We start from the raw sequence: 115,343 nt of genomic DNA, 5'->3' as shown, positions 1-115,343 counted from the left end.
GGACCCTAGGGTGATTGCCTGTGGAGGTAGCTGGATGGTGAAGGATTCTCTGATTCGGCAGGGAGATTTCCAGAGAGTGGGCCAGCTGACGAGAGAAGCGGTAAAGCTGATACAAGAACAGAATGGGAAGTGATGGAGATGAAGATATTGGTGACGCCTACATCGCTGCAGCCAGGAAGAAAATCTAAGGCGTTGGAGAGACTGAGGGATTTTTCAGAAGAGCTGGTTTTCAATGACAAGAGCCGCCCTCTGACGGAAGAAGAATTGATACCTTTGCTGAAAGGCTGTCAGGGGTATCTGGCGGGATTGGATTTTATTACAGAGAGAGTGCTGCGGGAGGCAGAGGATTTGAAGGTGATCTCTCGGTATGGGACAGGGTATGACCGTATTGATATGGCGGCTGCCAGTCAATATGGGGTGACTGTGACGAATACACCGGGGGTAAATGCGCAGGCTGTGGGCGAGCTGGCTTTTGGGCTACTGCTGTCTGTGGCCAGACAGATTTCTTATTTAGACCGGACGACCCGCAGCGGAGAATGGGTGAGAGCTGAGGGGGTGGAGCTGAAAGGCAAGACTCTGGGGATTCTGGGATTGGGCGCGATCGGAAAGGTAGTAGCACGGTGTGCCAAAGGCTTTGGAATGAGAGTGGCTGCCAGTGATCCTTTCATAGACCGGGAATATTGCCGGGAGCACGGAATTGAGGCAATGGATATGGAGGACTTGCTGTCTTTTGCGGATGCAGTCAGTTTGCATCTGCCTTTGAACAAAGAAACCACACATCTAATCGGAAAAGAAGCTTTGGCTAGGATGAAGGATGGAGTGATTTTGATCAATACATCCCGAGGTGGAATCATTGATGAGGAGGCGGCGTACTGCGGCTTGAAATCTGGAAAGATTGGAGGGTTAGGATTAGACGCATTTGAGAACGAGCCGCCGAAGGGGTCTTCTCTCTTTGAGTTTTCCAATGTAGTAGCGACTCCTCATACTGGCGCTCACACAAAGGAGGCGGCCAGTATGATGGCAGAACGGGCGGTAGACAACCTGATTTCGGTGCTACAAGGAGAACGGTGTCCGTATATTGTGGGGCAGAGTACATAAAAGGTAAAGATAGGAGGATTTTACACATGAAGAAGAAATTATTGGCGAGTTTATTATGCATGGCTATGGCGAGCAGTCTGTTGATTGGATGCGGCGGCAGTTCTGACAGCGAAAAAGAGGGCAGCTCTGCGACAGAGGAGGCTTCAGGAACACAGGAGTCCACAGATGCGTCCTCGAAGAACTCTACCGGAGAAGCCGTAGACGCTTCTGAGGTGACGGTGCCAGAAGAAAAAGGTGACTGGGTGGTCGGCTTTTCCAACTACTCAGCCGGAAATTCCTGGAGACAGCAGATGGAGGCAGAATTTAAGGAAGAGGCTGAGGCTTTGAAAAAAGCCGGAGTGATTTCTGATTACACGATGCTCAATGCAGACAATGACCAGTCCAAACAGATCTCGGATATTCGCGATTTGATTACCATGGGCTGTGATGCCATTGTGGTGACGGCAATCACTGCGGACGGATTAAATGATGTACTGGAAGAAGCAGAAGAGGAAGGAATTAAGGTCGTGAACTGTGATAACCTCTCTAGCAGTACGAAGCTTACCAGCAAAGTCATGGTTTCGGATTATGATTTTGGAAAGCTCTGCGGAGAATGGCTGGGTGAACAGCTCCCGGACGGTGGAAAAGTAATTGAGCTGAACGGAACTGCAGGAACCTCTACGGATACAAACCGGGCTGCAGGTATGGAGGACGGGCTCGCCGAGGCAAGCCCTGACAGTGAGATCATTGCTTCTGTGAATGCGGATTGGGATTACGCGACAGCAAAGACGGCGGTGGAAGAACTGCTGAATACCTATCCTGAGATTGACGGAGTACTGTCCCAGGGAGGTGCGATGACTCAGGCGGCCATGGAAGCGTTTGAGGCGGCAGGAAGAAAATTGGTCCCGATGACTGGGGAGGCGTCCAACGGTTTCTTGAGGTCTTGGGTGGAAGCAAAGGATAAGGGCTTTTCTAGTATCGCTTTTGTGTGTCCGACGACCCAGAGCGCGATTGCTTTAGACGTGGCGGTGAATGCTCTGAATGGTGAGGAGGTACAGCCGGAATATCTGGCATCAGAAGACCCTGTGACAGAGGAGAACGTAGACAGTGTATATCGTAAAGACTTATCTGACAATTTCTGGCCTGCAGGAACACGTTTGAGCGAGGAGAAAGCACAGGAGATGTTTGCAGAGTAGGAAGCATTTCCTGTATGGTTTTGAGGCCGGGTGTCGGTGGGATACCCGGCCTTTTTGACGGCGCGCAGAAAAAGGTAGCTGTACCTCTCAAATTTAGGGGGAGGAAAGCTGTAGTGGGTCTGCACGCTTGGGTATTAGGAGGAGAGAAGATGAAACCAGTACTGGAAATCAAAGATCTGGATAAAAAATTTGTCGGAGTACATGCGGTGGACCACGTGTCATTTCAGTGTTATCCAGGTACCGTTCATGTATTGCAGGGAGAAAATGGCGCTGGAAAAAGTACAATTCTGAAAATGTTGTCGGGACTGTATCAGCCTGATTCCGGGGAGATCTGTCTACACGGGAGGAAGGTGACATTTCGACAACCCAGGGATGCTCAGGAACAGGGAATCGCCATGGTTTACCAGGAGATGACGATACTGCCGGAGCTGACGGTGGCTCAGAACGTCTTTTTAAACAAAGAAGTGAGAAAGAGGAAGCTGTTGGATGAAAGAGAGATGATTCGCCGGACAAAGGAGCTGGGAGAAAAGTACGGGATAGAAGTGGACCCTTATGCTACAGCCGGGGAGCTGCCCATCGCCGCCCAGTCCATGGTGGAGATTCTCAAAGCTTTGGCTTCGGAGCCGGACATTTTGATTCTGGATGAGCCCACTTCGACTTTGACGAAGACGGAGGTACAGAAACTGTACGCGATTGTCCAAGGGTTAAAGGAAATGGGAAAGACGATTTTATTTATCTCTCACCGGATGGAAGAGGTCTTTCAGTTCGGGGACCGGATTACGATCATGAAGGATGGAAAGCTGGTGGGAACCTATGAAATCTCAAAGCTTAGTAGCGACGATATCATACGGCTGATGGTGGGGAGAGATCTACAGGATATTTTTCCGCCTAAGCTTCGAGAAAAAAATTCGGAGGAGATCTTTCGCGTGGAGGAGCTTTCAGATGCCGGCTGTGTGCACAATGTGAGCTTTTCCATCCGAAAGGGTGAGGTTCTGGGAATTGCGGCACTGGATGGACAGGGACAGACGGAGCTTCTGCGGACCGTAGCAGGGGTGCGCAGACACACGGCAGGAAAAATTTTTCTGGGTGGGAAGGAACTGAGATATCAGACCGCAAAGAAAGCCCTGAGACTGGGAATCGGCTATGTGCCGGAGGACAGAAAAGGACAGGGACTGTGTCTGTCTCTTTCCGTGGGAGAGAACCTTGCTCTGGCTAGCATGAGAAGGCGGCAGACCGCAGGCGTCATCAGGAGAAAAGCGGAGAGAGAAGTGATACAAAAGATGATCACACAGTTGAACATCAAGACACCTAGTGCTGCACAGGCGGTTGCGAATCTTTCAGGCGGAAATCAACAAAAGGTGTCCATTGGAAAGAGCCTGGCGGACGAACCGAAAGTCCTTTTGCTCAATGAACCTACCCGGGGAATTGATGTGGAGGCAAAGCAGGAGATCTACCGCCTGATTCGCCGGCTTGCCAAAGAGGGTGTCGGAATCTTAATTTACACTTCCGACATGATGGAAGTGATCGGTCTGAGCGACCGCATCTTCACTATGTATGAGGGCAGGATTACCGGGGAACTCAGCGGGGAGGAAATCGAGGAAGAGGCGATTATGCGGGGTGCGATGAATATGGCTTGATGTTATAGAAAGGACCTTGTCACGCTAATGCGTGAAAGACCTTTCCTATAACATCAAGCGCTCCGCTGTGGATGCACACGCTGCAATAAGGAATTTCACCGCAAAGCGGTGCTGCAGCGGCGCACAAAGTGGGACGCGCCCCTCAAAGAGTGAAGAGATGAGGAGGTTGAAGGGGTCTTGTCCACTTTGTTTTACATATAGAAAGGAGTCTCAAATGGAAAAAGCAGGAATACTTCATTCAAAGCATGACCGGCTGTTGTTGTTCAAGAGAAAAAGCGAAGTGATTTTTGTCTATATCTTTCTGGTAATTTTTTTTATAGCCGCGATGCTTTTGAGTGACCGTTTTATGACGGAGCGAAACCTCAGAAATCTGATTATATCAAATATAGGTTTGCTGTTTGTGGCATATGGACAGTTGTTTATCGTACTTCTTGGAGGTGTGGACCTGTCTGTAGGTTCGGTCATCTCTCTGACCAATGTGATCTGTGTGACGATGATTACAGAGAATCCGTCCACCTGGTTCCTGGCATTTATCGCCAGTCTGGCAGCGGGCGCAGGCGTGGGTCTAGTGAATGGACTGTTGGTGGTGAGAGGACGGCTGCAGCCGATTATTGCTACCTTGGCGACGCAGACCTTTTTTGCCGGGGTGGCGCTCTATATCATGCCGGGCCCGGAGGGAATTCTCCCCTCTGAGCTTTGCAAGTTTATCACAAAGGGCTGGAATTATCTGTTTCCTCTGTTCTTGACGTTGATAGTCTCGACTGTGGTTTGGCTGCTCCTAAACCGTAGCCGATTCGGAAGAGCGGTGCTGGCTGTCGGTGGGAACGAACAGTCTGCGAAATCTTCTGGAATCTCTGTGGGAACGGTGAAGATTAAGAGCTTTATCTTTACCAGTCTGATGGCTGTTATGGCAGGGCTGTTTATATCGGCCTATGCTACCTCAGGAAGCCCGCTGATTGGCGAGGCGTACTCCCAGCGTTCCATCACCGCGGCTGTGGTGGGAGGAGCTGCTCTAGCCGGAGGAAAAGGAAGCGTGGTTGGCTGTATCGCGGCAGCAGGAATCCTGGGGATTGTGAACAATCTTTTGAACCTGAGAGGAGTATCTTCTTATTATCAGTACGTACTTCAAGGTGTGATCTTGATTCTGGCGCTAGCGATCAGTGCGGTCCGCACGAACAAGAAGTAGAAGGGAGGAGAGGAATATGAACACAAATGAAAGATCACTGACCTATAAGAAGATCATGCCTCTCATTCTGGTTTATGCGGTTATGGTGGGGCTGAGTATCGTCGCGAATTTCTTAAATCCAGGATTTTTGAGTCTGTCGCATATCTGGACGATTGTTCGTCAGATGTCATTTCTGGGAATCGTCTGCATCGGGTAGACCCTGGTGATTCTCACGGGAGGTATTGACCTGTCCATGCAGTATACGTTGGTTCTCTGCAATGTGGTGAGTGCACAGGTGATCTCAGGACAGAATGAAAATACATGGATGGCACTGGCAGTCAGCATTCTGATCTCGGCAGTGATCGGGCTAATCAATGGCTTTGGCGTTTACTTTTTGAAGATACCGGCGATGATTATGACTTTGGCCACTGGAAGTGCGGTCTGGGGAATCGCTTATATCTACTGTAACGGTGCCCCTAAGGGGAAGACCTCGGAGATTTTAAGCTTTATCGCCAACGGAAAAATCGGGGGCATCATCAACGGAGCTTCTCTGATCTGGATGCTCCTAAGTGTAGCTGTGATTCTGGTGCTGAAGTTCACGGTGTTCGGCAGGACGGTCTATGCAGTCGGTGTCAACCGGGAGAGTGCGAATTATTCGGGAATTAACGTTCCTGCCACTTTGATAGGAATCTATGTGGCAGCCAGTGTGCTGGCAGGAATCAGTGGATTCATCCTGCTGGGATATACTGGGACCAGTTATCTATCCACTGGAGAATCCTACAACATGGATTCCATCGCCGCCGTGGTCGTGGGAGGCACTTCCATCATGGGAGGCAGCGGTTCCTATGTGGGAACGATCGCAGGTGTAGGAATTATGATTATCATCAACAGTCTGATGACGGTACTGAACATGGCGGAGTCTGGAAAACAGATGGTTCAGGGATTGATTATCATCGTGCTGTTGGTGATCGTATATGGAAGAAAGGACAGAGAGTAGGGGGAGGCAGAACTATGAAAAAAGTAATATCTTATCCAATTGCCAAGGAGAGTCCAGGGTGGCCAGGAAATCCCACGTATCAGGCAGAACAGGTGACGGACATCCAAAAAGGGGATTCGGCTAACACGTTCATGATACATCTTTTTAACCATTTCGGCACACACATGGATGCGCCGCTGCACTTTAACCCTAAGGGAGCGGCAGTCAAAGACCTGCCGATAGAAGAGTTTCTCTATGAAAATCCTTTGCTGGTGGATATCCCCAAGGGAGCAGGCGAAAAGATTTACACGGAAGATTTAAGACCTTATGAGCAGGAGATCAAAGGCAGAGATTTGTTGATGATAAGGACGGGGTTTTCCAGGGTGCGCGCAGAAAATCCCCAGGTGTATGCCCAGAATGGGCCGGCGCTTTGCAGCGATGCGGCAAAATATCTGATGGAGAACTATGCAGATCAATTAAAGGCAGTGGCTCTGGATTTCATTTCTCTGGCCTCCTATAGTGACTGTGTGGACGGAGATCTCTCCCATCAGTATCTGTGTGGAAAGTTTCATCCGGGACATATCTGTATCATCGAGGATGTGAATATGGAAGGGCTGAGTCAGGAACAACTGGTGTACGCCGAGGCTCTTCCCTTGTTTTTGGAGGGAGTGGACAGCAGTCCGGTTACGATGTGGGTAAAACTACAGACAGACCGCCAAGATGGGAGGCAGTAAGATGGAGATTATCGACATTCACGCGCACATATATCCGAGAGTCGCGGGAATCACAAAAGGAGCGCCCATGGTCTCCATGAGACATGGAAAAGTAAAAATCGGGAATCAGATCACCCAATTTCTTCCGCCCTCCTTCACGGAGGCGGCCAGCACACCGGAGACTTTGATCGCCTATATGGATTGGTGTGGGATTTCCAAGGCGCTTTTGATGCCAAATCCGTATTACGGCTATCACAACGACTATGTGTTAGAAGCGGTGAGAGCTTATCCGGACAGGCTAAAAGGGATTGCCCTGGTAGATCTTCTCAGAGGAGAAGAGGCGGCCAGAGAGTTGGAGCGTATTTATGAAGACACGGAACTGTTTGGCTTTAAGGTGGAGACGGACAGCACGTTCCAATGCGCGCCCCACAAGCATATGACGGACGCAGACCTGATGCCGGTCTGGGAATGCTGCAATCGGTACCGTCAGCCGGTTTTCCTGCATCTGTTTACAGATAGGGATGTGGAAGATTTAGAAACACTGACGCGCAGGTTTTCGCAGATCACTTATGTGATCTGCCATATGGGAGCGGACAGTTGCTTTCAGCGGGGTAGAAACCGCGGGAACTTTCAGCGGGTATTGAGGTTGGCTAAGGAAAATTCAAATGTCTATCTGGACACCTCGACGGTACCTGTCTATTTCCAGGAGGAGTATCCTTTTCCCACCAGCGTCAAAATCATCCAGGAGGCGTATCAGGCAGTGGGGGCCGAAAAGCTGTTGTGGTCTTCCGACTATCCAGGAATGCTGAACCATGCGACCATGAGGGAGCTGATTGACATGGTTGTGAGACACAGCAAAATTCCTCAGGAAGATCTGAGGAAAATCATGGGGGAAAATGCGAAAAAGCTTTGGTTTTCTGACTGATAAGCCAAAGACGGTAAAGAGAAATGGGGGAGAGAGCTATGTTAGTGTTGGCCATTGAGTCCAGTACGAGTTCAGCAAAAGCCGTTTTGTACGACACGGTTCAGGGTGTGGTGAGGTCTGGCCAGGAGGTCTATTCCGCAGGAATCGGTCACGACGGTCAGACCAATGCTCAGGCCGTGTTTGAGACGACGATGCGCGTCGCCAGAGGGATTGCACAAGGAGAGCGGGTGGAGGCAGTCGCCCTGTGCGGCACCTGGCATGGAATCTGTGCCTGCGACTCGAAAATGGTTCCGATCACGCCGGTGTATTCCTGGAATTTCACAAGAACGGCAAACATGTGCAAGCAGATGCGAAAGAATGAGGAATTGAGAAAAAAGCTGTATCACAATACCGGCTGCATGCCTCACAATACCTATCCGCGCCATGCGATTCAGTACATGATGAGCAGGGGGATGGATTTGACCAATAAAGTTTTTATCACGCAGGGCGGTTATAATTTCTACCGTCTCACCGGAAAATTCTGGGAATCCATCAGCACACAGAGCGGAACGGGAGTGGTGAATCTTTTCAATCATCAGTATGATAAGTTTACCCTGGAATTTCTGGGAATTCGAAGGGAACAGCTAGGAAGGCTGGTGACTTACCGAAACGTCTGCCCTCTGAGTGAGAACGGGGCGAAACTTTTGGGAATCCGGCAGGGTACCCCCGTGGTTCCCGCGCATCCTGATGGCGCACTGAATCAGATCGGGAATTATGCCAGCCATCCAGGGATTATGACGATCTCTATAGGGACCAGCGGTGCTCTTCGAATGGCCACCGAAACGCCGATTCTCCCCAAAGGGAATGAGCTGTGGTGCTACTGCGGGGCTGAGGGGTGGATTTCCGGCGCGGCCATTTCTGGAGCCTGCAACTGTGTGAATTGGTTCCGAGACTGCCTGTGCAGTCCGGCTGTGTTGGAAAATGGGCATAGGGTGTCTTTTCAGGAACTAGAACGTGTAGAGGAATTAAGAGGGGACGTGCCGGTCTTTCTCCCATTTCTCTTTGGCGAGAGGTGTCCCGGTTGGTGCGATTCCAGGAGGGCGGGCTTTTATCAGGTGAAGGCTTCTCACGGAATCAGAGAATTCTATCAGTCCTTGCAGATGGGGATTCTGTATAATCTCTATCAGTGCTATGAGGTGCTTTGCCGGGAAAATGGAAGACCGAGGCAGATCATTGTGTCAGGGGGCATCAGCAATTCCAGGCGCTGGCTTCAGATGCTGGCGGATATCTTCGAGGAGGAAATTCTGGTGGCGAATCACCCAAACGCTTCCTCTATGGGGGCTGTGGCATTGGCTCTGTATGCCTGCGGTCAATTGGATGATATCAATGAATTTCGCCAGGACTATGATGCGGCTGAGAAGATTGAGCCGAACCAGTACATGTTTTCTTATTATATGGAAAATTACCAGCGCTATCTGAGGATGTACTACAGTGATTTAAATTGAGAATGAGAAAAAAGGCGTCTGGCAGAATCCAATCTGTACAGGCAGATGGCACAGCTACACAGACGGGAAAGGAAGGAAAATGGATACAGTACGGAAAAAATATACGATCATGACAGTGACCAGCATGGGAGTCCGAATCACTCCGCTGTCTCGGCAGCCGGTTCATACCAGCAGCCTGTATCAGATGCAGAGCACCAGCGCCGAGAGCAATGTGCTGAATGTAAGTGCCTCCCTGGGGAAACCGGTGAAGGTTCTGACGAAGTTTGTGAGCAAAAGTCCGATTTCTGCTTTTATTCAAGGAGAGCTGCGCAGGAGAGGGATTGAGTTCGAAGGTAAAGCTGTGGCTCAGGAGGGCCCCTGGGGAGTACGGCATCAGTTTAATATCGCAGACAGCGGCTATGGTCTGAGAGGACCTAGAGTCCACAATGATCGAGCCGGCGAGGTGGGGCTGACTCTTCGGGCGGAGGATTTCGATCTGAAACGGATTTTCGAGGAAGAAGGTTGTCAGATTTTTCATCTGTCCGGATTGGTGGCAGCGCTGTCGCCCCAGGTGGGAGAGTGTTGTCTGAAAATGGTGGAAGAGGCGAAGAAAAATCATGCTCTGGTATCCTTTGATCTAAATTACAGGGCGAGCTTTTGGAAGGGCAGAGAAGAACAGCTGCGGAAAGTGTTTCACGAAATTGCGCAGGCTGCGGATATCCTGATCGGGAACGAAGAGGATTTTCAATTGGCGTTGGGAGCAGAAGGGCCGAAGACCGGAGGAGAGGCAGTGAGTCAGATCGAGAGCTTTCAGGAAATGATTAGCCGCGTGGCAAAAGAGTATCCGAATGTGAAGGTTTTCGCGACAACACTCAGGCAGGTTGTAAGCGCCAATGAGCATCTGTGGGGCGCAATTATGCTGGCAGAAGGACAATGGTATGTGGAGAAACCCAGGGAGATTCCTGTATTGGACAGAATCGGCGGCGGAGATGGCTTCGTAGGCGGCCTTCTCTATGGTATCAGTCAGGGGTGGGAGCCTGAACAGTGGTTGAAATTCGGCTGGGGGACCGGAGCGATGGCGGCGACGCTGCTGGAAGACTATGCGTCTCCGGTCAGCGAGGAACAAGTGTGGAGTATCTATGAGGGCAATGCGAGAGTCAAACGTTGAGAAGGAGAGGAGGCATAAAAATGGAGAAGTCCAAGATCGGTGTGATTGGTCTGGCAGTGATGGGGGAAAATCTGGTGATGAACATGGAAAGCAAGGGCTTTCGGGTCAGTGTCTATAACCGCACGACAGAGAAAGTGACGCGTTTTCTGCAAGGCCGGGCCCGGGGAAAACAGATTCAGGGGGCCTATTCCCTGGAAGAATTGGTTGGCCAGCTAGAAAAGCCCAGAAAGATTTTCCTGATGGTTAAGGCTGGGCAGCCGGTGGACGTGCTCGTGGAGCAGCTTCTGCCGTTGCTGGAAGAAGGGGATATTTTGATTGACGGCGGAAATTCCCATTTTCCAGATACACAGAGAAGAACAGAGTATGTGGAGAGCCAGGGAAAGTATTATGTAGGATGCGGGGTGTCCGGCGGGGAGAGCGGCGCACTGAGAGGTCCGTCTTTGATGCCGGGAGGCTCGAAGGAGGCATGGCCCAAGATACAACCGATTTTACAGGCAATCGCCGCGAAGACCGAAGACGGGATTCCCTGCTGCCAGTGGGTAGGAAACGGGGGAGCCGGCCATTTCGTGAAAATGGTCCACAATGGAATCGAATATGGAGATATGGAACTGATCTGTGAGGCTTATCATCTGATGAAAACATTATTGGGTCTCTCCTGCCAGGAAATGCACGAGATCTTTGCGCGGTGGAATGAGTCTAGACTCAACAGTTATCTGATCGAGATCACAGGAGATATTCTGGCCTATCGAGATGAGGACGGCGAACCACTGGTGGAGCACATTCTGGATACCGCGGGGCAGAAGGGAACCGGAAAGTGGACAGTGGAGGCAGCTCTAAATCAAGGGAGTGCGCTGACGTTGATCGGGGAGGCGGTTTTCTCACGGTGTTTATCTGCAATGAAAGAAGAGAGAGTGAAAGCATCGAGGCTTCTGCCGGGGGTTCACAGGAAGTTTGAGGGGAATAAAGAGGAGTTCCTGAATTGGATTGAGGATGCTTTGTATGCCTCTAAGATCGTCTCCTACGCTCAGGGCTATGCGCTGATGAGAAATGCTTCTGTGTCCTATGGTTGGAAACTGGCCTATGGAGACATTGCGTTGATGTGGCGGGGCGGCTGTATTATCCGCAGCGCCTTTTTAGGGGAGATCAAGAACGCCTATGATAAAAATCCAGCTCTGGAGAATCTGCTGCTGGATTCTTATTTTACGGATGCTATGGAAAAAGCACAGCAAGGATGGCGCAAGGTGTGTGCAGCCGCGCTGGAATACGGAGTGCCTGTGCCAGCTATGACTTCCGCACTGTCTTACTACGATGGCTGTCGGTGTGAGAGATTGCCTGCGAATCTTTTGCAGGCCCAGAGGGACTATTTTGGGGCTCACACCTATGAACGGCTGGACGCGCCCAGAGGTCAGTTTTTCCATACCAACTGGACCGGGGAAGGAAACGCTACGGCGGCCAGTGTCTACAGTGTGTGAGGAGGAAGGGCTATGAATATCTACAGAGAGTCCCAGAGTAGAAATGGACTGACGAAAGAGCAGATACGGCGGACTTTGTGGCAGGGCTTGGAAGGCAGAAAGCTGAACAAAGTCCTGATGATCTCTCCGGATTTTACCCGCCTTCACTCCAACGGTGGCTTTATCACCAATGCCTGCTACCATTTTCTGAGGGCTCAGGGATGTCAAGTGGAAGTTCTGATCGCCCAGGGGACCCATGAGGATATCAGCGAAGAACAGTTCCGGGAAATGTACGGGGATATTCCCTACGACATGATGATTCCCCATCGATGGAGGGAAGACACTGTTGTCATCGGGGAGGTACCTGAGGAATATCTGAAAGAGATCACAGGGGGACTTTGGACGCAGAGCTTAGCTGTGGAGGTCAACAGAAAAGTGTTGGACCCTTCCTATGATTTGATCTTGTCGGTGGGTCAAGTGGTTCCCCATGAGGTCATCGGCATGGCCAACCATTCTAAAAATATCTTCGTGGGAGTGGGAGGAAGGCAAATCATCAACAAGTCCCATATGTTGGGCGCAGTTCTCGGTCTGGAACAGATTATGGGGAAAGACCACTCTCCGGTGCGTCAGGCTTTTGATTACGCGCTGAAGCATTTTCTCAAGGAAGTTCCGCTGGTGTTCGTTTTGACTGTGACCACCGCCGATGGGGAGGAGATCTGTACCCATGGACTCTACATCGGAGATGAGAGAGCAGTTCTAGAGGAGGCCATCGCTAAGTCACAGGAGAAGAACATTCGTTTTTTAGATAAGGAAATTCAAAAATGCGTGGTCTATCTGGACCCCAGAGAGTTTCAAAGTACCTGGGTGGGAAATAAGGCGGTCTACCGAACTAGAATGGCCATGGCTGACGGCGGGGAGCTGCTGATTTTGGCTCCGGGCGTGCATTGTTTTGGTGAAGATAAGACCAACGATGAGATCATACGCCGTTATGGTTACTGCGGCCGGAAGCGAGTGCTGGAACTATTTGAGAGAGAAGAACTGCTCAAAGAAAATATGGGTGCGGCAGCCCATCTGATACATGGTTCCAGTGATGGAAGATTCACCGTGACCTATGCGGTCAAAGAGATCTCAAAGGAGGAGATAGAGTCGGTATATTTTCAGGCCGTGGACTATGATGAGGCGGTGCGGCGCTATGATGTCAGCAGGCTGAAGGAGGGGGGGAATCGGATGGAGGACGGAGAAGAGATCTATTTTGTCCGTAATCCGGCGCTGGGCCTTTGGGCTGCAAAAAAAGCTTGACTTAGAGTGAACTCCAGGTTTTATACTGCTATGTAGAGGAAGATCATAAATAAAAAACCAGGAGGGATAAGTATGGAATTTAAGGAGTTTCAGGATTTAAAGTTGTCGGCACTGGGTTTTGGAGCGATGCGTCTGCCCACGGTGGGAGGAGACCCCAACGGAGCGGTGGACGAGAAACTGACGGCTGAGATGGTGGCTTACGCGAGGGCGCAGGGAGTAAATTATTTTGACACCGCCTATGGATACCACGATGGCATGTCAGAGGTCGTGATGGGAAACATTCTGGGTCAGTACCCGAGAGAGAGCTTCTATCTGGCAGACAAGTTTCCAGGCTACGATCTGGCAAATATGGACAAGGTGGAGGAAATCTTTGAAGAGCAGCTGAAGAAATGTGGTGTGGATTATTTTGACTTTTATCTTTTCCACAATGTATACGAGAAAAACATTGAACCGTATATGGACGAAAAGTATGGAATTATGGACTATCTGTGGAGACAGAAACAGGCAGGGCGCATCCGGCATCTGGGTTTTTCGGCCCATGGGCGTTATGAGACTTTGAAGCGGTTTTTGGAAGCCTATGGGGACAGAATGGAATTTTGTCAGATTCAATTGAATTATCTGGACTGGAAGCTTCAGGATGCCAAGGCAAAAGTGGAGTTGTTGAATGAGTACAAGATTCCGATTTGGGTCATGGAGCCGTTAAGAGGCGGAAAGCTGGCAACGCTGTCCCAGGAAAATGAGGCGAAGCTGAAAGCGTTGCGCCCGGATGAGGAAACGCCGGCCTGGGCTTTTCGCTTTCTGCAGTCTGTGCCGGGTGTGACCATGGTTCTGTCCGGTATGTCAGATATGGAGCAGATCAGGAAGAATATCGCTACGTACAGTGAGCATAAGCCTCTCTCAGAGAAAGAATGGGACGCTCTGTCAGAGGTGAGGACAGTATGCTGGATATTCTGCCATGTACAGCCTGCCGTTACTGTGTTCCCCACTGCCCGCAGGGATTGGACATTCCCACATTGCTGTCTTTGTATAATGAGACGAGATTCGTCAACGGACTGATTGCGCACATGGCTGTGGATGCGCTTCCTGAGGAGAAACGTCCTTCGTCTTGCGTCGGTTGCCAAAGCTGCGAGGCTGTCTGTCCCCAGCAGCTGGAAATTGCCGCAGCTATGGCCGATTTTGTAGATAAACTGAATCAGCCGGCGGGATTGTAGAGAAGTCGGCGGAAATTAAATTTTCAGCCGGTGGATGGTATTGAAACTGTGTAAAATGACAAGCCTGTGTGATTTTCAACATCGCGCAGGCTTTTTGAGATGGGAAAAACTGACAGTTACTATAGAGTTTTGGGTTACTCTGCTGTATACTTAACTTTATCAGATGGGGAAGCCACCCGCCGCTGTAGGCGGTGGGCAGGAAATTAGTATCTGTGACGGGTGTCAATTCCCCATCAGATAAACGCTCCGCGAAGATGCACAGGATTCGGAGAGGAATGATGACGTCGGATGCCGCCCCGAATCCCGCGCGAAGACCCGCGAGCGGGTCTTGAAATATGATAGACAGCAGCAAAAGGATAAGTACACAGGAGGAATAACATATGAGAGAAGGCAAAAATGTGATACTGGTGGCAGACGATGAGAAAGAGATTCGTGATATTTTAGGACTGCTGCTGGAAGGGGAAGGTTATCTGGTGCTGAAGGCACAAAATGGGGAGGAGGTACTGGAACAGGCGGACAGTGAGGTAGATCTGTATCTCTTAGATGTGGATATGCCGCAGATGACCGGTTTTGCCGCAGCGGCGAAGCTGAGGAAGACATATCTGGCGCCGATTATTTTTCTGACCGCATATTCCGGCGAATCAGATAAGGTCATGGGATTTTCTGTGGGGGCGGATGACTATATTGTAAAGCCTTTCTCAAATATGGAAGTGCTTTTGCGGGTCAGAGCCCTGCTGCGGCGAACACAGCAGTATACGTCTGTGAAAGCGCAAAAGGAACCGGAGATCTCTGATACTCAACTGAGATATAAAGATTTGGTTTTAGATCTGGAAGAGCAGTCTGTCAAAAAGGGGGACCAGGTTATTGTGCTGACTTATACGGAATTTCGGATATTGGAATTGTTTCTCTCCCACAGAAAGAAAATCTATTCCGTTGAAAATATTTATCAGAGCATCTGGGAAGAAGATGCAGTGGGAGACAGCACGATCATGGTGCACATCAAAAATTTGAGAAAAAAGCTGGGAGATAACTCGAAGAACCCTCAGTATATCAAAACCGCATGGGGAAAGGGATACTATGCCGATTAAGGAGAGAGCGGAGAAAAAGAAGAGAAGGCGCTTGTCCTGGGAGATTTTGGAGCTGGTGGGGGCTGGGGCACTCATCGCGCTGCTGGCCTTTGTATTTTTGTATTTTGCATCCATGGCAATTTCAGAGACTTATCTGACAAGGAGAGGGTTTGCTCTAGACCAGAGACAGCTAAGGATTTTGACAGTATGGATTCGCAGCGTGTGCATGGCTGCCTCAGCCGTGGTGTTCGTGGCGGTTTTTCTGTTTTTGATTGGGCAGAAAATCTCGTATCTGCTGTTCATCATCTCGGGAGTGGAGGCGCTTCGCCAAAGGGAACTGGATTTTGAAATTTCCGTGAAGGGAAACGATGAGTTGACGGAGCTGGCAGAGAGTATTAATTATCTCTCACTGTCCCAAAGAGAGATCAATCAGAAAGAGCAAAGGCTCAAAGAGGAGAGAGAGACGCTGATACGTTCCCTGTCTCATGATATCCGGACTCCTCTGACTTCGATTCTCTCATACACGGAGTATATGGAGGGGAAAAAGACGCTGCAGCCCCATGAGGTCGAGGGGTACCTCTCCATGGTAAGGACGAAGGCGGAACAGATGAAGGTGCTGACAGACCGACTTCTGGGGAAGCGGGAAAAAAAGAAGGAAAAAATAGAAAATGGGCTTCTGCTGATGGAACAGCTGGCAGCGGAGTGGGAAGAGGCACTGGAAGATGAATTCTGCTGTCAGGTGGATTTAGGGCAATGCCAAAATTTCAGCGGGAACTATGATATTCATGATCTGCGTCGCATTTTTGACAATTTGGCGTCCAATGCGGCCAAGTATGCGGACCCGCAGGGCGCAGTAAAACTTCAGATTCAGACACAGGAAAATAGAGTTTGGATTCGACAGCGCAATAAGATGAGAGTGAGAAGTGAGGGACAGGTTGAGAGTCATAAGATTGGGCTGGAGAGTGTACGGCAGATCGCGGAGGAGTATAGTGGGGAGATGAAGGTGGAACAGACGGATATGACCTTTGAAGTAGAGATTGGTCTAGAGGCTGTTGAATTGTCTTCAAAAATAATGCCGTAAGTTTAGAATTCTTTAGAATTACCTTTTAAATTTCTTTATAAGTCCGTGTTAAATTAAGTACATAACAAAGAGAACTTACAAAAGAAAGAGAGGAAAGAAATATGGCATTAGGTATGATTTTAGTATTATTTATAGCGATAAGCGTGGTTAGTGGACTGGGAATTTTGTTTTTGCTGCTGACGAAAAATGAGAAGGTTAAAAAGGGAATGTACTATTTCCTGGCTGTCTGGGGTTTGGTGATTGCGTGGCTTACTTCAAGCAGCCTTCCGAACAATTACATGAACGGAAAACTGATCGCTTGGGGAATTAGTGCTCTCGGTGTGGTGGGAATTTTTGTATACCTGAAAGCAGGTTCAAAAGGACAGCGTCAGATCGCTTACGCGATGGTGATCGTCTCTGTTGTGGCGGGAGTTATGAGATTGTTTGGTTTGATCTAGGAAGAAAGCAGCCGTGGGAAAGCGGCTGCTTATATTTTTGGGAGGTGCCGCCGACAGGCGGCATGAAGGTTTCGCGATAAAATTGGCATACGGTTGCCATGTTCTGTCTATGGTATCGCTGCGAGCAAAATAAAATATCGGAGAAGTTAAAACAGGAATCAGAAGACTGGGTTGTTGTAATACTATAGAAGTGTAAAGTATAGTTAGCTAAAATTGAGAGGAGTGAGAGTTTGAAAATGGAAAGAAAAGGCTGTACTGTAAAGAAAAAAGCTGCGATAGGAGACTGGGCGGCAGGGTGCAGTGCTTTTTCTTGGGAGACGGAGGATCAAAGACATCTTTGGGGAAGGAATTTTGACTTTAACCGAATCGCTGACGGCAGTAACGTGACCTATATTCCAAGGGGAAGGGATTTCTACACATTCGGGACAGAGCTGGAGGACAGTCTGGACCGGGACACCCGCCAGACAACGGACTATGCCGCGGTGGGAGTCGGTGTGCTGCTTTTTCCCTCCACACCTGTTCTGTACGAGGGAATCAATGAGAAAGGTCTGATGGGAGGGCAACTCTACTATCGGGAGTTCGCCTGTTTTCCACAGGAGAAGGAGGATGGAAGGCTGCCGCTTCAGCCACCGTTTGCAGTGACTTATTTTCTGACCAAATGTGCTACCGTCCAGGAGGTGATTGAAAGACTTCAGGAGGTGACGCTGGTGGGGCAGCCGCTTCTCGGGACGGTTCCCACGATTCACTGGACCTTTTCAGACCAAACCGGAGAGACGATTATCATAGAACCAGATCAGGATGGTGTCCACGTGTACAGAGATACAGGAGGGGTGATGACAAACAGTCCAGGATATCCCTGGCACCGACTGAATCTGTTGAATTATGTGCATATCCGGGATTTGGACTATGATGAGAGAAAGCTGGGAGGAATCAGCCTGAATCAGTGCTTTTCGGGAAGCGGAGCTTTAGGGCTGCCTGGGGACTGGTCTTCTCCTTCTAGGTTTGTGAGACTCTCTTGCTTGAAGCATTACGCTGTGAAAGGAAAGACAGAGAAAGAAGGAGTTGCCTATATGTTTCGACTCTTTCAGAGCGTGGCTTTTCCCTATGGGATGGTAAAAGTAACAGAGAACGGGGTGCTCACAGAATATGACAGGGAAGTCACACCGTATGATTATACGGTCTATACCTCTGTGATGTGTGCGGAATCTCTGAGGTTTTACTGGACGACTTACCGGAATTCGAGGATACAGTATGTGGATTTGAGAACGCTGCTCTCTCAGGATTCGTGTCTGCAGTTTGAGCTAAACAAGGAAGAGGATTTTCTCTGTTTAACTGCTCAGGGAGAATATTAAATTTTCAAAAAGGTATTGTGTTTTTTCACAGATGCGTCATAATGGAAGTATGATAGAGGGAAAGAAGGTGATTGCCGATGGACATTAAGGTATCGGAGGAGGTTTCGTCCGAGTACCGGGAGGTGGTGGAGAGGATTCTCACAAACAAAGAATTTTTGCGTTTGAGCTTATATGCGCATCATCAGTGGACAAATCGACTGATGCATAGCATCAATGTGTCTTATCTGTCTTGGAAGATTGCGCGTGCGCTGGGATGTGACGAGAGAGTAGCCGCGAGGGCTGGACTTCTCCATGATTTCTGTCCTTATGATTTTACTGAGAAGACACCTACAGGTGAGCATCAGGCGTTCTACCACCCAAAGGCTGCTGCGGAAAACAGTGTCCAGAATTTTGAGATCACGGACCGGGAGAGAGACGCTATATTATCTCATATGTTCCCACTGGGACCAATTCCGAAGAACAAAGAGGCGTGGATTATTTCATTCGCTGATAAGGCGTGTGCAGTCACAGAAATGTGTCATATAGCCATTATGCTGGCCAGACGCAATCGCGTGGTAATCACGCCGGCTTAGAAAGAAAGGCTGCCGTATTTTTCTGTACGGCAGTCGTTTTTGCTATGGGAAAGATTTTGTGACGCTAATGCGTGAAAACCCTTTCCCATAGCAAAAACGCTCCGCTAAGGATGGGCACACCGCAATAAGGTAGTGTACCGCAAGGCGGTGTAGCGGCGGCGCGCAAAGTGGGACGCGCCCCTCAAAGATTGAGGAGAAAGGGCAGTTGAGGTGGGCTTGCCTACTTTGTTCTGTAATGGGAAAGATTTTGTGACGCTAATGCGTGAAAACCCTTTCCCATAGCAAAAACGCTCCGCTAAGGATGCGCACGCCGCAATGAGGAATTTCACCGCAAGGCGGTGTAGCGGCGGCGCGCAAAGTGGGACGCGCCCCTCAAAGATTGAAGGAAAAGGAGAGTTGAGATGGGCTTGCCTACTTTGTGCTGTAATGGGAAAGATTTTGTGACGCTAATGCGTGAAAACCCTTTCCCATAGCAAAAACGCTCCGCTAAGGATGGGCACACCGCAATAAGGTAGTGTACCGCAAGGCGGTGTAGCGGCGGCGCGCAAAGTGGGACGCGCCCCTCAAAGATTGAGGAGAAAGGACAGTTGAGGTGGGCTTCCAACTTTGTTACAGTGAGGAGTGAAAAAATGAACGGCTTATCAGACATACACAGTAAGAATACGATATTGATACTGGAAGATGACGCAAAACTAAATGAGGGAATCAGGCTGGCGCTGAAGAAGGAGGGCTGTGATTTTTTGCAGTGCAGGACCATCCGGGAAGCGAGAACTTGTCTGAGTCAAAAGGAGATTGATCTGGTCCTTCTGGATTTGAATCTGCCTGACGGGGACGGCATGGATTTTCTCACCGAGATACGGAATGGGTGGGATATTCCGATTATTATCGTTACAGCTAACAATATGGAGACAGACATTGTGATGGGATTGGAACTGGGTGCCAATGATTACATCACGAAGCCTTTTAGTTTAATGGTACTGCGGGCAAGAGTGGCAGTTCAGCTTCGCCAGAGAAAAAACACGGGGCAGTTCATTTACCAGGAAGGGCCCTTTGTGTTTGATTTTGAACGGATGGTTTTTCAGGTGAGAGGTCAGGAGACGGAATTTAGCAAGACGGAGCAGAGGCTTTTGAGAAAGTTGATTGAAAACAAGGGAGCTACACTAAAACGCAGTTATCTCATTGATGAGGTGTGGAATGGCGACACGGAGTATGTGGATGAACATGCATTGACTGTGACGGTGAAAAGGTTGAGGGATAAGATTGAAGAGGACAGCAGCAGTCCGAAATTCATCAAGACGGTCTATGGCATTGGGTACACATGGGTGATAGAGTGAGATGATTTATATCATAATCGGAGTGCTGGCAGTCATATTGGCAGTCTGTATTCTTATCTACGGGAGAAGAAAAAACAAAGAGCTGCTGATTCGGCTAGAGGATATGCTGGAGAAAGCCAGGAACGGCAGTTTTGGCGGAGGTCGGATTGATGAGACCATGTTGTCTTCCATTGAAAACTCCATGGCCAGGTTTCTGGAGGATAGCTGTCTGGCGGGAGAAAATTTAAGGGAGCAAAAGGAGAGGATTCAGACTTTGATCTCAGATATTTCACACCAAACTGCAACACCAATCTCAAATATACTGATATACAGTCAGCTTTTAGAAGAGCTCTGCCAGGGTCAGGAAGAGCGGGAGTATGCGGCAGTGGTGGGAAGGCAAGCGGAAAAACTAAAGTTTCTGTTGGATTCTCTGGTGAAAGTCTCACGGCTGGAAAATGGAATCATTCAGACCAACCCGGTATTGGGGAGTGTGGGAAGTTTGGTCGAGGAAGTGCGGGCTATGGGGGAGTCCAAAGCAGCGAAAAAGGAGATTTCCATCGAGACAAAGGGAGAAGATCTTCCTGTGACGGCATATTTTGATTACAGGTGGACGGTGGAAGCTTTGTACAACCTTGTGGATAACGCGATAAAATATACAGATTCCGGTGGAAAAATTCAGATTGAGGTAATTCCCTACACAATATTTTGCAGAATTAATGTGATAGACGACGGAAGAGGAATCTGTGAGGAAGACCAGGCTAAAATTTTTCAGCGTTTTTACCGGAGCAAGGATGTGCTGGAACAGGAAGGTGTGGGGCTGGGGCTGTATCTGACCCGTGAAATTCTGAAAGGAGAGGGAGGATATCTCAAAGTATCCTCTAAGGAAGGCCAAGGGAGTACGTTTTCGGTATTCCTGCTGATGCCGGACAATACTGCAAGACAAGAGAATAGTATGGGTAAGCAAAGGGAGGTAAAGAACGATGTATGAATTGATACAAATTTCAGAGCACAATTATTATATTCAAAGCCCTGCGAAGATCGGGCTAGTGAAATTAAATGAGACGGAGGTCTGTTTGATCGACAGTGGGAACGACAAGGAAGCAGGGCGTAAGGTACGGCAGATTCTGGACGCCAACGGCTGGCGTCTGAGGACGATCTATAACACGCATTCCAATGCCGACCACATCGGGGGAAACCAATACTTGCAGAAGCAGACGGGGTGTGAGATCTATACGCCGGGGATTGAGTGTGATTTTACTCGGCATACGGTTCTAGAGCCAGCGTTTTTGTATGGCGGTTATCCGCCGAAAGATCTGCGGCACAAATTTTTGATGGCAAAGGAAAGTGACGCTAAGGAGCTGACGAAGGGGGCACTGCCAGAAGGACTTGAGGCGCTGCCGCTTCCAGGGCATTTTTTTGAGATGACAGGATTTCGCACAGCCGATGATGTGGTTTATCTGGCGGACTGTCTTTCCAGTCGCGAAGTACTGGACAAGTATCAGATTGGATTTCTCTACGATGTGAGGGCGTATCTATCCACATTGGAAATGGTGAAGGCGCTGAAGGCGAAGCTCTTTGTCCCGGCTCACGCGCCTGTCACGGAGGACATCACAGAGTTGGCGCAGTATAACATTGATAAGACCCATGAGACCGCAGAGCACATTCTGGAAAGGTGCGGCGAGCCGATCTGCTTTGAGCATCTGCTGCAAAGGCTTTTCGCGGATTATAAGCTGGAGATGAATTTCCAGCAGTATGCTCTGATTGGAAGCACTGTGCGTTCCTATTTGGCATGGCTGAAGGACAACGGCCGTCTGAAGGTGCGTTTTGAGGATAACCTGCTTTTGTGGGAGCGGGTGTAGAGAGCATGGAGTGAAAAGGAGAGGAAAAATGGTGAAGAAAAAGCTGATTTTAGTGATTAATCCCGGCTCTACTTCCACGAAAGCGGCCTGCTTTCAGGAGAAAAAGTTGGTGAATTCCCGTGAGATTCTTCATGGGGCCGAGGAATTGAAGAATTTTTCTTCCATCAATGAACAGCTGGAATTTCGAAAAGAGGCTGTTTTGAGCTATCTGAGAGAGAATGGATTAGGGCCGGAGGATTTGCAGGCCATAGCCTGCCGGGGCGGTAATGTGGGACAGCTAGAGCCGGGGGCGTATGAGGTAGACCAGGCTTTTGTCGAGGCATCCTTCCATTCGGAAACTCCGCATCCGGCGAATCTGTCACCGATCATCGGATATGAAATTGCCAAAGAGGTGAACGAAAAGTTAGGAAGGACACCGGACAGTCCGGACGCTTTGAAAGCCTATGTCTATGACCCTGTCTGCGGCTGCGGGATTCCGGAAAAGCTCTACACCATCACTGGGATACCGGAAATAGAGAAACCCTTTCTCACCCATGTGCTGAACAGTCGAGCTGTCAGCATTGAAGAGGCCAAAAGAGAAGGAAAGAAGCTGGAAGAGACCTGTTATATTGTGGCACACTTAGGCGGCGGGATTACGGTGAATCTCCTGAAAGGCGGCCGGATTTTAGATCTTGTGGGGGATGACGAAGGAGGATTTTCCCCGGAGCGTTCCGGGGGGCTTTCGGTTCGTCTTTTGACCAAGTTGTGTTACAGCGGCCGTTATACAGAACAGGAGATGCAAAAGCGTCTGAAGGGCAAGGGCGGTCTGATGGCTTATCTGGGAATGAACGATCTGCGGGAAGTGGAAAAAAAGATCGCCCAGGGTGATAAACAGGCAGCGTTGATATTGGATGCAATGATTTTGCAGACGGCCAAGGATATCGTTTCCCTGGGTGCGGTGACATGTGGGAAGATAGACAAGATTATTTTGACTGGGGGTATGGCCCACTCGAAGATGCTCACAGATAAGTTGAGAGAACGGGTGGAATTTTTGGCCCCAGTGGATGTGATCGCCGGAACCTATGAGATGGAAGCACTGGCATTTGGAATTTTGCGGGTGCTGCGGGGAGAAGAGAAGGCCCGTCGATTGCCCGGGCAGACCAAGAAGGATTGAAAAGAAGATTTGAATAAGAAGAAATGTCTCCAGACTGTAATATTTCAGAAACTGTCTGGAGATTTTCTTTTGTTAGAATCATCCAAAGGGCAAGGCCGGGGTGAGGGCCGGTACTTGTGAAAGGAGGAGTCATGAAGATACTGGAAGTAAAGAACCTGAGAAAAGAGTATGGCCAGGGTGAAACCCTGGTAAAAGCTTTGGACGGAGTGAACCTGAGTGTGGAAAAAGGAGAATTCCTGGCAGTGGTGGGAAGCAGCGGAAGCGGAAAATCGACGCTGCTGCATATGATGGGCGGACTGGATGTGCCTACCAGCGGCGAGGTGATTGTAGACGGAAGAAATTTAGCGAAGATGAAGGACGAACAGCTTACGATTTTTCGGAGACGAAACATCGGTTTTGTGTTTCAGAGCTATAACCTGGTTCCCATGCTGAATGTCATGGAGAACATCACGCTGCCGTTGGGACTGGACGGGAAGAAGGCGGACGGGGCATATATTCGGGAGATTGTCAAAACCCTGGGCTTAGAGGAAAAGACTGAGAGCCTGCCAAGCCAGCTTTCCGGCGGACAGCAGCAGAGGGTGGCCATCGCGCGGGCCCTGGCGTCGAAGCCAGCGATTTTGTTGGCGGATGAACCCACGGGGAATCTAGACAGCCGTACCAGCCAGGATGTGCTGGGGCTTTTGAAGGTTACCTGTGAAAGGTTTCATCAGACCATGGTGATGATTACCCACAATGAAGAGATTGCACAGCTTGCGAACCGAATTATTCGGATAGAGGATGGAAAACTGGTGAAAGGAAGTGGTCTCCATGATTTCTGTGAATAGTAGACCTACCCTGAGACTTCTGACCAGACGTTTTCTAAAGTTGAACCGGGGGAGAAACCTGATCGCAGTTCTGGCGATTGTGATGACGGCAGTGATGTTCACCTCGGCGTTTACAGGCGTGCTGTCTGTGCTGCGCTCCACCATGAACCAGGACATGCGGACCAGTATGGATTCCAGTCATCTGGCAATTCAGGATTTGACGAAGGAGCAGTTTGAACAGATCAGAGACTATGAAAAAATCGATCGAATGGGATACACGGTTTTTATGTCGACGGCGGAAAACGCCAAGCTGAGAGATTCTGGGACGGAGATACGGTATGCAGACAGGAACGGAGCGTCAAGCTATCAATGTCTGCCCACTGTAGGGAATCTCCCAAAGAAGGAAAACGAGGCAGCCATGAGCACGATCACCTTGGATCTTCTGGGGGTGCCTCATCAACTTGGAAGTCCTGTCACTCTGGAATTTATGCTGTCGGGCAAAAAGGTGACCCAGACGTTTTCACTGAGTGGCTACTGGGAAGGGGACACTCTGGCTCAGGCGCAGATGATCTGGGTGTCAGAACGATACTGCTTAAAGCATGTTAAGACTGCTACAGAAAAGGCGATCGCCCTTGGAGATTATGAGGGGGACTACAATCTGAGCCTCTGGTTTCGCACCCCGCTGTTTTTGGAGCATTACAAAGAAGAGATAGATCAAAGATATGGGGTTTCGGACACACAGGCCCGGATGGATATACCGCCGGCCTACGATAAACTGTTCGGGGAAGACGGGTTTCCAGTGGGAACAGTGCTTCTGATTCTGGCGGTGATTTTTCTGGCCGGATACCTGATTATCTATAATGTGTTCTATATCTCTGTGAAAAACGATATCCAGTCCTATGGACTTTTGAAAAACGCTGGGACGACGGGCAGGCAGCTTCGATGGATTGTGCGCAGGCAGGCGTTGGTTCTGGCGGCGGTGGGAATTCCCATAGGCCTGCTGACGGGCTGGTTCGTGGGGCGGGGCATGACTCCTTATCTGCTTACCTCTGAACTGGGCGGTGAAAAGCCGCAGATACTCATCAGCACGAATCCCTGGATTTTTCTGGGAGCAGCGCTGTTTTCCCTGGGAACAGTGTACACAGCCAGCCTTCGCCCCTGCAAAATGGTGGCGAAAATCTCTCCGGTGGAGGCGGTGAAATTAGAAGAGCCATCTGTGAAAGGAAAGCGCAAGAAGACCGGAAAGGTGACTCCTGTGCGGATGGCGCTGGGAAATATGCGCAGAATGTGGAGAAAGTCTGTCTTGGTGATTTTGTCTTTGACTCTGCCTATTTTTCTGCTGAACTGTGCATATGTGGTCCGGGAGAGCTTTGACTTTGACCTCTATATTGACAGCTTTATTTCCTCCGATTTTTGCGTTACAGGATGTTCCATGAACGCCAAGTATTCTGATTTTCATGCGATCACTCCGCAGTTTCTGGAGGAACTGGAAAAAAGAGAAGAGGTAGAATCGGTGGCCTGTGTGTATGAGACAGAAACCATGCATGATCTGGACGATAACGGATATGAGAATCTAGGGCGGTTGATGCGAAAGGCAAAAGAGGAAAATATCATCGACGGATACCAGATGGAACGGGAGCAGAAATTCCTGGAAAGCAGACAGGTGATTTCCCATGTCCTAGGAGTCAGCCAGGGGGCTTTTGAGAAAATGGAATTTTTGGGGGAAGGCTGTACCTGGGAGGAGTTTCAGTCCGGGAACTATGTGATTGTGAACAGACAGAGGGACATTCCGGGAAATTACTACCATCCAGGAGATACCGTCACCGTAGAGCTGGGTGAAGGACGGGAGGGAACCTATACGGTTCTGGCTGTGGGAGAGCTGGCCTACGATCTGGATTATCCCTTTGCTGCAGGCACTTATTTTGACTATTCCTTTTATCTTCCGGCTCAGGAGTATCTGAAGCTGGGTGGAAATTCCGGCGCCATGACGGCGGGGATAGATGTCCGGGACGGCACGCAGAGAGCCTTTGATCGATGGCTGAAAGCTTACACAGAGGAAAATTCCAGCACAGAGCTCTATGTACAGTCCAGAATGTCCATTGAAAAAGAATGTGAACAGTTTGCCGGAAAATATATCATGGTTTTAGGGCTTTTATGCGGCGTAATCTTTGTGATCGGCGTGCTGAATTTCTTTAATACCTCGGCGGTTTCCATCCTGACTCGGAAAAAGGAATTGTCTTTGTTGGAGGCAGTCGGAATGACGAAGAAACAGATTCGGCGGATGCTCATGACGGAGGGCAGTCTTTACTTTTTGGTGTCTTTGCTGATTGCGGATACCGTGGGACTTGTACTCATGAAAAGTGTGCTGATGCGGACAGTGGGGCAGACATTCTTTTTTGTCTATACACCGTCGGTGACTGCCAGCCTGGCGGCTATGCCGCTTTTATTGCTGATCGCTTTTGGTGTTCCCCTGTACAACTACCGGAAAATGTGTCGGGAGACGATTGTGGAGCGAATACGGGAGGAGTGAGAAAGAAAAGCGGTGCGTAGGGAGTACGACGGCGTCAGTGTTCAGTTGGAAACTGTAAAAGCAAAGTTTCTCTCTGATAGATAAGCAGGAGAATCTGTGGTATACTAAGGATGTATAAAAGGAACAATCCAAGCAAGTCTGTTTGAGAGGATGTGAGCAGGGTGATTAACAATGAGATTAATGCAATCAAAGACAGAATCTGCCTGACAGTAATGCCGAAACGGATTTACCTGTTCGGTTCTTTTGCAAAAGGTACTTATAATGAAGACAGCGACTATGATTTTTATATAGTAGTCCCGCACGATGCTGGAAATCAGATTGAGCTGTCTCAGAAAGCATATAAATCTCTCCGTGGAATCCGAAAGCGCCCGGTTGACATTGTGGTAGGGTACGAATCGTCCTTTGATGAGAGAGCAAAAGAAAATACCCTTGAGAAAATTGTGAAACAGGAGGGTTTGTTATTATATGAAAGATAAGGAACTGCTTCAGGAATGGATTAATTTTGCCAAAATGGATTTTCTTACAGCAAAGCATCTTTAATGAGCATATGTATCCGAAGCCGCTGGAAATTATCTGTTATCACTGCCAGCAGTCCATTGAAAAGCTGCTAAAAGGTCTTTTAATTTCTAAAAATGTGACGATAAAAAGACTCATGACCTCGGTCTTCTGGCAGAACTGCTTCAGGAATATGAAACTGTAGATGAGAAATATCTTGAGATGTGCGATGATCTGACGCCGTATGGTGTAAAGATTCGATATTCACAGGAGCTCTACATTGAGGAATATCATGTTACAAAAGCACTGCAGGAGCCGGAAATCTTGTATGATTGGCTGATGGGAATCTTAGAAAGTTAACAAGAAAGTCAGAACAGGCAGGAAGAAAAACAGATAAAGAAAGGTGAAATATAGAAATGCGTAGAAAGCAGGTGTGCATGGAGAAAAACTTACATGTCGCTTGCTTTCTTTATTTGATTTGAAGAATGTACTTGAAGCAACTAAAATAGATCATTGGCAGAACTGTCTTTGTGAAGCATTCGGAGAGGTGTTCAGCGTTTATTGTGTGAATCTGCTACAGGTCAAGCAGAGCAGGTAGAAAAAAGAGAAGGGAAAGGAGCGTTTTTCCTGCAAACACAATGTTTTCAAGTAGACGCAAAAGGGAAATTTTGGTAGGATGAAAACAAGAAGTGACAGGTTGATTTTGGAATTACTATACCATGAGAGTTTACTGGACGGTGAATGGGGAGAAAGTATTCGGAGCTTATGCAGAGTGGAAGCAGATGCGGTAAGAGATGAAACTATATAAAGAGTTAAGCTGTTCTAAGAAAAGGAGGACGCAATGAAGAAAAGAAAAATAGTATTAGCAGGATTGTTGACGGTTTCTTTGGCAGTACCGATGCCTGTCGGCGCGGCAGTGGAAGTGACAGAGAAAAGCGAGGCGGAGACGTCTGCTCCCTGCGAAGAGGAAACTTCTGAAGAAGATGATATTTCGGGGTCAGAGGAAATCTTTACAGAGGAAGAAGGGGCTTTCCAGGAAAGTGCTGAGGATTCGGATGAGACAGAAGAAAGGGAATACCCGGAGGAAAATATACAGAAAGAAGAGCTTTCTGGGGAATCGGAGTCAGAAGAGACTACGGAAGAGAGCCTCACAGCAGCGGAACAGGGAGCAGAAGATACATCGGAGATTATTGGGGAAGGGACCTGCGGAGAGAATGTGACATGGACATTGACCCAAAAGGGGACATTGACCCTGAGTGGAACAGGACCAATGGAGGATTTCAGCAGATGGACATCACGGCCATGGGATAGAGAACGAGTGAATTGGGTGATTATTGAACCTGGAGTGACGAGCATTGGAGACTATTCGCTTTTCTACGCGAACATCAAAGAAATCAGTATACCGGAGAGTGTGACACGAATTGGAGAGGAGGCTTTTGGGAGTTGTCATAGGCTGGAAAGTATTGAACTGCCGTCGGGTCTCACTGAGATTGGAAACGGCGCTTTTTCGGAATGCAATAGGCTGGAAAGTATTGAACTGCCGTCGGGTCTCACTGAGATTAAAAACGATGTTTTTTCGGGCTGCGATAGCCTGGAAAGTATTGAACTGCCGCCAGGTCTCACCGAGATTGGAAATGACGTCTTTTACTCGTGCAATCTGCTGGATAATGTTGTGATACCGGAGAGTGTGACGCGGATTGGAGACGGGGCATTCGAGTCTTGTAAAAATCTTAGGAATCTCACTTTACAGGAAGGGCTAACAGAGATCGAGGACTCTGCTTTTGAGGGGTGTGACAGCCTGGAAGAAATCGTGCTTCCTTTTACGGTAAGCAGGGTGGGGGATACAGCATTTAGCAGATGCGATAATCTTCTTTCCATTCAGGTGGCAGAAGGAAACCAAAGTTATTATTCCTTGGACGGGGCTTTGTTTAGCCAGGATCGAAGACTGGTTACCTGTCCGGCAGGGAAAGCCGGCGATTATGAAGTTCCGGAAGGGACAGTGACGGTTGGAGGAAGAGCTTTTTATGGCTGCAATAAGTTAGAGGCGGTTGTTCTGTCTTCTGCGGTGAAAGATGTGGAACAGTATTGGGGCTATATGTCTTTTAGAAGTGCGGCAAGGATTGAGGTATCGGAGGAAAACCCGTACTATTCTTCGCTGGATGGAGTGCTGTTTGACAAAGAGAAGACGGAACTGGTTGCCTGCCCTACGGGAAGAACAGGAACGTATGTGATTCCGGACAGTGTCAAAGTAATAGGACTCTATGCTTTTGAGGAGTGCGAGGATTTGACGGAAGTTACAATTCCCAATGGGGTGGAAGTGATTGGAGGCAGGGCTTTTGAGGGGTGTAAGAAGTTAAAAGAGGTCAGCATTCCAGCCAGCGTAAAACATATCAGGTCTGGAGCCTTTTACGATTGCACCAGATTGAAGAAGATTGTCTTTTATGGAGAGAACCCGATCCCAAATGATGGGTCTGAATTGGAGATTTTTCAGTATGTGGTGGCGGATGCCTATTATTGCAAAGAGATTTGGGGAGAGGAGATGGATCAGCATTATCAGGCTGCAACCCTGACCTTCCATGACTGTGTACCCTGTCCTTCTGAGATCAGTCAGGTGAAAGGACTGGGATATAATGCCGTGGAGATCAGCTGGGAGCCGGTGAATAATGCAGAAGGCTACCGCCTGTATTATCAGGAGGAAAGCGGCGAGCCGTGGAAATATATCACGCAGCTTTCAGGCGGCGAGAATACTTCCTATGTACATACGGGACTGCAAAGCGGGAAAGAGTACACATATTATCTGCGGGCTTATCATAGCCTGGATGACGGGGAGAAACTGTTTGGGGCGTATTCTGCCGGAAAAACCGGAAAGACAGAGGCATCCAGGGCCAAGATCAATAAAGTGCAAAGCTGGGGATACAACGCGCTGAAAATCAGCTGGGACGCTTTGGAAAGCGCGGACGGTTATCGTCTGTATTATCAGGAACCGGGTTCTGCCTGGAAATATGTGACGCAAATTGCAGATGGCGACGCTACTTCCTATGTGCATACAGGGCGGACTACCGGAAAGACCTATACTTATTATGTACGGGGCTATCGTAATGTGGACGGGCAGAAAGCCTTTGGCTCTTATTCTGCGGGAAAGAGCGGGAAATCCCTGCCCAGACAGGCGAAGATCACGAAGGCCAGGGAAGGGAAGAACCAGGCCACACTGAGCTGGGACAAGGTGAACGGGGCCAGCGGCTATCGGATTTACTATAAGAATTCCGAGAACGGGAAATGGCATTATGTGACCCAGATCGGAAAAGGGAGTACGACCTCCTATACCCATAAAGGCATTAAGGAAGGAAAAGACTATTATTACACCATGAGAGCCTACCGGACGGTGAATGGGAAAAAGGTGTTCGGGGCTTATGCGAAATGGAGACAGGCAGGTGTAACTGCCTGAAGCGGCCAGATTTGTAATTACTTGTTTTTACCTTCGATTTATTCCTGTGTTTGTTGCTGAAATACGATGATTCCAGATAGACGCAGAAGGAAAATATTAGTAAAATGAAAACAAGAAATGACAGGCATATTTCGGAAGAACAAAGAGGGAAGAAAGGAAACGAAGAACAGGACTTTTGTGCAGAAAGGGGAATGAAAGAATGAAAAAGAGAAAATTAGTTTTTGCAGGAATATTGGCCGTTTTTTTGCTGGCTCCAATTCCAGCTTCTGGCGCTGCGGCAGAGATAGTGGAAGAAAAAGAGGGAGATTTCTCTGTAGAGAAGCCTGCGGAAGAAAGCTTTTTGGGGGAAGACGTGATATCCGAGGATACCCAACCAGATGAAAAAAATGGATTTATGACAGAAAATGATCTCAGAACATCTGATGCGGAGAACAATGTAGAGGTCGTTTCCGAGGGAATTTGTGGTGAAAATGTAACATGGAGACTCGACAGTAAAGGAACACTGACATTAAGTGGAACAGGACCGACGACAGACTATCGCCGTTGGAGCGAGGTTCCGTGGTATCGGAAAAATGTGAGACGAGTGACGGTTGAAGCGGGTATTACCAGTATCGGGGATTATTTTTTTGACTCCCAAGATTTTATAAAGGAGATAATCCTACCGGAAAGTATAACGAGAATTGGAAGGAGTGCGTATGAAAGCTGTGACGGACTGGAAAAGGTCTATCTTCCAGATAGTATTGCAGAGATAGGAGAAAGAGCATTTGAATCTTGTGATAGCCTGGAAAGCTTTGAATTTCCGCTTGGTTTTACGGAAGTGCCGGGGTCAGTTTTAGCGAACTGTGAACAGCTGAGACAGGTCGTGCTTCCAGAGAGCATAACCAGTATTAAAAGCAAGGCGTTTTATAAATGTGAGAATTTAATAAACATTGTGCTGCCGGAAAGTCTTTTGGAGATAGAAGAGGATGCATTTTTTTCCTGCACGAACCTTGACAAGATCTGGATTCCTTCTGCAGTGCAAGCAATAGGTGAGGATGCTTTTGCCGGTTGCTGCAGTCTGACGGAAATCCAGGTATCTGAGGACAATGAAACCTATGCTTCTATAGACGGCGCTTTGTTTGATAAAGAGTGTACGATGCTTCTTGTAGTTCCAAGTGGAATGGAGGGAATTTATAGTGTTCCGGAAGGGGTTATCTATATAAAAGGGGCTTTTTCTGATTGCGGAAAAATCACCAGAGTAAATATTCCTGCCAGCGTGCAAGAGATAGATATATCAGCCGTAAGGCGGGCTGATTATATCTGGGTGTCTGAAGAAAATCCGTATTATAGTTCCTGGGATGGTACACTTCTGAATAAAGAGATGACAAAGTTTCTTGTGTGTCCCATGAGCCGGAGAGGGATTTTTGAACTTCCCGCTAGCGTAAAGATAATTGGAGACCGTGCTTTTTTAGATACTTCTCTGGAAGAAGTTCAGATACCAAATGAAGTGACGGATATTGGAGACGGAAGCTTTATGGGCAGCAGTATAGTAAGAGTACATATCCCTGCCAGTGTACAGCATATAGAGCAGGGGGCTTTCTTTAGCTGTACGAGCCTGAAGAAGATTGTATTTTATGGGAAAAACCCTATTATAGATGATCCATATAATGAAGAAGTCTTTTTCTGGGTAAATGCAGATGTCTATTACAATGAGGACATTTTGGGCGTGCCGGATAAACATTGGCAAGGCGGAGCATTGACATGGCATGACTGTGTACCGTCTCCGTCTGAAATCAATCAGGTGGGGGAGATAGGGTATCAATCATTGGAAATACACTGGAATCCGGTGAAGAATGCGGAGGGCTACCGTCTGTATTATCAGGAAGACGGAGGGGCCTGGAAATTTGCGGCGCAGATTGAGGGAAGGGATAATACGTCTTACGTTCACACCGGTTTGAAATCAGGAAGAGACTATATTTACTATGTGAGGGCTTACAGTACGCTGGATGACGGGGAGAAGCTGTTCGGGGCATATTCAGACGGAAAGAGCGGACGGGCAAAAAATTCCAGATCCGAAATTGAAAAAATCCAAAGTTGGGGCTACAGTGCTTTGAAAATAAACTGGAAGCCAGTGCAGGATGCGGAGGGTTATCGGATTTATTGTAAAGAACCTGGAAAGTCATGGAAATACGTGACCCAGGTCGCAAACGGGGAGACGGTCTCATATATTCATACTGGCCGGATCACAGGAAGGAATTATACTTATTATATCAGAGCTTATCGTACTCTGGACGGAAAGAAAGTTTTCGGCGCTTATTCCGATGGAAAGAGCGGAAAAGCGGTGCCAAAACAAGTGAAGATTACCAAGGCCAAGGCACAGAAAGGCAAGGCGGTTTTGGCTTGGAATAAGGTGAACGGAGCCAGCGGCTACCGGATTTACTATAAAAATTCCGAGAACGGAAAATGGCACTATGTGACTCAGATCGGAAAAGGAAGCACGACCGCCTACACCCACAAAGGTATTAAGAGCGGAAAAGAATACTATTACACCATGAGAGCCTACCGGACGGTGAATGGGAAAAAGGTGTTCGGGGCTTATGCAGGGTGGAAACAATTGAGATAAAGGCAAATGCTGAAAAATGGAACAAGTGGATAAATCAGCGGTATTGATAAGGGGAAGCGCATGAGAAAAAGAAGAATTTTGATAACATGTGCAATGACAGTATCATTATTGTTTTCTATGCCAGGTTTATCTTGGGCGGCAGTAGAAGAAGCAGAAAAGACAGAAATCTATGAGACAGAAGAGACCGAAGAAATGAAAGCAATAAGTGCTGCAATGGATGAAGAAATGAGAGAGCAAGAACGTATTTCTGAAGAATGTTTGGAAGTGTATGAAAGAGAATGGGAGGAGGAAGCTCTATATTCAGAAGAAGTGGAAGATGAAACAGAGGAGGTTTTTTATTGGGAAGGTGAGGCTTATGCGGTGGGAGAGCTTTTGGAGGAGTCTGGCTTTCAGGGAGAAGAGACAATATTGGAAACAGTTTTTTTGTAGAGACGCCATATACAAGGACGGAAACAGCAGGGGAAGTTATTATTGATATGGAGCCGGATTTCACAAGATTAGAGCTTCAAAGAGCACTGTATGAGGAACATGAAGGTCGACATTTGACTGTAAATGTTCCGGCAGGAATCTATGAGATGGATGATAGAGTTTACGTGAAATCCGATACAACTCTCCATTCAGATGTAGGGGCGATATATAGACGCATTTCAAAAATAGGATATTGTACCTTTCTTTCCTCGAAGAATGATGATGGTGATGTGGGCGGTTACGAGCAGATAAAAAATGTCTCAATTATCGGTGGAACATTTGATGGGGAATATCAAAAAGGACAAATGATGCGCTTTACACATGGGAGTAATATCACGGTCCAAAACGTGACCTTTATGTGCATAAGTGCGGGAGGGCATATGCTTTCGCTGGAAGGTGTGGATGGCGCAGTGGTGGAGGATTGTTCCTTCAAGGGTTTTGACCAAAATGGTGATAAGCGAAAAGAAGCGGTTCATATTGATGTAGTCCATAATGAGACTATTGCACCAGGAAGCGACAACTATGATGATACTGCCTGTAGAAATATTACAGTATCAAATTGTAAATTTAAAAATGTGAGCAGAGGAGTAGGGTCGCATAGTGCAGTGGATGGGGTGTTTGTAAGTAATGTCGTTGTTACAAACAATACGTTCGAAAATGTTTACAATGAACCAATTAAGATTATTAATTATAAAGATACTGTAATTTCTAACAATCAGATTAATAACTGTAAACATGGGATTTTAGTGCATACACGTTTAAATGAATCGTCGTATTATGATCCTTTGCCCGGTACAGTGACAGAAAAAGTGCCGTCTGCAGAAGACCAATATAATTATAATGTTGCTGTCCAGGGGAATACCATCACGAATATACAAGGAGAAGGAAACGAGGAGAAGAATACGGGCTATGGTATTATGGTCAAAGGCGACCCGGAATATCCATTGGGAGGCATCCAGGTGATTGACAATCAGGTCGGCACGGAGGATGAGAATGGAAGTGTACCTGGGGCAAAGGGATATGGAGTTCGTTTGAATCGGTATGCGATGTATTGTACTGTGTCAGGGAATGAGATTATATCCACAGGGCTTGTAGGAATTAATCTTAAGGATAATAGTGATAACAATAATATTGAAGGAAATGAGATTCATTATCCAGGAGCGTATGGTATTTTTGTGGAAGAATGCGATTCTGCACGTATTTATTCTAATCGGGTAGTGGAGAGTAGGAGAAGCAGTTTCGGTTTCACAAAGAGTCCAAATTGCGATATTCAGGAAAACCGAAGCAAAAGCAGCCATGCCGGAGGTATCTCGGTAGCGACAAATAGTAATTCTCCTACCATACGCAAAAATATAATTTATGACCCTAATTGGTATGGAATTTATGTTGCTGATACCAATATAGTTAAAGTTTTGACCAATACTCTTCAGCGGATTCGGAACAATATAGGAATTCATGTCAGAGATTGCGATCGTCTGAATACCAGTTACAATTCTTTCACTAACACAACTAAGACGCCGATTAAGCTTTTAAGAGTGACGAAAGCAAACACGACCAGTTTGGAACTTATAAAAGTTAACGAGATAACTGCTGGCAGTACTCGGGTTCGGGGGACAGCAGGTAAGGCTGGTTCAACGGTGACAGTTACAGTGAATGAGAAAGATTACAAAACTGTAGTCGCAGAATCCAGAACTTTTTCTTCTTATCTGATTCCAGCTATGAGTAAAGGGACGAAGGTAGTAGTAACAGAAAAAGATGTGAAAGGTAACATGGTAAAGGCGGCCGCTACAGTTGCGTAGAACAAGGAAGTAGATTTGATTGCAGTTTTGAAATGGGAGAAGGCTGTGATAATAACGATCCGTGTCATCAGAAAGACCTTGACTTGTCCTGCGGGATAAGTTAAGGTCTTTTTAGATCATGGAACAGGTGGAAAAACTTCCGGGGATGGAGTCTTATAGATAGAAACTCCGTTTTGGGTATATAGAAAGGAATAGATTATCATTTCAGGGGGTGGTCATATGAATCACAATGCGCAAGGGCAGAATCAGCGGGCTTATCTGGAAATGTTAAAGATCGCTCAGGGACGGTTAAAGGACAGACCGGCAGAGGAGATTGCAGAGAAGACAGGGCTGATTTACCGGAAAGAAGATGGGGTTTTTCTGGCAGTCAGTATGAACCAGAAATATGAGATTTCTTGTTCTGATTTTCTGTGCGGGCAGAAGATCGACCAGTGGTTTCACCTGGTCTTGCTGCATTATATGGACCTGGGGGATGGGACTCCTGTGTCGAAGGAGTTGATTACCTTCGGGGAAATGAAAGACGGTCTGATCAGAGGAACGAAATACGATCGTACGATGGTCCAGGAGATCAAGAAGTTCTTGAAAGATAAGGAACCGGACCAGGTGAAGACAGTGTGGAAAACGTTGGGCGCTGAATTCGTTTCTTCCAGGGCGGATTTATGTGCGATATTTCCATTTCTCCCCCGCTTTCCTCTGACCGTGAACGTGTGGTTTGCCGATGATGAGTTTGAGGCTACTGGAAAAATGTTGTTGTCCCAGACAGCGGACCGATATCTGACTGTGGAGGACGCGGTGATCGTGGGTGATATTGTCTTGAACCGATGGAAGGAAGCGTGGGACGATTATGAACATCAAGGAATTACAGTATTTTAAAGTGGTATGTGAGCAAAAGAGTATTACCAAGGCAGCCAGTGTTTTGTATATGACACCGCAGGGGCTGAGCAAGGTGATGAAAAATATAGAGGCTCAGTTAGAAGCCTCACTGCTGATTCGGACGGGGGCGGGAGTGCAGCTTACGGAGTCTGGAAAGTATCTGTATGAGCGCTTGCCGGAGCTTTTGGAGTCTTATCAGTCGATCTGTAGTGAGATTCGCTGTATCGAACAGAGACAAAATCATGAAATTGACCTGCTCTCCGCCTACGGAATTCTGCGTCTGGTGACTCCGGAGTGCATCGCGCAGTTTAAGGGGGAGCACCCGGATATTAGATTTCAGTATCGAGAATATCCCGATCAGGAGGTGGTGCGGCGGCTGGTCTCAGGGGAAGGAAATGTGGCCTTTACCGTGGGGGACTGGGAGGCGAAGTACTTAAATTCCACGTTCATGGAGCGGTTTCAGATTAAGCTTTTGGTGTACCGGGGGCATCCGTTGAGCCAAAGAAAATCCGTGACCATCCAGGACCTAAAAGGAGAGCCGTTGTACATTGAAAGCTCTGAGTTTCATGTGCAGAGGCTGATTGTGGACCGATGTCGTGCGGCAGGGTTTGAGCCGAACATTGTGTTTGAGACCAGCGGCTTTAGCCTGTGTCATAAGATGGTCAGCAAAAAGAAGGGAATCTCCGTGACGGTAGATTTCATCTTTGACGATATGAAGGATGAAAATTTGGTGATGATTCCGTTTTCCGACGGGGAATATTGCTGGGATACTTATATGCTCACCAGGAACGGGAACACAGATAACCCGGACATTCAGATTTTTCACGATCACGTGATGAAATGGATTTCCAAGGTTCAGAAAAATCCCGGACTGCGGTGAGAGGGCTTCACAAGGTAGTTGAGGCGGCTCAACAGTTTTCTGATTCCCAGAATGAGGAAACTATGTTAAATTAAAAACGAATTCACCATAAAGACCAATAAGAGAGACCGCGTCTGCGAACACCTCAGCAGACGCGGTCTCTCTTTCTGTTCTAGGAAAGATCTTGTTATGATAATTCTTTCCTAGAACAGAAACGCTCTGGTAAAGCTGTACACGCCGCAATGAGAAATTTCACCGCAAAGCGGTGTTGTGGCGGCGTGCAAAACGGGACATGCGCCTTAAGACTGAAGCGCCGCTGACAGGCAGCATGCGGACTTGCGTGACAAGCCCAGTAAACGGCTGCCTGTGCCTGTTTGTCCCTCAACATTTCGTTGAGGGTTCTCAATCAAGCGTTTATGGGAAAGCGTACCTGAGATTGTTATAATATAAACAAACAGAGATACGCACACAGAGGAGGTTAAAATGGGTGATTTTAAACTGACAACGATTGAAGAATTTGAAGAAGCCACGAACCGGCTTTTAGAGACCGGAGCGAAGGTGGGAGCGGATTCCTGGCAGCTTCGTGTGAAGAACCAGACTCCGCACTGTAAATTTGGTGAGCAGGGTATCTGCTGCCGTATCTGTTCCATGGGGCCTTGCCGGATTACTAAGAAGTCTCCAAGGGGAATCTGTGGCTGCGACGCCCATGGAATCGCAGGCAGAAACTTTCTGCGCTTTACCGCAGGAGGAGCGGCCACACATTCCGACCATGGCCGTGAGATCTGCCATACCCTTCACACGGTATCTCCGGATGGAAACTACAAGGTAAAAGACTCGGAGAAGCTGCGGAGGATCGCAAAGGAATGGGGCGTTGAGACCGAAGGAAAGGACATCTATGAGCTGGCACATGAGCTCTCCGAAATGGCTCTGCTGGAATACGGCAAACCCTTCGGCGTGCAAAGATGGCTGAAAAGAGCGCCGGAGCACACACAGAAGCTGTGGCATGAAGCAGGAATCGAGCCAAGAGCCATTGACCGGGAGGTATCCACGGCTATGCATATGACCCACATGGGAAATTCCAGCAAACCGGAGGCGCTGGTACGCCAGTCGCTGCGCGCGGGAATGTCCGACGGCTGGGGCGGTTCCATGTGCGGAACGGAATTTTCCGACGTGATGTTTGGAACCCCTAAGCCTGTGGATACAGAGGCGAACCTGGGCGTGATGAAAGAAGACGAGGTCAACATCATTGTGCACGGCCATGACCCCAGTCTTTCCGAGATGATCTGCGAGTATGCCGAGGACCCGGAGATGATTCAACTGGCAAAATCCCTGGGAGCAAACGGCATCAATGTGGCAGGTGTCTGTTGTACCTCAAACGAGGTGGCCATGAGAAGGGGAATTCCCATGGCAGGAAACTTCCTTCAGCAAGAGAACGTAGTTCTGACCGGAGCCTGTGAGGCGATTGTCGTGGACGTACAGTGTATTTTCCCAGCTCTGGGGCCGCTGAGCAAGTGCTTCCATACGAAATTTATCACGACTTCTCCGATTGCGCAGATGCCGGATTCTGATTTTATTCTGTTCGAAGCTGAGACCGCAGGAGAAAACGCAAAGAAGATCGTACGTGCGGCGGTGGAGAATTTCGCAAACAGAAAGAAAGAGCTGGTACATATTCCACAGCTAAAGCAAAAAGCAACGGTAGGCTATTCTGTGGAGGCCATTATTAAGACCTTAGACACAGTCACAAACTCCCAGATCGACGTGACAGGTACCACCAAGCCTTTGGTGGACTGCATCACCTCCGGAGTTATCAGGGGCGCCGTGGCCATGGTAGGTTGCAACAATCCGAGGGTACGCCCGGATTCTGCCCATATCGAGCTGATGAAAAAACTAATTAAGAACGATATCATCGTCGTGCTATCGGGCTGCTCTGCCCAGGCGGCGGCCAGGGCGGGCCTGATGGATAAAAGGGCCAAAGACCTGTGCGGAGCCGGATTAAAGAGAGTCTGTGAGCTGGCGGACATTCCGCCGGTACTGCATATGGGTTCCTGTGTGGATATCAGCCGTATGATGGTGCTGGCATCTCAGCTTGCAAAAGACGCGGGAGTGAATATTTCCCAGCTTCCTTTGGTGGGCTGCGCACCGGAATGGATGTCCGAAAAAGCGGTCTCCATCGGAAACTATGTGGTGGCCACAGGAATCGACACCTTCCTGGGTGTAGAACCGCAGGTGAGCGGTTCTGACCAGATGGTACACTGGCTGACAGAGGGAATCCGCGACTGGGTGGAAGCTGCCTACACCGTGGAATTGGATATTGAGAAATTAGGAGACGCCATGATTGCCAGAATCGAAGAAAAACGAGTGGCTCTGGGAATCTGAGACTGAAAATAGATACAAATAAAAGGACGGAAAGTAGACGCCCTGGGAAGACGGCTTGATAGGGCGCCTGCAAAAATGGAGGTAGACCGGTGACTTTATTTGAAACTGTATTTAGAGGAAATGATACCGTCTATGAGCTGACGGAACAATTGATAACAGAAGCGATGGAAAAATATGGGGCGGAGCAGTCCGTAGGATTTCCCAACACTGCATACTGTCTGCCCTGCTATTACGCGGTGACTGGCGTAAAAATCAAGACACTGTCGGAATTAAAAGACGCCTTGAGCGTGGTAAAATCCTTGATGACCAGAGAACCCCGTCTGAAAGACGCGTTCATGTCAGGTGTGGCTACGGCTCTGTGTGCGGAATTTATCGAGGCCTTAAAATATCTCAATGGGGCAGAACCCTATGAAGCTCCCTGCTATGGTCATTTGGGAGACGCCACAATCCGGGAACTGGGGGTACCTCTGGTGACCGGGGATATCCCAGGCGTTGCGGTAATCTTAGGGGAAGCGCCGACCCAGGAGGAAGGCGTAGCTCTGGTAAAAAGCTACCAGGCCCAGGGAATCCTGGTGACTTTGGTGGGTGGAATTATCGATCAGTGTGAGGCGGCAGGCTATAAAATGGGCGCCAACGTCCGAGTGATTCCGCTGGGAAAAGAAGTGACTTCCGTCATTCATGTGGTTTCTGTGGCCCTGCGTGCCGCGTTGATTTTCGGAAACATAACGCCGGGGGATTCCGCAGAGCTGATGAAATATACCATGGAGAGGGTTCCGGCCTTTGTCAATGCCTTTGCACCCCTGGACGAAGTGATTGTGGCCTGCGGAGCCGGAGCGATTGCTTTAGGTTTCCCGGTGGTTACGAATCAAACTGAAGGAGTTGCCTCAGTGCCGAAGAGTCTGCTGGTTCAGCCGGATGTAGGAAGGTTTAATACCACCTCTTTGGAAGCCAGAAACATTAAAATCAAAGTGAAAAATATAGAGATCCCAGTGGCGTTCGCCTCAGCCTTTGAGGGCGAGATCATCCGCCGGGGAGACATGCAAGTGGAGTTCGACGGCTCCCGTGTGGACTGCGCTGAGCTGGTGCAGACCTGTGAGATGTCCGAGGTAGAAGACCATAAGATCACGGTGATCGGACCGGAAGCGGACGATATGGAGCTGGGCAGCAAGAATTCCATCGCCTATGTGGTAAAAGTGGCTGGAAAGAACATGCAGCCAGACTTTGAACCTGTCATCGAGCGTAAATTCCACAATTATATCAACTGTATTGAAGGAGTTTACCACACCGGACAGAGAGACATGCAGAGAATTCGTATCAGCAAGGATGCCTATGCGGCTGGCTTCCGAGTACGCCATATCGGTGAGGTGCTCTACAGCCAGGTGAAAAACGAGTTCGACGCGGTGGTGGACAAATGTGAGGTTGTGATTTATACAGACCCTGCAGAGTGTAAACGGATTCGTCATGAGGTGGCGATTCCGGTATTTAATAAGAGAGACGACCGTCTGGCATCTTTGACAGACGAGTCGGTGGATGTGTACTATAGTTGTATTTTGTGTCAGGCATTTTCCCCGTCCCATGTCTGCGTGGTGACGCCGGAACGTCTCGGACTGTGCGGAGCGGTGTCCTGGCTGGATGCCAAGGCGACTCATCAGCTGGACCCGAACGGTCCCTGCCAGGAGATCACCAAAGAGCGGGTGATTGATGAAAGAATTGGAGAGTATGAGGATGTCAACGAGGCGGTTCGCAAATTCTCCCAGGGAGCCTTGGAGGAAGTGTCTTTGTATTCCATTATGGAAAAACCCATGACCTCCTGCGGGTGCTTCGAGTGTATCTGCGGAATAGAGCCGTTTTCCAACGGCGTCTGCATTGCGAACCGGGAATACGCAGGTATGACTCCTCTGGGAATGACCTTCCCGGAGCTGGCGTCCATGACAGGCGGCGGTGTGCAGACTCCAGGCTTTATGGGCCATGGAAAACATTTTATTGGTTCGAAGAAATTTATGAAGGCAGAGGGCGGCGTGGAACGTATCGTCTGGATGCCAAAGGAATTAAAAGAGACGGTGGCTGAGCGGCTTAATGCCACGGCAAAAGAAATCTACGGCATCGACAATTTTACCGATATGATTGGTGATGAGACGATCGCCACGGACCCGGAAGAGTTGGTAACTTTCCTGACAGAAAAGGGACATCCGGCTCTGGGCCTGGACCCCATGATGTAAAGAAAATTTCATAATTCAGGCTCACAGGCTCTGGGCGGTGAGCGATAGAAATCCCATACCCAAAGAGAGGCCGTGAAAGGCCAAAAAACTCAGGCTGTTTTTAAAAATTTTTCCCAAATGAGGATGTTCCCCATTTAAGCATCATCAGACGGGAAAAGGCATTGAAAGACAGTCTGGGTTTTTTGTTGTTGAAGGATAATATTCGTTTTGAGTGCGTACAAATACGTAGAAATATACATACAAATCATGAAAAATAAGATATTATGCACAAATTGGTATGTGCTAATTTGGAGATGTGAACGAAATGTAAACTGCATATTGACGAATAGTACGACAGAATGTAAAATGAAAACATCCAAAGAGCTTAAAAAAATGTCCTAAAACAGAGCGTTTATGGTGATAATAGCTAAAAAATATCAGAACATTCTGAAATGAGGACAAAAGAAAAAGCTCAAATTTGTAAGCGTACAAATTATGTAGAAGGAGGTAACTATGAAAAACAAATTATTCAAAAGAATCGTCAGCACAGCATTATGTGCGACAATGGCTGCGGGGCTGCTTGCAGGGTGCGGCAGTGCACCGACTAGTAACGCTTCTGGCGAGGGGGGGGGTAAAGAGATAGCCAATGAAGACATCAAAATTGGTATTTCCATTTGGAGCTCCACCGATGTATTAGGATCACAGTGTAAAAGGATTCTGGATGCGGCGGCTGAGGCCCTTGGAGTACAGATTCAGTATGTTGACCAGGCGCATGTTTCCGAAAAGGTTACAGCATCCGTTGAACAGTTGTGCGCGGCTGGATGTCAGGGAATCATTGTCTGCAACTCTGCTGATACAGAAATGACATCTGCGATTAAGACCTGCAACGACAATGGCGTATATCTGTCTCAGTTCTTCCGTGTTATCAGTGAAAAAGACAACCCAGATATCTACCAAGTAGCGAAAGACTCTGAGTATTTCATTGGTGCGGTTCATGAGAATGAAGTGGAAAATGGAAAACAGTTGGTTAAGATGCTTCTGGACAAAGGCGACCGTAACATTGGTCTGATTGGCTGGGAGCAGGGAGACGCTACCTGGCTTGGCAGATGGGAAGGATACAAAGCGGGCATTGAAGAGTGGAACAAAGAGAATCCAGACGATCAGGCGAAGCTTTCAGAGCCACAGTATGCTGGAACTTCCTCTGACGGTGGATCTAAAGCGGCAGAAGCTTTGATGTCAGCAGATGATACCATTGATGCTCTGATTCCTGCTGGTGGCGGCGGTGACCCGCTTCAGGGAGCAATCGCGGCGGTTGAGCGTGCAGGAAAGGTTGACGAGATTGATGTTGTATCTACAGACTTCCTTCCGGATCTTGGAGAACGTCTTGAGAACGGTTCTATGGCTGGTGAGTCTGGCGGGCATTTCTGTGATCCACTGTACGCATTCCTAATGGTTTACAATGCAATCAAAGGCAATTACACAGATATCGCAGGCAACTTTGTGGACGTTGAATTCCCATACCTGTACGTATCATCACCAGAGGACTACGAAGCATATGAAAAGTACTTCGTAGATCAGCTTCCATATACAAATGAAGAGATCGTTGAAATTTCTGAGATGAGCCTGGAGGATATGATCGCAAAGGCACAGTCCCTGTCTATTGAAGACGCGGCCGCACGTGCTGGCAAATAATCCTCGACAGATTTGAACTAAATAGCAGAATGCGGGAGACCGGTATCGGTGATACCGGTCTCTTTTATGGAAGCAGTAAACAGTACAACTTTTAAAGAATGAGGTATACGATATGAGTTCTTCAATGAAAACAACGGAAAAGAAAAAGTTGTCAGGAAAAACAAAAGGGTATCTGATCCTGATTGTCTTGCTTGTCGCATCCTACGGGATTTTCAAAATTGTCACTCCGGACAACTTTGGCTCTCCCAAACAGATACTCCAGTATTTCCAGGCCAGCCTTCTTGCCGCGACGGGCGCTGTGGGTTTTTACTTTGTTATGGTAATGGGAATGTTCGACTTCTCCATCGGTGCGAACATTGTGCTTTCATCGATTCTTGGCTGTGTTCTGGCAACTAATTTCGGATTAGGCTATGTGGGATTTGTCGTTGGAAGTATCCTGTGCGGTGCACTTATTGGACTGATTAACGGAGCGTTCTACGTGAAGCTGAGAATTCCTTCCATGATCGTTACGACAGGACTTGCACTTATTTATGAATCCGTTGCCAATTATATCGCAGGCGGTGTTGAGCAGACGCTTCCATCTGATATGCGTGCGTTTGGCTCGATGCCGGGAAATATTATTCTCGCAGTCCTTGCATTTATTGCCGCATATATTTTCCTGAACTATACAAAAGTTGGTACTTATACATACGCAATTGGTTCCAATGAATTTGTTGCCAAGAATATGGGTATCAACGTAAACAAATATAAAGTAATCGCATTTTTGATCAGCGGCGCCTTTTTTGGTGTGGAAGCAATTCTTTCTATCAGCTATGGGTCTTCCATGGTGGCTGTTACCGGTATGGCGTCCATGGCGAGAAACTTTACTCCTACCATGGGATGCTTCTTTGGTATGGCTTTTCGTAAGTATGGTATTCCGATTCAGGCCATCATCATTGGTGAATTCGTGATTAATATTATTTTCTACGGATTTATTGCACTGGGAGCTCCTACAGCAATCCAGGACGTAATTACAGGTCTGGCTCTGCTGATTATCATTACACTGACCACAAAAGTTGACAAAGGCGAAATCGTGAAATAATCGAAGGAGGAACATACTATGAGTAATGAAGTGAGATTACAGGTGAAAAACGTGTGTAAGTCCTTTGGTATTACGAAGGCTGTACAAAACGTGTCATTCAATATAAATAAAGGCGAGGTCCATGCACTGATCGGTGAAAATGGTTCTGGTAAATCCACTCTTACCAATATGCTGACCGGCATCTATCCTATTGACAGTGGAACCTTTATCCTGGATGGAAAGGAAATTCATCCGAAGAACCAGGTGGAGGCAAATAATGAAGGAGTCTCCATTATTGTACAGGAGCTTGGAACACTTTCCGGGCTGACTGTGGCAGAAAACATTTTCCTTGGTCATGAAGATAGGTTTGTGAAAGCGGGTATCAAGAATACGAATGCAATGAACAAGGAAGCAGATGCGTTGCTGAAGAAATATGGCTTTGAGCGGATTAAGGCAGCTCATATGATTGACGAATATAATTTCGAGGACCGTAAATTGATCGAGATTGTCAAGGCAACCTATTTTTCACCAAAGATTGTGGTGATTGATGAGACGACGACGGCTCTTTCCCAGGAAGGCCGTGAAGAGCTGTACAAGCATATGGAACGAATCCGTAAGGAAGGAAACACCATTATCTTCATTTCCCACGATCTGCCGGAGATTCTAGAGAAATCTGACACCATCACAGTCCTCAGGGACGGTGTCTATATTGATACGGTAAAGAGTAAGGATATGACAGAAGACGATCTGAAGAAACTAATGGTAGGGCGTGAGATGACAGGAAAATACTACCGGACAGACTATGGCGAGAAGGTTTCTGATGAAGTGGTTCTCTCTGTGAAGAATGTATCGGTACCAGGACTGATTCAGAACATTTCCTTTGATCTTCACAAAGGGGAAATTCTCGGGTTCGGTGGTCTGTCGGAGTCTGGTATGCATGAAGTAGGAAAAGCAATTTTTGGAGCCTCTTTTGACAGAGAAGGAAGTGTAACTTTGGCGGACGGAACGCAGATCAAGGATATTCCGACTGCTATCAAACATGAGATCGCCTATACATCCAAAGACCGCGATAATGAGTCTATCGTTATCAACCAGAGCATCGGAGACAACATCTGCCTGCCGTCTCTTGGAAGGCTTGGCTCTGGGCCGTTAAAGTTTCTAAACTACAAAAAACTTAACGAGTTTGCAAACAAATACGCAAAGGAAATTTCCGTAAAAATGGTGAATACAGACCAATTTGTGTCAGAGCTTTCCGGAGGTAACAAGCAGAAAGTCGTACTGGCGCGCTGGATTGGACGTGATTCAGACATCATTGTTCTGGACTCCCCAACTCGTGGTATCGACATCAAGGTAAAACAGGACATCTATCAGCTGATGGATCAGATGAGAAAGGACGGAAAATCGATCATCATGATTTCTGAAGAGTTGATGGAGTTGATCGGTATGTGCGATAGAATTCTTATTATGAAAGACGGCAAGATCAGCGGCCAGCTTGACCGCGATCGGGATATGAACGAAAACAGCCTGATTTCAATGATGGTTTAAGGAGGAGAGTCATGGCTAACGAAAATGCAAAAGCAGTAAGCAAAGAAAAAGAACTGAATAAATTTTCCAAGATGGCAAGGCTCCGCAGATTGCTTCCGGTAGTGGGACTGATAGCAATTTTCATCCTGTTCAATGCGTTGACAGGCGGAAGAATGATTTCCAATATGAATCTGGTGCTTTCGCAGGTATATGTGACGATGATTGCATCCATGGGTGTATTCTTTGTCATGTCGATGGGAGGCTTGGATTTCTCCCAGGGGTCTATCCTTGGTATTGCCTCTATCGTTGTATGTACGCTTTCGCAATCATACGGACTGCCGATTGCAATTCTCGGGGGAATTGTCACAGGAGCTGCCATTGGAGCGATCAACGGTTTCTTCTATGTTAACCGTAAAATTAAGTCCTTTATTGTAACGATTTGTACGATGTTCCTGTTTCGTGGGGTTATCAAATATTTGACGACAGATGCGCCGGTAGCAGGTTCCGCGACACTGATTAATTATGACACGACAGTATTGAAACTGACCTGCACTCTTATCGTTCTCGTAATTGGGTTTATCGTATTTCGTTACACCAAGTTTGGTATTTATCTCAAAGCGATTGGAGCGGGGGAAAAGGCGGCAAAATTCGCCGGCATTCGCACAGACAAGATGAAATTTCTCATCTATGTACTGGCAGGAGCGATCACAGGCTTTGCGGCATTTATTAACGTAATCAAGGTAGGTTCTGTGACATCCTCCGGCGGTAATCAGTTGGAGACACAGATTCTGATCGCGCTGGTACTCGGCGGTATGCCGATTTCCGGCGGAGCAAATGTAAGATTTGAGAATATTATTGTTGGTTCTATGCTGTTTATCGTGTTACAGAGTGGACTTACCATGATGGGAATCTCAACACAGATGTTGCAGTTAATTGAGGGAATCGTATTCCTCGTATTCGTGGCAGTATTTGCAGACAGAAAATCCTTACAGGTTGTTAAGTGATTTGATAGGATATTTGAATATGACAGGGGCACCGGCACAGCTTGTAAAAGAGTATAAGAAAGATGTATAATAAAAGGCAAAAACGGGCAGATATGGAGAAATAGAATGACAGATAATAAGCCAAAATACCAAGTAGTGATTGATTGGATTAATGAAGAGATAGCCTCGGGTAGAATGAGGATTGGTGACCGTTTGATGCCGGAAGAAAAGCTGAGTAAAAAATTTGGCCTGTGCCGTCAGACAATCCGAAGGGCGACCAGCCAGCTTGTGGAGGAGAAGGTTTTGACACGCCTTCAGGGAAGCGGAACCTATGTGGGACAGATACTTCCCCATACTCCAAAGAAAAAGCATATGAATGTGGCGGTTGTCAGTACCTACTACAATTCGTACATCTTTCCGCCGACGCTTAGAGGAATTGAACGTACACTTTCTGACGCCGGATATGCTATGTGGCTGTCTTTTACAGATAACAGGGTAGAGAGGGAACGGGTGATTTTGGAAGATATTTTAAGGAAGAACAACATTGACGGGCTGATTGTGGAGGCTGCGAAAGGAGCCCTTCCGAATCCCAATTTATCTTATTATAAAGAGCTGCAAAAGAGAAATATTCCAATTATATTTTTTAACGATATGTATCCCGGACTGGATGTACCCTGCGTGCGTCTGGATGACCAGTGTGTTACCTACAAGGCGACAAAATTTTTGATTCAGTCCGGGCATAAAAGAATCGCCGGTATTTTTAAATTGGACGACGGCCAGGGACGCCGGCGGTATAGCGGATATATTGATGCGCTGAGAGAGGCGGAGATTCAACTGAATTCCAGGACGACGATCTGGATTGATACAGATTCGGAATTGAATCTTTGGGAGATAGAGGAGCACCTGTTTCGTCGTATTAAGGGATGTACAGGAATTGTCTGCTATAACGATGAGGTGGCGGTAGAAGTCATCGACCTGGCACTTAAAAGAAACATCAAAATCCCACAGGATCTGTCTATTATAAGTATTGATGACTCGGAGCTTGCGCAGATGAGTAAGGTTCCGTTTACCTCATATTCCCATCCCAAAGAGATATTGGGAGAAAAAACGGCTCAAAACCTTCTACAGATGATTGAAAATCCCGCGTTTGATGGGAATTATCTGTTTGAATCGCAGGCTGTGGTTCGCGATTCCATTCGACAGATTTAGGGACACAGGTACAAATAAGGAGGCAAATGAACATGGAAACAAAAAAATATCAGTTTTGGTTTTGTACAGGCTCACAGGATTTGTATGGAGAGGAATGCCTGGCACATGTAGCTGAGCATACAAAAGAGATGGTTGATGTCATGAATAAGTCGGGGGTTCTTCCATACGAAATTGTATGGAAACCGACCCTGATTACAAGTGAATTAATTAGGAAGACATTTAATGAGGCGAATGCAGACAAGAACTGTGCCGGAGTTATCACTTGGATGCATACTTTCTCACCGGCAAAATCCTGGATTCTGGGTCTTCAGGAGCTTCGCAAACCGCTACTTCACCTTCATACACAGTATAACCTTGAGATTCCATACGATGAGATTGACATGGATTTTATGAACGAGAACCAGGCAGCTCACGGAGACAGAGAGTATGGACATATCTTCACCCGTCTTGGAAAAGAGCGCAAGGTGATTATGGGATACTGGAGAGACGAATCCACACAGAAGAGAATCGCTTCCTGGATGAGCACAGCAATCGGTATTGTAGAGAGCAGAAATATCCGTGTCATGCGTATCGCCGATAATATGAGAAACGTAGCGGTGACTGAGGGAGATAAAGTAGAAGCGGCTATCAAATTCGGATGGACGATAGACGCCTATCCGGTAAATGAAATCGCGGAAGCAGTCGCTGCTGTTTCACAGGCAGATATCGACGCTCTGGTTGAGGAATACTATGATAAATATGAAATCCTTTTGGAAGGAAGAGATGAAAAGGAATTCCGTGAGCATGTGGCGGTTCAGGCCGGAATTGAGATCGGCTTTGAGAGATTTCTGAAAGAGAAAAATTATCAGGCGATCGTGACACATTTTGGAGATTTGGGCTCTCTGAAACAGCTTCCGGGGCTGGCAATCCAAAGATTGATGGAAAAAGGCTACGGATTCGGCGGAGAAGGAGACTGGAAGACAGCAGCTATGGTTCGTCTGATGAAAGTTATGACAGCCGGAATGAAAGACGCGAAGGGAACTTCCTTCATGGAGGATTATACATACAACCTTGTACCGGGAAAAGAGGGAATCCTGCAGGCGCATATGCTTGAGGTCTGCCCAACCATTGCTGACGGCAAGATCAGCATCAAGGAGCAGCCGCTGTCTATGGGTGACCGTGAAGACCCGGCAAGGCTTGTATTCACGTCAAAAGAAGGTCCTGCGATCGCCACCTCTCTGATTGACTTAGGAGACCGCTTCCGTCTGATTATCAATAACGTGAACTGCAAGAAGACCGAGAAACCAATGCCGAAGCTCCCGGTAGCTACTGCATACTGGACACCGGAGCCAAATCTCATGACAGGCGCCGAGGCGTGGATTCTGGCAGGCGGAGCGCACCACACCGCATTTTCTTATGACTTGACTGCGGAGCAGATGGGTGACTGGGCTGAGGCTATGGGAATCGAAGCGGTTTACATTGACAAAGATACAACCATCCGCCAGTTCAAAAATGAACTGCTGTGGAACAAAGCTGCGTTCAGCAAGTAGTAAGCTGCAGATAAGGCTGGAGGAGATCACATATGAGTGACACAAACGCAATCAAAAAATACATTGAAGCTGGAAAAGCTGTCATGGGTCTGGAATTTGGCTCCACCCGTATCAAAGCTGTGCTGATTGGTGAGAATCATGCGCCCATTGCTTCCGGAGATCATGAGTGGGAAAACCGTCTGGACAATGGAATCTGGACTTACACTTTGGAGGATATCTGGACCGGTCTTCAAGACTGCTACAGCAAGATGGCGGCAGATGTGAAGGCAAAATATGACGTTACATTGACAAGGCTTAGGGCAATCGGATTTAGTGCTATGATGCATGGGTATCTCGCTTTTGATAAAGACGGTGGCCTGTTGGTACCATTTCGTACTTGGCGGAACAGCATCACAGGAGAGGCGTCGGAAGCTTTGATGAAGCTGTTTGATTATAACATTCCTCAAAGATGGAGCATTGCTCATCTGTACCAAGCTATTTTAAACGAGGAAGCGCATGTAAAAGATCTTGCATACCTGACAACCCTGTCTGGCTATATTCACTGGCAGATGACAGGAGAGAAGGTCATCGGCGTAGGCGACGCCTCCGGTATGTTCCCCATCAGCAGCAAGACCAAGGATTACGATGAAGCGATGGTGAAAAAATTCAACGCTTTGATCGCGGAGAAAAACTTTGGCTGGAAGCTGGAAGATGTTCTGCCGCAGGTAAAGCTTGCCGGAGAAAATGCAGGCTTCCTTACCGAAGAAGGGGCTAAAAGACTGGATGTTAGCGGCAATCTTCAGGCTGGAACACCTATCGCCCCGCCGGAAGGAGACGCAGGCACCGGAATGACGGCTACAAACAGTGTGGCAAAGCGCACGGGAAATGTCTCGGCCGGAACGTCTATCTTCGGTATGGTGGTATTGGAAAAAGAGCTTTCCAAGGTATATCCGGAAATTGATATGGTGACAACACCGGACGGCAGCCTTGTGGCTATGGTTCATGCAAATAACTGTACCTCAGATTTGAATGCGTGGGTTGGTATTTTCAAGGAGTTCGCAGAAAGCTTCGGCGTTGACGTAGATATGAACAAGCTGTATGGAACGCTCTACCGCAAGGCTTTGGAGGGAGATCCAGACTGCGGTGGCGTGCTAGCATATGGATATCTGTCCGGGGAAAATATTACGGAATGCGACGAAGGACGCCCTCTGTTTGTGAGAAGTCCTAAGAGCAATTTCAATCTGGCGAACTTCATGAGAGCGAATCTGTTTACTTCGCTGGGCGCCTTGAAGATTGGCATGGATATTTTGTTGAAGGAGGAGCATGTACAGATTGACAGCATTTTGGGCCATGGAGGACTCTTTAAGACCAAAGGCGTCGCCCAGGGCTTCTTGGCAGCGGCGATCAATGCTCCGGTCTCTGTCATGGAGACTGCCGGGGAGGGCGGCCCATGGGGAATGGCTCTTTTGGCAGCCTATATGGCGCAGAAAGAAGACGGAGAGTCTCTTCAAAATTACCTTTCTAAGAAAGTGTTTGGAGAAAATGCCGGAACCAGTATGAAGCCGGTGGAAAAAGACGTGGAAGGCTTTGAGGTCTTTACCGAAAGATACAAAAGAGGTATTATAATTGAACAGGCAGCTATTCAGAATTTAATATAGCTGATGCCAAAGTAAGCAAGGGGAGCTGTCTGTGGCAGCTCCTTGAATGATTTAGAATAAAGGAGACAAAACAATGCTGGAAGAGTTAAAAAAACAGGTATATGAGGCAAATATGTTGCTTCCCAAGTATGGGCTTGTGACATTTACCTGGGGAAATGTCAGCGGAATTGACCGTGAGAAAGGTTTGTTTGTCATCAAGCCAAGTGGCGTGGAGTATGATGTGTTGAAGCCAGAAGATATGGTGGTGATAGATTTGGATGGCAAAAAAGTGGAAGGCGATATGAATCCTTCTTCTGATACAGCTACACATGTGGTATTGTATAACCGTTTTCCAAACATCGGCGGTGTAGTTCATACACATTCTCCATGGGCCACAAGCTGGGCGCAGGCAGGAAGAGGAATTCCCTGCTATGGAACCACACATGCGGATTATCTGTACGGTGAAATTCCCTGCGTTAGAAATCTTACAAAAGAGGAAATCGACGAGGCTTATGAGAAGTATACTGGTATTCTCATTGCCGACCATTTTGCGCAGCAGAATCTGGACTATGAGGCAATGCCAGCAGTACTGTGCAAAAATCATGGACCATTTACATGGGGTAAGGATGCGCATGAGGCAGTTCACAACGCGGTTGTTTTAGAAGAGGTGGCTAAGATGGCTGCCCGCTGCGAGTGGATTAACCCTCAGAATCAGCCGGCGCCTCAGGAATTGCAGGATAAGCACTATTATCGAAAGCATGGCGCCAATGCATATTATGGGCAGAAGGGAAAATAAACGGTGGTAAATCTAGTAAAAAGATCAGAGAATCGTATAGATATTCTGGAACTGAAAAATGATAGTCTTTCTGTGACCGTCACAAATCTTGGCTGCACCGTCATGAAGATTCTGACAGCGGATAAAGATGGGCGGTTTCGGGACATGGTACTGGGATATGACACGATTCAAGAGTACCAGGAACATACAGGGTATTTGGGGGCTTTTGTGGGACGAGTGGCGAATCGGATTGGAGGCGCCAGCTTTGAACTGAATGGAAAAACCTACCAGCTTGCGAAAAATTCTGGACCTAACGCGATTCACGGCGGCATCGAGGGGTTTTCAAACAAGGTATTCAGCTATACGACAGGAGAAGATGAAATTGTCTTTACCTATACGAGCCCTGACGGCGAGGAAGGGTATCCTGGTGAGCTGAACGTGACGGTTACTTACCGTCTGGAAGCAGATAAATTCATTTTACAGTATGAAGCTCATACAGATCAGGATACTATTTTGAATTTTACCAACCACTCTTATTTTAATCTCAGCGGAAGACCCTGCGGGATTGGGGAACATTGGCTGCAGACGGCGGCGGACTGCTTTGCCTGTGTAGATGAAAACGGACTTGTGACAGGAGAGATTCGTGATGTGGCGGGGACTCCCTTTGATTTTAGAAATGGTGGCAAGCTCGGAGAGCATCTACAGATGGAAGATGAACAGCTTAAAATCGGACATGGTTTTGACCATCCCTTCATTTTCAGGGATGAGAAAGAAAAAGTGAAGCTTTACTGTGAAGAAAGCGGAATAGAAATGATCGTGGAGACTACTTTGCCGCAGGCTCAGATCTACACGGCAAATTTCCTGGAACCTCACAAGGGCAAGGGTGGGGATATCATTGATCAGAGGACTGCTATCTGTGTGGAGACACAGAATATGCCAGACAGCATCCATAAGGAAGAAAACCCAACTGTGATTCTGCGGGCTGGGGACACCTATCGAGAGATGACCAGCTATCGTTTTCATGTTATAGGGAACGATTTGTCATGATGAGGTGTGAGGAATTTTTTCGATAACGAAGACGTCTGCTGCGGGTGCGTATGCCGTACTGGGGAATTTTACCGCGAAGCGGAACGATTTCTATAGGGGCAGGTGCAGCTATTATGAAGCGCACCTGCCTCTGAATTATTATAAAGCATTAGATATGATGGTGTTTTCAGGAGATTTGAGCTTCTGGTTCCTTTTCTGGGAAAAGACGGCGGAAAATTCCTCTCACCAAAGGCCCGGCAAAAAAGATTTGCCAGCACAGCGCCATGGGAAAATTCAAGGCGGCGGTTTGAATCCAGACAGAAAGCAGCTCCGGCTGCAGCCCTCCCTTGAAAAGAACCGCTGCAGCCAAGCTCATCAGCGGGCACATCAGGCAGACGGTGATGGCAGAGATGGCTAAAACGATAAAGATCATTTTGTCCATACCTGGCTGAACTAGACGGAAGGCAAGCTTTTTGGCGAGAGGTCCGACAATGAACAGTTCCAGAAAAAAAGCGACGATTCCCATGATTGGCAATTCTCCGAAAGCCATGAGAAATACCTGGTTGGTCAGTTTACCCGTATCTAAAGAGATGTTATAGATAACCATTGCGTAGACCATGACCACTACCATAATAAGAGTGAAAATAACGTCCTGAAATTTGTTTTTCGGCATAATTGTGTCCTCCTTCTTGGCGCTTATATGTTTTTGATGGGCGGAATACTAAGTTCACATAAAAAAATGAGACTATATGCGTAATATAACTTTCGTTAAGACTACAGCATATAATCTCACTACCATTTTCATCTAGCGCCGATATTTATTTTTTAAAGTGAAATCTAAGCTCTGTTCCTGTAAAGGGGACAGGGAAAACAACAAAGCTTGTTTCTTATCGCTGAGTATTCTATCAAAAAATAAATGAAAATGTAAGCATTTTTTTAAATTTTGGCATAATGTTCGTTTTGCTTTTACAGAAGCGTTTTTTTCTGGTTGTTCTGCTCAGATTTTTTGGGGAGAATCCGGCAGAGGGTGACAATGACCCCATATAAAATGGCGGCGACAGGCCAGATCACCCAGGAACTCTCCCAGCGCATGGTAATTAGGCTGAAACCCAGATACAAAGCAGTGACCGCAAGCCAGTAAACCGTGGAAACAGGTTCCAAAAGTTTTTGATGACGTTTGGAGCTTTTGGTAAACTCTCCTTCCTGCAATAGCTGTAAGTAGGTATTTTGAATCGTGTTGCAGACCACAAATAAATAAACAGCGACGGCTACGATAAGCAGTGAAACAGAAAGTCCCAGCAAGACGAAAAAATCAGAAGCATGGAAAGCAGCGGCGCAGAACAACGGAATCACAGCGGTGATACAGAGAATCACGCCAATGATGGTATAGCGGTTATAGGTACCTTCATAGGTGCTTTTTTGTTCTCGTGCCAGAGCATCCACACCGTAGGCTGTGTCAAATTCTTCTTTTTCCAGATACGCAAAAGGCTTCAGGAGGCTGCCAGTTCCAAGAAATTGGGTGACAGCCACACAGACAAACAGCAAAACGACGATGAGACCCAGCAGCGCGCCGATATCTTCGGAGAGGGGAAGAAGACTGCTGTCAGACATCCCCATCAGGAGAAAGAGGCAGATGGGAGACAGGATGCACAGAACGGTTCCCAGAGCCATTTTCTTGGCTGCTTGTTCTCGTGCCTGAATAAAGGCGGTGGCCTCAGCTAGTGTGACTTGGCGCAGGGAGTGGGACGGAGCTTCCATAGGGGGAAGCTCAGCGTCGGTATCGGTTTGTGGCTGTACGTCTTCTTTTAATAAGTAGTCGGTGGATACCTGAAAAAGCTCACTGAGCAGTACGATTTTACTCAATTCCGGTGTGGATAGATTTCCTTCCCATTTGGAGATGGATTGTCTGGATACTCCGCATTTTTCAGCCAGCTCTTCCTGAGACCAGCCATTCTTTTTTCTTAAGGTTAAAATTTTTTCTGATAGAAGCATGAGTGCAACCTCTCTTTCTTTTTATTGCCTATTAGTGATTTGTTTTTCCTTCTGATATCAGATTGCCCTTCTGGGCTTCTTGTTTTCTGGGCTTATCATAGCACAGATTGCGGTTGACAACCAGCAAGCGCGCTTGAAAATTTGTCAACCAGGGGTTGCAGTCGGGCTTGTTTTGCGGGTTTTGCGCTTTTCATTCAGGAATGGATTGTGTATAATCTTAAGAAAAGCTCTGATTTAGAGAAAGGGTGGGACGGGGATGGATTTAAAAGATTTGGAGATTTATCCGTTTATCAAAGATCGTCTGGACCGAATTCCGAGAGTCACGGTGAAGGCGGGAGAATACATTTCACGGGCGGGAAAGGCTGACGGAGGGCTGTTCTATGTGGTCAGCGGATATATGAGAGTGGAATGTGTCTCCCATGAAGGAAAGAAGATTTTGGTGGATAATCTAGGGCCGGATAATTTCACCGGGAAAATCAGCCGGGTACAGAAAGCCTATTTTGCCTGTGATATTTTCGCAGCCACAGACTGTGATCTTTTGTTTTTAGAGAGCAAGGTCTACGAGGCGATGATGAAGGACAAAGGGTTCAGCGAGTTGTTTTATCGCAAAATCAGTAATCGTGTCTATCAGATGTACAAGGGACGGTTGGTCCGAAGCTTTTACAGTCTGGCGGAGTTGGTGGCCTATCATATCTGTAGCCGTACCGGGAAAGACCAGATTTTTGAGTACAGGAGTACACTGAGCCTCTGTGAAGAGCTGGATATCAGTAGGAGAGGTCTGTACAATATTCTGAATAAGTTTCTGGAAAAAGGCTATTTGGAGAAGGAAGTCGGAAGCAGCCGTTATTATGTCAGAAACCGCCGGGAGCTGGAAAAGATCTGCTCGGAAGTGCGCAGGTACATGGAAGAGCAGGAACCGTAAAAATTCAATAGCAGGAAATAACTCCGAATACCTCTGTTTTTCAGGGGTATTTTTTATGTAACAGGAAAGACCTTGTCACACTAATGCGTGAAAGCCCTTTCCTATTACATAAACGCTCCGCTAAAGATGCGCACGCCGCAATAAGGTAGTACACCGCAAGGCGGTGTTGCGGCGGCGCGCAAAGTGGGACTGTGCGCCGCAAAGATGGAGGGGATGGGGGAGCTGAAGTGGGCTTGCCCACTTTGTTCTAACAGAAAAGACCTTGTCACGCTAATGCGTGAAAGATTCCTTTTACTTTGGGTTTTCTGTGAATAAGTGTGCAAAGTGCACTGTGATTGAGGAGCCTTGTTCATTATAATTAGAAACTAAGATGCGTGAGAGGAAAGGAGAGAATCAAAGTGAGCACGCCAAAGGTAAAGTTGGGAGAGTACAGACATGTGAGGGTACCTTTTGAAGATTGGAAGAATGCGGTGGAGGAAAATATCGTCAGATACCGGATGTCTCTGGAAAATGCTGAGAGAAAAGCAAAAGAGGATTTGGCGGCGAAGGAAATTGTAAAGCGTTCCCAAATTCAGACTTCAGAGGAGGAGGTCACGGCACGGGCGGTTCAGATGATGGAGGCCTATGCGCTGCGTCTTCAGCAGCAGGGGCTTTCCATTGAAGGGTACTATCGCACAAAGAAAACCAACGAGCAGGAGCTGTTAGAACAGATGAAGGAGAAGGCGAGAAAACAGATTCAGGCTAGAATGGTGCTGGCGGCAGTGGCCCAATCGGAAAATCTGGAAGCCACGGTAGAGGAATATGACCGCGAGGTTCATAAGCTGGCAGTCCGGTATCTGATGAGTAAGGAGCAGGTGAATAAGATTCTTCAGGGAGAAGAAGGACAGCGTATCCGTCAGGAGATCGCTGTGGAGAAGGCAGCAAAATTTTTGGCCGCGAATGTAAAGGTAAACAGCTAGAGGAAGAGGGCATGGCGGAATAGTTAGGTCCTGCGAATAATAGAAAAGGGAGGTTTTTTGATGGACAACAAACAGAAACTGGAAGAGATACTGAGAAAGAGGGGGATTGCCGCTCTCCACACAGACGACACAAAAGAGGAGGATATTCCGGAGGCCAGTGATCGCTTTAAGAAGCTGATGGATATCTACTACACCCTGAAGGTGACTGCGGATATGGAGACGCCGTACTGGTACAACCGTATCTGGTGGGAGAATGACGGAGATCTCATCGAGGTTCGCCGTGCCAAGGCAGTGGCAGGCGGCTACGCTCATACTACGCCGACGATTCTGCCCTATGAGAAGCTGGTCATGAATAAGACTAAGGATATCCGCGGCGCTTTTCCATTTCCATGGGTGTGCGCCAGCTTTTTCAACAGCCTGGCAGAGTCTTTGATGAATGAGGTGGACGCTCCGGCGGAGAATGAGGCGGACTCCGTCAGCGTCGTGGGCGCCGGCGGCGGAAACGTGACGGAGAGCTATGGGGAGATTATTTCCATTGCGAAGAAGTTCGGCATGAGAAAAGAAGATATTCCGGTTCTGGTGAAGGTGTCAAAATATTGGGATGGCATCTCCGTGGAGGATGTCAGCACAAAATATGCGAAGATGATTCCAGAGTACGATCAGTTTTCCGCAGTGATGGACAGCGTTGTGGTCATGTTTGATTCCTTCGCGATTCCCCAGGGCCGTGAGGTTATGAATTACTATATGCCGCTTCAGTACGGCTTTGATGAGATTCAGAAAATGTGCGACGACAGAATCGCTCTGGTGATGGGCGAGGCTGAGGACGACGGAATTTTAGGTATGAGCCGCGGCTACTATTATGCGGCTATGAAGGAAGTCTGTAAGGGGCTGAGCAAATGGTGTGAAAACTATGCGAGAAGGGCCAAAGATCTGGCGTCCAGGGAGAGAGACCCGGAATTTAAGAAAAACTATGAAGAGATCGCAGAGGTGATGGAGAACATTGCCCACAAACGTCCGGCTTCCTTCCGGGAAGCGCTGCAGATGACTCTGTGTCTGCATTACGGCGTGGTCAATGAGGACCCGCAGTCCGGCCAGTCTATTGGACGTCTGGGCCAGGTATTGCAGCCGTTCTATGAGAAGGATATCGAGGAAGGAAAGATCACTGACGAGGAAGTGATCGAACTGTTGGAACTGTACAGAATTAAGATCACCTGTATTGAGTGTTTTGCCTCCGCGGGAGTGTCCGGCGGTGTGCTGTCCGGCAATACCTTTAACAATCTGTCCTTGGGCGGGCAGTCCTATGACGGCCGAAGCGCGGTGACGCCGTTGGAATACCTGATTCTGGAAGCGGGTATGCGCGCGAAGACGCCTCAGCCGACTTTAAGTGTGCTGTATGATGAGAAAACGCCGGAGGATTTCTTGATGAAGGCGGCGCAGTGTACGAAGCTGGGGCTGGGTTATCCGGCTTGGATGAACAACCAGACGGGAATGAACTTTATGATGCGCCAGTACGGGCCGGAGGGCATGAACCTGGAAGACGCCAGGGCCTGGTGTCTGGGCGGCTGTCTGGAATCTGCGCCAGGTTGTTTCTCGCCTTTGGAGTACAATGGAAAAGTGACGATGATTCCGGGAGGGGCCTCTCCCACCTGCGGAACGGGTATTCATTTTACCGCTCTGCCGAAGATTCTGGAACTGGTGCTGACCAACGGGGTAGACCGGAGAACTGGAAAGAGAGTCTTCCCGGCTCACAATGAGAAGATTGAGACCTACGATCAGATGGTGGCCCTGTGGCAGCGGTATCTGGATATCAGCAATCGGATTGTGAATCGGGTGAATAACATGCAGATGGATATCTGGAGAAAATACAACATGCCGGCGGTGAACTCTCTGCTGAAGGCAGACTGTTTCAAGAAGGGACAGCACATCGGAAACTGCGGCGCCCGCTATAACGCCTGCATCAACTTTGAGTCCTGCGGAACGATTACTTATATCAATTCTCTGGCTTCCATTAAGAAAAATGTTTTTGACGATCAGAAATATACGCTGGAAGAGATGACTGACGCGATGGTACACAATTTTGGATTCAAGACGGCATATGAGACGAATGTCTTCTCGCCGGATTTCCGGGAGAGCACGCCGGAGGCGGCGAAATACGCACAGATTTTCGCGGACTGTGTGAACGCGCCGAAGTATGGAAATGCCGACCCATATGTGGACCAGCTTCTGCGGGATTACCAGATGTACTTGAAGGATTATCTTCCGACGCTGAAATCCTACTATGGAAAACCGGAATACCTGTGTCAGATCTCCGTGTCCACCCATGGACCGCAGGGCTTTGTGACCCTGGCTTCCGCAGACGGAAGGCTGGCGGGAACCACTTATTCGGATGGTTCTGTGTCCGCGGCGGCAGGTACGGATAAGAATGGTATCTATGCGATCTTTGAGTCTGCCACCGTTTACGATCACTCTCAGAATCAGAACGCGCAGATGAATTTGAAGCTGCATCCGTCGGCGGTGAAAGGTCTGAGCGGAACCAGAAAGCTGCTGGATGTGGTGCGGGCTTATATGAGAAAGGGCGGTTTCCATGTGCAGTTTAACGTGGTTGGTTCCGATACCCTGCGGGCAGCACAGAAGAAGCCGGAGGCTTACCGGGATTTGATGGTGCGTGTGGCTGGCTTTACCCAGTATTGGTGTGAGATCGGAAAGCCGATTCAGGACGAGGTCATCTACCGTACCGAGTACGATGAAGCGTGAGAAAGAGAGGATAAGAGGAATGAGACATTTTGACTGTATCAATTATATAAATCTGGACTGTGAAAAAGGGATGTGCGCATTGGACAAAGTGATCGTGCCCATTGACGGAGAGGGAAGCGAAGGCTGTCCAAGATTCGAGGCTGCTCCCAAATGCGGCAACTGCAAAAATTTCTCCGACCCGGACAAATACGGAATCGGCACCTGCAGCGGCTATGAGAAGGAAAACTGGGCTTATGCCACCTGCGGCGCCTATTCCTGTGAAAAATACGCCAGATAAGGAGCAGCTATGGAACCAAAGGGACTGATTTTTGATATCCAAAGCTTCTCTGTGCATGACGGGCCTGGCTGCCGGACTAACGTCTTTTTGGAGGGGTGCCCGCTGAAATGCCGCTGGTGCGCGAACCCGGAGAGCTGGGGCAGCAAAAAGCACATTATGTTCGCGGAAAATGTCTGCAAATATGACAAGGGCTGCAGAGCCTGCGAGAATATCTGTCCTTCGGACTCGATTGTTTGGAGCTCGGAAGGAAAGCCGTCGATTACCTGGGAGATCTGTAAGGACTGTGAGACCTTCGAATGCACTGCGATCTGTCCCAACAACGTGTTTAAACAGTGTGTGCGGGAGATGACAGTGGGAGAGCTGATGCAGATTCTGCGCCGGGATTTCAATAACTGGGGTTCCGAGGGCGGCGTGACGTTCACCGGGGGAGACCCCATGATGCAGCAGGAGTTTTTGCTGGCAGCTTTAAAGGAATGTAAGAGATGGCACATTCACACCGCCATCGAGACGGAAGCCTATGCCAGTGAAAAGCATTTTCTGGAAGTGATGAAATACATTGACTTTGCCTTTATTGATGTGAAGCATATGGACAGTGAGGCTCATCGGTGGGGTACCGGCGTGGGAAACGAGAAGATTCTCTCGAACATTGAAGCACTGATTCAGTCAGGCTGGGAAGGGCGGCTGGTGCTGCGTCAGCCTACCATCGCAGGATATAATGACAGCGATGAGAATGCCAGGGCACTGATTGGGTTTATGCAGAAGAACGGTCTGTATGAGATCAACCTGCTGAAATTTCACCGTCTGGGCCAGACCAAGTGGGAGCAGCTGGGAAAGAACTATGAGTACAGTGACCACGGAGATATGAGTGAGGAGGCAATGCTTCATTTGCAGGAGCTCTATCTGGATGAGGGGATTGCCTGCTACGTGGGAGAGGATACGCCATTTTGACAAAGATTGACGGGGGACTGCCGATGGCAGTCCCCCGAAGTTCGTTATGGGAAATCCCTTCTCCTATTTAAAACTTGTATTTTCCGAACGCCTTTTCCTCATCCAGATGTACGTCCTTGAAGAACATAATGATCCAGACGATGAAAGCCGGAATTGCCATATATGTGGATATGAGGAGGGATAAAAGCGCCCCAACTCCCAAAATAGCCGTCCAGATCAGGAACATGTTCCGGTGATCTTTGCTCATCCATTTGGTGTCGTAAAGCCTGCGCTGCTCCTTCGGCATGGTGCTGAAGCCGCTGATTAGAATGGCGGCTTTTCCTTTTAGGAGCGTAAACAAAAGAGCCAGCAGCAAAAAAACGATGCTGGAAGCGGCACAGACCCAGAATCCAATATTCATACGCAGTTGCCTCCGTTTCAGCGTCAAAATTTCATTTCGTTTACAAAGCTTCTTTGAGCAGAGTATAGCATGTTGGAAGCAACAATTCAACTATACCATGTACGGGAAGCAAAAAACATACTTGTATGTTTTTGCGAGCGGACATCTGTATGAGCTGAGTGCCTTTTCATGAGTAAGACGGCAGCGTCAGCCGCAATAAGCACGCAGTATGGTTTTACGAATGGCGATGGCTGAACGAATGCGGTTGGAAAACGAGGTGCAACAAGGCTTTCTTGACAAATATTTTGGCGGCAAATACAATAGGACATAATGTTTGGTTAATTCTCTTTGTCAGGGAAAGAAGGAGGTATACATGAGAAGTACATTATCTGGACTGTGCAAAAGTTTTATGGAGAACAAGGAACGGATTCGGGCTGCCTTTGCCTGGGAGAACTCTTATCTTCACCCGGTCTGCGCGGCGCTCTTTACCAATCAGCGGCAAATCGCGGATACTGATTGGATGAAGCGGTGCAAGGGCATCCTGGAGGAGCATACAGGAGCGTTCTCAGGTTTTCGGGGAATCGCAAAGCTCTCCATGATTTCTTATTTGGCTCTGGACGGCAGCCCAGAAAGGCGGATGCAGAAAGCGCTTCTGGTCTACGAGGCCATGAAGGAGCATTTTTTCAGTTCCCAGTATCTTTCGGTGGCCTCGATGATGATTTCCGGAATGGCAGAGAAAGACAGGTATGAGGAAATTGCCCGCAGGACCCGGAGGATTTATGATTTGATGAGAAAGGAACATCCATTTCTGACATCCAGCGAGGACAGTGTATTTGCCGCTTTGCTGGCCCTGTCAGAAAAAAGCGATGAGGAAGTGATACGAGAGACCGAAGACTGCTACCGGCTTTTGAAAGAGCAGTTTTCAACGGGCAACGCGCTTCAATCCCTCAGCCACGCACTGGCCCTAGGAGAAGGTACGGCCAAGGAAAAATGCGAGAGAACCATAAGATTGTATGATCTGCTGAAGGAGAAGGGCTGTAAGTATGGAACCAGCTACGAGCTGGCGACTCTGGGCGTGCTGGCGCTTTTACCGGCGAAGCTGGAGACCATTGCGGAGGATGTCGCAGAGACGGACGCATTTTTGGCAAAACAAAAGGGGTATGGATTTTTTGGATTCAGCAGAAAACAGAGATTGATGCATGCAGGACTGATCGTAGCCAGCGATTATATCGGGGAGAACGTAGAGCTAAAGATGGGAGCTGCCGCCGTGGGCGGAACCATCGCCTTAATCGTGGCCCAGCAGACTGCCATCTGTGCGGCAGTTGTGGCGGTGAGCGCGGCGGCATCCAATTCCAGTTCTTCTTCATGATAAATTTTGAGGGAGTGAAAATTTTATGAAAAACATTATGGTGATCGACGATGACATTTATATCGGAGATATGCTGGAAGAGATGCTCAGACGGGAGGGCTACGGGGTGCGGCGGGCATACTCAGGCACGGAGGCGCTGCTTCTTTTGGAACAGAAAAGCCCTGATCTGGTCCTTCTGGACTTGATGCTGCCAGGATTAAGCGGGGAGGAAGTTCTGTCGAAGATCACAGGAATCCCGGTGATTGTCCTCAGCGCGAAAGCAGAGGTAAGCGGTAAAGTCCGTCTCTTGTTAAAAGGCGCCGCGGACTATATTACAAAACCCTTCGATATGGATGAGCTTCTGGCGCGGGTGACGGTACAGCTTAGGAATGCGGCCGTGTCAGGAAAAACCGCAGCCTTGACTTTCGAAGAGCTGACCCTGGAAGTGGATTCCCACGAAGTGCGTGCGGGAGAGAAACCGGTGAGGCTGACGAAAACAGAGTATGCGATTTTCGTAGGCTGATGCAGAATCCCTCTCAGGTACTCACGAAGTCGCAGCTTTTGGATTTGGTCAGCGAAGATACGCCGGATTGTACAGAAAGCTCCTTGAAGGTACATATCAGCAATCTGAGAAGGAAGTTAAGACAGGCGTCGGGAAAGGACTATATTGAGGCAGTCTGGGGAATTGGATTTAAGCTGAAAGAGGAATAAATCTTTACCAAATCTTTACTGTTTCCTTAACCGCTTTCTTAACCATGTCCTGTTAGACTACAGTCAGTACAGGAAAGGAGACAGAAGATATGGAATACATCTTATGTACGAATGGTTTGACGAAACAGTATCGTAAATTTAAGGCTTTAAACAATTTGAATATGCATGTTCCAAAGGGAGCGATCTACGGTTTCGTGGGAAAAAACGGAGCAGGGAAGACAACGTTGATTCGTCTGATCTGTGGGCTTCAGGAACCCACGAATGGAGAGTATTCTCTATATGGCAGGAAAAATACTGACGGGGGAATCTCAAAGGCCAGGCGGCGGATGGGAGCGGTGGTCGAGACACCGTCCATCTATCTGGATTTGACCGCTGAGGAAAATCTAAGAGAGCAGTATCTGGTATTGGGAATGCCTTCCTTTGAGGGAATCCAGGAACTGTTAAAACTGGTGGGACTTCAGGACGCTGGAAAGAAAAAAGCGAAGAATTTTTCTCTGGGTATGAAACAAAGACTGGGGATCGCCATCGCACTGGCAGGCGATCCGGATTTTCTGATTTTGGATGAACCGGTCAATGGTCTGGACCCTCAGGGAATCATCGAAATTCGTGAATTGATTCTAAAATTGAACAGGGAGAGACAGATCACATTTTTGATTTCCAGCCACATTCTGGATGAACTTTCCAGGCTGGCAACCCACTATGGTTTCATCGACCAGGGGCAGATTGTGAGGGAGATCAGCGCCGAGGAACTGGAACACGCTTGCAGAAAATGTATTCGGCTGACAGTCTCTGATACAAGGGCGCTGGCCTGTGTCCTGGATAAGATGAGGCTGGAATACAGCATTGTGTCAGAGGATGAGGCAGATGTGTTCGGAGAACTGAATATCTCAGAGCTTGTGCTGGCCTTGGCGCAGGAAGAGTGTCAGGTGCTGTCTTTGCATGAGAAGGATGAGAGTCTGGAGAGCTATTATGTGAATCTGATGGGAGGTGCCAGCCATGAGTAGATTACTGAGAGCAAGCTTTGCGAGGCTGAAAAAGGATAAGACATTTTGGATTTGTATGGCAGTGATGTTTGGAATAGGAGCTTTGTTTGTGATCTCCAATTATGTGACAATGAAATTCAGAGGATACGGCGCTACTGTGGATGACGCTCTGTTCAGCTATGGAACCTACATCGGTATGTTCCTGGCAGCTTTCAGCAGCTTGTATATCGGCAAAGAGTACAGCGACGGAACCATCCGAAATAAACTGGTGGTGGGACATTCCAGGAGCAGCATTTATCTGTCCAATCTGATTGTCAATATGGTGGTCAGTCTGCTGTTGGCAACTGCCTATATCGCCGCGGTTCTGGGAATTGGCATCCCTCTGTTGGGAGGGCTTCACAGCACATTAGAATCTGTGCTTAGAGTTCTGTTCGGGAGTGTGATGATGGCTTTTGCCCTGGCGTCGATCTTTACGCTGTTGAGTATGCTGAATCAGAATAAAGCGGCAGCGGCAGTCATTGAGCTGGCTGGATTTTTCATATTTGTGTTCTTCTCGATCTATATCCATGCCAGGCTGCTGGAGCCGAAAGTCTATGAGAGCTATTCCTATGTGGATGAAAATAATGGGAAGGTAGTGACAGAGGAGGCGGAGCCAAATCCCAATTATCTGACGGGGACGAAGAGAGCAGTCTTTGAGTTTGCGGAAGATTTTCTGCCTACCGGGCAGTCCTTGCAGCTCTCCCAGTGGGCTCCAACTCACTATGAACGAATGCTGGCGTACTCAGCGGTACTCTGTGTGATTACCACCGCAGGCGGAGTATACTTTTTTCGGAAAAAGGATTTAAAATGATAATATTATGCGTGATATTGGCCCTGGTTTGTGTCTTTTTGGGGGTGAAGCTGTTTTGCCTTCAGCGGGGAATAGACGAGGTGTGTGAAGAGTTCCAAGAGAAAATGGAAGAGGATACGAATACGTTGATTACCGTGTCGGGCGGAGATCGCCGTGTCAGACGGCTGGCAGCCCAGATCAACGGCCAGCTCAGATTGCTCAGAAAAGAGCGCAGGACTCTTCAAAACGGAGATTTGGAGCTAAAGGAGGCCGTCACGAACATCTCTCATGATTTGCGCACACCTTTGACAGCCATCTGCGGGTATCTGGATTTGTTGGAGCGGGAAGAAAAATCGAAGAATGTGAATCGGTATCTGAAGATGATACGGGACCGTTCGGAGGCTCTGAAGAAGCTCACGGAAGAGTTGTTTCGGTATTCAGTCATCACTTCGGAAAAGGATATAGTGCTGGAAGAGGTGATTTCAAATCGGGTTTTGGAAGAGTGCGTATCGGTGTATTACGGTGCGCTGAAAAAGGGCGGGATTGTGCCAGAGATCACCATACCGGAAGAGAAGATTGTACGGATGCTGGACCAAGATGCTCTGTCTCGTGTGTTGGGAAATGTCGTCAGCAACGCCATTAAGTACAGCCAGGGGGATTTGGAGATCACGTTGACGTCTGAAGGTGAGATGATTTTTTCCAATCAAGCTCCTCTTCTGGATGAAGTACAGGTGGGGCGCCTGTTTGAACGTTTCTACACCGTCACCTCGGCTGCGAAATCCACGGGTCTGGGGCTATCCATTGCTAGAACTCTTACAGAGTCCATGGGCGGTGAGATCACGGCGCAATATGTTCAGGGGAAATTGTGCATCCGTGTTTTCTTTCCTGAGAATGGGGATTAAATTAGGCACGAAAAAAGCTGCTTTTGGCAGCTTTTTTCGTATAAGGGGGGCTATTTTTATAGGGATTCCAGCATTTTTTCTAGCTCCTCAGGCTCAGCGGGAGCGATCTTCTTTTCCAGGACTTTTCCATTTTGGATGAGGAGGACGGTAGGAATCGTCATGACACGGAACTGTTTGGCCAGTTCAGGCTCTTCGTCCACGTTGACTTTACCGATTTTCAAGTTTGGGGTATCCTGGGCGAATTCTTCCAATGCCGGTTCTAAGGCGCGGCAATGACTGCACCAGGGGGCCCAGAAGTCAACCATGACCGGCTGAGAGGACTGTAGTACTTCCTGTTCAAAATTATGGGTTCTAAAATTATTTATCATATTGTACTCTCCTTTGCTTTGAATTAGTTTTCTGATGATTTATTTCTTCCGCAGCTGCGGAACTCTTTCTTAGTATGTCCAAATAATATCAAAGCATTTCAGAAGTTTCTGTGACTTTGGTCACATAAATTAAGCTTTCTTTTTACCCATTATTTTGGAGAGGTTCTTCTGAATGGTCTCGAAATATACAGCTACGATGATAATCAGGCCTGTGGCTATGTACTGATAGAAGGTGTCCATTCCCACGACTACCAGGCCAATCTTCAAAGCAGAGAGAATCAATGCGCCCAAAACGGTTCCTAAAATCGTGCCCTTTCCCCCGGCCAGACTGGCGCCTCCGATGGCTGCCGCCGCAATGGCGTTCAGCTCATAGCCTTCTCCACAGGTGGGTTCGCCGGTTCCTAGACGGGCCAGAGTAACCATGCCGGCCATGGCCGCGCCCATGCTGCACAGCATGTAGGCAGTGATTTTACAGCGATTAGTGTTTACGCCGGAGAGCTTCGTGGCCTCTTCGTTAGAGCCGATGGAATAGATATAAATACCGGTTTTTCTGCGTTTCAGCACGAAAGAATAAATGACTGCCATGAGGATGAGAAAGATCATGGACATTCTTAAATTCGGAACTAAAGAGAACTGAAAAATATCCCGGTAACTGCTAGGAATGTTCAGAACCGGCCAACCGCCGGTAATCAGGTAGGCGACACCGCGCAGCACACTGTTTGTGCCCATTGTGGCGATAAAGGGTTGGAGGTTCATCTTCGTGATTAAAAGACCATTGATGAGTCCTATGAAAGCTCCTAAGGCAAGGCCAATCACACAGACTAGAACAGGCGGGACTCCTGCCACAGCCAGACGACCACAGGTCACGACACAGACGGCCATGGCAGAGCCCACGGACAGATCAATGCCACCGGTGATGATGGCGCAGGTGACTCCAATGGCCAGAAAACCGTTTACAGTTCCTTGTTCCACGATATCCATCAGATTGCCGATTTCTAGATATCTGGGAGCGATAATTGAGAAGATGACCACGATTGCTGCCAGTGCCAGCAAAGTAGTGAGTTCACGGATGTATCCTTTGGCATATTTTTTCAGATTGTTCATAGCTTTTCACCCATCGCATGGCTTAGCAGTACAGCTTCCTGGAATTCTTCCCGGCTGACTTCTGCGGACATGCGTCCTTCCTTCAATACGATAATTCTGTCACTCATTCCGATCACTTCGGGCAACTCAGAGGAGATCATGATAATGGATTTTCCAGACGCCACGAAATCCTCCATCAGAGAGTAGATCTCTGCTTTCGCGCCCACATCCACGCCCTTGGTGGGTTCATCAAAAATCAGGATATCCACATCTGTGGCCAGCCATTTGGCCAGGATGACTTTCTGCTGGTTTCCCCCTGAGAGATTTTGAGTCAGATAGTCAGGGTCCATAATATTGAGCTGCACCTGGTTTCCGAAGTGCTGGAAGCTTTTGGTAATAAGTCCTTGATTCAGCCGCCCTCCTTTGTAAAAAGAGGAAAGAGAGGCCAGGGCCATATTCATGGCATTACTCATGATGGGTACGAACCCCTCTGTTTTACGGTTTTCGGAGATCAGGCCGATACCGTGTCGTAGAGCTTCTTGAGGGGAATGGGGATTCACTTTTTGGCCTTTAATATAGATATCTCCGCCGGTGCGCTTATCCACGCCGAAGACTGCTCTCATGACTTCTGTCCGCTTCGCACCTACTAGACCAGAAAAACCGAGAATTTCACCTTTGTGAAGCTCAAAGCTGATGTCGGAAAAGCCTTCACCGCACAAGTGGTCGGCTTTTAAAACCACTTCCTTCGAGACACAAGAAGGCTTTTGACGTACTGCGTAGCTGGAGACATCTCTGCCTACCATGTTTTGAATCAATTCTTCTTTTGTAATATCTGAGATGTCGGCTGTCATGATGTAGGTCCCATCTCTGAGAATGCTGACGCGGTCGCACATCTCGAAAATCTCATCCAATTTGTGACTGATAAACAGAAGGGTGATTCCCTGTTCCTTCAGGCTGCGCATTACCTCAAACAGTTTTTCAATTTCCACATTGGACAAAGAAGCGGTGGGTTCATCAAAAGAGATAACTTTGGCCTGGTGGTACAGGGATTTTGCGATGGCAATCATCTGTAGTTCTCCCACACTCAGCCCACTTAGGCTGTCCTGGCTGCTGAATTTGCAGCCTAGGCGTTTCAGGATTTCATCGGTTTTTCGGTAGATTTCTTTGTAATCTAGCATTCCGCGCTTTTGTTTCTCAAATCCCAGGGCAATGTTCTGTCCCACATTCAGGCAGTCTACCATGTGGATTTCCTGATGGACCTTAGCGATACCGAAATTCAGGGCGTCCACTGGGCTGGTGAAATTTACTGCCTGATTGTCTATCCAGATCTGTCCTTGGGTGGCTGTATAGACGCCGTGAAGTATGTTCAGCAGCGTGGACTTTCCGGCGCCGTTCTCTCCCAACAGAGCGTGAATTTCTCCTGGTCTGACTGAAAAAGAGACATCTTTTAAGGCGCGGACACCGGGGAAATTTTTGCTGATATGTTCAAATCGAATCATTGTGTCTTCCACAGTAATCCTCCTTTCTATCGGGATATTTTCAGAATGTATTTTTGTATAGAACAAAGTCTTTCCTATTACAAAACGAACAGGGGAACAGCCCGGCGGACTGCCCCCTGTGATGTATAGCTTTTCCCCGTTTTATTCAAACACAGGGTCTGTCCAGCCAATGTTTTCTTCTGGAGTGTTGTCTACATTGGTAGAATCTAGCATCTTGCTCGGTGTAAATACGACGCGAGGAACAGTCTGACCGATCAGTGAGCGGTAGCATACTTCAGCGGCCATGTAACCTTCGTAGTATGGGAAGGTATCTATGGTTGCTGCCATTTCATTGGCACGGATGGAGTCATAGGCTTCTGACTGACCATCGCAGCCGATTACGTAGATATCTTTGTTTAGAGTTAAATCCGCTTCTTTGACAGCTTCGATGACGCCCAGGGCCATCACGTCATTGTTACAGAAGATGGCCTTCAGGTCAGGGTAGGTTTTCAGGAAGGTGGCGGCAACGTCCTTGGCCTGAGAACGGTCCCAATCCGCATTTTGTTTTGCTACCACCTGGATGTCGGAATCGTTGTCTGCGAACCATTCCTCAAAGCCTTGCGTCCGGTTTCGTGTCACGGCGGTTTTTGCCATTCCCATGACGATAGCCACGTCTCCGGAGCCGCCTAGTTTTTCATTTACCCATTCGGCGGCGAGCTGCCCTTGTTCTAGGGAATTGGGGCCTACGAACATATCTGCTCCGTTAAACTCGTTGTTGACTGCGTAGACAGGGATATCGGCCTCATGTGCCGCCTCGATGCCGGGTAGGCAGTTTGCGTCGGAGATCGGGGAGAGGAGGACTGCATTCACACCTTTTCTCACCTGATCTTTCAAAATGGAAAGTTGTCCCTCTTCATCACTCTCGCCCATAGGAGAGGTGGTATCGACGGAGAGTTTGCAGCCGGCAGCAGTGGCGTCTTCGGCAAAACCTTCGTAGCCGTTTGCAATTTCTTGCCAGACTACGTTTTCAAAAGCTTTAACATTTCCTGCGAAGCTGTATTCGTCGGAAGACTTGGTGATGGCACCATTGGATTCTCTGAGTTCCTCAAAGGTGACGGCATCCTCCACTGTCAGAGGGTCAAAGGTCTCCTCGGTGGACGCCCATTTGCTTTCTTCTGTGGAAGAAGAGGCTGTCTGGTCACTGGAACTGTTGGAACCGCAGGCAGTCAGGGCTGTACCCAGCATGGACGCACATAATAATACTGCAAGTTTTTTCTTCATTTCTTTTTCCTCCTTGTTGTTTAGTAGGTACTCTCGGAGTCTTTTTGGCACTGTCTAAGTGCGAAGAAGCACCGGGAGCAATTCCTTTATGTTAGCGGCGGTGTGTAAAGTGAGCCGCTTTAGGTACGTTTACATAGGGCACGTATTGGATTTTCACGGGTGATGGTTTGCAGCAGCTTTTGAGAGAAGCCGTGATCTTCCAGCATGGGCAGGAATACCGTTAGAAGGTAGTCCATTCCCACAGAACCGCCGTAGGATTTCAGCCGATCGGCTGTGGGGTCTGTGGAGAGAAGGAGCTGCTTTTCATATCCTCGTTGAAGCATATGCTCTAAAAGCTGAATCTCCGCTTCATTGTCGTGAAACTCAAATAAGGTGATGGTGTCATATTCCAGGAAGACTCCGGTGTCTGCGATTTTTTCGTGGATTCGGTAATCGTTTGCTTGGCGGTCCACGTGACAGATCAAAATCTGGTCAGGGGCAAGACCTAATTCCCTCAAAAGTTCAATGGCTTCTAGTGCTCCTTTGCCGTATTCCGTGTGCAGCATCAGAGAGGCTTTGCCTATGACTGCTGCCTGTCCGGCTGCCCGTAATAGAGTCTCGGTACGTCCGCTGACTCCTTCCTCGGTCAGCATCGCTTTGACCAGGCCGGCTTTGATGGAAGTCTGATATTTGGGCCATTGATAACAGCCTCCTAAGAACATTCCTTCGGTTAGCTCTCTGACGAATAAATCCGTCAGGGTCTCCTCCGATGCAGTCCAAATCCAGTGGTCCGGTCGGTAAAAGACAGGGATGTGGTAACCTGTGGAGGAGATGATCTTTACTCCTGAAGTCAAAGATGCCTCCTGCAAGGCCAGAGCATCCCGCCCTGTCGCCAATGGGTTTGCATCCACGAGGGTCGTACCTCCAGCTATTCGATATAGTTTGAGTTCCTCGATGGACGCGGCGAGATTTGTCAGGCGAAGCTCCGGATGAGTCAGAAGCGCCGGGGTCTCAACGATGTAGACGTGTTCATGCGGCTGGCAATGCCCCATCTCTTGTGCAGGCATGTCACCGGTTACAGTTGTAAAATATGTCAAGCTCGTCCCTCCTTTACGAAATTCCGGCAGTGGTCTGCCAATGTTTTGGAACCTTTCTGGGAAAGATTTCAACGTGCTTATATCCTATCATTTTTGAAATATTTTTTCAAGATTTTTCACAAGAAAATAAAAAATATTTTTAAAATGGTGATAATCATTGTAAATATTTACCATATATAATATTGGAAATATAGGAAAAATATATAAAAAATTTGGATGATATGAAAAAAAGTTTCAAAATGATTCTTTGGATTGACAGTGGAAGAAGCAAAAAAATTTAGAAGCTTTTATGACAAACTTGAAAATTATTTTCAGCTATGATATTTTGAATATTGAAAAAGCGAAGAATAATTATAGAAGAAATAGAAAGGCATACTCGCGGAATTTAAAACGCAGTTGAGGAAAAATCAGCTCTTTGGTTTGAGCAAAGGAAGGTTCTGCGAGCGTACAGAGATAGGAGGGAAAAGCTATGGTTGAATCCAGCTGTAAGGAAATTATAAGGGGCAGAATGAACTACCTGACGAACACGGAGAGAAAGATCGCAAATTATGTACTGGAGAATTACGATCAGGTTTTGAACAGTAATATCACGGAGTTAGCGGAGAACGCGAAGGTAAGTGACGCTTCAGTGGTGAGATTTTGCCGTTCACTGGGCTACAAAGGATATCAGGATTTTAAGATTAATGCAGCCAAAGATGTGCTGCCGAGGGAAAAGCATTTAAATCCTATCTTGGAAGAGAGTGACAGCCCGGATATGATCTGCCATAAAATTTTTAACCTTGAAATCTCTGTTTTAGAGCGGACTTTGGCTAGCTTGAATATGAGAGAGGTGGAAAAAGCAGCTCAGTTTATTTTTCATGGAAAAAGAGTTTTATTTTTTGGGAGTGGCGGCAGCCTTCTGGTGGGACAGGATGCGCTACATAAATTTATGAAAATCGGCGTTCAGGTCTATGTGCATGAGGACCGGGATTTGCAGCTGATGGCATCCTCGCTGGCAGGTGAGGGAGACGTGGTTATTGGGATTTCTCATTCTGGCAGCAATTACAGTGTATTGAGGTGTCTAAAGAACGCAAAAGAAAATGGTGCACAGACAATTGCCTTAGTCAGCCGTGGCAAGACTCCGCTGTCAAAAATTGCGGATGTGGTCATAGACACGGCTTCGGAGGAGACAATTTTTCAGTCGGAGTCAGTGAGCACAAGAATTGCTCAGCTGGCGATTATCGATTCTTTGGTCTCAATCGTAGCGTTTATGAATTATGATGAGTCTTACCGGGCGATTCAAAAAACCCGCAAGGCCACGTCAGAAAATAAATTTTAGCCTCTTGCTTTCTCAATCTGTCTTTGAATCAGTTGACCGGCCGCCGACGAGAACTGGTTCAGATTTTCAATACGGATAAAATCTTCACCGTATATTTGTCTGGCTGCTTCCGAGTCATCCTCTGTCCCGTTTAATATGGCCATGACTTGGATATGATTCTGGCGCAGCTTTCGAACTTCGGTCAAGGCATCCTGAATGCCGGCCTTGCCAGAATAGTCCAGACTGATTGGCCGTCCATGTAAGGGGGCGGAAGGAATTTTCCGGTCGTCGTTGGGAGAGGCATCTGTCAGAATAATCAGCAGGCGGTTTTTATTGTGGGAGGACTCCATGAGCTGGCCGACACCGCGGAAGGCCAGGCCGTCTCGGTTCCATCCTGCCGCGAAATAATCGAAGATGCGGCTGGTCTCGCTGCTGGGCTGTGTTTGCCGTTTCTGGACGTTCTGGTAACTACAGAAACGGCGGATTACCGTGAATCCTCTGAGACTTAGGAACGAGCAGACCTGGACAGGTATGCCGCAGATCTGAAGACCTCGAGCGAGGATGTAAGCCTGGGTAGCGATCATTTCCTGGTTTTCCAGGCGGGAGGCAGAAGCGTCCAGTAGAAGATCTACGGAGAAATCCGGCTGCTGTTCCTGGACGGATGCCAGAAAGACTCTGGTATCGTTCAGTGTCAACGCTCTCCATACCCAGGAGGGATGAAATTGTCCACTGCGATTCGGCACGGGTAGAGGTAGGGAATGAACTAGCATGGCGTTTTGGATTTGTCTTGCCAGACGCAGGATGCTTCTTTGATAGACCTGATGGTTGCTTTGATAGAAGGCCCGGTTTTTCTCTCCCTGTCTTTTTGCGTCCTCTAAGGCTTTCTGAACTAGCGGGTCTTCTAGGACTTTAGGGCCAAGGATGCCGTCTGTGAAATGCAGACGGCAATTTTGATGTGCGTCTTGGCATAGGTTCAGATTGATCTGCTGGTTTTCCTCCTGGGAAAAGATGGAGCGTCCAAAACAGCTCTCAATGTAGAGCGCGTCGCCGTGTCTGGGCTGGCTTTCCTGAAAATGCTTGGATAAGCTGGTATTGGTCGTGAGGTGGTGGGTGGACAAAGAGGTATCCGGGGCGCCCACCATCAAATTCTCACTGCGGATAACCTTAAAGGGGAGAGGACGAAAAAGCTTCAGGCGCAGCTTCTGAAAAAAGAGCCGCACAGAATTCTCTTTCCCGGCAGAACTGGAGAAATGAAAATATTTCTTCAGAATGGCTAAAGTTGTCTGCTCGATTTCTAGGGCATTCATCTCACCGTTGTATTGAAGCTCTGAGTAGAGAGTTCGCTCCCAAGGATTGACAAGCCCAGAGTTTTTGCCGAGAATTTCCCTGCACTTTGCGGCCTGTAGAGCATGAACGAGACTGTTTTGGGCCATCCACTGCTGACGGGAGAGTCTCTGTTCTTGGAGAAAGAACTGTTCTGCGTGGCTGAGTCGCAGCTCTCTTAGAACGGGACGTTCGGCGGACTCTCTTTCGTAGACACAGTTTTCCAGGGCAATCCATAACAAGCCGTCAAAGGTTTCATGGAAAAGTGCGCCTTCTAGAGTATCGAACAGACGACCGATAACGGCGGGGTCGTACCATTTGTGTACGTAGCCGATGACAGAGTTCATGTAAAAATCAGGTTCCCCATCCTGAAAAAAGGCGACGAAGGGTGGTTCAAAACTGTAATCTTCCGCTGCTGTCCATATGATGTTGTAAGCCCGTCTCTGCGGGGAAGTCTGTGATCGAGAAGGTTTCATTTTTTCACTCTGAGAACACTGCCTTACGACTGATTTTGGGAGAAATTCTGGAGGCAATGATATCCTTTATCAAGGTTTGTTCATAACTGTCAAATGTCTTGTTAGAGATTCCCATATCTAAAGCAGAATAAGGAGAAAGCCCAGTCTGTATCAGACGAATTGCGTCGAGAAGCCCTCTCAGGTCCAATACGCGGGAAGTGATCTCACCGCCGAGACACTTTTGGCTGATGTCTTGGAATAAACCGCAGAATTGCTTTACATATTCTTTCTTCATGGAGGGAAATTCTCGGGTGATTAATTTTTCCAGGTTCTCGTTGGAGATCTCAGGCATTTGAATCACAACAAAACGAGAGGAGAGGGCTTCATTTAGCTCTCTGGTACCGGCATATCCGTAGTTCATCGTGGCGATAAAACGGGAGGCGTCGTGTAAGGGCAGTTCTCCGTATCCAGGGACATGGATGACCCGGCGGAAATCCAAGATAGAGTGGAGCACGGCCAGTGCTTCGTTGCGGGCCATATTGATCTCATCCAAAACGCAGAAACCGCCTTCCTGTGCACATTGATAGACGGGGCCAGGTCGGAAAGTCACTTGTCCATCTTGAAAGGTATCTGTTCCGATCATGTAGGAGGCATCCATATTGATGTGTAGGGAGACATTCCATGAAGGGCGTCCAAAAACGGCTGCCAGGTTCTCAGCCAGCACATTTTTGCCGGTGGCTTTAGAGCCTGTCAGCAATATATTTTCTCCACAGAGCAAAGCTGCTGCGGCCTGTTCCCATATGGCTTTTCCATAATACAGATAACGGGGACAACGGGATAGTGTGGTTGTTTTTATAGGATATCGTCTGCGAAATTCTTCGATTCCAGACAGTATCTCTGAGTCTATCATTTCCTGTTTCAAAAAATCCAGCATTGAGATATCTCCTTATATTTTTCTGGTAGTTTATTATAGCACTGGTGTGGTACTTTGAAAACCACCGGGGAAATATTTAGTGTGTAAGTGTAAACAAGTTCGGCCATAACAGCTCGGATTAGCTGCTACGCAGCTTATATCGCCGCATATGCGGCTAAATCCTCGTTTATGGTTAAGCTCCATATACCTGATAAGAGTAAGTTAAGAGAAGGAATTTCTCGTATACATGAAAAGAGTGCCAGTTAAATATTAAAAAAAAATAAAAAAAATATAAAAAATATGGTAAAATTTCGTCATATCTCTCATTTACAATGTACTAAACTATTGCTATACTATAACAATGTATTGAATCCCTAAGAAAAAAGAGGAGGTAAGAGATAATATGGTTACTTTTATTATTGGACTTGCGATCTTGTTCGTTGGAGCAGCCCTCTACGGAAAGTTTTGTGAGAGAGTGTTTGGCCCGGATGACAGAAAGACTCCAGCGTATACAAAACAAGACGGCATCGACTATGTTCCGATGCGAGGATGGAAGAACAGTCTGATTAACCTGCTGAATATTGCAGGAACTGGACCGATTCTAGGGCCAATCCAGGGTATTTTGTTTGGACCTATTGCTTTTATTACGATTCCGATCGGAAATATCATTGGTGGAGCTATGCATGATTATTTTTCCGGTATGATTTGTCTGAGGGATGGAGGAACCCAGATGCCGGAGATGGTACGGCGTTATAGTAATAAAGGAGTCTACACAGTATATCAGATTTTTTGTAGTCTGTTACTGTTGCTGGTAGGCGCAGTGTTTATCTATACTCCTGGAGACATTGCAGCTACACAGGTTTTTGGATTTGATGGCAAAGCGACCTCAGTGTCTACCTGGGTGATCTATGGAGTGATTTTCGCTTATTATTTGATTGCTACGATATTCCCGATCGATAAGATTATCGGAAGAGTTTATCCGATCTTTGGAGCGATTCTTTTGTTCTCAGCTATTGGAGTATTTATTGGACTGTTTGTAAAGGGATATCCGCTGATTGAGCTCTGGGATGGCTGGAATGGCGCTCTGGTATCCTATGGAGACTATTTTAACGCGAACCACTTTATTCCGATCTTTTTCATCACGGTAGCCTGTGGTATTCTTTCTGGTTTCCACTCCACACAGACGGCGATCATTTCCCGTACTATGAAGAGCGAACGTCAGGGACGCAATACTTTCTACAATATGATGATATTGGAAGGTTTCATCGCTATGGTTTGGGCAGCAGGTGCCATGGGAGTATATAACTTGGGGTTGCAGGCAGCGGATGCTTCCCTGGCGACATCTACGATTGGTGTAATCTGCAAAGATATTCTGGGAAATGTAGGTGGTATCATTGCTCTGGTGGGAGTTATCGTACTGCCGATCACCTCAGGAGATACAGCCCTTCGTTCTCTGCGCTTAGCTGTCTCGGATGCACTTCATCTGGATCAGACCAATGTGAAGAAACGTCTGGGGTTGGCTGCGATCATCTTTGCTCTTGTGGCTGTTATATTGGTATTTGCCAAGAGTAATGCGGAAGGATTTAATATTCTGTGGCGTTATTTTGCATGGTCGAATCAGACGTTATCGCTTTTTGCGTTCTTGGGAATTTCTGTCTGGATGTTCGAGAACAATCGGGCAAAATATGTGTGGATGCCATTGATTCCAGGCGCATGGTATGCGTTCGTTACCATTACATATATTGCCAACGCAAAGATTGGCTTCAACATTCCGTGGACAGGGGCCTATGTAATCGGCGTGGCTGCGGCTGTGATTTATGTGGGCGTGATTATATGGTATGGAAAGAAACGTGCAGCCAGCAAGAAATTTGTATAAGTGGTAAAAAAATTATAGCATTAGAAATGAGCATCGCTCTGTCATCTGAATTGGATGGCAGGGCGATTTTTTATTGCCTAGGAAACTTCGTTCCCTATGCAATAAAAAGCCCTCCGGGCAGGATGCACACACCGCAATGTGGAATTTCACCGCGAGGCGGTGTTGCGGCGGCGCGCAAAGTGGGGCGCGCCCCTCAAAGATTGAGGAAGGAGTTGAAGTGGGCTTGCCCACTTAGTTCTGTGATTAGGAAAGAATTTGAAAAAAATCTACAAAAAATATTGAAAACTATTGAAAATAAACTTCAAAAATGGTATAAAAGAAGTGTAAATAATTTTTATTTAAATCTATGTAAAGGAGTGGTAAAGATGAAAGCGGTAATTCTCTCAGGGCCTAACGATTTCGCTCCGGGTGAGATTGAGAAACCTTTGATCGGGGACCATGACATATTGTTGGAAATGAAAAGAGCGGCTATCTGTGGGACAGATATCAGAATCTTAGAGGGGACGAAGACGAAAGGTGTTCGTTATCCTTCCGTGATCGGGCACGAGATCTGCGGAGTAATTAGTGAAATCGGAAAGGAAGTCACAGGATACGAAGTGGGAGAGAAGGTGGCGATTGCCAATGTAATTCCATGCGGTTCCTGTCCAAGCTGTCTGTCGGGAAGAGAAAACGCATGTATGAGAAGAAAAGCGATTGGCTATGAGTTCAATGGCGGGTTCGAGGAATATATTCGTATACCGGAAATTGCCATCAAGAGTGGAAACGTCATCAAGTTGCCGGAACAGGTGTCCTTTACCGCAGGAGCTCTGATTGAGCCGTTGGCCTGCTGTATCCGCGGTTTAAAGAACGCGGGAACCGGGTTTAACGACGTGGTGCTGATTGTGGGAGCAGGGCCGATTGGTCTGATGCATATGCAGCTGGCGAAAATCGCGGGAGCGAAGCAAGTAATTGTCAGTGAGCCAAATCCGATGCGCCGGCAGATAGCTCTAGAACTGGGAGCGGATAAAGCGGTGGACCCGGTTACGGAAGATCTGGCGGGCATTATCTCGGATGTTACCGGTGGACTTGGAGCAGATGTCATTGTGATGGCGATTGGAGTCCCGGCGTTGGTGAACTCTACGCTGAAGCTGTGCAGGAGGGGAGGAACAGTGAATCTGTTTGCTGGTTTTGCAGGAACTGGAGAGTGTACGATAGAGGTTAACACGATTCACTACAATGAGATCAATGTCAACGGCAGTACGGCGTATAAGCGGGAAGATTACCTTCAGGCAGCGGATATGGTGATAAGCGGAAAGATCAATTTGGACAGAATAGCTACCCATACATACAAAATAGAAGATTTTCAGACGGCCTATGAGATGTGTAAGAGTGGGAAAGGGCTGAAAATCATCATAGAACCCTAGAGAGTGTAAAATGCAGAGGCAGTAAGCTTCAAAAAAACGAAAAAGGAGATAAAAATTATGGCAATGTTGGGAAAAAAAGTGAGAATGAGCAGGCTGGTGAATGCAAAGAGCAATAAGATGATGGCTATTACTGTGGACCATGCGATTTCTAGAGGGATTGCGCCGATGACCGGGTTGCATCAGATTCAGAATACGATTGATAAGATTATCTTGGGAAGGCCGGATGCAATGACGATGACAAAGGGAATCGCGGAACACTGCATGTGGGACCATGCGGGCCAGGTGGCAATGTTGATGAAGGTCTCCAACTATTCGCCAGTGGCGCCCACAAAGGATACAGTATTCGGGAGTGTGGACGAGGCGATTCGTATGGGGGCTGACGCAGTCTCCATGGGAGCAATGACATTAGGGGATTTCCAGGGGGAACAATTTGAGATTATCGGAAAATATTCAGAGGAATGCATGGCAAAGGGAATGCCTTTGATTGGACATGTGTATCCTAAAGGAGAGAGCGTACCGGCAGACAAAAGAACGGCCTGGGAGAACATTGCTTACTGTGTGAGGAGCGCCTGCGAGCTGGGAATGGACATTGTGAAGACGACTTACACCGGAGACCCGGATTCTATGGCAAAGGTGGTATCCTGTGTACCATCCAGCTTTCGGGTTGTGATTCAAGGCGGGGATGCCTGCAAGACACTGGATGATTATCTTCAAATGACCAGAGATGCCATGGACTGCGGTGTAGGCGGCGTTACCATGGGACGGTTTGTGTGGGATTATAAAGATGTGACTGCACTGGTAATTGCTCTGCGCTATCTCATTCATGAAAGATATAGTGTGAAAGAGACAAAAGAACTACTCGCGCAGTTGGAGAATGACAAGAACTACAGTGAATTTTGAGAACGGCCTTTGAGATCAGAAATAACAGGAGGCAGAAGATGGGAGAGAGGTATTTACTGGGCATAGATGTGGGAACCTCTAGTTTAAAGGTGGCAGTGGTGTGTGAGAATGGGGAAGTATTGAATATTAGCAGTTGTTCTTATGTCCCAGTGACGCCAAGTCTAGAACGAGTGGAGATGAACAGTGAAGATGTTTGGAATGCATTTTTGAAATGTCTCAGGACGTTGGTGGATGATGAGAACGTAAGCTTGGAGCAGGTGGAAGGGATTGGAATTTCCTGCTTGTGCCCTGGTCTGATAGCCATGGACAAAGAGGGAAAGACTCTTGCAGGACCGATTTTGTACTCTGACCGCAGGAGCGTCCAGGAGGCACAGTGGATGAGAGACATTTTGGGAGAGAAAGCTATTTTTGAGATTACAGCTAATAGAGTTATGGCGGGAGCGGTCTCTTCCACTTCCATGCTTTGGATTAAGAAAAATCAGCCCGAACTCTATGAAAAAACTTGGAAATTCGGGCACATCAACACTTGGATGGTGTATAGACTGACCGGGAGGTTCGGAATAGACTATTCCAATGCCTCCTATACGGGATTGTTTGAGACGGTCAAAGGTGAAGGTGGGGATTGGTCCCCTTTTCTATGTGAGAAGACTGGGCTGGACATGGACAAGCTGCCAACTCTTTATTCTTCCTCTTCTGTGGTGGGGGCTTTGGAAGCTCCAGAAGTAATTGCGGCTGGGGTGAAAAGAGGAATTCCCGTGGTTATGGGCGGCGGAGATACTGCCTGCGCTGCCCTGGCAGCCGGTGTTACAAAAGAAGGGGAGGTTTGTGAATCTGTGGGGACCACGGATGTCCTGACAATCTGTGTGGAGGAACCTAGGTTTGATACGAGGTTTCTGAATCGTTGCCATGTGGTAGATGGCACCTGGATTTACCAAGGGGCAATGTCTCACACGGGAGCTTCCTATCAATGGTTTCAAAAACAGTTCTGCCGGGAACTGGGAATCAGAGAAAACGAAAAAGATGCACTGTTGTTGATGAATCAGGAGGCTAAGACTGCTGCACCCGGCTGTGGAGGAGTTGTGTTTCTCCCATATATGATGGGGGAGCGCAGCCCAGTGTGGGACCCTTATGCTAGGGGAGTTTTTTTCGGAATGACGCTGCTCACTCAGAGAAGGGACTTGAACCGGGCCGTGCTGGAAGGCTGCGGTTATGGACTGCGCCAGCTCTGTGAAGCTGCGAAGGAGGTCACAGGGAGGGACTTTTCTTCCTTTGTATCCATAGGAGGAGGGGCAAAGAGCCAGGTGTGGGCACAGATTAAGGCCGATATCACAGGTAAAGATATAAGGATTCTAGATTTTAATGATATGGCCCCCGTGGGAGCCGCTCTGTTGGCAGGTGTAGGAGCAGGTTTTTATTTGAATTGCAAAGAGGCGGCGAAGAAGATGAAAAGAAAGGTATACGAAGAGATTCACAGTGATAGAAGCTATGCTGCGGTATACCAAAAAGGATATGAGATTTATAAAGGGCTGTATCCCAGGGTGAGAGACTTGTATGAGATATACAGAGCATAGGAGGTATTTATGAAGATCGTAATCTTAGATGGCTACACGGAAAATCCTGGTGATCTGAGCTGGGAAGGATTGGAGAAATTAGGGGACCTGACAGTTTATGATCGGACTTCTCTGACGGATGTCCAGGAAGTCATAGACCGCATCGGGGATGCAGAGATTGTCTTTACCAACAAGACGCCGATGCCGAGAGAAGTCTTTGATACTTGCACAAATATCCGTTATGTGGGAGTTCTGGCGACAGGATATAATGTTGTGGATGTAGATGCGGCGAAAGAGAAAAACATCCCGGTGTGCAACATACCGACTTACGGAACCGCAGCCGTGGGACAGTTCGCTATTGCACTGCTGCTGGAGATCTGCCATCACGTTGGGCATCATGACAAAGCGGTCCATGAAGGAAGGTGGGAGAACAATCCGGACTGGTGTTTCTGGGATTATCCGCTGATCGAGCTGGACGGAAAAGTGATGGGAATCATCGGTTATGGGCGGATTGGGCAGGCGACCGGAAGAATCGCGCAGGCTCTGGGAATGAAAGTACTGGCCTACGATGCGTACCGGAATCCTGCCCTGGAAAGTGAGACTTGCCAGTATGCCGATCTGGATGAGGTACTGGCGAAGTCTGATGTGATTGCGCTTCATTGTCCGCTGTTTTCTGAGACGGAAGGGATGATTAACCGGGAGAGCATTGCAAAGATGAAGGACGGTGTGATTATTCTGAACAATTCCAGAGGACCACTGATTGTGGAGAAAGATCTGGCAGAGGCCCTGAACAGTGGAAAAGTAGCAGCTGCGGGCCTAGATGTGGTGTCCACAGAGCCCATCAAAGGGGAGAATCCGCTGCTCAAGGCGAAAAACTGTATCCTCACGCCGCACATTTCCTGGGCTCCGAAGGAAAGCCGTCAAAGACTGATGGATATCGCGGTGGATAATTTGGAAGCTTTCCTGCGCAAAGAGGCGCAGAATGTGGTGAATTTTTAGAGGAAAGAGTCCGTAAAAAACAGTCAGGCTGTAAATTAGCCAGGCTGTTTTTTATTTTACAGGAAAGACTTTGTCACGGTAATTCATAAAACTTTATCCCTATAAAATAAGTGCTCCGCTGTGGATGCACACGCTGCAATGAGGAATTTTATCACACAGCGATCTTGCAGCGACACGAGAAGTGGATGTGCCTCTCAAGACTGGAGGGATGAGGGTCTGAAAAAGTCTTACTGGAAACTGCATGGATATAGGTATTTCCTATAACTGGGCAATTAAAACTACCATTTATACAAAATTCATATAAAATGGTATGATAAGGACAAGAAATACCAATCCGGGTTGATGTTTTTAATTCATCGAAAGAGGAGAATGTACATGGGGAACCAAAGAGAGATTATCCGTCGTTTTCTGTATGAAAACCAGGCGGAGATGATTTCGCTGTGGAAAAGAATTGTGGACATCAACAGTGGAACTCCCAACAAAAGGGGGACGGATGAAGTGTGTGCTGTGCTGGCGGCAGAGATGAAAAAGAGTGGAATCCAGGTAAAAATAATCGAGGAGGAAGAAAATGGAAACACTCTTGTAGGTACGTGGAATCCGGGAAGCACAGAAAAGCCGGTTATTTTCATGGGACATATGGACACTGTCTTTAATGAACAGACTGAGAACGGAAAATTTAGAATTCAAAATGGAAAAGCCTATGGACACGGAGTGCTTGACATGAAAGGAGGATTGGTAATATCCATCTATGTCTGTAGAGCACTTCAGGAGTGTGGGTATTGCGGGCGACCTGTGAAATTCGTATTTGCAGGAGACGAGGAGACCGCGCATAGCGGTGGAAAAACTGCCGAGACCATGGAAAATGAGATCAGAGGAAGCTGCGCAGCGTTTAATTTTGAGACCGGGGATATTCAGGATGGAATCGTGGTGGGAAGGCTCGGTGCCGGGGTTTTTACCATAGAGACAAGAGGGGTGGCGGCGCATTCAGGAAATAACCCCGCAGACGGAAAAAACGCGTTGGAGGCCATGGCCCGGAAGATCGTGGAACTTCAAAATCTGAATGATATCGAAAATGGCAAGCTAATGAACGTGGCCGTCATTCAGGCGGGGGAAAAGACGAATATTATTCCAGAACGATGTGTCGCTAAGGGATGTTTTCGTTTTAAAACGAAAGAAGCTTATAAAGAATTAAAACAGAAGATTCTGCAAATCTGTGAGACAGTTTCTGTGCCAGGGACACAGGGAGTTTACATTTCTGAGAGTAAGATCGAGTGTATGGAACCTTCACGGGAAAATTACAGGTTGTTCAGACTGATGGAGAGCGTGGCAGAGGAGACAGGATACGGTCCCATTCACGCAAAAGAAGTAGGCGGAGGCTCGGATTCTAATATCCCAGCTTCTCTGGGCATCCCTACTGTGTGCGGTGTCGGAGTCCGAGGAGAATACAACCATACGGAACGGGAATACGCGGTTGTGGATTCCATGGCTGCGAGATGCGAGTTGATAGTCAATACGATTCTGAGGCTGGACGAGTTGGAATAAGAGTGGGGGATGAGGATGGATAATAATGAAAGAGTAACGGTGAAAGGTTGGGTTTCTCTGCTTGTTTTGCTTCTGATGCTGTCTGGGATTTTTATGAATCAAGAAGGGCCTTTGGCGGCGATAGATTTTTCAAATCTGAGCGGAGAGTTCGGAAAAATTTATGAAGGAATTGATTTTACCGGAAAGAACGGGAGCGGGGCAAAAGACGGCTTTTTGGTGGGGCTGACGCTGATTCCTACTGTGATGCTGTTTTCGGGATTGATTACCGTCTTTGAGAGGCTGGGAGCCTTTGCAGCCTGCAAAAAGGCGTTTCAGCCCATATTGAGGCCGTTGGTAGGGCTGCCTGGCAGTGCCGGAGTGGCTTTCATCAGCTCCTTTACCGGTTCCGATGTGGCAGCGGTTATGACCAAGGAGCTTGTGGAGGAGAAACAGTTGACTGATGATGAACGCACGATCTTCGTGGCTTTTCAGTATGCTGCGTCAGGGCCTGTCACAAATACGATTGCCCTGGGGGCCCCGATGCTTGCGATCTCCCCTCTGTCTTCGGGAGTGATTATTGTCGTTGAGGTAATCTGCAAACTGATCGGTGCAAATCTGGTACGTCTTGTTATGTATATGCAAAGGAAGAGGGGGAAAGGGGAATGAACGGCGCGGAGGCAAAAAAGTCGGTTGTGGAAATTTTTATGGAAGGCTGCCGAAAAGGCTTAACCATAGGAGTAAATCAGATTATTCCAGCTATGATTCTAGGATACACGCTGATATTTTTTCTGCAGACCACAGGTTTGATGGAAGTAGTGTCCAAGGTTTTCAGTCCGGCTATGGGAATCTTTGGACTTCCGGGAACGGCAGTTGTCGTTCTGTTAGCGGCTTTTTTCACGAAAGCTAGTGGGTGTGCCACAGCGGCAATGATGGTGACTGAGGGTACGCTAACCCTGAAAGAGGGGATGATACTCTTTCCGGCCTGTATTCTTATGGGAACTTTGATCGGCCACTATGCGAGAATTGTGCTGGTATCAGGCGCCAATAAAAAGTGGCATCTGCTGTTGTTTGCGGTTCCACTGGTGGATGCAGTTCTCTCTATGTTGATTATGAGAGTGATTCTTGGAGTTTTGCAGATTGGATAGTATGTTTGACGGGGATACTCTCTGTGTACAAAGGCGTATGCGGCTTTGTACACAGAGAGTATTTTTTTGCCGGTACAGGCGAAAAGATATGCCGCAGTGAGAGATTTTACCGTGCAACAGAGAATAGGGTATGTTATGATAAAAGTATATTAGCTGTCTTTGGGTGTGGAGAAAAGGGTTTTGTGAATGGTTATGCCCCAAATATGGCTGGAGGGAAAAATGATTCAATTTCAGCAGATTATTTATTTTTTGAAAATTGCAGAGCTGCGAAGTATCAACAAAGCGGCCGCCAAGCTCTACGTGTCTCAGCCGAGTCTGGGTCAGTCAATAAAAAATCTGGAAGATGAGTTGAATATAAGGCTGTTCAGACGTTCCAATAAAGGAGTTGTTTTGACAGAAGACGGCAAGCGTTTTCTCCAATATGCCGAGAGGATTGCAGATCAGATGGAGTTGATTGAGGGGTTGGCCAGAGAGAAGCGGGAAAATCGTCTGTCTGTGGCGCTGTACCCCATGGTTTCCACAGCGAAGCTGATAGCGGATTTTTATGAGAAGGAGAAAGAAAATCCTATAGAGATATTTGCGGATGAATACCGACTGTCTAAAGTCATTGATCTGGTCTATACTTCAGCCGCGGAGCTGGGAATTATTCAGGTGAATATGGGGCAGAGAAAAGAATTTTTTCGCGAGTTGAAAAAGAAATCCTTGGATTATGCGTATATTCAAAGAGGAACCTGGCATATCATTGTGGACAAAAGTCACCCGCTGGCGGGCAGAAAAGAGATCTACATGGAAGAGCTGAGAAAATACCCCATAATAAGGGCGAGGGATGATCTGTATTCCGGGCTGTCCTGTCATATCAAGGTGGAGGATTACCGATGGGGAGATTTCGAGAAGATATTTTTTGCCAATGACGGCCTGACTAGGCTGGCTCTGTTAAAGAGCACAGGGGCCTTTTTGACCTGTCCGACCTGGTGTCTGAACGATTATCTGGAATATGAAGTGTCGGTACTGGAGCTTAAAGGGAGCGATCTGGACACTGAGTTGGGGTGGATTTGCAGAAAGAAGGAGGACTTGACGAGAAATGCGAGAAGATTTATCGAGATCGTACAGGAATATTTTCGCTCTGTCCCGGAATGACCGAACGTCATAAAAGTAAATTGCTTATCGTAAAGCCCGTTTCAAGGTGGGCTCACATGATTAGGAGGTGTTTGTTATGCTGAAAGAGATCTATCTGGCCGGTGGATGTTTCTGGGGATTGGAGGCTTATTTAAAAAGGTTGCCCGGAGTGGTTCAGACACAGACAGGATACGCCAATGGGAGGACGGAGAGCCCAACGTATCAAGACGTATGTCACCGTCACACAGGCCACGCGGAGACCGTGAAGACAGTTTACCAGCCGGAGATATTAAGTCTTGCATTGCTGCTGAAAGCGTTTTTCAGAGTGATCGACCCCACCAGTGAAAATCGTCAGGGATGGGATATTGGAGAACAGTACCGTACAGGGATTTATTACTTAGAAGAAGAGGACCTGCCGGTAATCTGGCAGGCGGTTCAGCAGCAGCAGAAAAAGTACGAGGAGTCGATCGTTACCCAAGTGGAAAGATTGGAGAACTTTTATCTTGCAGAGGATTACCATCAAAACTACCTAGAGAAATATCCGGCTGGATACTGTCATATTCATCTGGGAGAGGCGGAGGCATTTATTGAAGAGGAAGGTCTGAGACAGCTGCAAAGAGGAAGTGAGAGGATTCAGGCCGGGGCATACCAAAGACCAGCTGATGAGATTCTTAGAGAGAATCTGACAGACATACAGTACCATGTAACTCAAAATGGCGGGACGGAGTTGCCCTACCAAAATGAGTATGATCGACACTTTGAGAAAGGAATTTACGTAGACGTTACCACGGGGGAACCGTTGTTCGCGTCTTCCGATAAATTTCAGTCTGGTTGCGGATGGCCGGCGTTTACCAAGCCTATCGCTCCTGAGGTATTGAGGGAAAAAATGGATACCTCTTACGGTATGTTGCGCACTGAGGTTAGAAGTCGGGCAGGAGATGCCCATCTAGGGCATGTGTTTGAGGACGGACCAGTACAGACGGGAGGATTGCGATACTGCATCAACAGTGCAGCTTTGCGTTTCGTGGCCTATGAAGATATGGAAAGGGAAGGATATGGGAATTTGAAAGAATTGGTAAAATAGAGCTCTTGCGGGAAGATGAAAGTCTTCCCGTTTGCTTTTTACAAGGGGCTATGATATGATAAATCACAAAAGTAAAATGGATGTGCTTTGTAAACAGTAGCAAAGTAGTCGTTGCGTAAGTTTGTGGAAAAAAGTCAGATTGGGAGGAAGAATTGTGGAAAAGAGAATCATTCAGGTAGAAGAAAAGGTGCCCTTTAAACTTCTGGTACCGCTGAGCATTCAGCATATGTTTGCCATGTTCGGGGCATCCGTGCTAGTGCCGTTTTTGTTCGGAATCAACCCGGCAGTGGTACTGCTGATGAACGGTGTGGGAACCTTACTTTTTATTTTGATTACCAAGGGAAAGGCGCCCGCCTATTTGGGTTCTAGTTTTGCGTTTTTAGGCCCGGCGGGGCTGGTGATTGAGAAATTTGGTTTTTCTTATGCTCTAGGTGGTTTTGTGGCAATCGGCATCGGGGGAATGATTGTAGCTTTGCTTATTGGAAAGTTTGGTACGGACTGGATTGACGTGGTGCTTCCTCCGGCGGCGATGGGGCCAGTGGTGGCTCTGATCGGCCTGGAGCTGGCGGGAAATGCGGCGGACAACGCGGGGCTTCTGGCGGAGCAGATTGATGTGAAAAATGTAATGGTATTTCTCGTGACTCTGGGAACTGCTGTGTTCGGACAGGTATTATTTCGCAAATTCTTTTCCGTGATTCCAATTTTGATTGCGATTATTGTTGGATATGCGGCTGCCGGGCTGTGCGGTCTTTTGGATTTTGCGGAGGTTTCAAGCGCTTCGTTTTTTGCACTCCCCAATTTTCAGACGCCTCGGTTTAATTTAGAGGCAATCTTGACGATTTTTCCGGCGCTGCTGTTGGTCACATCGGAGCACATTGGTCATCAGGTAGTGACGGGAAAGATTGTTGGGCGCGATCTTTTGAAGGAGCCGGGGTTGAACCGGTCCTTGTTCGCAGATTTCTTTTCTACCACACTTTCTGGCTGTGTGGGTTCGGTGCCGACGACCACCTACGGGGAGAATATCGGTGTCATGGCAGTGACTAAGGTTTACAGTGTCCAAGTGATCGGCGGTGCGGCGGTGTTGTCCATCTGCTGTTCGTTCTTAGGCAAATTGTCAGCGTTGATTAGCACAATTCCTGGTCCTGTGATTGGAGGGATTTCCTTTCTCCTCTACGGGATGATAGGAACTTCCGGTCTTCGAATGCTGGTGGACTCTCGGGTGGACTACGGCAAATCTAAAAATTTAGCGCTAACTTCCGTAATCTTTGTCACCGGTCTGTCGGGAATTGCGCTAAAGATCGGAAATGTAGAATTGACAGGAATGGTTCTGGCCTGTGTGGTCGGCATGGCTCTGAGTTTGATTTTTCATCTGTTGGAAAAATATCATTTGACCAATGAGACAGCAGGAGAATAAAGTGACCCAAAATGGAGGGGTGAGAATGCGGGGGCAGAAGATAAGGCAGGCAGCCCTGGATCTAGGATTCGGCGGTCTTTCTGGATGTGGAAGATCTGGTGTTCGATTACAGTTTTCGTGGGTACTGTGAAGAGAATGTTTGCGGGAACTATGGGACGAACCATTCTTGCCCGCCGGACTGCGGGACTGTGCAGGAGATGGAAGAGCGGGCGAGACAATACCGACAGGACCTTGTACCTACTGTAAAGAGTGTCTGGGAAAGTTAGATAGGTCTTACGCCTGTCCCCAAAGGAGAACCTCCTGCCTGTCGGCGTACTGTCTGGATGCGAGGCTGATGGCGCAGCACCGCGGGATTCCATATTGGTGTTCAGATCAGAAAGCCGCCTATTTTACACTTTTTCTGTTTGACAGACATGAGGTCTGATGCATTTGAGAAATGGTTATTCTGCCTCCGGAAGGGGCTTCATAGTGTGGACGTTGATGCCGTTTACCTCCACATGGTCATCCACTGCGATGACCAGACAGGGGCGTCCGTCAATAATTCGTGTCTCTACCAGATCGGCACGATCTGGATTTACTTGAACTACCACATCAGGAGTCTTGATTTGAAATTTTCGGGTATTGGCCAAGTTAGATGCCAGGAGGGAGGCTTTTTCCCCTGCCGTAGACTCAAAAGCAGTGTCAAAGGTCTCTAGACTTTCATTGCTTGCTCCGCTCTCGGCCAGGAGGCATTTCACCTCTGTCTTGTCCAGAGCTAAGGGCTCTGGTTCGTCTTTGCGCTCCTCCATCCACTCATTCAGGCGTTCGTGGATGTTTTTGACGGTTTCATAGTCACAGTCTTCTCCCAGGGTGTCCTCCACAATCGCGTTGAAGGTCTCCTGTTGTCCCTGGGCAGACATGGGAGAGTCGCAGCCAAAGAGATGTTCCATGAAGTCAATCTGTTCCAAAGCTGGGTCTTTGGAGTAATAGAGTACGCTGTGAAGATCTGTGCTACGGTCGTTGAAGACTGGGAACAAAAATCCCTGGTCCGGCATCTGGACAATCCAGTCCCGGATGCGGTCTTCGATACTATTGGTCTTACTGTTGTAGCAGAGGCCGGCTTTGGAAAGCTTTACTGGACAAATGCTGCACAGCAGGAATTCATAGACCTCATCGGAAGCGTCAAACATTTCAGCTCCATCTGAGGACTTGCCCGGAATGTCGTAGAGGCCGTGAATCAGAATGATATAGTAGTTTTCGCCGTAGAAGTAGTGTTCAATGATCTTGTCGTAAAAATCTTCCAGTAATTCATCGTCTTTTAGCTTACTGTTCCGCAGTCTCATAAGGTATTCCTGAGTTCCTCCTTCTGCTTCCTGGGCCAGAGGAAAATTCAGGTTGATCAGATTTTTTCCGATGGTCCCAGAGAGAGTTTTGCGGAAAATCTCGAAATATTTAAACATTTCTTCTTCAGGTAAGGAGAGAAAGGCTTCTTTTATCTCCGTCTTTTTTTCTTTTTCACCGTCCACATAGCAGCCGCAGATGCGGGTGATGGCGCAATGTTCCGGTGTAAATTGCTTCTTTATCTCAGATATTTCTTTTTTGTTCAAAAAAACCACCTCGTTTATAAATTGAAATACAGGCGGCGCAGCCTGCCGGCCGTCCCCATAGGTATCATCATAATATATTTTGGTGATGGAGACAAGCGCAGAGTTGTGGCAGGTATGGAAAAGAGACTATTTTTTTGATATAGTAAGTGGGAATCTAAGAGATAGCAGAAGAGGAGGGGAACAGCTGTGAGGAAGAAACGGGAAACTGCTGGCTGTGAGTATTGTTCCAATTACAGCTATGATGAAGATTATGAGTGTTACACTTGTGAGGTGAGTCTGGACGAAGACGAGGTCGTGAGACTGATGACAGACCAGCACTTTCAGTGTCCGTATTTTCAGATGAATGATGAGTATAAGATTGTGAGAAAACAGATGTAGAAGGAAGGGAAGAAAATGCCGGTTGGAGTGACGGTGAATTGCCTTGCTGTGCTGACAGGGGGAATTCTGGGAGGCTGGCTGGGAAGATATATTCCCATAAAGACGACAGAGAGAATGATGGGAGTGCTGGGACTATGTTCTTTCTCCATAGGTGTTTTGAATCTTATGAAAGTAGAGTCAGCACCTCCTGTGATTTTGGCGGTGCTGCTGGGATACTTTTTGGGAGATTTGGCTGATTTAGAAAAGCGTATTGCTTGGATATTCGGCAAAATATTTAAGAAAGTTCCTGTAGGAAAATCAGGGCTGGACATGGATGCGTTTGTGATGGCAGTGGTTCTATTTTGTGCCAGTGGTTTTGGGATTTTTGGGGTACTCACAGAAGGCCTGAGTGGAGATTCCTCAGTGTTGCTGTCAAAGTCGTTTTTGGATTTTTTTACCGCCTTGATTTTTGCTGTAACCATGGGAATGGTCATAGGGTTGATCGCAGTTCCGCAGTATTTGATCTTTTTGCTGTTATTCGTGGCGGCTAGAGCGGTGGGAGGTTATCTCGCTCAGGAGGAGATCACGGCGTTTGTGGCTTGTGGAGGGATTCTGACGATGGCAGCTGGGCTGAGAGTGGCACAGATTAAGTATATTGCGATCGGAAATATGGTTCCGGCATTGATCTTGGTGATACCATTGTCATATTGGTGGAGAAGTTTAGGCTTTTAGGTGAATTTTAGATTTCCTTTTGACATTAAAAACTTTACATTTTTTGGAGAAGTACTGGAATATACTTTAATAATTTAAGAAAATGTCGACAAAAACCTTGCAGTTTGAAGAAAAGCATTTTATAATAAAAGAAACTACGATATGGGGAATGAAAGAGCCCGTTTTATTATGTTGTAGACAGAACCTTGTCGCATGGATGTGTAAAAGTTTTCTCCTATAACATAAATGCTCCGCGGGATTCTTTTTTAAAAAGAAAGTTTCGAATGAGGAGAGATTGTTGTGCATATGGATAAGATTGATGCAAAAATACTAGAAATGCTGCAGAAGGATGCGAGAGTTCCACTGAAACAAATTGCCTCAGAGGTCTATCTTTCTTCTCCGGCAGTATCTGCGAGAATTGAACGTCTGGAAAAAGAGGGAGTTCTTCAGGGGTATCAGGCTTTGGTCAGTCCGATGAAACTGGGTTATCATATCAAAGCCTATGTGAATCTGGAGATATCTCCTAGCCAGAAACTGGAGGTCTATCCTTATCTGAAGGACAACCCAAATGTGTTGGAGTGTGACTGTGTGACAGGCAGCTACTCGGTAATCATGAAAGTGGCTTTTCCAAGTACGATGGAACTCGACTTGTTCATAGGGGAGCTTCAGCATTTCGGGAAGACGAGCACACAGATTGTCTTTTCCACAATTGTGGATAACCGTGGAGTGAAAGTCATGGAGAAAAAAAGTTAGGCTGGAGCGATGGAAAAGTTACTGTAAATGAAACGAACAGTGATTGGGGAAATTTTTGTACATACCTGTTGCCAAATGGCGGCAGGTATGTTATTTTATGTTATGAAAAAGACCTTGTCACGCAAATGTGTGAAAGTTCTTTAGATTACTCTGGAGAGTTCCTGAATTCAGGACGCCGAAGGTGTACGGCAGAGAACGAGCTGCCAATCTCTCAGGCAAAAGGACAGAGCATATGTAAAAAGAGGATTCGGGATATATGTGTGTGACACAGAAGAAATCCGAAAATATGCGATATGTTCACTTTCTCAGAGGCTGATGATTTTACATCAGCTTTTTTTATTGCATAGGAAACTTCGCTCCCTATGCAATAGAAAGCCCTCCGGGCAAGATGCACACACCGCAATGAGGAATTTTACCGCGAGGCGGTGTTGCGGCGGCGCGCAAAGTGGGACGCGCTCCTCAAAGATTGAGGGGTGAGGGAGTTGAAGTGGGCTTCCCCACTTTTATGGAGGCGAATTTTTTAAAAATACAATCAGGAGGAAGTAATACGTATGGAAGCATTGACAAGTATGGTGACTCAGGCGAGTGATTTTTTGTGGAATGTGATTTTGATCATTCTGCTTTGTGGAACAGGGATTATGTTTACAATCCGTCTGAAGTTTATTCAAGTTCGGAAGCTGAAAGAAGGCTTTAAATTGGTCTTCGGAAGTATGGGAAAAAAGAACGAGGGTGGAAAAAAAGGAGAGATGACGGCTTTTCAGTCTGTGGCTACCGCTATCGCAGCGCAGGTGGGAACTGGAAATCTCACGGGAGCGGCTACTGCGCTGATAGGCGGAGGTCCGGGGGCCATTTTTTGGATGTGGGTCAGCGCATTTTTTGGGATGTCCACGATCTACGCCGAGGCTACTATGGCTCAAAAGTATAAGAAAACTGTGGACGGAGAGATCACCGGGGGACCGGTCTACTACATTCGTGCGGCTTTTATGGGAAAATTTGGAAAGATTTTGGCGGGGCTGTTTGCGATTTTTATTGTGGTTGCTCTGGGATTTACCGGGAATATGGTTCAGGCCAATTCCATAGGGGCAGCGTTCACGGAAGTATTTGAGGCGAGAGGAGTTCAGGTTTCCCCGCTGATTTTTGGAATTATCCTGGCGTCTATTGCTGCATTTATCTTTTTAGGGGGCACTCAGCGGTTGGCCTCTGTCGTAGAGAAATTAGTGCCATTTATGGCGGCTGTCTATATCCTGGGAAGTCTGTTGCTGATTCTGCTTAACATAACAGAACTTCCGGGAGCTATAAAGATGATTTTTGTGGGAGCGTTTAAGCCGGAGGCAGTTATGGGGGCCGGTGCCGGTATCGCCGTGCGGGAGGCGATTCGCTATGGTGTGGCCAGAGGACTGTTTTCCAATGAGGCAGGTATGGGTTCTACACCTCACGCTCACGCGAGAGCAAAAGTGGAAAATCCTCATAAGCAGGGACTGGCGGCCATGGTCAGTGTGTTCATCGACACTTTTGTGATCTTAAACTTGACGGTGTTTTCTATCCTGACCACGGGAGCGATGGAGACACATAAGACCGGGACTGCCTTGACACAGGCGGCTTTTTCCAGAACCTTTGGGGGCTTTGGAGATATTTTCGTCGCTGTCTGTCTGTTATTTTTTGCCTTTTCTACAATTCTGGGATGGCATTTTTTCGGGCTGGTGAATATGAAATACTTGTTTGGAGATAAGGCTGGAAAGCTGTATTCCGTTTTGGTCATCGCTTTTGTGGTCATCGGTTCGATGTTGAAAGTGGATTTTGTGTGGTCTCTGTCTGATTTCTTCAATGGTCTGATGGTGATACCAAATGCTATTGCTTTGTGGGCACTTGGAGGTGTCGTAGTGAGTATCTGCAAAAAATACAGCTAAACGGTTACGATTATGGCAGTAGGAAAGAGCACAAGAGTTGAAAAATAAACCGAGTGATATTATAATTGTTTCAGAATAAAAGGTCACCGATGATAACGTGCAAAAGAAAGGAAAAAGAGATGGAGAATGTATTTTATATGGATCATCCTTTGATTCAGCACAAAATTTCAATGCTTCGTGCTGTGCAGACAGGAACCAATGAATTTCGTAAACTGGTGGAAGAGATTGCTGTATTGATGGCCTATGAGGCGCTGAGAGATCTGCCGACGGAGGACGTGGAGATCACTACACCGTTGGAGACTTGTATGACTCCTATGCTGTCAGGTAAGAAACTGGCTATTGTACCGATTTTAAGAGCAGGCTTGGGGATGGTTAATGGTATTTTGACGTTGGTACCTTCTGCAAAAGTAGGGCATGTGGGGCTGTATCGAGATCCGGTGACGCATGAACCGCATGAGTATTACTGTAAGCTGCCAGAAGCGATAGGGGAGAGATTGATCTTGGTGGCAGATCCAATGCTGGCCACGGGTGGTTCCGCAGAGGCGGCGGTAGATTTTATCAAGCAAAAAGGCGGGACCAATATTAAATTTATGTGTATTATCGCAGCCCCAGAAGGAGTGGAGAGACTGCATAAAAAGCATCCGGACGTTCAGATTTACTGCGGCCATTTGGATCGCTGTTTGAATGAGAACGCTTACATTTGTCCTGGATTGGGGGATGCCGGAGACAGGATATTCGGCACAAAGTAGCAAGTGATTAAGTTTAGACTGAAATTGAGGGAATTTTACGGGAAGCTCACTGCTGAAAAGTGGTGAGCTTCTGTTATAGGAAAGGCAGTTCCTATGGCAGAAATGCCCGATACTGTTTACTCACTTGCGGCTCGTGAGTAGTAACACGCCTCGCGATGCATATAAACTGTTGTATACAGCAGTTTGGCGATAGCATGTCTTTGCGTTTTTGTTTAAAATGTACAAAAACATCTCGCAGGATATTGGAGATCTGAACTGTAACAAACGCCCCACTTTGTTCCAGGAAAAACCTTGTCAATGGGAGAGGGCAGTGGTATGATAAAAACTTAGAGTTAGAAGGAAGAGAGAAAAGCAAAATATGAAGTACGTAAGACAGTTTGTTATCATTATGTTCCTTTCCTTTTTGGGCGAAATCTTAAAAGCGGTGATTCCGCTTCCGATTCCGTCAAGTATCTATGGGCTGGTGCTGATGCTTCTGGTACTGAAGATGGGAATTGTGAAGCTTGAAGATGTGAAGGACGCAGGAAATCTATTTATCGATATCATGCCGTTGATGTTCATACCGGCAGCTGTAGGGCTTTTGGACGCGTGGAGTGATATAAAAGGAATCTTGTTCCCTGTAGCAGTGATAATTTTTATTACTACGGTTTTGGTAATGGCAGTTACAGGCAGAGTAACTATGATGGCAGCACGAAAGGAGAAGGGAGAAAATGCAGGATTTCTTTGGAGATTCTTTGTTTTTCGGAATGGCGATCAGCGTACTAGGATATGAACTGGGACGAAAGATTAAGACAAAGTGGAGACTGGCAATTTTTAATCCTCTTCTCATTGCAGTGATTTTTGTCATGGTGGTGCTGAAGACCTTAGGAATTTCTTATGATTCCTATAACAACAGTGCAAAATATCTGAGTTATCTGCTGACGCCGGCGACGGTCTGCCTGGCAATTCCGCTGTATCAGCAGATGGCTCTGCTTAGAGAGAACAAGGCGGCGATTGCTGCGGGGCTAGGAGCGGGAGTTCTCACCAGCTTGTCCAGTGTGTTTCTCTTGTCTGCGTTTTTTGGATTGAGCCACGAGCAGTATGTGACTTTGCTTCCTAAATCAATTACTACGGCGATTGGCATGGGGATATCAGAGGAGCTTGGTGGGATTGTCACGATCACTGTGGCGGCGATCATTTTGACGGGGATTATTGGAAGTATGATTGCGGAAGGCGTGTGTGCGGTGTTTCGTATCACGGACCCTATGGCAAAAGGGCTTGCAATCGGGGCCGCGTCCCATGCGATAGGTACGACAAAGGCTATGGAACTAGGAGAGATCGAAGGTGCCATGAGTAGCCTGGCTATAGCAGTTTCGGGTTTGTTGACAGTGATAGGAGCGTCTGTTTTTGCAAATTTGATGTGAGCGCAGAGACGAATGTAGGAACAAAGAAATTCTGAGAATATATAATGAAAAAGCAGAAGGAGAAGGAAAATGGCAATTGAAAAAGTGAGAGAGTATTTTAAACAGTACGGTATGGAAGATAGAATTTTAGAGATGGAGCAGTCAAGTGCCACGGTGGAGCTGGCGGCCTTGGCTGTGGGAGTGGAACCTGCAAGAATTGCGAAAACCCTGTCGTTTAAGAAGGGAGAAGAGACGATTCTTGTAGTGACTGCCGGCGATAGAAAAATTGACAATGCCAAATATAAACATTACTTTGGATTGAAGGCTAAGATGCTGACACCGGATGAAGTTTTGGAGAGAGTGGGACATGCGATCGGAGGCGTCTGTCCATTTGCGGTTCCGAAAGAAGTGCAGGTATATCTGGATGAGTCTATGAAAAGGTTTGAGACGGTGTACCCGGCTTGTGGAAGCGGAAACAGCGCTATTGGGCTGACTTGTGAAGAGCTGGAAAAGTATTCTAATTCTAAGGCATGGGTGGACGTGTGCAAGCCTATGTAGCATAATTATTAGTATCCGTTAGCCCGCGCCATTTGTAAAACCGCACTGCGTGCTTGTTGTGGCTGACGCCACTGTTTTACTCATAAACGGATGTTCTTCTCATAGGTCTGTCTGATCGAAAAATCATGCAAGCATGATTTTCTCTCTCAAACAGACCTATGGTTGAACTGATATGAAAATTAGTAACAGTTCAGCCTGACATTGTCCCGCGAGGCGTCACGCTGCATTTGCAGCGGGATCCCGAGGATTGCAGGCGCCAGACGGAGAGAATCGCAGTCTGTGTGCATGCATTTGTGACAATGAAGCCGAAAGGCTGAACTGTTACGAAAATTATGAGGGAATGACTGGAATACATTGCATTTGCAGGGGAAAGAATATATAATATTCGATAGAGGATAACGGGAATTTTGTGAATTGGAGGAAATGATATGATTATAAAAAATGGCGCTGTGTTCCAGGAGGATGGCTTGTTTAAGAAGCAGGACCTCTATATCGAGAATCATAAGATTGTAGCTTCGCGGGAAGAAGTGTCAGATGATATGGAAGTGGATGCGTCTGGTCTGTTGGTAATTCCCGGATTGATTGATATTCACAGTCACGGCGCGGCAGGCCATGATTTTTCGGATGGTGATGCCCAAGGGTTGAAAAAGATTTTAAAGTACGAGAAAGAACATGGAATTACTTCTTATTGCCCCACGTCAGTAACTTTACCAAAAGAGCGTCTGAAAAAGATTTTTGCGACAATTTTAGAGGTCGAAGACTATAAAGAAGGGGCAACAATCTTGGGAATCAATATGGAAGGACCATTTATTGATCCTAAGAAAAAAGGTGCTCATGAGGAGAGTTTTATTCACAAACCGAGTGCAGATTTTTTCAAAGAGTGCAATGAAGCCTGCGGTAATAGGATTAAGCTGATGACTTTAGCTCCCAATATGGAAGGTGGCATGAAATTTATTGACGAGATGCACAATGAGGTCTGCATTTCTCTAGGACACACATCTATGGGTTATGATACAGCCGCGGAGGCGATAGAAAGAGGAGCTCATCATGTGACCCATCTGTACAATGCGATGCAGCCTTTGGCCCATAGAGACCCAGGTCTGATAGGAGCAGCCTTTGATGATAGAGAATCTATGGTAGAGCTAATCAGCGATGGATTCCACATTCATCCTAGTGTGGTACGTGCGACTTTTGCACTGTTTGGGCCGGATCGGGTAATCCTGGTCAGTGATTCCATGATGGCCACAGGGATGCCGAATGGAAGCTACAAGCTGGGAGATTTAAATGTGACGATGAAAGACCGGAAGGCCACATTGGAGGATGGCACTTTGGCGGGGTCTGCGACAGATCTCTATGACTGTATGAGATGTGCGGTATCTTTTGGCGTTCCAAGAGAGCATGCTATTTGGGCAGCGACCAGGAATCCGGCGAAGAGTATAGGAATCTATGACAGGGTAGGATCACTGACACCGGGAAAAGAAGCGGATGTGCTTTTGGTAGATGAAGACCTAAAGCTATGCCGTGTGATTTAGAGTTTGGTAGTTCCCAGTAGGATAAATAATGATGATTTTGGTAGTACGGAAGAATGAAATAGAGGATGGATAAACAGCATGGATAAACGAATTTTGCGGGAACGGATGAGGCGAAAAAAGAGGCAGCTTTTCATCCGCAAGATAATACGTCTGGGAGCCTGTGCGGTTGCTGTGATTTTGGTGCTAGTCTTTTTGGTGAAAGGAATTATCACACCACTGGTCACAAAGATCGGCGGAGGCAGTAGCAAGACTGTGGAGGTGCAGGCTCAGACTCAGGAGTCAGGACCAGGAGAAGCAGTCAGACAGCCGATTCGAAGTCAAAACGACGGAGGAAAGGCTGGGGTACATACTGTCGGTTGGCAGGAAGATGAAACTGGAAAATGGTATCAAAACGCCGACGGAACTTACTACGCCAATGGAATGAAGGAGATCGACGGCTGTACATACTATTTTAATGAAAACGGATATATGCAGACAGGATGGGTGACAGTAGACGGGGAGGACTATAAGTTTAACGACAATGGAATTTTAGATCCTGAAGCGCGCCGTCCTATGATTGCTCTGACATTTGATGATGGTCCCGGCAAATATACGGACAAGTTGTTGGATTGTCTGGAAGAGAACAATGCTAAGGCCACTTTCTTCATGCTGGGACAGTGTGTTGAGCAGTATCCGGACATTCCGAAGAGAATGAAAGAATTGGGCTGTGAACTGGGCAACCATTCCTACAGTCATCCTCAGCTTACGTCGCTGTCCTTGGACCAGGTCACAGATCAGTTCGAGAAGACCAACAATCTTTTGGAAGAATCTACAGGCTCTCCGGCCACTGTGGGAAGAACTCCCTATGGTGCTCAGGATGAGACCATCTGTACAGCCACTGGACTTCCTTGTTTTATGTGGTCTCTGGACACAGAGGACTGGGCAAAGATGAATGCGGATGCGGAGTACGATTCGGTGATTGGACATGTATCAGACGGTGAGATTGTGTTGATGCATGACATTCATGAGCCGTCTGTGGAAGCGGCGATCCGCATTATACCGGAGCTTATCAAGCAAGGGTATAAGCTGGTGACAGTCAGCGAGCTGGCAGAGGCTAAAGGCATTGACTTGCAGGTCGGAAAATCTTACTCAGATTTTTGGGATAAGACGGTAGAAAGCTTAGAGGCTGAGGCTGAGCAGGAGAGTGAGCAGACGGACAGTAATTCCGGGGATACAGATGATTTATCGGAGGACTCTTTTGATGATACCTCTGGGGAATTTTCCGGGGATGGCTCAGAGGGGCAGGAGTCCTTTGACAGTGAAAGCGAACAGTAATTTTATAACTTGAGATCTAAAAACCGATGACTATTTTGAACGGAAGGATGGACAGGGACTCCTGCGGAGCAGTTCAAAACAGCCATCGGTTTTTATGTAATAGGAAAGACCTAGTCAAGCTAATGAGTGAAAGCCCTTTCCCATTACATAAACGTTCCGCCGTGGATGTGTACGCCGCAATAAGGTGGTTCACTGCACAGCGGTGTTGCGGCGGCGCGGAAAGTGGAAGTGCGCCCCTTAAGATTGAGGGGATGAGGGAGTTGAAGCGGGCTTGTTCACTTTGTTCTGTTGGCTGTGTCAGCATTCTTTTTTAAGGATGGTATGATTGACTGACTGCACTGGGATTGTTATAATGATGAAGAGACAAAGCCCCCAATTTAAGGAGCTATCTGTCACTAAATAAGGAGGACAGAAGATTTGGGTAAATGGTATGAAGAAGCGGTGTTTTATCACATGTATCCCATAGGGATGAGCGGTGCACCGCGGCGAAATGAGCAGGAGAAAATTACACATAGGTTTCCGATGTTGGAGAGCTGGCTGCCGCATATCGCGCAGTTGGGATGCACGGCGATCTATATAGGCCCTCTTTTTGAGTCTACCTCTCATGGATATGACACGAAGGATTATAAGCTGGTAGACAAAAGGCTTGGAGACAATGTGGATTTTTGCCGATTTGTGAAAAAAGCTCATGATTTGAATTTAAAAGTTGTAGTAGACGGAGTTTTTAACCATACGGGTAGGGAATTTTTTGCGTTTCAGGATATACAGAAGAACCGGGAGAGTTCCGTCTATTGCAGTTGGTATAGAGGGTTGAATTTTGGGTGGAACAGCCCGTATGACGATGGATTTTCCTATGAAGCTTGGAGAAACTGCTTTGAGCTGGTAAATCTAAACCTACAGGAGAGGGCGGTACGGGATTATCTGCTGGATGTGATTGGATTTTGGATGGATGAATTTGGTATTGACGGGATTCGCCTAGACTGTGCGGACTGCCTGGACGTTTCGTTTATGGAGGAGATGCGTAAGTTTACAGACAGCAAAAAAGAAGATTTCTGGCTGATGGGAGAAGTCATTCATGGAGATTACAGCCGCTATGTGGGAGCACATATGCTAAACAGTGTCACGAACTATGAGCTTCACAAGGGATTGTATTCAGGACATAATGACCACAATTATTTTGAGATCGCACACACCATCCGCAGGCAGTTTGAAGCCAATGGAGGAATTTATAGAGGGCTGAAGCTCTATTCTTTCGTGGATAACCACGATGTGGACCGGATTGCCAGTAAGCTAAAGGTGCCGGGACATATCTTCCCAGTCTATACTCTGCTCTATACACTACCAGGGATTCCGTCCATTTACTATGGTTCTGAGTGGGGAATCCTGGGAAGAAAAGAAGGCGGAAATGACGAGCCCCTTAGACCGGCAATAGATATAGGAGAGGCTTTGGTTGAGAATGCGGATTCCAAGATTCTGGAGTGGGTAAGGACTTTGGGGAGAATTCATCAGGAACAGGATGCCTGTGCTTACGGCAGGTATCAGGAATTGTTTTTGACGAACCGCCAGTACGCGTTTGCAAGGATTCTTGGGGATGGCGGTATCGTGGTGGCGGTAAATAACGATGAGCAGGAAGCATGTGTGACGATACGGGAACCGCTCCCGGGAAAGAGTTATCAAAATTTGATCACAGAAGAAGCTGTCAGAGCTGAGAATGGTTTGCTCTCATTGAAGTTGGGACCGAATGAGAGCTGTATTTTAGCAATGGCATAGAGGAGGGATTTTTCATGGGAGCAAAAGTAGTAATCACTGAGTTAGATCAATATCTGTTTGGACAAGGGACACACTACGACATTTATAAGAAGCTGGGAGCACATTTTTCAAAAGTAGGGCGCAGAGAGGGTGTACATTTTGCGGTATGGGCTCCAAATGCACAATCAGTATCTGTAGTCGGTGAGTTTAACAACTGGAACGTGGAAGCGAATCCGATGAAAAAAATCGGGCCGATTGGGATTTTTGAGACTTTTATTCCCAATGTGACAGAAGGCCAGCTGTATAAATATTTTATAGTAGGAATGAATGGAGAGTTGCTGTATAAGTCCGATCCCTATGCCTCTGCTTCAGAACTGCGTCCGGGCAATGCTTCTAAGGTCGCTGATATCTCGAATTTTCAATGGAGAGACCAAAATTGGATAAAGAAGAGGGAAGCTTTCGATGTGAAGACGGATGCAATGGCAGTCTATGAGGTGCATCCGGGCTCCTGGAGGAAGCATCCTCTGACCAAAGAGGATGAGACCGGTTTTTACAGTTATAAAGAGTTTGCTCACGGTCTGGCAGCTTACGTGAAGGATATGGGATATACCCATGTAGAACTGATGGGAATTGCAGAGCATCCTTTTGACGGTTCCTGGGGCTATCAGGTTACAGGATACTACGCACCTACGGCGAGATATGGGACTCCCGTGGAATTTAAATATTTGGTGGATTACCTGCACCGCAATAAAATTGGAGTAATTTTAGACTGGGTTCCAGCGCATTTTCCAAAAGACGCCCATGGTCTGGCGAATTTTGATGGAACAGCGGTGTATGAACATGCGGACCCTAGACAGGGAGAACATCCGGACTGGGGAACGAAGATTTTTAACTATGGGCGGAATGAGGTAAAAAATTTCCTGATTGCCAATGCTTTGTATTGGATTGAAGAATTTCATGTGGACGGGCTGCGTGTAGATGCGGTAGCCTCTATGCTATATTTGGATTATGGTAAGCAGGATGGCCAGTGGGTAGCTAACAAATATGGCGGCAATGAAAACTTAGAGGCGATTGAATTCTTCAAACATCTGAACACGGTAGTTCGAGGGAGAAATCCTGGTACACTGATGATTGCGGAAGAATCTACGGCTTGGCCGAAGGTAACAGGAGACGTGGAAGATGGAGGATTAGGCTTCTCTCTCAAATGGAATATGGGATGGATGAATGATTTTCTGGAATATATGAAACTGGACCCGTATTTCCGTAAATATAACCACAATAAGATGACGTTTTCCATGACTTACGCGTACAGTGAGAAATATGTCTTGGTTCTTTCTCACGATGAAGTGGTCCATCTGAAATGCTCCATGGTGAATAAGATGCCTGGATATCTGGATGACAAATTTAAGAATCTGAAAGCTGCTTACACGTTTATGTTTGGCCATCCTGGGAAAAAACTACTGTTTATGGGACAGGATTTCGGCCAGCTTCAGGAGTGGAGCGAGGAGAGGGAGTTGGATTGGTATCTACTGAGAGAGGAAAGCCATATTCAGCTTCAGAGCTTTGTCAGGGACTTGATTCATCTCTATGAGCGTTACGCAGCACTGTATGCTATGGATGAGGATTGGGAAGGGTTTGAATGGATTAACGCAGACGATGCGGATCGAAGCATCTTCAGCTTTGTGAGAAAATCTCCCACGAAGAGAAATAATCTGCTATTTGTCATGAATTTTACACCGGTGGAGCGCAGTGACTATCGGGTAGGTCTGCCAAAGAAGAAAAACTATAAGCTGATTATGGACCAGAATGGAATGCTAGAAGAGCCGGTTTTGTATGCGGCAGAGAAAAAGGAATGCGATAACCGTAAATTTTCCTTTGAGTACCCTCTTGCTCCCTATGGCGTCGGAATCTTCTTATATTGAAAATGAGCCGGACAGATGGAAAAATGAATAGGGACAGCCTTGGTAGGCCTGATTTGACATTTCAGGAGAATGTGCTATAATGGCCCCGAGTAATATTAAGAGGGAAATCATTGAAATGGAAAGGAGAGGATTAGCATGAAAGTATCCAATGTAACAGATGTAAACAAATTATTTGAAGTGATTGACAGCTGCAAAGGAAGAGTAGAGTTAGTGACTGGAGAGGGAGACCGTTTGAACTTGAAGTCTAAGTTGGCACAGTATGTGTCTTTGGCAAATATCTTCAGTGTTGGAACAATTCCAGAGTTAGAGCTGGTGGCCTATGAGCCTGAGGATATCCAGAAACTGATGGAGTTCATGATTAACGGATAATTTACTTGAGGATAGACGTGGCCAGGGCGAAAAGCTCTGGCCATAATTGTTTGCAGTTTATTCTTATGTAATAGGAAAGACCTTGTCACGCTAATGCGTGAAAGCTCCTTCCTATTACAAAAACGCTCCGCTAAGGATGCACACGCCGCAATAAGGAATTTCACCGCGAAGCGGTGTTGCGGCGGCGCGCAAAGTGGAACGCGCCCCTCAAAGATTGAGGGGATGGGGGAGGTGAAGTGGGCTTGCCCACTTTGTTTTATACTGGGGAACTGTAGACAGAACATAGGGAAGAGGAGCAATAAGGATGACGAGACAAGATACGGACTGGGGATATATAGACTGGCTGGAAGAAGATATGGACGAAAGCAGAGCGGCACTGAATGTTGGGATTGTGACGATCTTTCCTCATGCCCATATGAACCCTCATATTCATTTTACAGAACAGGTACTTTACACCCTTCAGGGAACAGGCTACAGCTTAGTGGATGGGCAGAAGATAGACATGTCAAAACCTCAGGTGACTTTGCACTGGAAGGCTGGGGTTATTCATGAGATGTATAATGAGGGAGATGAGGAATTTAAGCATCTGATGGTTTCCTGTCCGGAGATTGTGAGATTTGAGCCGACGGTGTCTAGCGAGGCAAATCAGTATGGGTTGAGTGACGAGGAGGCAGAGGAGTATCTTCGGATGGCGATCAATGGAACTTGTGAGCAGTTTCTGGACACGCTTCACTATTCTTATGTGATCTTCAACGCGTCAGGGAGACCTCTGAAAAGAACTAGGATATTTCCGCTTTTTTGTTACCAGAACTGTATGGAGGAAATCTCTTCCAACACGGCATCCTGTATGTGCCACTATATTTCTTGCCCCTTTTATGAAGAGATGATTTTTGAGTGTCCCCGGGGTGTGACAGTGTTCTGTCTGCCAGTCATTTTTCATGGGGCTTTTCTAGGCTACATTCAAGGAGGCTATGTGCATATGCATGCGGTACCGAGAGAAGGTGTCTATATCATGCCCCATAGCTCTATTCAGGGAGCAAAGATTCTTCTGCGTCAGATTGTAAAGGCGATGACGGATTACTGTGAAGTCTACCGCTTTAAGAAACAGCTGACACAGCAGGAGATTGAGCTAGCGGATATTCAGCAGTATCAAGAAGTATTGATTGCGGACCTTCAAAATGCGGAGAATACCATGACAGATTTGAAAATTAACAATCATTTTCTGTTCAATACTCTAAATCAGATGGCTTCTATGGCGTTGGCGGGAGGTATACTGCCTTTGTATCAGTCTATTTTGGATTTATCCCGTTTGTTTTCCAGTGCTCTGCGAAGCAGCAGTAGAGTCTCATTGTCGAAAGAGTTTGAGTATCTGCATTCATACTTAAAGCTTCAGAAGCTGCGTTATGGGGAAGAATTACAGCTTGATTTTGAGATTGAAACGGACTTGGAACAGTGGATGGTTCCATTTAATTTTATGATGCCAGTGGCGGAAAACGCCTTTATTCACGGATTTTCTCAGGAAGAGAAAAAACAGTTTTTTCTTCAGATTCAGGAGAAGGCAGGGGAATTGTTGGTTGTGATGGAAAACAATGGGGAGCAGATTGATGAAAAATCCTGTCGGCTGATTATGAAGAAGATGAAGGGAAGCGCCGCTCACGGTCTGTCTATGGTCTATCGTAAATTACAGTCCGTGTACGGAGAACATTTTTCGATTCATTTTTCCCCAGGGCAGAAAGAGGGAATGAGAGTCTCTATTCTGATACCTGCGGTGAACATAGGTTTAGCGGACAAGGAGGAAAAGATATGATTCGTGCTGTAATCTGTGATGATGAGACGGCCAGCCTTGCGATTATTCGCTATCTGATCGAGAGCGAGGGGCTTCCAATTGAGATTGTGGGAACTGCTTCTAACGGACAAAGCGGACTGGAGCTTATTCAGAAAGAAGAGCCTGATTTAGCGTTTTTGGATATTCAGATGCCGAAGATGGATGGCTTTGAAGTGCTCAAAAAATTAAAAGGCTCAAAGACAAAAGTGATTTTTATCACCGTCTATAATACCTTTGCCTATGCGCAGAAATCTTTAAGGCTGGGCGCCTGTGATATTATTGAAAAGCCCATCGACGTCTCTTCTCTGAGAGATTCCATTGTCCGGGCTATCGGATGGAACTTTACAGACAGTGAGACTTTGAATCGGGCTCTTCACCACATCTATCTGCATTACTCACAGGCGCTTACTTTGAACGAGCTTGCGGAGGCAGCCTGCTGTACGCCAAGCCATTTGTCACATCTTTTCCGCCAGCATTTTGATATGCCGGTGCTTTCTTATATTCACAAAATACGTATCGCCAAGGCAGCCCAGCTTTTGAGGGAAGGGGTGAGTGTACAGGATGCAGCCTGGCAGACTGGCTATACCAGTATGAATCATTTCTATAAGTATTTTAAACTCTATCAGGGCGTGACACCGGCCGCGTACCGGCGTGTCCGAAGTACAGAGTAGAGTTTCCCTTGCGCTAAAGAAGAGGCTTGTTTCCTCTCAATCGCAAAAATGATACATCTTTTCACAAAACCGGCCATATGTTCTTTTTCTTGTCTGTGCAATAATAGAGAAAACGGAACAACAAAAGTATAAAAGAACAGGGGGAAGAAAATTTGAGTGATATCCTTACTAAAATCAACGACACTTTGTGGAGTATGCCCTTGGTTATTCTCGTATTAGGAGCAGGTCTCTACTTCTCGATACGTATGCTTTTCCCACAGTTTCGCTATCTGAAGGAAATGATTCGAAACATGGGACAGGGAGCTGATTCCTCAAAAGGATTATCTCCGCTGAGGGCTTTCATTTTTACTGCGGCCAGAACAGTCGGTGTCGGGAATATCTCCGGTATGGCGACCGCCATCTTTTTCGGTGGTCCTGGGGCAGTCTTTTGGTTCTGGATTCTGGCTTTGATCGGCTCTGCGGTGGCGTTGATCGAGGCGATTCTGTCTCAGACTTATCGCCAGACGATTAACGGAGAATACCGGGGCGGTCCGGCCTACTATATGGAACATGGCATGAAATGCAAGCCCCTTGGCCGTGTGATGGCTATCGTATTCGCAAGCCTTACAATTCTTTGCTTTGTCCTGCTTGCACCGACAACACAGTCCTATAATATTACACAGGGAATCGCGACGGCGTTTCACCTCCCGGTGGTTGCCGTGGGCATTGTGTTTACAGGATTTTTGGCCTTTGTAATCCTTGGTGGACTGAAACGAATTGGAAATGTGGCTCAGAGAGTCTCTCCGATTATGGCGATGCTCTACATTTTGATGGCACTGGTGATTATTGTGATGAACATCAAGGAGCTTCCAGGTGTCATCGCCTTGATTTTCAAGTCGGCTTTCGGGACAGATCAGGTATTTGCTGGAATTGCGGGCTCTGCGATCTCCTGGGGCATCAAAAGAGGTGTCTTTGCCAATGAAGTCGGTGTCGGTTCCTCAGCGGTGACTGCGGCAGTCGGAGAGGTGAACCATCCGGTGAAGCAGGGTCTGAGCAATGCAGTGAGTGTCTTCATCGGTACATTTTTTGTATGTACCACATCAGCGATCATGATGTTGATGACTGGCTGTTATAATGTCAGCGACGGAGCGGATGGATTACTCTATGAGGGACTTCCAGGTGTGGCATATGGAAATGATTTTGTATCTTCCGCCATCGACACGGTAGTGCCTGGACTGGGAGCTCCGTTTGTGGCTATTGCAATTCTTTGCTTTGCTTCGGTAGCCTTGCTTGCCTACTATCTGTATGGAGAGAGCAGCCTCCTTTATTTGTTTCCAAACAATAAGACCATCCACTGGGTGATGAAAATTGTCTTTCTCGTGATTATTTTCTTAGGCTGCGTCTTGTCGGCAGACATGGTGTGGACGATGGGAGATATCGGGCACGGAGTGATGGCCTGGGAGAACGTGATTGCACTTCTTATCCTCGGAAATCAGGGTGTTCGTATTTTCAAAGACTATGACAGGCAGAGAAAGAATGGCGTAGAAGAGCCGGAATTTGATCCAGAGGCTTTGGGATTTGACCCTGCTGAAGTGAGCGAGACCTGGAGAAAGAAAAAATAGAAATTACATAAAATGTTATATGGCGGTTATGCCAGGAAAGGATGTATCAAATGTTAAGACAGACCAGACTTACAGACCCGGAACTTGCGAAAATTGTGGACAGAGAACTTGTGCGGCAGGAAAAATGTATCGAGATGATTGCTTCTGAGAGCACGGTGCCGGTACCGGTTATGGAACTCTCAGGGAGCGTGTTTACGAATAAGACATTGGAGGGATATCCAGGGGCGCGTTTTCAGGCCGGCGGGCAGGTTGCGGATGAGATGGAGAACCTGGCTATAAAACGTGCGAAGGAGCTTTTTGGGGCAGAACACGTAAATATACAGTCTTACTCTGGCTCCACGGCAAACTATTCCGTGTTTGCCACAATCTTAAAACCGGGAGACAAGGTTTTAGCTATGCGTCTGGACCAGGGAGGACATCTGACTCACGGTTCACCGGCGAATTGGACTAGTTCCATGTATCAGCATACTTTCTACGGCTGCGACCCTGAGACTGGCCGCATTGATTATGAGGAGATGGAGAGATTGGCGAACGAAGTGAAGCCTAAGCTGATTATCTGCGGTGCAAGTTCCTATCCACGTTTGATTGACTATGAGCGTGTGGCGAAGATCGCGGAATCTGTCGGTGCATATTCCATGTGTGATATGGCACATGTGGCAGGACTCGTAGCTGCGAAGGTAATTCCGAGTCCGATTCCTTATATGGATTTTGTTACTTCGTCTACGACGAAGACCTTCTGTTCGGCTAGGAGCGGTATGGTATTCTGTAAAGAAAAATATGCGAAAGCTTTGGACAAGGGAAGTTTCCCGGGAGCCCTAGGGTCTATGCATCTTCAGACCATGGCGGCAAAATGTTGGAGTTTCCACTATGCTGCGTCTCAGGAATTCCATGATACCATGGCGCAGGTAGTAAAAAATGCTCAGCATATGGCGCAGGAGCTGATCAAACGAGGGTATACGATCGTGAGCGGCGGCACAGATAATCATTTGCTGGTGGTAGACCTGCGTAGCAAAGGTGTGACGGGACGTCAGATGCAGGATTCTCTGGAAAAAGCGGGTATCTCTGTGAATAAGCAGGTAGTTCCTTTTGATACTGCGAAGCCGAATGTCACCAGTGGTATTCGAATTGGCTTGACTTCTGTGACGCAGCGCGGAGTCAAAGAAGAAGGCGTCACTGAGATTGTGGAAATGATGGATCGCGTGGTAAATGCGCCGGACGATGAAGCCGTGATTGCTGATGTGAAAGCTCAGGCGGAAGAATTTATCTCTAGATATCCTCTTTATTCACAGGAAGAGCTAGAAGAACTGAAATAAATTTTGCTGTAAAGTCCCATAATTCGTTATCATATAGATCGGTCAAGGTGCCGCAGATTTGTTACTGTTCACTTACTTGCGGTTCGTGAACAGTAACAAGCTTTGCGATGCACACAAACTGCTGTAAACAGCAGTCTGGCGCGAGTATGTCTCGGGATTTTTGTACAAAATGTACAAAAACACTTCGCGGGATAATGGAGGCCTGAACTGTGCCGCAGATTTCTATAGTTTAGAAGTCTGTGGCACTTTACTGTTTACGTGAACCTGTTGAATGTGCTATAATACCAATTAGTTTGGACCAGGGATTGCGAATCGCTGGTTATCCTTATTTAATGAGATTGTCAGCCCCCTGGATAAGGGACTGAAGGGAAAGAAGCGGAGAAAGGAAGTATCATTATGACAAAGATAGACATTATTTCAGGTTTTCTCGGAGCAGGGAAGACGACCTTGATTAAAAAACTTCTGAAGGAGGCTTTTCAGGGGGAACAAGTGGTTCTGATTGAAAATGAGTTTGGTGAGATTGGAATCGACGGTGGTTTTCTGAAGGAGGCTGGAATTCAGATTCGTGAGATGAATTCTGGTTGTATCTGCTGTTCTCTGGTGGGTGATTTCGGAGCTTCTCTGAAAGAAGTGATTGGCCAGTACCACCCGGACCGTATTCTGATTGAGCCGTCGGGAGTAGGAAAATTGTCAGATGTAATCAAGGCTGTCCAGGGAGTGCAAAAAGAGGCAGAGTTGGTTTTGAACTCCTATACGACTGTGGTGGATGCGAAAAAGTGTAAGATGTATATGAGAAATTTCGGAGAATTCTTCAACAATCAGGTAGCATATGCAGGGGCGATTATCCTGAGCCGAACAGATCTGATCGACGAGCAGAAGGCAGAACAGTGCAGAGAGATGCTAAGAGAGATCAACAAGGCAGCGGCGATTGTGACCACACCGATTGAGAAGCTGGATGGTGCGAAGATCTTAGATGTCATGGAGCATCCAATTTCTCTCCAGGAAGAGTTGCTGGCGGAGGAAGTGTGCCCGGTATGCGGACATCACCATGACCATGAGCATCACCACGACCATGAGCATCACCACGATCATGAGCATCACCACGACCATGAGCATTGCCACGACCATGAGCATTGCCACGATCATGAGCATCACCACGATCATGAGCATCATCACGACCATGAACACTGCCACGATCATGAGCATCATCACGACCATGAACACTGTCATGAGCATGAACATCACCACGACCACGAGCACTGCGGACACGATCACCACCATCATCATGCCGATGAGGTGTTTACAAGTTGGGGCCGTGAGACCGTGAAAAAATACACGAAAGAACAGCTGCAAAAGATTCTAGACCAGCTCTCAAAGGATGAGAAGTATGGAATCATACTGAGAGCGAAGGGAATGCTGCCGGGAGAGGATGGAACCTGGATTTACTTCGACATGGTGCCGGAGGAGACTCAGTTAAGAGAAGGGGCTCCGGAATATACCGGTCGTCTGTGTGTGATCGGTTCTAAGCTGAAAGAAGATCAGTTGAGCGAGTTGTTTGGATTATAGGAGGGAAGAGATGGACGAAATCAGAGTACCGATTTACCTGATGACAGGTTTCTTGGAGAGTGGTAAGACGTCTTTTCTGAATTTTACGATTGGCCAAGATTACTTTTATATAGAGGGGCGCACCCTTCTGATTCTCTGCGAGGAGGGCGAAGAGGAGTATGACTCAGAGCTGTTGAAGATGAGCAACACAATGGTAGAGATTTTAGAGGACGAATCTGAGCTGACGACAGAACGTCTGGTGGCTATGGATGTGATGTATCAGCCGGAGAGAGTCATCATTGAATACAATGGTATGTGGCTGGTGAGCAAATTTATGGAGATGAAGCTGCCAGAGGGCTGGGGAGTCGCCCAGCAGATTACTACGGTGGATGCCAGCACTTTTCAGGTCTATATGAACAATATGAAGTCCATTTTTATGGACATGGTTAGGACGACAGACATGGTGGTGTTCAATCGTTGTAAGGAGGACGACCCACTGGCCTCTTACCGTCGGGGAATCAAAGTCGCGAACCAGAGAGCAGAGATTATCTTCGAGGATGAGGAAGGGGAGCTAGATATTTTCGAGGACGAGCTACCCTTTGATCTGAACGCTCCGGTGGTGGAGATTCTACCAGAAGACTATGGAATTTGGTTTGTGGATGCGATGGACAATCCTGAGAACTATGAAGGGAAGACTGTGCATTTTAGAGGAAGAGTCATGAAGCCTAAAGGAATGGGAAATAAATTCTTTGTGCCTGGACGCATGGCGATGACCTGTTGTGCCGATGATACTACGTTCATTGGTTTCCTGTGCAAGAGTTCCTATGCACCAAAGCTGGCTGTCGGTGAATGGGTGGAAGTGACGGCGAAGATTGCAGTGGAGAATGTGAAGGTATACGATGGGTACGGACCGGTGCTCTATGCTCAGGAGGTCCGCCCCTGTGAAGCTCTGCCTGACGAGATGGTTTATTTTAACTGAGACAGGAGAATGGGAACATGTATTTGATAGCAGGTTTGGGAAATCCGGGAAGACAGTATGAGCACACTCGTCACAACATAGGATTTGACACGGTGGACGTGTTGGTGGAAGAATACCAGGTTCCTCAGTCTGGTGTCCGGTGCAAGGGAATGTATGGAAAAGGAATGATCGCCGGAGAAAAAGTCATATTGCTGAAGCCGCTCACATATATGAATTTAAGCGGAGAGTCGGTTCGGGGAATTGCAGACTATTTTAAGATTGACCCTGAGAGCCAGCTAATCGTGATCTATGACGATATTGATCTGGAACCTGGACAAATCCGTATTCGCAAAAAAGGGAGCGCCGGCGGACATAATGGAATAAAGGACATCATCGCAAAACTGGGAACGCAGAACTTTATCAGGATTAAAATTGGTGTGGGCGCAAAACCGAGAGGTTGGGATTTGGCTGACCATGTGCTGAGCCGGTTTTCCAAAGAGGAACGAGAGTTGATAGATATGGCTGTTTCACGGGCGGCGGCGGCCGTGAAAAAGATTCTGACAGATGGTGTAGACGCAGCTATGAACGAGTATAACCGAAAACAGGTGATAGAAGAGGAGTAGTACCGATGGAAGCGTTTGTTCAACCATTAAGAGGATTAGCCGAATATGAAGAAATCAGAAGCAGAATCGGGAGAAATCCCGGGCTAGTGCAGATTGCCGGGTGTGTGGAATCCCAGAAGGCTCATTTAATTTGTGGGCTTTCTGGGCTTTTTCCGTGTCGGCTGATTCTGGCTCAGGATGAGCAGAGGGCGAAGGAACTATACGAAGATTATCGATTCTACGACAAGAAGGTGTTTTACTATCCTGCGAAGGACTTGCTGTTTTTCCAGGCTGATATTCATGGCAATCTGCTGATTAAACAAAGGATGCAGGTGGTTCGGGCACTTTTGGAGGAGGAGAGCGTGACGGTGGTGACCAGCGTCGACGGATGCATGGACTATCTCATGCCTCTAGGACAGATCAAAGAGAATCTGGTCTGTCTAAATAGTGAGAGCACGATAGATTTAGAGGAACTGAGCAAAAAGTTGGTATGGCTGGGCTATGAGAGGGTTCCCCAGGTGGAGCGCTCTGGCCAGTTCGCGGTGAGAGGCGGAATTTTGGATATCTATTCCCTGACAGAGGAAAATCCTTGGAGGATTGAGATGTGGGGGGACGAGGTGGATTCCATCAGGAGTTTTGACGCGTACAGCCAGAGATCTATTGAAAATCTAGAGACGATTACGATTTATCCGGCGGCGGAACGTCTGGGGGAGAAAGGAATGGTCTCTTTTGCCGATTATTTTCCAGTGGAGAAGACGCTGCTTATCCTGGATGAACCCAATCGAATGCTTGAGAAAGGGCAGGAGGTGGAGGATGAATTTCGTCAGAGCCAGAAAAACCGCTTGGAGAAGGGTAACCGGCCTTTGGCGGACAATCTCTTGTTTGAGATCTCAAAGCTGTGTGGAAAATTGAACCGATACCATGGGGCGGCTCTGTGCATGATGGAACCAGCAAAGAAGTTTTGGAAGGTTCAGGAGCGGTTTGAGCTTACCGTGAAGTCTGTGAGTTCTTATAACAACAGCTTTGAGTTGCTTGTCAAGGACTTAAGACAGTGGAAAAAAAGCGGATACCGTGTAGCACTGCTGTCCGGTTCCAGAACCAGAGCAAAGCGTCTGGCCCAGGACTTGATGAACGAGGGGCTGAGCAGTTTTTACAGTGAGGATTACAGCCGGCCCATTCAGCCCGGGGAGATTATGGTCGTCTATGGTCACGCTCACCGGGGGTTTGAGTATCCGTTGATAAAATTTGTACTGATTACGGAATCCGATATCTTTGGAAAGGAACAGAAAAAACGGAAGAAGAAAAAGCAGTATTCCGGGCAGAAGATACAGGATTTCGCGGAACTGACCGTGGGAGACTATGTGGTGCACGAGAACCATGGCCTGGGAATCTACCGAGGAATAGAGAAGGTGGAAGTGGATAAGGTCGTCAAGGACTATATCAAAATTGAATACCGAGACGGAAGCAACCTCTATATCTTGGCAACACAGTTGGACGCACTGCAAAAATATGCTGGGCAGGAGGCGAAGACGCCTCGTCTGAATAAACTGGGAACCCAGGAGTGGAACCGTACCAAGACCAGAGTTAAGGGGGCAGTAAAGGATATTGCCCGCGACTTAGTGAAGCTGTATGCGACACGTCAAGAGAAGGAAGGCTTTGTCTACGGTACGGATACAGTCTGGCAGAAGGAATTCGAAGAAATGTTTCCCTACGAGGAGACGGAAGATCAGATTCAGGCCATTGAGGACACCAAGAGAGATATGGAGAGCACGAAGATCATGGACCGTCTGATCTGCGGCGATGTGGGATATGGAAAGACAGAGATCGCCCTTAGGGCCGCATTCAAAGCGATTCAGGAGGGAAAGCAGGTGGTCTATCTGGTTCCGACAACAATTCTTGCCCAGCAGCATTACAATACCTTTGTGCAGCGCATGAAAGAGTTTCCGGTAAGGGTGGAACTTTTGTGTCGGTTCCGGACACCGGCGGAGCAGAGGAAGACGCTGGAAGGATTAAAGAAAGGCTGGGTGGATGTGGTCATCGGGACTCATCGGGTCCTTTCTAAGGATGTGGAGTATAAAGATCTTGGGCTATTGATTATTGATGAGGAACAGCGCTTCGGGGTGACTCACAAGGAAAAGATTAAAAAGCTGAAGAACAATGTGGATGTGTTGACTTTGACGGCCACACCGATTCCACGAACTTTGCACATGAGTCTGATTGGAATCCGAGATATGAGTGTGCTAGAAGAACCACCTATGGACCGAATGCCGATTCAGACTTATGTGATGGAATACGATGAAGAGACCGTCAGAGAGGCCGTTCAAAGAGAGCTAAAAAGGGGAGGCCAGGTCTACTATGTCTATAATCGAGTCAATGACATTGCCGAGGTGGCGTCACGCCTATCCCAGCTTTTGCCAGATGTCCAGGTGGGGTTTGCACACGGACAGATGAGTGAGCGGGAATTGGAAAAAGTCATGTATGAGTTCATCAATGGGGAGCTGGATGTTCTGGTGTCCACGACAATTATAGAGACGGGATTGGACATCTCCAACGTGAATACAATGATTATCCATGATTCTGACCGGTACGGGCTGTCCCAGCTCTATCAGCTGCGGGGAAGAATTGGAAGATCTAACCGGACTGCCTATGCGTTTTTGATGTATCGAAAGAACTCCATTTTGAAGGAGACTGCGGAAAAACGCCTGTCGGCTATCCGGGAGTTTACGGATTTGGGTAGCGGGTTCAAGATTGCCATGAGGGATTTGGAGCTGAGAGGGGCAGGAAATTTGCTGGGAGCTCAGCAGCACGGACATATGCAGGCGGTGGGGTATGATCTGTACTGTAAAATGTTGAATGAGGCGGTCAAGGAGGCAAAGGGAATCACCGTCATGGAGGACTTTGAGACTACTATCGACTTGAGTATGGATGCATTCATTCCCAATTCCTATATTGCCAATGAATTTCAAAAACTGGATATCTATAAACGAATTGCAGGAATTGAGAATCAAGAGGAATATGAAGATATGTTGGAAGAGCTTCTGGACAGGTTCGGAGAACCGCCGAAAGCAGTGATGAATCTTTTGGCAATTGCCACCTTAAAGGCGGCGGCCCACAGGGCATATCTAAGGGAGATCAAACAGCGGGGAGCACAGGTGAAATTAACTCTGCATGAGGAAGCTAAGATTGATGCCGCGGGGATTCCGATTCTTTTGAAGGAATATGGCCGAAGGTTACAGTTTCGGGCGGAAGAAAAACCATATTTTTTGTTTGATCTGAATGGAGAAGGAATACTCGGAGTGCAGAATCTTGTAGAACGTCTGGAGCAGCTTGCAAAAGATTTCGCTGCCCAGGAGAGGCAGAAAGGCTGAGTGTGTCTCCATTCACTCACTTGTAATTCGTGAGCAGTAATACGCTTCGCGATGCACACAAACTGCTGCGAACAGCAGTTTGGCGTGGGATATTGGAGGTCTGAATTGCAACCTTTTAGGGCAGTGCCCTTGCTTTGTCGATGAAAAAAGTTTATACTTTTATAAGATAAATGTACAGGAGGATGACATGAAGAGAAATCGCGAACGAATCATTGTGGCGGCTCTAACAGGGGCCATCGCATTGTCCGGACTTGCTGGGTGTGGACAGCTAGACGGCGGTAAGACCGTGGCCACTGTGGATAAAGAAG

General features: G+C 47.4%; 97 protein-coding genes, 4 pseudogenes and 1 riboswitch (2 of these 102 cut by a window edge). Of the genes and pseudogenes, 90 read left to right on the top strand and 11 right to left on the bottom strand.

All coding sequences use genetic code 11. The annotated features are described in order from the left end of the window. From eda to BLHYD_RS15735, 44 genes and pseudogenes are all read left to right on the top strand, one after another. Positions 1–133, top strand: the 3' portion of a protein-coding gene (gene eda / locus BLHYD_RS15950) for a bifunctional 4-hydroxy-2-oxoglutarate aldolase/2-dehydro-3-deoxy-phosphogluconate aldolase (RefSeq protein ID WP_005951753.1). 512 nt of this gene lie to the left of the window's left edge; the window shows 133 of its 645 coding nt (coding positions 513–645); its start codon lies off the left edge, out of view; it ends in the stop codon at positions 131–133. Positions 134–138: 5 nt separating this feature from the next. After that, positions 139–1,098: a phosphoglycerate dehydrogenase gene (locus tag BLHYD_RS15945; protein WP_050769939.1), complete on the top strand. Its 960-nt coding sequence runs from the start codon at positions 139–141 to the stop codon at positions 1,096–1,098. Positions 1,099–1,124: 26 nt separating this feature from the next. Beyond that, a complete protein-coding gene (locus tag BLHYD_RS15940) occupies positions 1,125–2,273 on the top strand; it encodes an ABC transporter substrate-binding protein (protein WP_005951749.1) in 1,149 nt (382 codons plus the stop codon). 149 nt (positions 2,274–2,422) lie between these two features. Next, the gene (locus BLHYD_RS15935; protein WP_040350929.1) at positions 2,423–3,910 is read left to right on the top strand and encodes a sugar ABC transporter ATP-binding protein; all 1,488 of its coding nucleotides are present in this window, start codon (positions 2,423–2,425) and stop codon (positions 3,908–3,910) included. Positions 3,911–4,124: 214 nt separating this feature from the next. Beyond that, entirely contained in the window at positions 4,125–5,096 is a 972-nt protein-coding gene (locus BLHYD_RS15930) for an ABC transporter permease (protein WP_005951744.1), read from the top strand. A gap of 16 nt (positions 5,097–5,112) precedes the next feature. Beyond that, positions 5,113–5,292, top strand: a complete 180-nt coding sequence (locus BLHYD_RS15925) for a hypothetical protein (RefSeq protein ID WP_005951742.1) — start codon at positions 5,113–5,115, stop codon at positions 5,290–5,292. 6 nt (positions 5,293–5,298) lie between these two features. Beyond that, positions 5,299–6,072, top strand: a complete 774-nt coding sequence (locus BLHYD_RS15920) for an ABC transporter permease (protein ID WP_155799595.1) — start codon at positions 5,299–5,301, stop codon at positions 6,070–6,072. Positions 6,073–6,086: 14 nt separating this feature from the next. After that, complete coding sequence (locus tag BLHYD_RS15915) at positions 6,087–6,785, top strand: cyclase family protein (protein ID WP_005951738.1); 699 nt, start codon at positions 6,087–6,089, stop codon at positions 6,783–6,785. 1 nt (position 6,786) lies between these two features. Continuing rightward, entirely contained in the window at positions 6,787–7,689 is a 903-nt protein-coding gene (locus BLHYD_RS15910; protein WP_021845865.1) for an amidohydrolase family protein, read from the top strand. Between the two features lie 38 nt (positions 7,690–7,727). Next, positions 7,728–9,173 (top strand): gluconokinase, encoded by a 1,446-nt coding sequence (locus BLHYD_RS15905; protein ID WP_021845866.1) that lies wholly within the window; start codon positions 7,728–7,730, stop codon positions 9,171–9,173. 79 nt (positions 9,174–9,252) lie between these two features. Next, positions 9,253–10,320 (top strand): sugar kinase, encoded by a 1,068-nt coding sequence (locus BLHYD_RS15900; protein WP_005951732.1) that lies wholly within the window; start codon positions 9,253–9,255, stop codon positions 10,318–10,320. Positions 10,321–10,340: 20 nt separating this feature from the next. After that, positions 10,341–11,792, top strand: coding sequence for a decarboxylating NADP(+)-dependent phosphogluconate dehydrogenase (gene gnd, locus BLHYD_RS15895; protein ID WP_005951730.1), 1,452 nt, complete (start codon positions 10,341–10,343; stop codon positions 11,790–11,792). Positions 11,793–11,804: 12 nt separating this feature from the next. Further along, positions 11,805–13,070, top strand: coding sequence for a nickel-dependent putative hexonate epimerase (locus tag BLHYD_RS15890; RefSeq protein ID WP_005951728.1), 1,266 nt, complete (start codon positions 11,805–11,807; stop codon positions 13,068–13,070). 72 nt (positions 13,071–13,142) lie between these two features. Further along, a pseudogene (locus BLHYD_RS15885) lies at positions 13,143–14,281 on the top strand (aldo/keto reductase). Positions 14,282–14,661: 380 nt separating this feature from the next. Continuing rightward, positions 14,662–15,369, top strand: a complete 708-nt coding sequence (locus BLHYD_RS15880; RefSeq protein WP_005951722.1) for a response regulator transcription factor — start codon at positions 14,662–14,664, stop codon at positions 15,367–15,369. Further along, entirely contained in the window at positions 15,359–16,429 is a 1,071-nt protein-coding gene (locus tag BLHYD_RS15875; protein ID WP_005951720.1) for a sensor histidine kinase, read from the top strand. The genes BLHYD_RS15880 and BLHYD_RS15875 overlap by 11 nt, the downstream gene beginning before the upstream one ends. Before the next feature lie 101 nt (positions 16,430–16,530). Continuing rightward, complete coding sequence (locus BLHYD_RS15870; RefSeq protein ID WP_005951718.1) at positions 16,531–16,866, top strand: hypothetical protein; 336 nt, start codon at positions 16,531–16,533, stop codon at positions 16,864–16,866. Between the two features lie 236 nt (positions 16,867–17,102). Further along, entirely contained in the window at positions 17,103–18,218 is a 1,116-nt protein-coding gene (locus tag BLHYD_RS15865) for a linear amide C-N hydrolase (protein WP_005951715.1), read from the top strand. 77 nt (positions 18,219–18,295) lie between these two features. After that, positions 18,296–18,790: an HD domain-containing protein gene (locus BLHYD_RS15860; protein WP_005951713.1), complete on the top strand. Its 495-nt coding sequence runs from the start codon at positions 18,296–18,298 to the stop codon at positions 18,788–18,790. A 629-nt stretch (positions 18,791–19,419) separates the two neighbouring features. Beyond that, the gene (locus BLHYD_RS15855) at positions 19,420–20,124 is read left to right on the top strand and encodes a response regulator transcription factor (RefSeq protein ID WP_050769930.1); all 705 of its coding nucleotides are present in this window, start codon (positions 19,420–19,422) and stop codon (positions 20,122–20,124) included. 1 nt (position 20,125) lies between these two features. Beyond that, positions 20,126–21,091: a sensor histidine kinase gene (locus tag BLHYD_RS15850; protein ID WP_005951707.1), complete on the top strand. Its 966-nt coding sequence runs from the start codon at positions 20,126–20,128 to the stop codon at positions 21,089–21,091. After that, positions 21,084–21,962: an MBL fold metallo-hydrolase gene (locus BLHYD_RS15845; RefSeq protein ID WP_005951706.1), complete on the top strand. Its 879-nt coding sequence runs from the start codon at positions 21,084–21,086 to the stop codon at positions 21,960–21,962. The genes BLHYD_RS15850 and BLHYD_RS15845 overlap by 8 nt, the downstream gene beginning before the upstream one ends. Before the next feature lie 28 nt (positions 21,963–21,990). Next, positions 21,991–23,115: a butyrate kinase gene (gene buk / locus BLHYD_RS15840; protein ID WP_005951704.1), complete on the top strand. Its 1,125-nt coding sequence runs from the start codon at positions 21,991–21,993 to the stop codon at positions 23,113–23,115. Between the two features lie 131 nt (positions 23,116–23,246). Next, positions 23,247–23,939, top strand: coding sequence for an ABC transporter ATP-binding protein (locus tag BLHYD_RS15835; RefSeq protein ID WP_005951702.1), 693 nt, complete (start codon positions 23,247–23,249; stop codon positions 23,937–23,939). Further along, positions 23,923–26,448 carry an ABC transporter permease gene (locus BLHYD_RS15830; protein ID WP_005951700.1) on the top strand — a complete coding sequence of 842 codons (2,526 nt, stop codon included), beginning with the start codon at positions 23,923–23,925 and terminating at the stop codon, positions 26,446–26,448. Before BLHYD_RS15835 ends, BLHYD_RS15830 begins: the two co-directional genes overlap by 17 nt. A 161-nt stretch (positions 26,449–26,609) precedes the next feature. Further along, entirely contained in the window at positions 26,610–26,924 is a 315-nt protein-coding gene (locus tag BLHYD_RS15825) for a nucleotidyltransferase domain-containing protein (protein ID WP_005951699.1), read from the top strand. A gap of 71 nt (positions 26,925–26,995) precedes the next feature. Next, positions 26,996–27,303, top strand: a pseudogene (locus BLHYD_RS17560) (HEPN domain-containing protein). A gap of 481 nt (positions 27,304–27,784) precedes the next feature. After that, a complete protein-coding gene (locus tag BLHYD_RS15815; protein WP_005951695.1) occupies positions 27,785–30,388 on the top strand; it encodes a leucine-rich repeat protein in 2,604 nt (867 codons plus the stop codon). Between the two features lie 199 nt (positions 30,389–30,587). Next, positions 30,588–32,990 (top strand): leucine-rich repeat protein, encoded by a 2,403-nt coding sequence (locus BLHYD_RS15810; RefSeq protein WP_005951694.1) that lies wholly within the window; start codon positions 30,588–30,590, stop codon positions 32,988–32,990. A 60-nt stretch (positions 32,991–33,050) separates the two neighbouring features. After that, positions 33,051–33,419, top strand: coding sequence for a hypothetical protein (locus BLHYD_RS15805; protein ID WP_040350889.1), 369 nt, complete (start codon positions 33,051–33,053; stop codon positions 33,417–33,419). A 47-nt stretch (positions 33,420–33,466) separates the two neighbouring features. Next, positions 33,467–35,257: a right-handed parallel beta-helix repeat-containing protein gene (locus BLHYD_RS15800; protein ID WP_005951691.1), complete on the top strand. Its 1,791-nt coding sequence runs from the start codon at positions 33,467–33,469 to the stop codon at positions 35,255–35,257. Between the two features lie 219 nt (positions 35,258–35,476). Continuing rightward, positions 35,477–36,130: a DUF3786 domain-containing protein gene (locus BLHYD_RS15795; RefSeq protein WP_005951690.1), complete on the top strand. Its 654-nt coding sequence runs from the start codon at positions 35,477–35,479 to the stop codon at positions 36,128–36,130. Further along, positions 36,102–37,010 carry a LysR family transcriptional regulator gene (locus BLHYD_RS15790; protein ID WP_005951688.1) on the top strand — a complete coding sequence of 303 codons (909 nt, stop codon included), beginning with the start codon at positions 36,102–36,104 and terminating at the stop codon, positions 37,008–37,010. Before BLHYD_RS15795 ends, BLHYD_RS15790 begins: the two co-directional genes overlap by 29 nt. Positions 37,011–37,472: 462 nt before the next feature. After that, entirely contained in the window at positions 37,473–39,365 is a 1,893-nt protein-coding gene (cooS, locus tag BLHYD_RS15785) for an anaerobic carbon-monoxide dehydrogenase catalytic subunit (protein WP_005951682.1), read from the top strand. Positions 39,366–39,454: 89 nt separating this feature from the next. Beyond that, entirely contained in the window at positions 39,455–41,584 is a 2,130-nt protein-coding gene (acsB, locus tag BLHYD_RS15780) for an acetyl-CoA decarbonylase/synthase complex subunit alpha/beta (RefSeq protein WP_005951681.1), read from the top strand. Positions 41,585–42,076: 492 nt separating this feature from the next. Then, a complete protein-coding gene (locus tag BLHYD_RS15775) occupies positions 42,077–43,255 on the top strand; it encodes a sugar ABC transporter substrate-binding protein (RefSeq protein WP_260784558.1) in 1,179 nt (392 codons plus the stop codon). Positions 43,256–43,379: 124 nt separating this feature from the next. Then, on the top strand, positions 43,380–44,336 hold the full coding sequence (locus BLHYD_RS15770; protein WP_005951672.1) for an ABC transporter permease: 957 nt from the start codon (positions 43,380–43,382) through the stop codon (positions 44,334–44,336). 18 nt (positions 44,337–44,354) lie between these two features. Next, positions 44,355–45,860, top strand: a complete 1,506-nt coding sequence (locus BLHYD_RS15765; protein ID WP_005951669.1) for a sugar ABC transporter ATP-binding protein — start codon at positions 44,355–44,357, stop codon at positions 45,858–45,860. A gap of 11 nt (positions 45,861–45,871) precedes the next feature. Further along, positions 45,872–46,843, top strand: a complete 972-nt coding sequence (locus BLHYD_RS15760) for an ABC transporter permease (RefSeq protein WP_005951666.1) — start codon at positions 45,872–45,874, stop codon at positions 46,841–46,843. A gap of 105 nt (positions 46,844–46,948) precedes the next feature. Continuing rightward, positions 46,949–48,031 carry a GntR family transcriptional regulator gene (locus BLHYD_RS15755; protein ID WP_005951662.1) on the top strand — a complete coding sequence of 361 codons (1,083 nt, stop codon included), beginning with the start codon at positions 46,949–46,951 and terminating at the stop codon, positions 48,029–48,031. A 32-nt stretch (positions 48,032–48,063) separates the two neighbouring features. Then, on the top strand, positions 48,064–49,560 hold the full coding sequence (gene araA / locus BLHYD_RS15750; protein ID WP_040350888.1) for an L-arabinose isomerase: 1,497 nt from the start codon (positions 48,064–48,066) through the stop codon (positions 49,558–49,560). Positions 49,561–49,592: 32 nt separating this feature from the next. Continuing rightward, complete coding sequence (locus tag BLHYD_RS15745) at positions 49,593–51,197, top strand: xylulokinase (protein WP_005951658.1); 1,605 nt, start codon at positions 49,593–49,595, stop codon at positions 51,195–51,197. A gap of 73 nt (positions 51,198–51,270) precedes the next feature. After that, positions 51,271–51,972 carry an L-ribulose-5-phosphate 4-epimerase gene (locus BLHYD_RS15740; RefSeq protein WP_005951656.1) on the top strand — a complete coding sequence of 234 codons (702 nt, stop codon included), beginning with the start codon at positions 51,271–51,273 and terminating at the stop codon, positions 51,970–51,972. A 3-nt stretch (positions 51,973–51,975) separates the two neighbouring features. Further along, a complete protein-coding gene (locus BLHYD_RS15735; RefSeq protein ID WP_005951654.1) occupies positions 51,976–52,998 on the top strand; it encodes an aldose epimerase family protein in 1,023 nt (340 codons plus the stop codon). Positions 52,999–53,164: 166 nt separating this feature from the next. On the opposite strand, the gene BLHYD_RS15730 is transcribed toward BLHYD_RS15735, so the two are convergent. Beyond that, positions 53,165–53,650 (bottom strand): DUF2798 domain-containing protein, encoded by a 486-nt coding sequence (locus tag BLHYD_RS15730; RefSeq protein WP_005951652.1) that lies wholly within the window; start codon positions 53,648–53,650, stop codon positions 53,165–53,167. Between the two features lie 293 nt (positions 53,651–53,943). Further along, complete coding sequence (locus BLHYD_RS15725) at positions 53,944–54,969, bottom strand: helix-turn-helix domain-containing protein (RefSeq protein WP_005951650.1); 1,026 nt, start codon at positions 54,967–54,969, stop codon at positions 53,944–53,946. Between the two features lie 256 nt (positions 54,970–55,225). Between BLHYD_RS15725 and BLHYD_RS15720 the strand changes: the two genes are divergently transcribed. The 5 genes from BLHYD_RS15720 (at position 55,226) to hpdA (ending at position 60,829) form a co-directional block, all read left to right on the top strand. Next, positions 55,226–55,891 (top strand): Crp/Fnr family transcriptional regulator, encoded by a 666-nt coding sequence (locus BLHYD_RS15720; protein ID WP_005951648.1) that lies wholly within the window; start codon positions 55,226–55,228, stop codon positions 55,889–55,891. A gap of 398 nt (positions 55,892–56,289) precedes the next feature. Continuing rightward, entirely contained in the window at positions 56,290–56,850 is a 561-nt protein-coding gene (locus BLHYD_RS15715; protein WP_021845889.1) for a trigger factor, read from the top strand. A 60-nt stretch (positions 56,851–56,910) separates the two neighbouring features. Next, positions 56,911–59,604 (top strand): 4-hydroxyphenylacetate decarboxylase large subunit, encoded by a 2,694-nt coding sequence (gene hpdB, locus BLHYD_RS15710; RefSeq protein WP_005952614.1) that lies wholly within the window; start codon positions 56,911–56,913, stop codon positions 59,602–59,604. A gap of 19 nt (positions 59,605–59,623) precedes the next feature. Further along, positions 59,624–59,881, top strand: a complete 258-nt coding sequence (gene hpdC / locus BLHYD_RS15705) for a 4-hydroxyphenylacetate decarboxylase small subunit (RefSeq protein ID WP_021845890.1) — start codon at positions 59,624–59,626, stop codon at positions 59,879–59,881. A gap of 9 nt (positions 59,882–59,890) precedes the next feature. Further along, on the top strand, positions 59,891–60,829 hold the full coding sequence (gene hpdA / locus BLHYD_RS15700) for a 4-hydroxyphenylacetate decarboxylase activase (protein ID WP_005952610.1): 939 nt from the start codon (positions 59,891–59,893) through the stop codon (positions 60,827–60,829). 67 nt (positions 60,830–60,896) lie between these two features. Here hpdA and BLHYD_RS15695 read toward each other — a convergent pair whose 3' ends face one another. Then, positions 60,897–61,229, bottom strand: coding sequence for a DUF3784 domain-containing protein (locus tag BLHYD_RS15695; RefSeq protein ID WP_005952608.1), 333 nt, complete (start codon positions 61,227–61,229; stop codon positions 60,897–60,899). Positions 61,230–61,581: 352 nt separating this feature from the next. Here BLHYD_RS15695 and BLHYD_RS15690 point away from each other — a divergent pair, with 352 nt between their 5' ends. The 5 genes and pseudogenes from BLHYD_RS15690 to BLHYD_RS15670 all read left to right on the top strand — a co-directional run bounded on the left by BLHYD_RS15690 (position 61,582) and on the right by BLHYD_RS15670 (position 65,981). Beyond that, complete coding sequence (locus tag BLHYD_RS15690) at positions 61,582–62,577, top strand: DUF4003 domain-containing protein (RefSeq protein ID WP_040350923.1); 996 nt, start codon at positions 61,582–61,584, stop codon at positions 62,575–62,577. Positions 62,578–62,602: 25 nt separating this feature from the next. Continuing rightward, positions 62,603–63,267 (top strand): annotated as a pseudogene (locus BLHYD_RS15685) (response regulator transcription factor). An 89-nt stretch (positions 63,268–63,356) separates the two neighbouring features. Continuing rightward, complete coding sequence (locus BLHYD_RS15680) at positions 63,357–64,271, top strand: ABC transporter ATP-binding protein (protein ID WP_005952600.1); 915 nt, start codon at positions 63,357–63,359, stop codon at positions 64,269–64,271. Next, complete coding sequence (locus tag BLHYD_RS15675) at positions 64,264–65,100, top strand: ABC transporter permease (protein WP_005952598.1); 837 nt, start codon at positions 64,264–64,266, stop codon at positions 65,098–65,100. Before BLHYD_RS15680 ends, BLHYD_RS15675 begins: the two co-directional genes overlap by 8 nt. Further along, positions 65,097–65,981, top strand: a complete 885-nt coding sequence (locus BLHYD_RS15670; protein ID WP_005952596.1) for a sensor histidine kinase — start codon at positions 65,097–65,099, stop codon at positions 65,979–65,981. The genes BLHYD_RS15675 and BLHYD_RS15670 overlap by 4 nt, the downstream gene beginning before the upstream one ends. A 56-nt stretch (positions 65,982–66,037) precedes the next feature. Here the strand turns inward: BLHYD_RS15670 and trxA are convergent, their stop codons facing one another. From trxA to BLHYD_RS15645, 5 genes are all read right to left on the bottom strand, one after another. Continuing rightward, complete coding sequence (gene trxA / locus BLHYD_RS15665) at positions 66,038–66,349, bottom strand: thioredoxin (protein WP_005952594.1); 312 nt, start codon at positions 66,347–66,349, stop codon at positions 66,038–66,040. 129 nt (positions 66,350–66,478) lie between these two features. Further along, a complete protein-coding gene (locus BLHYD_RS15660) occupies positions 66,479–67,453 on the bottom strand; it encodes an ABC transporter permease (protein ID WP_005952593.1) in 975 nt (324 codons plus the stop codon). Next, complete coding sequence (locus BLHYD_RS15655; RefSeq protein WP_005952591.1) at positions 67,450–68,931, bottom strand: sugar ABC transporter ATP-binding protein; 1,482 nt, start codon at positions 68,929–68,931, stop codon at positions 67,450–67,452. Before BLHYD_RS15655 ends, BLHYD_RS15660 begins: the two co-directional genes overlap by 4 nt. A gap of 141 nt (positions 68,932–69,072) precedes the next feature. Beyond that, on the bottom strand, positions 69,073–70,191 hold the full coding sequence (locus BLHYD_RS15650; protein WP_040350922.1) for a substrate-binding domain-containing protein: 1,119 nt from the start codon (positions 70,189–70,191) through the stop codon (positions 69,073–69,075). Between the two features lie 119 nt (positions 70,192–70,310). After that, on the bottom strand, positions 70,311–71,267 hold the full coding sequence (locus BLHYD_RS15645) for a phosphotriesterase family protein (RefSeq protein WP_021845902.1): 957 nt from the start codon (positions 71,265–71,267) through the stop codon (positions 70,311–70,313). Positions 71,268–71,736: 469 nt separating this feature from the next. On the opposite strand from BLHYD_RS15645, the gene BLHYD_RS15640 reads away from it, so the two are divergent. Next, positions 71,737–72,585 (top strand): MurR/RpiR family transcriptional regulator, encoded by an 849-nt coding sequence (locus tag BLHYD_RS15640; RefSeq protein ID WP_005952583.1) that lies wholly within the window; start codon positions 71,737–71,739, stop codon positions 72,583–72,585. On the opposite strand, the gene BLHYD_RS15635 is transcribed toward BLHYD_RS15640, so the two are convergent. Both BLHYD_RS15635 and BLHYD_RS15630 read right to left on the bottom strand, forming a co-directional pair. Then, complete coding sequence (locus tag BLHYD_RS15635) at positions 72,582–74,363, bottom strand: vWA domain-containing protein (RefSeq protein WP_005952581.1); 1,782 nt, start codon at positions 74,361–74,363, stop codon at positions 72,582–72,584. The genes BLHYD_RS15640 and BLHYD_RS15635 overlap by 4 nt on opposite strands. Positions 74,364–74,367: 4 nt before the next feature. Beyond that, positions 74,368–75,282, bottom strand: coding sequence for an AAA family ATPase (locus tag BLHYD_RS15630; protein ID WP_040350921.1), 915 nt, complete (start codon positions 75,280–75,282; stop codon positions 74,368–74,370). A gap of 376 nt (positions 75,283–75,658) precedes the next feature. Between BLHYD_RS15630 and BLHYD_RS15625 the strand changes: the two genes are divergently transcribed. From BLHYD_RS15625 to BLHYD_RS15565, 13 genes and pseudogenes are all read left to right on the top strand, one after another. Further along, complete coding sequence (locus BLHYD_RS15625; protein ID WP_005952577.1) at positions 75,659–77,131, top strand: carbon starvation CstA family protein; 1,473 nt, start codon at positions 75,659–75,661, stop codon at positions 77,129–77,131. Positions 77,132–77,496: 365 nt separating this feature from the next. Further along, positions 77,497–78,534, top strand: a complete 1,038-nt coding sequence (locus tag BLHYD_RS15620) for a zinc-binding dehydrogenase (RefSeq protein WP_040350989.1) — start codon at positions 77,497–77,499, stop codon at positions 78,532–78,534. A 57-nt stretch (positions 78,535–78,591) separates the two neighbouring features. Continuing rightward, positions 78,592–79,434: a class I fructose-bisphosphate aldolase gene (locus tag BLHYD_RS15615; protein WP_005952574.1), complete on the top strand. Its 843-nt coding sequence runs from the start codon at positions 78,592–78,594 to the stop codon at positions 79,432–79,434. A gap of 38 nt (positions 79,435–79,472) precedes the next feature. Continuing rightward, positions 79,473–81,005 carry a xylulokinase gene (locus BLHYD_RS15610; protein WP_040350920.1) on the top strand — a complete coding sequence of 511 codons (1,533 nt, stop codon included), beginning with the start codon at positions 79,473–79,475 and terminating at the stop codon, positions 81,003–81,005. Positions 81,006–81,014: 9 nt separating this feature from the next. Then, complete coding sequence (locus BLHYD_RS15605; RefSeq protein ID WP_005952570.1) at positions 81,015–81,983, top strand: D-2-hydroxyacid dehydrogenase; 969 nt, start codon at positions 81,015–81,017, stop codon at positions 81,981–81,983. Positions 81,984–82,358: 375 nt separating this feature from the next. After that, positions 82,359–83,525 carry a M20/M25/M40 family metallo-hydrolase gene (locus BLHYD_RS15600; protein ID WP_040350919.1) on the top strand — a complete coding sequence of 389 codons (1,167 nt, stop codon included), beginning with the start codon at positions 82,359–82,361 and terminating at the stop codon, positions 83,523–83,525. Between the two features lie 15 nt (positions 83,526–83,540). Further along, positions 83,541–84,170 (top strand): nucleoside recognition domain-containing protein, encoded by a 630-nt coding sequence (locus BLHYD_RS15595; RefSeq protein ID WP_040350918.1) that lies wholly within the window; start codon positions 83,541–83,543, stop codon positions 84,168–84,170. Next, positions 84,167–84,649: a nucleoside recognition domain-containing protein gene (locus tag BLHYD_RS15590; protein ID WP_005952562.1), complete on the top strand. Its 483-nt coding sequence runs from the start codon at positions 84,167–84,169 to the stop codon at positions 84,647–84,649. Before BLHYD_RS15595 ends, BLHYD_RS15590 begins: the two co-directional genes overlap by 4 nt. Positions 84,650–84,868: 219 nt before the next feature. After that, positions 84,869–85,786: a LysR family transcriptional regulator gene (locus tag BLHYD_RS15585; RefSeq protein ID WP_050769937.1), complete on the top strand. Its 918-nt coding sequence runs from the start codon at positions 84,869–84,871 to the stop codon at positions 85,784–85,786. A gap of 76 nt (positions 85,787–85,862) precedes the next feature. Further along, positions 85,863–86,849: a peptide-methionine (R)-S-oxide reductase MsrB gene (msrB, locus tag BLHYD_RS15580; protein ID WP_005952558.1), complete on the top strand. Its 987-nt coding sequence runs from the start codon at positions 85,863–85,865 to the stop codon at positions 86,847–86,849. 151 nt (positions 86,850–87,000) lie between these two features. Next, positions 87,001–88,263 (top strand): uracil permease, encoded by a 1,263-nt coding sequence (gene uraA, locus BLHYD_RS15575; protein WP_148391218.1) that lies wholly within the window; start codon positions 87,001–87,003, stop codon positions 88,261–88,263. A 1-nt stretch (position 88,264) separates the two neighbouring features. Then, entirely contained in the window at positions 88,265–88,393 is a 129-nt protein-coding gene (locus BLHYD_RS15570) for a hypothetical protein (RefSeq protein ID WP_005952554.1), read from the top strand. Next, positions 88,350–88,687, top strand: a pseudogene (locus tag BLHYD_RS15565) (DUF2284 domain-containing protein). The gene BLHYD_RS15570 and the pseudogene BLHYD_RS15565 overlap by 44 nt, the downstream one beginning before the upstream one ends. A gap of 16 nt (positions 88,688–88,703) precedes the next feature. Here BLHYD_RS15565 and BLHYD_RS15560 read toward each other — a convergent pair. Further along, complete coding sequence (locus tag BLHYD_RS15560; RefSeq protein ID WP_040350916.1) at positions 88,704–89,849, bottom strand: DUF4317 domain-containing protein; 1,146 nt, start codon at positions 89,847–89,849, stop codon at positions 88,704–88,706. A 186-nt stretch (positions 89,850–90,035) separates the two neighbouring features. Between BLHYD_RS15560 and BLHYD_RS15555 the strand changes: the two genes are divergently transcribed. The 22 genes from BLHYD_RS15555 to BLHYD_RS15450 all read left to right on the top strand — a co-directional run. Then, positions 90,036–90,227, top strand: a complete 192-nt coding sequence (locus BLHYD_RS15555) for a DUF6472 family protein (RefSeq protein WP_005952548.1) — start codon at positions 90,036–90,038, stop codon at positions 90,225–90,227. 15 nt (positions 90,228–90,242) lie between these two features. Continuing rightward, entirely contained in the window at positions 90,243–90,938 is a 696-nt protein-coding gene (locus BLHYD_RS15550; RefSeq protein WP_005952547.1) for a DUF554 domain-containing protein, read from the top strand. A gap of 285 nt (positions 90,939–91,223) precedes the next feature. After that, positions 91,224–91,670 (top strand): Lrp/AsnC family transcriptional regulator, encoded by a 447-nt coding sequence (locus BLHYD_RS15545; protein ID WP_005952543.1) that lies wholly within the window; start codon positions 91,224–91,226, stop codon positions 91,668–91,670. A gap of 140 nt (positions 91,671–91,810) precedes the next feature. Beyond that, positions 91,811–91,907: riboswitch (glycine riboswitch) on the top strand. Between the two features lie 314 nt (positions 91,908–92,221). After that, a complete protein-coding gene (locus BLHYD_RS15540) occupies positions 92,222–93,577 on the top strand; it encodes an alanine/glycine:cation symporter family protein (RefSeq protein ID WP_005952539.1) in 1,356 nt (451 codons plus the stop codon). Between the two features lie 119 nt (positions 93,578–93,696). Further along, positions 93,697–94,326 (top strand): uracil phosphoribosyltransferase, encoded by a 630-nt coding sequence (upp, locus tag BLHYD_RS15535; protein ID WP_021845925.1) that lies wholly within the window; start codon positions 93,697–93,699, stop codon positions 94,324–94,326. Positions 94,327–94,684: 358 nt separating this feature from the next. Beyond that, the gene (locus BLHYD_RS15530) at positions 94,685–95,098 is read left to right on the top strand and encodes a CidA/LrgA family protein (RefSeq protein WP_005952535.1); all 414 of its coding nucleotides are present in this window, start codon (positions 94,685–94,687) and stop codon (positions 95,096–95,098) included. Continuing rightward, entirely contained in the window at positions 95,037–95,729 is a 693-nt protein-coding gene (locus BLHYD_RS15525) for an LrgB family protein (RefSeq protein WP_021845926.1), read from the top strand. The genes BLHYD_RS15530 and BLHYD_RS15525 overlap by 62 nt, the downstream gene beginning before the upstream one ends. A gap of 69 nt (positions 95,730–95,798) precedes the next feature. Continuing rightward, positions 95,799–96,266: a YbaK/EbsC family protein gene (locus BLHYD_RS15520; RefSeq protein WP_005952531.1), complete on the top strand. Its 468-nt coding sequence runs from the start codon at positions 95,799–95,801 to the stop codon at positions 96,264–96,266. A gap of 428 nt (positions 96,267–96,694) precedes the next feature. Continuing rightward, complete coding sequence (gene nagA / locus BLHYD_RS15515) at positions 96,695–97,798, top strand: N-acetylglucosamine-6-phosphate deacetylase (protein WP_021845927.1); 1,104 nt, start codon at positions 96,695–96,697, stop codon at positions 97,796–97,798. A gap of 78 nt (positions 97,799–97,876) precedes the next feature. Then, positions 97,877–99,112 carry a polysaccharide deacetylase family protein gene (locus BLHYD_RS15510; RefSeq protein ID WP_005952528.1) on the top strand — a complete coding sequence of 412 codons (1,236 nt, stop codon included), beginning with the start codon at positions 97,877–97,879 and terminating at the stop codon, positions 99,110–99,112. Positions 99,113–99,529: 417 nt separating this feature from the next. Then, a complete protein-coding gene (locus BLHYD_RS15505; protein ID WP_021845928.1) occupies positions 99,530–100,882 on the top strand; it encodes an alpha-amylase family glycosyl hydrolase in 1,353 nt (450 codons plus the stop codon). Between the two features lie 14 nt (positions 100,883–100,896). Beyond that, on the top strand, positions 100,897–102,783 hold the full coding sequence (gene glgB, locus BLHYD_RS15500; RefSeq protein WP_005952520.1) for a 1,4-alpha-glucan branching protein GlgB: 1,887 nt from the start codon (positions 100,897–100,899) through the stop codon (positions 102,781–102,783). Positions 102,784–102,918: 135 nt separating this feature from the next. Then, positions 102,919–103,152, top strand: coding sequence for a hypothetical protein (locus BLHYD_RS15495; RefSeq protein WP_005952518.1), 234 nt, complete (start codon positions 102,919–102,921; stop codon positions 103,150–103,152). A 304-nt stretch (positions 103,153–103,456) separates the two neighbouring features. After that, positions 103,457–104,959 (top strand): histidine kinase, encoded by a 1,503-nt coding sequence (locus BLHYD_RS15490; protein WP_005952516.1) that lies wholly within the window; start codon positions 103,457–103,459, stop codon positions 104,957–104,959. Next, the gene (locus BLHYD_RS15485) at positions 104,956–105,648 is read left to right on the top strand and encodes a response regulator transcription factor (RefSeq protein WP_005952514.1); all 693 of its coding nucleotides are present in this window, start codon (positions 104,956–104,958) and stop codon (positions 105,646–105,648) included. The genes BLHYD_RS15490 and BLHYD_RS15485 overlap by 4 nt, the downstream gene beginning before the upstream one ends. 152 nt (positions 105,649–105,800) lie before the next feature. Next, positions 105,801–107,249, top strand: a complete 1,449-nt coding sequence (locus tag BLHYD_RS15480) for an alanine/glycine:cation symporter family protein (protein ID WP_021845326.1) — start codon at positions 105,801–105,803, stop codon at positions 107,247–107,249. A 50-nt stretch (positions 107,250–107,299) separates the two neighbouring features. After that, the gene (locus BLHYD_RS15475) at positions 107,300–108,562 is read left to right on the top strand and encodes a serine hydroxymethyltransferase (protein WP_040350914.1); all 1,263 of its coding nucleotides are present in this window, start codon (positions 107,300–107,302) and stop codon (positions 108,560–108,562) included. Positions 108,563–108,958: 396 nt separating this feature from the next. Further along, complete coding sequence (locus BLHYD_RS15470) at positions 108,959–110,128, top strand: GTP-binding protein (protein WP_005952498.1); 1,170 nt, start codon at positions 108,959–108,961, stop codon at positions 110,126–110,128. Positions 110,129–110,138: 10 nt separating this feature from the next. Next, the gene (locus tag BLHYD_RS15465) at positions 110,139–111,086 is read left to right on the top strand and encodes a TIGR03943 family putative permease subunit (RefSeq protein ID WP_040350913.1); all 948 of its coding nucleotides are present in this window, start codon (positions 110,139–110,141) and stop codon (positions 111,084–111,086) included. Between the two features lie 17 nt (positions 111,087–111,103). Beyond that, the gene (gene pth, locus BLHYD_RS15460) at positions 111,104–111,688 is read left to right on the top strand and encodes an aminoacyl-tRNA hydrolase (RefSeq protein ID WP_005952494.1); all 585 of its coding nucleotides are present in this window, start codon (positions 111,104–111,106) and stop codon (positions 111,686–111,688) included. Positions 111,689–111,693: 5 nt separating this feature from the next. Then, a complete protein-coding gene (gene mfd, locus BLHYD_RS15455) occupies positions 111,694–115,035 on the top strand; it encodes a transcription-repair coupling factor (protein ID WP_260784541.1) in 3,342 nt (1,113 codons plus the stop codon). Positions 115,036–115,222: 187 nt separating this feature from the next. Further along, on the top strand, positions 115,223–115,343 hold the beginning of the coding sequence (locus BLHYD_RS15450; RefSeq protein WP_021845319.1) for a peptidylprolyl isomerase. Its footprint extends 1,031 nt past the window's final position; 121 of the gene's 1,152 nt are visible here — the first part of the coding sequence; the start codon lies at positions 115,223–115,225; its stop codon lies beyond the right edge, outside the window.

It is taken from the genome of Blautia hydrogenotrophica DSM 10507 (assembly GCF_034356035.1).
In the GTDB taxonomy this organism is placed as follows: Bacteria; Bacillota; Clostridia; order Lachnospirales; family Lachnospiraceae; genus Blautia_A; species Blautia_A hydrogenotrophica.
The sequence above is the reverse complement of the archived record's forward strand: the minus strand, read 5'-3'. Positions and strand labels throughout refer to the sequence as shown.

Coding starts and splice junctions, on each gene's coding strand:
- BLHYD_RS15945 (WP_050769939.1), top strand. CDS start 139: ATGAAGATATTGGTGACGCCTACATCGCTGCAGCCAGGAAGAAAATCT.
- BLHYD_RS15940 (WP_005951749.1), top strand. CDS start 1,125: ATGAAGAAGAAATTATTGGCGAGTTTATTATGCATGGCTATGGCGAGC.
- BLHYD_RS15935 (WP_040350929.1), top strand. CDS start 2,423: ATGAAACCAGTACTGGAAATCAAAGATCTGGATAAAAAATTTGTCGGA.
- BLHYD_RS15930 (WP_005951744.1), top strand. CDS start 4,125: ATGGAAAAAGCAGGAATACTTCATTCAAAGCATGACCGGCTGTTGTTG.
- BLHYD_RS15925 (WP_005951742.1), top strand. CDS start 5,113: ATGAACACAAATGAAAGATCACTGACCTATAAGAAGATCATGCCTCTC.
- BLHYD_RS15915 (WP_005951738.1), top strand. CDS start 6,087: ATGAAAAAAGTAATATCTTATCCAATTGCCAAGGAGAGTCCAGGGTGG.
- BLHYD_RS15910 (WP_021845865.1), top strand. CDS start 6,787: ATGGAGATTATCGACATTCACGCGCACATATATCCGAGAGTCGCGGGA.
- BLHYD_RS15905 (WP_021845866.1), top strand. CDS start 7,728: ATGTTAGTGTTGGCCATTGAGTCCAGTACGAGTTCAGCAAAAGCCGTT.
- BLHYD_RS15900 (WP_005951732.1), top strand. CDS start 9,253: ATGGATACAGTACGGAAAAAATATACGATCATGACAGTGACCAGCATG.
- gnd (WP_005951730.1), top strand. CDS start 10,341: ATGGAGAAGTCCAAGATCGGTGTGATTGGTCTGGCAGTGATGGGGGAA.
- BLHYD_RS15890 (WP_005951728.1), top strand. CDS start 11,805: ATGAATATCTACAGAGAGTCCCAGAGTAGAAATGGACTGACGAAAGAG.
- BLHYD_RS15880 (WP_005951722.1), top strand. CDS start 14,662: ATGAGAGAAGGCAAAAATGTGATACTGGTGGCAGACGATGAGAAAGAG.
- BLHYD_RS15875 (WP_005951720.1), top strand. CDS start 15,359: ATGCCGATTAAGGAGAGAGCGGAGAAAAAGAAGAGAAGGCGCTTGTCC.
- BLHYD_RS15870 (WP_005951718.1), top strand. CDS start 16,531: ATGGCATTAGGTATGATTTTAGTATTATTTATAGCGATAAGCGTGGTT.
- BLHYD_RS15865 (WP_005951715.1), top strand. CDS start 17,103: ATGGAAAGAAAAGGCTGTACTGTAAAGAAAAAAGCTGCGATAGGAGAC.
- BLHYD_RS15860 (WP_005951713.1), top strand. CDS start 18,296: ATGGACATTAAGGTATCGGAGGAGGTTTCGTCCGAGTACCGGGAGGTG.
- BLHYD_RS15855 (WP_050769930.1), top strand. CDS start 19,420: ATGAACGGCTTATCAGACATACACAGTAAGAATACGATATTGATACTG.
- BLHYD_RS15850 (WP_005951707.1), top strand. CDS start 20,126: ATGATTTATATCATAATCGGAGTGCTGGCAGTCATATTGGCAGTCTGT.
- BLHYD_RS15845 (WP_005951706.1), top strand. CDS start 21,084: ATGTATGAATTGATACAAATTTCAGAGCACAATTATTATATTCAAAGC.
- buk (WP_005951704.1), top strand. CDS start 21,991: ATGGTGAAGAAAAAGCTGATTTTAGTGATTAATCCCGGCTCTACTTCC.
- BLHYD_RS15835 (WP_005951702.1), top strand. CDS start 23,247: ATGAAGATACTGGAAGTAAAGAACCTGAGAAAAGAGTATGGCCAGGGT.
- BLHYD_RS15830 (WP_005951700.1), top strand. CDS start 23,923: ATGATTTCTGTGAATAGTAGACCTACCCTGAGACTTCTGACCAGACGT.
- BLHYD_RS15815 (WP_005951695.1), top strand. CDS start 27,785: ATGAAGAAAAGAAAAATAGTATTAGCAGGATTGTTGACGGTTTCTTTG.
- BLHYD_RS15810 (WP_005951694.1), top strand. CDS start 30,588: ATGAAAAAGAGAAAATTAGTTTTTGCAGGAATATTGGCCGTTTTTTTG.
- BLHYD_RS15805 (WP_040350889.1), top strand. CDS start 33,051: ATGAGAAAAAGAAGAATTTTGATAACATGTGCAATGACAGTATCATTA.
- BLHYD_RS15800 (WP_005951691.1), top strand. CDS start 33,467: ATGGAGCCGGATTTCACAAGATTAGAGCTTCAAAGAGCACTGTATGAG.
- BLHYD_RS15795 (WP_005951690.1), top strand. CDS start 35,477: ATGAATCACAATGCGCAAGGGCAGAATCAGCGGGCTTATCTGGAAATG.
- BLHYD_RS15790 (WP_005951688.1), top strand. CDS start 36,102: ATGAACATCAAGGAATTACAGTATTTTAAAGTGGTATGTGAGCAAAAG.
- cooS (WP_005951682.1), top strand. CDS start 37,473: ATGGGTGATTTTAAACTGACAACGATTGAAGAATTTGAAGAAGCCACG.
- BLHYD_RS15775 (WP_260784558.1), top strand. CDS start 42,077: ATGAAAAACAAATTATTCAAAAGAATCGTCAGCACAGCATTATGTGCG.
- BLHYD_RS15770 (WP_005951672.1), top strand. CDS start 43,380: ATGAAAACAACGGAAAAGAAAAAGTTGTCAGGAAAAACAAAAGGGTAT.
- BLHYD_RS15765 (WP_005951669.1), top strand. CDS start 44,355: ATGAGTAATGAAGTGAGATTACAGGTGAAAAACGTGTGTAAGTCCTTT.
- BLHYD_RS15760 (WP_005951666.1), top strand. CDS start 45,872: ATGGCTAACGAAAATGCAAAAGCAGTAAGCAAAGAAAAAGAACTGAAT.
- BLHYD_RS15755 (WP_005951662.1), top strand. CDS start 46,949: ATGACAGATAATAAGCCAAAATACCAAGTAGTGATTGATTGGATTAAT.
- araA (WP_040350888.1), top strand. CDS start 48,064: ATGGAAACAAAAAAATATCAGTTTTGGTTTTGTACAGGCTCACAGGAT.
- BLHYD_RS15745 (WP_005951658.1), top strand. CDS start 49,593: ATGAGTGACACAAACGCAATCAAAAAATACATTGAAGCTGGAAAAGCT.
- BLHYD_RS15740 (WP_005951656.1), top strand. CDS start 51,271: ATGCTGGAAGAGTTAAAAAAACAGGTATATGAGGCAAATATGTTGCTT.
- BLHYD_RS15730 (WP_005951652.1), bottom strand. CDS start 53,650: ATGCCGAAAAACAAATTTCAGGACGTTATTTTCACTCTTATTATGGTA.
- BLHYD_RS15725 (WP_005951650.1), bottom strand. CDS start 54,969: ATGCTTCTATCAGAAAAAATTTTAACCTTAAGAAAAAAGAATGGCTGG.
- BLHYD_RS15720 (WP_005951648.1), top strand. CDS start 55,226: ATGGATTTAAAAGATTTGGAGATTTATCCGTTTATCAAAGATCGTCTG.
- hpdB (WP_005952614.1), top strand. CDS start 56,911: ATGGACAACAAACAGAAACTGGAAGAGATACTGAGAAAGAGGGGGATT.
- hpdC (WP_021845890.1), top strand. CDS start 59,624: ATGAGACATTTTGACTGTATCAATTATATAAATCTGGACTGTGAAAAA.
- hpdA (WP_005952610.1), top strand. CDS start 59,891: ATGGAACCAAAGGGACTGATTTTTGATATCCAAAGCTTCTCTGTGCAT.
- BLHYD_RS15695 (WP_005952608.1), bottom strand. CDS start 61,229: ATGAATATTGGATTCTGGGTCTGTGCCGCTTCCAGCATCGTTTTTTTG.
- BLHYD_RS15690 (WP_040350923.1), top strand. CDS start 61,582: ATGAGAAGTACATTATCTGGACTGTGCAAAAGTTTTATGGAGAACAAG.
- BLHYD_RS15680 (WP_005952600.1), top strand. CDS start 63,357: ATGGAATACATCTTATGTACGAATGGTTTGACGAAACAGTATCGTAAA.
- BLHYD_RS15675 (WP_005952598.1), top strand. CDS start 64,264: ATGAGTAGATTACTGAGAGCAAGCTTTGCGAGGCTGAAAAAGGATAAG.
- BLHYD_RS15670 (WP_005952596.1), top strand. CDS start 65,097: ATGATAATATTATGCGTGATATTGGCCCTGGTTTGTGTCTTTTTGGGG.
- trxA (WP_005952594.1), bottom strand. CDS start 66,349: ATGATAAATAATTTTAGAACCCATAATTTTGAACAGGAAGTACTACAG.
- BLHYD_RS15660 (WP_005952593.1), bottom strand. CDS start 67,453: ATGAACAATCTGAAAAAATATGCCAAAGGATACATCCGTGAACTCACT.
- BLHYD_RS15655 (WP_005952591.1), bottom strand. CDS start 68,931: ATGATTCGATTTGAACATATCAGCAAAAATTTCCCCGGTGTCCGCGCC.
- BLHYD_RS15650 (WP_040350922.1), bottom strand. CDS start 70,191: ATGAAGAAAAAACTTGCAGTATTATTATGTGCGTCCATGCTGGGTACA.
- BLHYD_RS15640 (WP_005952583.1), top strand. CDS start 71,737: ATGGTTGAATCCAGCTGTAAGGAAATTATAAGGGGCAGAATGAACTAC.
- BLHYD_RS15635 (WP_005952581.1), bottom strand. CDS start 74,363: ATGAAACCTTCTCGATCACAGACTTCCCCGCAGAGACGGGCTTACAAC.
- BLHYD_RS15625 (WP_005952577.1), top strand. CDS start 75,659: ATGGTTACTTTTATTATTGGACTTGCGATCTTGTTCGTTGGAGCAGCC.
- BLHYD_RS15620 (WP_040350989.1), top strand. CDS start 77,497: ATGAAAGCGGTAATTCTCTCAGGGCCTAACGATTTCGCTCCGGGTGAG.
- BLHYD_RS15615 (WP_005952574.1), top strand. CDS start 78,592: ATGGCAATGTTGGGAAAAAAAGTGAGAATGAGCAGGCTGGTGAATGCA.
- BLHYD_RS15610 (WP_040350920.1), top strand. CDS start 79,473: ATGGGAGAGAGGTATTTACTGGGCATAGATGTGGGAACCTCTAGTTTA.
- BLHYD_RS15605 (WP_005952570.1), top strand. CDS start 81,015: ATGAAGATCGTAATCTTAGATGGCTACACGGAAAATCCTGGTGATCTG.
- BLHYD_RS15600 (WP_040350919.1), top strand. CDS start 82,359: ATGGGGAACCAAAGAGAGATTATCCGTCGTTTTCTGTATGAAAACCAG.
- BLHYD_RS15595 (WP_040350918.1), top strand. CDS start 83,541: ATGGATAATAATGAAAGAGTAACGGTGAAAGGTTGGGTTTCTCTGCTT.
- BLHYD_RS15590 (WP_005952562.1), top strand. CDS start 84,167: ATGAACGGCGCGGAGGCAAAAAAGTCGGTTGTGGAAATTTTTATGGAA.
- BLHYD_RS15585 (WP_050769937.1), top strand. CDS start 84,869: ATGATTCAATTTCAGCAGATTATTTATTTTTTGAAAATTGCAGAGCTG.
- msrB (WP_005952558.1), top strand. CDS start 85,863: ATGCTGAAAGAGATCTATCTGGCCGGTGGATGTTTCTGGGGATTGGAG.
- BLHYD_RS15550 (WP_005952547.1), top strand. CDS start 90,243: ATGCCGGTTGGAGTGACGGTGAATTGCCTTGCTGTGCTGACAGGGGGA.
- BLHYD_RS15545 (WP_005952543.1), top strand. CDS start 91,224: ATGGATAAGATTGATGCAAAAATACTAGAAATGCTGCAGAAGGATGCG.
- BLHYD_RS15540 (WP_005952539.1), top strand. CDS start 92,222: ATGGAAGCATTGACAAGTATGGTGACTCAGGCGAGTGATTTTTTGTGG.
- upp (WP_021845925.1), top strand. CDS start 93,697: ATGGAGAATGTATTTTATATGGATCATCCTTTGATTCAGCACAAAATT.
- BLHYD_RS15530 (WP_005952535.1), top strand. CDS start 94,685: ATGAAGTACGTAAGACAGTTTGTTATCATTATGTTCCTTTCCTTTTTG.
- BLHYD_RS15525 (WP_021845926.1), top strand. CDS start 95,037: ATGCAGGATTTCTTTGGAGATTCTTTGTTTTTCGGAATGGCGATCAGC.
- BLHYD_RS15520 (WP_005952531.1), top strand. CDS start 95,799: ATGGCAATTGAAAAAGTGAGAGAGTATTTTAAACAGTACGGTATGGAA.
- nagA (WP_021845927.1), top strand. CDS start 96,695: ATGATTATAAAAAATGGCGCTGTGTTCCAGGAGGATGGCTTGTTTAAG.
- BLHYD_RS15510 (WP_005952528.1), top strand. CDS start 97,877: ATGGATAAACGAATTTTGCGGGAACGGATGAGGCGAAAAAAGAGGCAG.
- glgB (WP_005952520.1), top strand. CDS start 100,897: ATGGGAGCAAAAGTAGTAATCACTGAGTTAGATCAATATCTGTTTGGA.
- BLHYD_RS15495 (WP_005952518.1), top strand. CDS start 102,919: ATGAAAGTATCCAATGTAACAGATGTAAACAAATTATTTGAAGTGATT.
- BLHYD_RS15490 (WP_005952516.1), top strand. CDS start 103,457: ATGACGAGACAAGATACGGACTGGGGATATATAGACTGGCTGGAAGAA.
- BLHYD_RS15485 (WP_005952514.1), top strand. CDS start 104,956: ATGATTCGTGCTGTAATCTGTGATGATGAGACGGCCAGCCTTGCGATT.
- BLHYD_RS15475 (WP_040350914.1), top strand. CDS start 107,300: ATGTTAAGACAGACCAGACTTACAGACCCGGAACTTGCGAAAATTGTG.
- BLHYD_RS15470 (WP_005952498.1), top strand. CDS start 108,959: ATGACAAAGATAGACATTATTTCAGGTTTTCTCGGAGCAGGGAAGACG.
- BLHYD_RS15465 (WP_040350913.1), top strand. CDS start 110,139: ATGGACGAAATCAGAGTACCGATTTACCTGATGACAGGTTTCTTGGAG.
- pth (WP_005952494.1), top strand. CDS start 111,104: ATGTATTTGATAGCAGGTTTGGGAAATCCGGGAAGACAGTATGAGCAC.
- mfd (WP_260784541.1), top strand. CDS start 111,694: ATGGAAGCGTTTGTTCAACCATTAAGAGGATTAGCCGAATATGAAGAA.